Source organism: Sphingomonas sp. PAMC26645 (genome assembly GCF_004795835.1).
Lineage (GTDB): Bacteria > Pseudomonadota > Alphaproteobacteria > Sphingomonadales > Sphingomonadaceae > Sphingomonas.
The window spans coordinates 3,873,400-3,985,541 of record NZ_CP039249.1 but is presented as its reverse complement, the minus strand read 5'-3'; the positions used below and the strand labels follow the sequence as shown (position 1 = coordinate 3,985,541).

106 protein-coding genes, 1 tRNA gene and 1 riboswitch (2 of these 108 only partly in view) are annotated in these 112,142 nt (G+C 66.3%); of the genes, 51 read left to right on the top strand and 56 right to left on the bottom strand.

Going from position 1 to position 112,142, the window contains the following annotated elements; translation table 11 throughout:
* Positions 1-540, bottom strand: the 5' end (the start) of a protein-coding gene (locus tag E5673_RS18215) for a mechanosensitive ion channel domain-containing protein (protein WP_136191087.1). Its footprint begins 636 nt before the window's first position; the window shows 540 of its 1,176 coding nt (coding positions 1-540); its start codon is at positions 538-540; the stop codon falls past the left edge of the window.
* A gap of 11 nt (positions 541-551) precedes the next feature.
* Entirely contained in the window at positions 552-1,508 is a 957-nt protein-coding gene (locus tag E5673_RS18210; protein WP_136191619.1) for a DNA topoisomerase IB, read from the bottom strand.
* A gap of 182 nt (positions 1,509-1,690) precedes the next feature.
* On the opposite strand from E5673_RS18210, the gene E5673_RS18205 reads away from it, so the two are divergent.
* The gene (locus E5673_RS18205) at positions 1,691-2,254 is read left to right on the top strand and encodes a type 1 glutamine amidotransferase domain-containing protein (protein ID WP_107961722.1); all 564 of its coding nucleotides are present in this window, start codon (positions 1,691-1,693) and stop codon (positions 2,252-2,254) included.
* A 54-nt stretch (positions 2,255-2,308) separates the two neighbouring features.
* Here E5673_RS18205 and E5673_RS18200 read toward each other — a convergent pair whose 3' ends face one another.
* Genes E5673_RS18200 through E5673_RS19805 form a run of 3 tightly spaced genes read right to left on the bottom strand, consistent with a single transcriptional unit; the run spans position 2,309 to position 4,903 of the window.
* Complete coding sequence (locus E5673_RS18200; RefSeq protein WP_136191086.1) at positions 2,309-3,391, bottom strand: acyltransferase; 1,083 nt, start codon at positions 3,389-3,391, stop codon at positions 2,309-2,311.
* On the bottom strand, positions 3,388-4,755 hold the full coding sequence (locus E5673_RS18195) for a putative O-glycosylation ligase, exosortase A system-associated (protein WP_136191085.1): 1,368 nt from the start codon (positions 4,753-4,755) through the stop codon (positions 3,388-3,390). The genes E5673_RS18200 and E5673_RS18195 overlap by 4 nt, the downstream gene beginning before the upstream one ends.
* The gene (locus E5673_RS19805) at positions 4,748-4,903 is read right to left on the bottom strand and encodes a hypothetical protein (protein WP_168711666.1); all 156 of its coding nucleotides are present in this window, start codon (positions 4,901-4,903) and stop codon (positions 4,748-4,750) included. The genes E5673_RS18195 and E5673_RS19805 overlap by 8 nt, the downstream gene beginning before the upstream one ends.
* Positions 4,904-5,003: 100 nt before the next feature.
* Here E5673_RS19805 and E5673_RS18190 point away from each other — a divergent pair, with 100 nt between their 5' ends.
* The 3 genes from E5673_RS18190 to E5673_RS18180 all read left to right on the top strand — a co-directional run bounded on the left by E5673_RS18190 (position 5,004) and on the right by E5673_RS18180 (position 8,692).
* Positions 5,004-6,212 (top strand): TIGR04063 family PEP-CTERM/XrtA system glycosyltransferase, encoded by a 1,209-nt coding sequence (locus E5673_RS18190; protein WP_136191084.1) that lies wholly within the window; start codon positions 5,004-5,006, stop codon positions 6,210-6,212.
* Positions 6,212-7,018, top strand: coding sequence for a hypothetical protein (locus tag E5673_RS18185; protein ID WP_136191083.1), 807 nt, complete (start codon positions 6,212-6,214; stop codon positions 7,016-7,018). The genes E5673_RS18190 and E5673_RS18185 overlap by 1 nt, the downstream gene beginning before the upstream one ends.
* Before the next feature lie 105 nt (positions 7,019-7,123).
* The gene (locus tag E5673_RS18180) at positions 7,124-8,692 is read left to right on the top strand and encodes an MFS transporter (RefSeq protein ID WP_136191082.1); all 1,569 of its coding nucleotides are present in this window, start codon (positions 7,124-7,126) and stop codon (positions 8,690-8,692) included.
* 252 nt (positions 8,693-8,944) lie between these two features.
* Here the strand turns inward: E5673_RS18180 and E5673_RS18175 are convergent, their stop codons facing one another.
* Both E5673_RS18175 and thpR read right to left on the bottom strand, forming a co-directional pair.
* Complete coding sequence (locus E5673_RS18175) at positions 8,945-9,481, bottom strand: superoxide dismutase family protein (protein WP_136191081.1); 537 nt, start codon at positions 9,479-9,481, stop codon at positions 8,945-8,947.
* Positions 9,482-9,525: 44 nt separating this feature from the next.
* Positions 9,526-10,083 (bottom strand): RNA 2',3'-cyclic phosphodiesterase, encoded by a 558-nt coding sequence (gene thpR / locus E5673_RS18170; RefSeq protein WP_136191080.1) that lies wholly within the window; start codon positions 10,081-10,083, stop codon positions 9,526-9,528.
* A gap of 122 nt (positions 10,084-10,205) precedes the next feature.
* Here thpR and E5673_RS18165 point away from each other — a divergent pair, with 122 nt between their 5' ends.
* The 4 genes from E5673_RS18165 (at position 10,206) to E5673_RS18150 (ending at position 12,995) form a co-directional block, all read left to right on the top strand.
* Positions 10,206-10,955, top strand: coding sequence for a Bax inhibitor-1/YccA family protein (locus E5673_RS18165; protein ID WP_136191079.1), 750 nt, complete (start codon positions 10,206-10,208; stop codon positions 10,953-10,955).
* Positions 10,956-11,043: 88 nt separating this feature from the next.
* On the top strand, positions 11,044-11,823 hold the full coding sequence (locus E5673_RS18160) for a transglutaminase family protein (RefSeq protein ID WP_136191078.1): 780 nt from the start codon (positions 11,044-11,046) through the stop codon (positions 11,821-11,823).
* An 81-nt stretch (positions 11,824-11,904) separates the two neighbouring features.
* Positions 11,905-12,204: a hypothetical protein gene (locus E5673_RS18155; RefSeq protein WP_136191077.1), complete on the top strand. Its 300-nt coding sequence runs from the start codon at positions 11,905-11,907 to the stop codon at positions 12,202-12,204.
* 236 nt (positions 12,205-12,440) lie between these two features.
* The gene (locus E5673_RS18150; protein ID WP_056065323.1) at positions 12,441-12,995 is read left to right on the top strand and encodes a hypothetical protein; all 555 of its coding nucleotides are present in this window, start codon (positions 12,441-12,443) and stop codon (positions 12,993-12,995) included.
* A gap of 160 nt (positions 12,996-13,155) precedes the next feature.
* On the opposite strand, the gene E5673_RS18145 is transcribed toward E5673_RS18150, so the two are convergent.
* The 9 genes from E5673_RS18145 to E5673_RS18105 all read right to left on the bottom strand — a co-directional run bounded on the left by E5673_RS18145 (position 13,156) and on the right by E5673_RS18105 (position 21,021).
* The gene (locus E5673_RS18145) at positions 13,156-13,884 is read right to left on the bottom strand and encodes an extensin family protein (protein WP_136191076.1); all 729 of its coding nucleotides are present in this window, start codon (positions 13,882-13,884) and stop codon (positions 13,156-13,158) included.
* A gap of 1 nt (position 13,885) precedes the next feature.
* The gene (locus E5673_RS18140) at positions 13,886-14,647 is read right to left on the bottom strand and encodes an NUDIX domain-containing protein (protein ID WP_136191075.1); all 762 of its coding nucleotides are present in this window, start codon (positions 14,645-14,647) and stop codon (positions 13,886-13,888) included.
* Positions 14,648-14,813: 166 nt separating this feature from the next.
* Entirely contained in the window at positions 14,814-15,785 is a 972-nt protein-coding gene (locus E5673_RS18135) for an FAD:protein FMN transferase (RefSeq protein WP_247599468.1), read from the bottom strand.
* Positions 15,786-15,820: 35 nt separating this feature from the next.
* Positions 15,821-16,660, bottom strand: a complete 840-nt coding sequence (locus E5673_RS18130) for a DUF4198 domain-containing protein (RefSeq protein ID WP_136191074.1) — start codon at positions 16,658-16,660, stop codon at positions 15,821-15,823.
* A 10-nt stretch (positions 16,661-16,670) separates the two neighbouring features.
* Positions 16,671-17,165 carry a DUF2271 domain-containing protein gene (locus E5673_RS18125; protein ID WP_168711665.1) on the bottom strand — a complete coding sequence of 165 codons (495 nt, stop codon included), beginning with the start codon at positions 17,163-17,165 and terminating at the stop codon, positions 16,671-16,673.
* An 11-nt stretch (positions 17,166-17,176) separates the two neighbouring features.
* Complete coding sequence (locus tag E5673_RS18120; RefSeq protein ID WP_247599467.1) at positions 17,177-17,833, bottom strand: PepSY-associated TM helix domain-containing protein; 657 nt, start codon at positions 17,831-17,833, stop codon at positions 17,177-17,179.
* A gap of 105 nt (positions 17,834-17,938) precedes the next feature.
* On the bottom strand, positions 17,939-18,706 hold the full coding sequence (locus E5673_RS18115; protein WP_136191072.1) for an SDR family oxidoreductase: 768 nt from the start codon (positions 18,704-18,706) through the stop codon (positions 17,939-17,941).
* Between the two features lie 75 nt (positions 18,707-18,781).
* Positions 18,782-19,975: an MFS transporter gene (locus E5673_RS18110; protein ID WP_136191071.1), complete on the bottom strand. Its 1,194-nt coding sequence runs from the start codon at positions 19,973-19,975 to the stop codon at positions 18,782-18,784.
* Between the two features lie 11 nt (positions 19,976-19,986).
* Complete coding sequence (locus tag E5673_RS18105) at positions 19,987-21,021, bottom strand: aldo/keto reductase (protein ID WP_136191070.1); 1,035 nt, start codon at positions 21,019-21,021, stop codon at positions 19,987-19,989.
* A gap of 87 nt (positions 21,022-21,108) precedes the next feature.
* Between E5673_RS18105 and E5673_RS18100 the strand changes: the two genes are divergently transcribed.
* Complete coding sequence (locus E5673_RS18100) at positions 21,109-22,017, top strand: LysR family transcriptional regulator (protein WP_136191069.1); 909 nt, start codon at positions 21,109-21,111, stop codon at positions 22,015-22,017.
* Positions 22,018-22,029: 12 nt separating this feature from the next.
* Here E5673_RS18100 and E5673_RS18095 read toward each other — a convergent pair whose 3' ends face one another.
* The 3 genes from E5673_RS18095 to E5673_RS18085 form a co-directional block, all read right to left on the bottom strand.
* Positions 22,030-22,449: a lysozyme inhibitor LprI family protein gene (locus tag E5673_RS18095; RefSeq protein ID WP_247599466.1), complete on the bottom strand. Its 420-nt coding sequence runs from the start codon at positions 22,447-22,449 to the stop codon at positions 22,030-22,032.
* Positions 22,450-22,527: 78 nt separating this feature from the next.
* On the bottom strand, positions 22,528-22,785 hold the full coding sequence (locus E5673_RS18090) for a hypothetical protein (protein ID WP_056065305.1): 258 nt from the start codon (positions 22,783-22,785) through the stop codon (positions 22,528-22,530).
* Between the two features lie 218 nt (positions 22,786-23,003).
* Positions 23,004-23,942 (bottom strand): Gfo/Idh/MocA family oxidoreductase, encoded by a 939-nt coding sequence (locus tag E5673_RS18085; protein ID WP_136191068.1) that lies wholly within the window; start codon positions 23,940-23,942, stop codon positions 23,004-23,006.
* Positions 23,943-24,088: 146 nt separating this feature from the next.
* Here E5673_RS18085 and E5673_RS18080 point away from each other — a divergent pair, with 146 nt between their 5' ends.
* Positions 24,089-24,442, top strand: coding sequence for a lysozyme inhibitor LprI family protein (locus E5673_RS18080; protein ID WP_136191067.1), 354 nt, complete (start codon positions 24,089-24,091; stop codon positions 24,440-24,442).
* Positions 24,443-24,587: 145 nt separating this feature from the next.
* Here E5673_RS18080 and E5673_RS18075 read toward each other — a convergent pair whose 3' ends face one another.
* Positions 24,588-26,411 (bottom strand): diguanylate cyclase, encoded by a 1,824-nt coding sequence (locus E5673_RS18075; RefSeq protein WP_210731772.1) that lies wholly within the window; start codon positions 26,409-26,411, stop codon positions 24,588-24,590.
* 288 nt (positions 26,412-26,699) lie between these two features.
* Between E5673_RS18075 and E5673_RS18070 the strand changes: the two genes are divergently transcribed.
* From E5673_RS18070 to E5673_RS18060, 3 genes are read left to right on the top strand one after another with little or no spacing between them, the layout of a single operon-like run.
* Positions 26,700-27,998 (top strand): Hsp70 family protein, encoded by a 1,299-nt coding sequence (locus E5673_RS18070; RefSeq protein WP_136191066.1) that lies wholly within the window; start codon positions 26,700-26,702, stop codon positions 27,996-27,998.
* Complete coding sequence (locus E5673_RS18065) at positions 27,995-28,657, top strand: hypothetical protein (protein ID WP_136191065.1); 663 nt, start codon at positions 27,995-27,997, stop codon at positions 28,655-28,657. The genes E5673_RS18070 and E5673_RS18065 overlap by 4 nt, the downstream gene beginning before the upstream one ends.
* Positions 28,654-29,712 (top strand): AbrB family transcriptional regulator, encoded by a 1,059-nt coding sequence (locus E5673_RS18060; RefSeq protein WP_136191064.1) that lies wholly within the window; start codon positions 28,654-28,656, stop codon positions 29,710-29,712. The genes E5673_RS18065 and E5673_RS18060 overlap by 4 nt, the downstream gene beginning before the upstream one ends.
* A 93-nt stretch (positions 29,713-29,805) precedes the next feature.
* Here E5673_RS18060 and E5673_RS18055 read toward each other — a convergent pair whose 3' ends face one another.
* A complete protein-coding gene (locus E5673_RS18055; RefSeq protein WP_136191063.1) occupies positions 29,806-31,143 on the bottom strand; it encodes a sigma-54 dependent transcriptional regulator in 1,338 nt (445 codons plus the stop codon).
* A complete protein-coding gene (locus E5673_RS18050) occupies positions 31,140-32,924 on the bottom strand; it encodes an ATP-binding protein (RefSeq protein ID WP_210731771.1) in 1,785 nt (594 codons plus the stop codon). Before E5673_RS18050 ends, E5673_RS18055 begins: the two co-directional genes overlap by 4 nt.
* A 204-nt stretch (positions 32,925-33,128) precedes the next feature.
* Between E5673_RS18050 and E5673_RS18045 the strand changes: the two genes are divergently transcribed.
* From E5673_RS18045 to E5673_RS18030, 4 genes are all read left to right on the top strand, one after another.
* Complete coding sequence (locus E5673_RS18045; RefSeq protein WP_136191062.1) at positions 33,129-34,475, top strand: dicarboxylate/amino acid:cation symporter; 1,347 nt, start codon at positions 33,129-33,131, stop codon at positions 34,473-34,475.
* A gap of 51 nt (positions 34,476-34,526) precedes the next feature.
* On the top strand, positions 34,527-36,065 hold the full coding sequence (locus E5673_RS18040; protein WP_247599465.1) for an alginate export family protein: 1,539 nt from the start codon (positions 34,527-34,529) through the stop codon (positions 36,063-36,065).
* 267 nt (positions 36,066-36,332) lie between these two features.
* The gene (locus E5673_RS18035) at positions 36,333-37,529 is read left to right on the top strand and encodes an acyl-CoA dehydrogenase family protein (protein ID WP_136191612.1); all 1,197 of its coding nucleotides are present in this window, start codon (positions 36,333-36,335) and stop codon (positions 37,527-37,529) included.
* Between the two features lie 4 nt (positions 37,530-37,533).
* On the top strand, positions 37,534-38,616 hold the full coding sequence (locus E5673_RS18030) for an acyl-CoA dehydrogenase (RefSeq protein WP_136191061.1): 1,083 nt from the start codon (positions 37,534-37,536) through the stop codon (positions 38,614-38,616).
* 162 nt (positions 38,617-38,778) lie between these two features.
* Here the strand turns inward: E5673_RS18030 and E5673_RS18025 are convergent, their stop codons facing one another.
* Both E5673_RS18025 and E5673_RS18020 read right to left on the bottom strand, forming a co-directional pair.
* Positions 38,779-39,147 carry a hypothetical protein gene (locus E5673_RS18025; protein WP_235519029.1) on the bottom strand — a complete coding sequence of 123 codons (369 nt, stop codon included), beginning with the start codon at positions 39,145-39,147 and terminating at the stop codon, positions 38,779-38,781.
* Between the two features lie 77 nt (positions 39,148-39,224).
* The gene (locus E5673_RS18020) at positions 39,225-40,142 is read right to left on the bottom strand and encodes a LysR family transcriptional regulator (protein WP_136191060.1); all 918 of its coding nucleotides are present in this window, start codon (positions 40,140-40,142) and stop codon (positions 39,225-39,227) included.
* Between the two features lie 107 nt (positions 40,143-40,249).
* Between E5673_RS18020 and E5673_RS18015 the strand changes: the two genes are divergently transcribed.
* The 6 genes from E5673_RS18015 (at position 40,250) to mmsB (ending at position 46,381) form a co-directional block, all read left to right on the top strand.
* The gene (locus tag E5673_RS18015; RefSeq protein WP_136191059.1) at positions 40,250-41,776 is read left to right on the top strand and encodes a CoA-acylating methylmalonate-semialdehyde dehydrogenase; all 1,527 of its coding nucleotides are present in this window, start codon (positions 40,250-40,252) and stop codon (positions 41,774-41,776) included.
* Between the two features lie 5 nt (positions 41,777-41,781).
* On the top strand, positions 41,782-42,192 hold the full coding sequence (locus E5673_RS18010) for a VOC family protein (RefSeq protein ID WP_247599464.1): 411 nt from the start codon (positions 41,782-41,784) through the stop codon (positions 42,190-42,192).
* Complete coding sequence (locus tag E5673_RS18005; RefSeq protein ID WP_136191058.1) at positions 42,189-43,334, top strand: acyl-CoA dehydrogenase family protein; 1,146 nt, start codon at positions 42,189-42,191, stop codon at positions 43,332-43,334. Before E5673_RS18010 ends, E5673_RS18005 begins: the two co-directional genes overlap by 4 nt.
* Positions 43,335-43,449: 115 nt before the next feature.
* Positions 43,450-44,493 carry an enoyl-CoA hydratase/isomerase family protein gene (locus E5673_RS18000; protein WP_136191057.1) on the top strand — a complete coding sequence of 348 codons (1,044 nt, stop codon included), beginning with the start codon at positions 43,450-43,452 and terminating at the stop codon, positions 44,491-44,493.
* Positions 44,494-44,596: 103 nt separating this feature from the next.
* Positions 44,597-45,373, top strand: coding sequence for an enoyl-CoA hydratase (locus E5673_RS17995; RefSeq protein ID WP_136191056.1), 777 nt, complete (start codon positions 44,597-44,599; stop codon positions 45,371-45,373).
* Positions 45,374-45,505: 132 nt separating this feature from the next.
* Positions 45,506-46,381: a 3-hydroxyisobutyrate dehydrogenase gene (gene mmsB / locus E5673_RS17990; protein ID WP_136191055.1), complete on the top strand. Its 876-nt coding sequence runs from the start codon at positions 45,506-45,508 to the stop codon at positions 46,379-46,381.
* Between the two features lie 3 nt (positions 46,382-46,384).
* On the opposite strand, the gene E5673_RS17985 is transcribed toward mmsB, so the two are convergent.
* The 9 genes from E5673_RS17985 to E5673_RS17945 all read right to left on the bottom strand — a co-directional run bounded on the left by E5673_RS17985 (position 46,385) and on the right by E5673_RS17945 (position 54,607).
* Entirely contained in the window at positions 46,385-46,783 is a 399-nt protein-coding gene (locus tag E5673_RS17985) for an MAPEG family protein (RefSeq protein ID WP_136191054.1), read from the bottom strand.
* A gap of 37 nt (positions 46,784-46,820) precedes the next feature.
* Positions 46,821-47,042 carry a hypothetical protein gene (locus E5673_RS17980; RefSeq protein WP_136191053.1) on the bottom strand — a complete coding sequence of 74 codons (222 nt, stop codon included), beginning with the start codon at positions 47,040-47,042 and terminating at the stop codon, positions 46,821-46,823.
* Between the two features lie 85 nt (positions 47,043-47,127).
* Entirely contained in the window at positions 47,128-48,501 is a 1,374-nt protein-coding gene (locus tag E5673_RS17975; protein WP_136191052.1) for an MATE family efflux transporter, read from the bottom strand.
* A gap of 354 nt (positions 48,502-48,855) precedes the next feature.
* The gene (locus tag E5673_RS17970) at positions 48,856-49,944 is read right to left on the bottom strand and encodes a PHB depolymerase family esterase (protein WP_136191051.1); all 1,089 of its coding nucleotides are present in this window, start codon (positions 49,942-49,944) and stop codon (positions 48,856-48,858) included.
* A gap of 128 nt (positions 49,945-50,072) precedes the next feature.
* The gene (locus tag E5673_RS17965) at positions 50,073-51,326 is read right to left on the bottom strand and encodes an adenosylmethionine--8-amino-7-oxononanoate transaminase (RefSeq protein WP_136191050.1); all 1,254 of its coding nucleotides are present in this window, start codon (positions 51,324-51,326) and stop codon (positions 50,073-50,075) included.
* Entirely contained in the window at positions 51,323-51,940 is a 618-nt protein-coding gene (bioD, locus tag E5673_RS17960) for a dethiobiotin synthase (protein WP_210731769.1), read from the bottom strand. The genes E5673_RS17965 and bioD overlap by 4 nt, the downstream gene beginning before the upstream one ends.
* Complete coding sequence (locus E5673_RS17955; RefSeq protein ID WP_136191049.1) at positions 51,937-53,058, bottom strand: 8-amino-7-oxononanoate synthase; 1,122 nt, start codon at positions 53,056-53,058, stop codon at positions 51,937-51,939. Before E5673_RS17955 ends, bioD begins: the two co-directional genes overlap by 4 nt.
* 56 nt (positions 53,059-53,114) lie before the next feature.
* Positions 53,115-53,747, bottom strand: a complete 633-nt coding sequence (locus E5673_RS17950; protein WP_136191048.1) for a 2-dehydro-3-deoxy-6-phosphogalactonate aldolase — start codon at positions 53,745-53,747, stop codon at positions 53,115-53,117.
* The gene (locus tag E5673_RS17945) at positions 53,744-54,607 is read right to left on the bottom strand and encodes a 2-dehydro-3-deoxygalactonokinase (RefSeq protein ID WP_136191047.1); all 864 of its coding nucleotides are present in this window, start codon (positions 54,605-54,607) and stop codon (positions 53,744-53,746) included. Before E5673_RS17945 ends, E5673_RS17950 begins: the two co-directional genes overlap by 4 nt.
* Positions 54,608-54,767: 160 nt before the next feature.
* Between E5673_RS17945 and E5673_RS17940 the strand changes: the two genes are divergently transcribed.
* The 3 genes from E5673_RS17940 (at position 54,768) to E5673_RS17930 (ending at position 59,771) form a co-directional block, all read left to right on the top strand.
* A complete protein-coding gene (locus E5673_RS17940) occupies positions 54,768-55,493 on the top strand; it encodes a FadR/GntR family transcriptional regulator (RefSeq protein WP_136191046.1) in 726 nt (241 codons plus the stop codon).
* A gap of 71 nt (positions 55,494-55,564) precedes the next feature.
* Complete coding sequence (locus E5673_RS17935; protein ID WP_136191045.1) at positions 55,565-56,506, top strand: Gfo/Idh/MocA family oxidoreductase; 942 nt, start codon at positions 55,565-55,567, stop codon at positions 56,504-56,506.
* A gap of 82 nt (positions 56,507-56,588) precedes the next feature.
* The gene (locus tag E5673_RS17930) at positions 56,589-59,771 is read left to right on the top strand and encodes a TRCF domain-containing protein (protein ID WP_348769872.1); all 3,183 of its coding nucleotides are present in this window, start codon (positions 56,589-56,591) and stop codon (positions 59,769-59,771) included.
* 10 nt (positions 59,772-59,781) lie between these two features.
* Here the strand turns inward: E5673_RS17930 and E5673_RS17925 are convergent, their stop codons facing one another.
* Complete coding sequence (locus E5673_RS17925; RefSeq protein WP_136191044.1) at positions 59,782-60,627, bottom strand: N-formylglutamate amidohydrolase; 846 nt, start codon at positions 60,625-60,627, stop codon at positions 59,782-59,784.
* Positions 60,628-60,737: 110 nt separating this feature from the next.
* Here E5673_RS17925 and E5673_RS17920 point away from each other — a divergent pair, with 110 nt between their 5' ends.
* Entirely contained in the window at positions 60,738-61,115 is a 378-nt protein-coding gene (locus E5673_RS17920; protein WP_056065257.1) for a response regulator, read from the top strand.
* 44 nt (positions 61,116-61,159) lie between these two features.
* Positions 61,160-61,234 (top strand) — tRNA-Val (locus E5673_RS17915).
* Positions 61,235-61,316: 82 nt separating this feature from the next.
* On the opposite strand, the gene E5673_RS17910 is transcribed toward E5673_RS17915, so the two are convergent.
* Positions 61,317-62,399, bottom strand: a complete 1,083-nt coding sequence (locus E5673_RS17910) for a catalase family protein (protein WP_136191043.1) — start codon at positions 62,397-62,399, stop codon at positions 61,317-61,319.
* 8 nt (positions 62,400-62,407) lie between these two features.
* Positions 62,408-64,447 (bottom strand): L-dopachrome tautomerase-related protein, encoded by a 2,040-nt coding sequence (locus E5673_RS17905; RefSeq protein WP_136191042.1) that lies wholly within the window; start codon positions 64,445-64,447, stop codon positions 62,408-62,410.
* Positions 64,448-64,687: 240 nt separating this feature from the next.
* On the opposite strand from E5673_RS17905, the gene E5673_RS17900 reads away from it, so the two are divergent.
* Positions 64,688-65,134, top strand: a complete 447-nt coding sequence (locus E5673_RS17900) for a hypothetical protein (RefSeq protein WP_136191041.1) — start codon at positions 64,688-64,690, stop codon at positions 65,132-65,134.
* Between the two features lie 59 nt (positions 65,135-65,193).
* On the opposite strand, the gene msrB is transcribed toward E5673_RS17900, so the two are convergent.
* Both msrB and E5673_RS17890 read right to left on the bottom strand, forming a co-directional pair.
* Positions 65,194-65,643 carry a peptide-methionine (R)-S-oxide reductase MsrB gene (msrB, locus tag E5673_RS17895; protein ID WP_136191040.1) on the bottom strand — a complete coding sequence of 150 codons (450 nt, stop codon included), beginning with the start codon at positions 65,641-65,643 and terminating at the stop codon, positions 65,194-65,196.
* Between the two features lie 16 nt (positions 65,644-65,659).
* On the bottom strand, positions 65,660-66,421 hold the full coding sequence (locus E5673_RS17890; protein WP_136191039.1) for an SDR family oxidoreductase: 762 nt from the start codon (positions 66,419-66,421) through the stop codon (positions 65,660-65,662).
* Positions 66,422-66,582: 161 nt separating this feature from the next.
* Between E5673_RS17890 and E5673_RS17885 the strand changes: the two genes are divergently transcribed.
* The 7 genes from E5673_RS17885 (at position 66,583) to E5673_RS17855 (ending at position 75,375) form a co-directional block, all read left to right on the top strand.
* A complete protein-coding gene (locus tag E5673_RS17885) occupies positions 66,583-67,047 on the top strand; it encodes a DUF4126 family protein (RefSeq protein WP_136191038.1) in 465 nt (154 codons plus the stop codon).
* Positions 67,048-67,095: 48 nt separating this feature from the next.
* Entirely contained in the window at positions 67,096-69,159 is a 2,064-nt protein-coding gene (locus E5673_RS17880) for a TonB-dependent receptor (protein WP_136191037.1), read from the top strand.
* Positions 69,160-69,386: 227 nt separating this feature from the next.
* Positions 69,387-69,587, top strand: a riboswitch (cobalamin riboswitch).
* 115 nt (positions 69,588-69,702) lie between these two features.
* The gene (locus E5673_RS17875; RefSeq protein ID WP_136191036.1) at positions 69,703-71,601 is read left to right on the top strand and encodes a TonB-dependent receptor; all 1,899 of its coding nucleotides are present in this window, start codon (positions 69,703-69,705) and stop codon (positions 71,599-71,601) included.
* Positions 71,598-72,398, top strand: a complete 801-nt coding sequence (locus tag E5673_RS17870) for an ABC transporter substrate-binding protein (RefSeq protein ID WP_136191035.1) — start codon at positions 71,598-71,600, stop codon at positions 72,396-72,398. The genes E5673_RS17875 and E5673_RS17870 overlap by 4 nt, the downstream gene beginning before the upstream one ends.
* Before the next feature lie 163 nt (positions 72,399-72,561).
* Positions 72,562-73,530 (top strand): iron ABC transporter permease, encoded by a 969-nt coding sequence (locus tag E5673_RS17865; protein WP_136191034.1) that lies wholly within the window; start codon positions 72,562-72,564, stop codon positions 73,528-73,530.
* Positions 73,521-74,300, top strand: a complete 780-nt coding sequence (locus tag E5673_RS17860; RefSeq protein WP_136191033.1) for an ABC transporter ATP-binding protein — start codon at positions 73,521-73,523, stop codon at positions 74,298-74,300. Before E5673_RS17865 ends, E5673_RS17860 begins: the two co-directional genes overlap by 10 nt.
* Before the next feature lie 49 nt (positions 74,301-74,349).
* A complete protein-coding gene (locus tag E5673_RS17855; protein WP_210731892.1) occupies positions 74,350-75,375 on the top strand; it encodes an alanine racemase in 1,026 nt (341 codons plus the stop codon).
* Positions 75,376-75,430: 55 nt separating this feature from the next.
* Here the strand turns inward: E5673_RS17855 and E5673_RS17850 are convergent, their stop codons facing one another.
* The 3 genes from E5673_RS17850 to E5673_RS17840 form a co-directional block, all read right to left on the bottom strand.
* Positions 75,431-78,682 carry a TonB-dependent receptor gene (locus E5673_RS17850; RefSeq protein ID WP_168711664.1) on the bottom strand — a complete coding sequence of 1,084 codons (3,252 nt, stop codon included), beginning with the start codon at positions 78,680-78,682 and terminating at the stop codon, positions 75,431-75,433.
* A gap of 196 nt (positions 78,683-78,878) precedes the next feature.
* Positions 78,879-80,066, bottom strand: coding sequence for an acetyl-CoA C-acetyltransferase (locus E5673_RS17845; protein ID WP_136191030.1), 1,188 nt, complete (start codon positions 80,064-80,066; stop codon positions 78,879-78,881).
* A gap of 33 nt (positions 80,067-80,099) precedes the next feature.
* Complete coding sequence (locus tag E5673_RS17840; protein WP_247599462.1) at positions 80,100-81,095, bottom strand: alpha/beta fold hydrolase; 996 nt, start codon at positions 81,093-81,095, stop codon at positions 80,100-80,102.
* A 77-nt stretch (positions 81,096-81,172) separates the two neighbouring features.
* On the opposite strand from E5673_RS17840, the gene phaR reads away from it, so the two are divergent.
* Both phaR and E5673_RS17830 read left to right on the top strand, forming a co-directional pair.
* Positions 81,173-81,715: a polyhydroxyalkanoate synthesis repressor PhaR gene (gene phaR, locus E5673_RS17835; protein WP_056065197.1), complete on the top strand. Its 543-nt coding sequence runs from the start codon at positions 81,173-81,175 to the stop codon at positions 81,713-81,715.
* A gap of 24 nt (positions 81,716-81,739) precedes the next feature.
* Entirely contained in the window at positions 81,740-81,904 is a 165-nt protein-coding gene (locus E5673_RS17830; protein WP_247599461.1) for a hypothetical protein, read from the top strand.
* 15 nt (positions 81,905-81,919) lie between these two features.
* On the opposite strand, the gene E5673_RS17825 is transcribed toward E5673_RS17830, so the two are convergent.
* From E5673_RS17825 to E5673_RS17815, 3 genes are all read right to left on the bottom strand, one after another.
* The gene (locus tag E5673_RS17825; protein ID WP_136191027.1) at positions 81,920-83,362 is read right to left on the bottom strand and encodes a hypothetical protein; all 1,443 of its coding nucleotides are present in this window, start codon (positions 83,360-83,362) and stop codon (positions 81,920-81,922) included.
* 8 nt (positions 83,363-83,370) lie between these two features.
* Entirely contained in the window at positions 83,371-84,594 is a 1,224-nt protein-coding gene (locus E5673_RS17820) for a PDZ domain-containing protein (RefSeq protein ID WP_168711663.1), read from the bottom strand.
* A 505-nt stretch (positions 84,595-85,099) separates the two neighbouring features.
* Complete coding sequence (locus E5673_RS17815; RefSeq protein ID WP_120301116.1) at positions 85,100-86,650, bottom strand: CpaF family protein; 1,551 nt, start codon at positions 86,648-86,650, stop codon at positions 85,100-85,102.
* 144 nt (positions 86,651-86,794) lie between these two features.
* Between E5673_RS17815 and E5673_RS17810 the strand changes: the two genes are divergently transcribed.
* Positions 86,795-88,297 (top strand): trypsin-like peptidase domain-containing protein, encoded by a 1,503-nt coding sequence (locus E5673_RS17810; RefSeq protein ID WP_136191608.1) that lies wholly within the window; start codon positions 86,795-86,797, stop codon positions 88,295-88,297.
* Here E5673_RS17810 and ada read toward each other — a convergent pair.
* Positions 88,273-89,319 carry a bifunctional DNA-binding transcriptional regulator/O6-methylguanine-DNA methyltransferase Ada gene (gene ada, locus E5673_RS17805; protein ID WP_136191026.1) on the bottom strand — a complete coding sequence of 349 codons (1,047 nt, stop codon included), beginning with the start codon at positions 89,317-89,319 and terminating at the stop codon, positions 88,273-88,275. The genes E5673_RS17810 and ada overlap by 25 nt on opposite strands.
* Before the next feature lie 113 nt (positions 89,320-89,432).
* Here ada and E5673_RS17800 point away from each other — a divergent pair, with 113 nt between their 5' ends.
* Positions 89,433-90,278 (top strand): oxidoreductase, encoded by an 846-nt coding sequence (locus E5673_RS17800; RefSeq protein WP_136191025.1) that lies wholly within the window; start codon positions 89,433-89,435, stop codon positions 90,276-90,278.
* A gap of 270 nt (positions 90,279-90,548) precedes the next feature.
* Here E5673_RS17800 and E5673_RS17795 read toward each other — a convergent pair whose 3' ends face one another.
* Positions 90,549-91,226, bottom strand: coding sequence for a dienelactone hydrolase family protein (locus tag E5673_RS17795; protein WP_136191024.1), 678 nt, complete (start codon positions 91,224-91,226; stop codon positions 90,549-90,551).
* Between the two features lie 289 nt (positions 91,227-91,515).
* Here E5673_RS17795 and E5673_RS17790 point away from each other — a divergent pair, with 289 nt between their 5' ends.
* The 5 genes from E5673_RS17790 (at position 91,516) to E5673_RS17770 (ending at position 96,534) form a co-directional block, all read left to right on the top strand.
* Positions 91,516-92,085 carry a F0F1 ATP synthase subunit delta gene (locus E5673_RS17790; RefSeq protein ID WP_056065179.1) on the top strand — a complete coding sequence of 190 codons (570 nt, stop codon included), beginning with the start codon at positions 91,516-91,518 and terminating at the stop codon, positions 92,083-92,085.
* Positions 92,086-92,089: 4 nt separating this feature from the next.
* On the top strand, positions 92,090-93,619 hold the full coding sequence (atpA, locus tag E5673_RS17785; protein WP_136191023.1) for a F0F1 ATP synthase subunit alpha: 1,530 nt from the start codon (positions 92,090-92,092) through the stop codon (positions 93,617-93,619).
* A gap of 141 nt (positions 93,620-93,760) precedes the next feature.
* On the top strand, positions 93,761-94,654 hold the full coding sequence (locus E5673_RS17780; protein WP_056065178.1) for a F0F1 ATP synthase subunit gamma: 894 nt from the start codon (positions 93,761-93,763) through the stop codon (positions 94,652-94,654).
* A gap of 17 nt (positions 94,655-94,671) precedes the next feature.
* Positions 94,672-96,153, top strand: coding sequence for a F0F1 ATP synthase subunit beta (gene atpD, locus E5673_RS17775; protein ID WP_056065176.1), 1,482 nt, complete (start codon positions 94,672-94,674; stop codon positions 96,151-96,153).
* Positions 96,154-96,279: 126 nt separating this feature from the next.
* On the top strand, positions 96,280-96,534 hold the full coding sequence (locus E5673_RS17770) for an ATP synthase F1 subunit epsilon (RefSeq protein WP_056488477.1): 255 nt from the start codon (positions 96,280-96,282) through the stop codon (positions 96,532-96,534).
* 6 nt (positions 96,535-96,540) lie between these two features.
* Here the strand turns inward: E5673_RS17770 and E5673_RS17765 are convergent, their stop codons facing one another.
* The 3 genes from E5673_RS17765 to E5673_RS17755 form a co-directional block, all read right to left on the bottom strand.
* Positions 96,541-97,617 carry an acyltransferase gene (locus tag E5673_RS17765; protein WP_136191022.1) on the bottom strand — a complete coding sequence of 359 codons (1,077 nt, stop codon included), beginning with the start codon at positions 97,615-97,617 and terminating at the stop codon, positions 96,541-96,543.
* Between the two features lie 47 nt (positions 97,618-97,664).
* Positions 97,665-99,836, bottom strand: a complete 2,172-nt coding sequence (locus E5673_RS17760; protein ID WP_136191021.1) for a primosomal protein N' — start codon at positions 99,834-99,836, stop codon at positions 97,665-97,667.
* 66 nt (positions 99,837-99,902) lie between these two features.
* Positions 99,903-101,309 carry a diguanylate cyclase gene (locus E5673_RS17755; RefSeq protein ID WP_247599460.1) on the bottom strand — a complete coding sequence of 469 codons (1,407 nt, stop codon included), beginning with the start codon at positions 101,307-101,309 and terminating at the stop codon, positions 99,903-99,905.
* A 113-nt stretch (positions 101,310-101,422) separates the two neighbouring features.
* Between E5673_RS17755 and E5673_RS17750 the strand changes: the two genes are divergently transcribed.
* Entirely contained in the window at positions 101,423-102,343 is a 921-nt protein-coding gene (locus E5673_RS17750) for a tyrosine recombinase XerC (RefSeq protein ID WP_247599459.1), read from the top strand.
* On the opposite strand, the gene E5673_RS17745 is transcribed toward E5673_RS17750, so the two are convergent.
* The 4 genes from E5673_RS17745 to rsmI all read right to left on the bottom strand — a co-directional run bounded on the left by E5673_RS17745 (position 102,340) and on the right by rsmI (position 105,415).
* Positions 102,340-102,939 carry a DedA family protein gene (locus tag E5673_RS17745; RefSeq protein WP_136191019.1) on the bottom strand — a complete coding sequence of 200 codons (600 nt, stop codon included), beginning with the start codon at positions 102,937-102,939 and terminating at the stop codon, positions 102,340-102,342. The two genes, E5673_RS17750 and E5673_RS17745, sit on opposite strands and share 4 nt — an antisense overlap.
* 165 nt (positions 102,940-103,104) lie before the next feature.
* Positions 103,105-104,058 carry a glutathione synthase gene (gshB, locus tag E5673_RS17740; protein WP_136191018.1) on the bottom strand — a complete coding sequence of 318 codons (954 nt, stop codon included), beginning with the start codon at positions 104,056-104,058 and terminating at the stop codon, positions 103,105-103,107.
* A 64-nt stretch (positions 104,059-104,122) separates the two neighbouring features.
* Positions 104,123-104,521 (bottom strand): YraN family protein, encoded by a 399-nt coding sequence (locus E5673_RS17735; protein ID WP_136191017.1) that lies wholly within the window; start codon positions 104,519-104,521, stop codon positions 104,123-104,125.
* Positions 104,522-104,569: 48 nt separating this feature from the next.
* The gene (rsmI, locus tag E5673_RS17730; protein ID WP_136191606.1) at positions 104,570-105,415 is read right to left on the bottom strand and encodes a 16S rRNA (cytidine(1402)-2'-O)-methyltransferase; all 846 of its coding nucleotides are present in this window, start codon (positions 105,413-105,415) and stop codon (positions 104,570-104,572) included.
* A gap of 10 nt (positions 105,416-105,425) precedes the next feature.
* Between rsmI and E5673_RS17725 the strand changes: the two genes are divergently transcribed.
* Positions 105,426-106,628: a penicillin-binding protein activator gene (locus E5673_RS17725; RefSeq protein WP_136191016.1), complete on the top strand. Its 1,203-nt coding sequence runs from the start codon at positions 105,426-105,428 to the stop codon at positions 106,626-106,628.
* Between the two features lie 60 nt (positions 106,629-106,688).
* Here E5673_RS17725 and hemW read toward each other — a convergent pair whose 3' ends face one another.
* Positions 106,689-107,861 carry a radical SAM family heme chaperone HemW gene (gene hemW / locus E5673_RS17720; protein ID WP_136191015.1) on the bottom strand — a complete coding sequence of 391 codons (1,173 nt, stop codon included), beginning with the start codon at positions 107,859-107,861 and terminating at the stop codon, positions 106,689-106,691.
* A gap of 43 nt (positions 107,862-107,904) precedes the next feature.
* Here hemW and E5673_RS17715 point away from each other — a divergent pair, with 43 nt between their 5' ends.
* A complete protein-coding gene (locus tag E5673_RS17715) occupies positions 107,905-108,462 on the top strand; it encodes a CAP domain-containing protein (protein ID WP_247599458.1) in 558 nt (185 codons plus the stop codon).
* A 154-nt stretch (positions 108,463-108,616) separates the two neighbouring features.
* Positions 108,617-109,327, top strand: a complete 711-nt coding sequence (locus E5673_RS17710) for an EAL domain-containing protein (protein WP_136191014.1) — start codon at positions 108,617-108,619, stop codon at positions 109,325-109,327.
* 129 nt (positions 109,328-109,456) lie between these two features.
* Here E5673_RS17710 and rdgB read toward each other — a convergent pair whose 3' ends face one another.
* Positions 109,457-110,092 carry an RdgB/HAM1 family non-canonical purine NTP pyrophosphatase gene (gene rdgB / locus E5673_RS17705; protein WP_136191013.1) on the bottom strand — a complete coding sequence of 212 codons (636 nt, stop codon included), beginning with the start codon at positions 110,090-110,092 and terminating at the stop codon, positions 109,457-109,459.
* A complete protein-coding gene (gene rph, locus E5673_RS17700; protein ID WP_056055360.1) occupies positions 110,089-110,805 on the bottom strand; it encodes a ribonuclease PH in 717 nt (238 codons plus the stop codon). Before rph ends, rdgB begins: the two co-directional genes overlap by 4 nt.
* Positions 110,806-111,007: 202 nt before the next feature.
* Between rph and hrcA the strand changes: the two genes are divergently transcribed.
* Together hrcA and grpE are read left to right on the top strand one after the other, a co-directional pair.
* Positions 111,008-112,051 carry a heat-inducible transcriptional repressor HrcA gene (gene hrcA / locus E5673_RS17695; RefSeq protein ID WP_056055363.1) on the top strand — a complete coding sequence of 348 codons (1,044 nt, stop codon included), beginning with the start codon at positions 111,008-111,010 and terminating at the stop codon, positions 112,049-112,051.
* A 25-nt stretch (positions 112,052-112,076) separates the two neighbouring features.
* Positions 112,077-112,142 carry the start of a nucleotide exchange factor GrpE gene (grpE, locus tag E5673_RS17690; RefSeq protein ID WP_136191012.1) on the top strand. Its footprint extends 474 nt past the window's final position, so 66 of the gene's 540 nt are visible here — the first part of the coding sequence; its start codon is at positions 112,077-112,079; the stop codon falls past the right edge of the window.

Below are 112,142 nucleotides of genomic sequence, written 5' to 3'. Positions count from 1 at the left end.
ATTCACGCCGAGATTGTCGAGCACAACCACTAGCGCCACCGCGAACACCACGAACGTGACGAGCAGGCGGATCAGGCCCATCGCCGAGAGCAGCGCTTCGCCCGAATAATGTTCGGACTGCGTGCGGTGCTCGATCGCGCCGAGGATAATCTCGCGCACCCAGACGGCGGCCTGGAACACCGCGGCGACGGTGAAGAGGAAGTTGATCGTCGTCGCGACTTCGCCGGGGGCGGCGGAGTATCCCGCGACCAGCTTGGCGGCGAGCATGACGATGAAGAAATTGCCGGTCCGCGCGATCGCCTTGCCGACGACGATGCCCCAGCCGTTCAGCGCACGCGGGCGTTCGCAGAGCTTGCTGCCGAAGCGGCGTGCGGTGTGGAGGACGATCACGATGACCGCGCCGATGCCGAACGCGATCAGGATCTGGAGCCAGTATGCCTGTATCCAAGCGACACTGGCGGTGACGAAGCCCTGGGCCTGGTCGCCGACGTCGCCCGCGTCGAAGATCGGTTGCTTGGCGGCAGCAGTGGTATTTGTCATGGGAATACTCGTCAGGCCGCTTTTGCCAGTGTCGCAACAGCGGGCGTGCCGGCTTCGAGGAAGGTAATCAGGCCACATTCCTCCCGGCTCATGTAGCGCTTGGCGCGGGGGAGGCGGAGCGCCTTGCGGAAGGTCGACTGACCGGTCTTGACGAGCGCGATCAGCGACGGGTGGACGTAGCTCTTCCGCGCGATCGCGTGGGTGTTGCCGAGGCGGGCGACGACGGGTTCGAGCATCGTCTTGAGGCTGAGGTCGCGTTCGGCCGACGCGAGCGCCTCGAACGCGGCAACGCTGGCGGCCCAGGTCCGAAAATTCTTGGCGGTGAAATTGGTCCCGGTGACGTCGCGGATGTAGCAGTTGACGTCGGTCGAGGTGACGGGGTGCGCGACACCGGCATCGTCGAGCCATGCGAACAGATGCTGTTCGTCGAGGTCCTGGCATTTCTTGACGAAGCTGCTGAGCGACCGGTCGGTGATCTTGAGCGTCCGCATCTTGCCGGACTTGCCCTTGTACTGGAGTTTCAGCGTCGAGCCCTTCACTTCGCCGTGGCGCTTGCGCAGCGTGGTGGCGCCGAAGCTCTCGTTCGCTTCGGCATAGGCTTCGTTGCCGATGCGGATATGGCCGCCGTCGAGCAGGCGGATGACTGCGGCGACCGCGCGTTCGCGGGTCAGCGAGCGTTTGCGGAGATCGGCCTCGACCGCCTTGCGGATCTTGGGGAGGGCGTGGCCGAAATCGGCGCAACGTTCGTATTTGGCGGCTTCCTGTGCTTCGCGAAAACCCAGGTGATAGCGGTATTGCTTGCGCCCTTTCTCGTCCCAGCCGACTGCCTGGATGTGGCCATTGGGCTTAGGGCAGAACCAGGCGTCGCGGTAGGCGGGGGGCAGGCCGACCGCGTTCAGCCGGTCGATCTCGTCGCGGTCGGTGATGCGCTCGCCCTTGGCATCCCAATAGCCCCAGCCGTTCCGCATCTTCTTGCGGGTGATGCCGGGCTTGGAGTCGTCGGAATATACGATCTTAGTGGGCAATGCGGTGGTCCCTTGGGGGCGTCTGATTCTGACTATCTCTGCAAATGTTCGGGAAGGCGCATCGTTCCGGAACGAGGCGGGCTGCGCTTGGTTGAGGGGGCACGGGATTTCACTGGAGACATGACATGGCCGATCTTTCCCAAGCTCGCGTATTGATGCTCGCTGCCGATGGTTTCGAGACCGTCGAACTGTTCGAACCGCGCAAAGCGCTGGAGGCGGCGGGGGCGAAAGTGACGCTCGCGTCGATCAAGACCGACCCGATCCAGGGCATGAAGGGCGACATCAACAAGGCCGAGACGGCGACGCCCGACCTGACGCTCGACGAGGTCGATACCGACGATTACGACGCGCTGGTGCTGCCGGGCGGCGTCGCCAACCCGGACACGATGCGCCAGCAGGAGCGCGCGATCGAGATCATCACCGAGTTCATGGAGGACGGCAAGATCATCGCTGCGATCTGTCATGCGCCGTGGCTGCTCGCCGAAGCAGACGTGATCGATGGACGCCGCGTGACGAGCTTCCCGTCGATCCGCACGGACCTGGAGAATGCGGGTGCGGACGTGGTGGACGAGGAGGTCGTGGTCGACGGCAACCTGATCACGAGCCGCAAGCCGGATGATATCCCTGCGTTCAACAAGGCGATCATCGCCGCGCTTGAGGAAGAACTGGCCGACGAGCCGGTCGACTGACCTGTTCCCCTCCCGCTTGCGGGAGGGGCTAGGGGAGGGGAGTGGCACCAACGTTTATGGCTGCCCCTCCCCCAACCCCTCCCGCGAGCGGGAGGGGAGCCTGTTGAGCCAGCGTTGGGCGGGGCGTTCTATCAGGTGATAGAGGGCAATCGAGGCCATCAGGACCAAGCCCAGATACAACGCTACATACATCGGCGACACGGCGGTCGCGTCTCTGACGAAGACGAGCTTGAACGCTTTCCACAAGATGAAATGGCTGAGATAGGTCGCATAGCTGATCTCACCTAGATAGTGCGTCGATCCCAGTTCGAACGGGTTTCCTGGCTTGCCTGCAGTCAGTGCCAGCAGCAGCAGGACAACGGCGGACAACGCGGGGACGACCAGCGTTTCCGGCGCACCCGCGATCCAGCTACCGGCAGCGACCATGGCTGCCAGCGCCGCCCATAGCGGCGCTCGCAAGACGCCGCGCCACCTCAACCATAGGACGCAGACGATGCTGCCCGTCGTAAACTCTACCAGGCAGCGAAGCAGGCCGTAGCGCGGGATATTGGCGCCGAGGGTAGTCGCATCCATCGCCAGGTGCAGGCCGACCAGCAAGCAGCCGGCAATTGCCAGCAATGCCCAGCTCGGCAAACGCCGCCAGTCCACCGCCATAACCAGCAACGGAAACAGCAGGTACGCACCTAGTTCGGCGCTGATCGACCAAGCCGGGTCGTTCCAGGCGAGGTGATGCGTGAAGCCCCAGTTCTGGAGCAGCAGGATGTGGAGCGGCAATTCCGGGAAGACGAACTGCGGATCGCTGCGGCCGGTTGCGCGGAGCAGCAGGGCCAGTGCGACGGCGCCGCCTAACGTGACCAGATGCAGAGGCCAGATGCGGGCGATGCGTTTCTGCAGGAAGCGCGGAATGCTTGCCGCGCCGCCGGTACGAATGCGGTCGGACCAGGTCAGCCAGATCACGAAACCGGACAGCAGGAAAAAGAAATCGACCGCCAGATACCCTTTGGCGAAGACGTCGCGCAGTCCCGTAGGCAACCCGGAGATAGACAAGCGGATGTGGTATAAGACGACGAACCACGCAGCGATCCCGCGAACGCCGGTCAGCGCGCGCAGTTCGTGAACCGGAGCCCGGTCGATCATGCCGACAGTGCGTCCGGAACCACAGGCTTGGCGGCGGGGGCCACACGGCGCATCGGCCGGAACGATTGCTCGCTCCGCTTGCGCGCCAGATACGTGTCGAGGCCGATCTGCGCGCCGATCAGCATGTAGATGAACGGCTGGAACGCGATCGCGATGAACCCTGCGCCGAGCAGGTAAACGATGTGCCCGCTTTGCAGCGCCGCTGCGAGCGGTCCGGCCCAGGCATATTCGCCCTCCGGATCGCGGTAGCGGCGGCGTATGAATTCCATGCGGACGATGCCGATCAGGTTGATCGCGAGCCATATCGCAAGGCCGGGATAGCCCTGCTCGCCGAGCATCTCGAAATACGCGCTGTGATACGCGCGGGCCTTGTCGACCTCGACCTTGGGTGCCTCGGCAGCGCCGGGCGTGGTCTTTAAATCGTAGCGGATGTGGTTGCCCAGATACGCGTTGAAGCCCCCGCCGAACGGGTTCGCCTTTGCGTATTCGATCGTCCATTTCCACACCGCGAGCCGCGTCGAGGCGGATTCGTCGGCGTCGTAGGTCTTGATGGTGTTCATGCGGTTGGTGAAGGTCGAGGGCAGGAACGGGATCGCCGCCAGCCCCAGCACGCCGAGCATCGCCAGATACGCGACCTTGCGTTTCACGTTGCGGATCGACAGCAGCGCGAGCAGGCCGATGCAGAGCAGCCCGGTGCGCGTCGACGTGCCGACCGGGATCAGCAGGCAGGCGAAGACGAGCGCCAGGCAATAGGCCTTCACCCGCCAGTCCGGCCTGAAGATCGTGCCGTGGTGCATGAACCAGACGATGATCGGGACGATCGCGATCGCCACCGCGCTGATCGTGCTGCCCTCGTACAGTCCTGAATTATTGTCGACCATCAGGTTCAACTGGCCGTAACCGCCGCCGCCGCTGGCGATCGTCTTGATCCCGCCGACGACGATGATCGACGATGCGGCGAGGATCATGAACAGCAACAACGCCTCGATCCGCACGCGCGTGCGCAGCGTCAGGGGGAGGAACGCGGCGAAGGCGAGCGCCTTCCACACCCAGTCCCATTTCTCCTTGGCCTCGACGGGAAAGTCTGCGGCGATCGTCGTGCCCCAGCAATAGAGCAGCAGCAGCACGATCAGCACCTGTCGCCCACCGACGCGCGTGTCCCGCTTGTCGTCGGCGATGATCCACCCGCCGACCGCCAGCGCGACCGCGATCAGCGAGATCGGCACGCTGTTCAGTAGCAGGTAGGTCAGCCGCTGCGGCGATACGATGTCGATATAGACATAGACGAGCACGAGCAGGAACGGCCGCTTGAACCCCATTCCGAAGAACGCGAGCAGGAAGGCGATGAACGCGAGATCACGCATCGCGGCGGGGTTTCTCTATCGGCGCGGGCTTCTTTTCAGGCGCGTCGTGTGGGCTAGGCTCGCGATCGAGGTCGGGACGTTTGAGCAACAGGAAGGCGGCGAGCATCATCAACCCGTGGCTGAGGCCGAGCGCGAGATTGTCGATCATGGGTACGGCCTCCTTTCCGGACATGCGGGCATCACGGAATCGTCTGTAGGCATAGTCGGTTGACGCGCCGTTAAGCGATCTGTGGCAGACGACGTCCACGATGCGTATCCTTCATATCCTCGATCACGGCCTGCCGCTGCAAAGTGGCTACACGTTCCGCACCCGGGCGATCCTCAAGGCGCAGGAAGCGCTCGGCTGGACCGTCGCTGCAGTGACCGGCCCGCGGCACGGTATCGCGCCTGCTTCGGTTGAGGCAGTCGACGGGCTGACCTTCCACCGTACGGATGCGGGGGTGAAGCCGGGACCGGTCGGCGAAGCCGTCGGGATCGCGGCGTTCGCCAAGCGGATCGAGGCGGCGGTCGATGCCTTCAAGCCCGACATCCTCCACGCGCATTCGCCGGTGATCGATGCGCTCGCCGCACTGATCGTCGCGCGCAAGCGGAAGCTGCCTCTGGTGTACGAGATCCGCGCGTTCTGGGAGGATGCGGCGGTCGGCAACGGGACGGGGACGGCGACGTCGATGCGCTACCGTGCGACGCGGGCGCTGGAGACGTGGGCGGTGCGGCGGGCGGATGCGGTCGCGGTGATCTGCGAGGGCCTGCGCGGCGACCTGGTCGCGCGGGGCATCTCCAGGGACAAGATCATGGTCTCGCCAAACGGCGTCGACCTCGACCTATTCGGCAATGCTCCGCCGCGTGACGATGCGCTTGGGGCTGAGCTGGGGCTCGAAGGCGCGGATGTCGTTGGGTTCATCGGCAGCTTCTACGATTATGAAGGGCTCGATGACCTGATCGCAGCGATGCCGGCGCTGGTCGCTGCGCGTCCCAAGGCGCGGCTGGTGCTGGTCGGCGGCGGGCCGATGGAGGCGGCGTTGCGCGCGCAGGCACAGGCATCGCCGGTGGCGGATGCGATCCGTTTCGTCGGGCGCGTGCCGCACCAGGAGGTCGAGCGCTATTACGGGCTGGTCGATATCCTCGCCTATCCACGCAAGCGCATGCGCCTGACCGATCTGGTCACGCCGCTGAAGCCGCTGGAGGCGATGGCGCAGGGGCGGCTGGTCGCCGCGTCGGACGTTGGTGGGCACCGCGAACTGATCCGCGACGGCGATACGGGCACGCTGTTTCCGCCCGACGATCCGCAGGCGATCGCGGCCGCGCTGGCGGGGATGTTCGCGGACCGCTCGGGGTGGGACGAACGGCGCGCACGGGGGCGTGCTTTCGTGCAGGAAGAGCGTAACTGGTCGTCAAACATTCGCCGTTATGCTCCAGTCTATGAACGGCTGATCGCGGCCGCGGTGCGGGAAAATTAATGGCAGAGTTTGCTCTTCGGACTTTGCAGCGCGGCAATCTGAATCGTCTGGTGCCGATCATGGGCGCAATCGCTGGGGGCGTGATCGCGGCGGCGGGCGTGATGCTGTCGTCGGGCGATGCGCTGGAGGCGCTCGTATCGGATACGGGGATCGCGGCGCTGATCCCGATGGCGGCACCGCCCCTCGGGGCGACGGCGCGCGCGATACTGGCGCTGGGGGCGGGGGCGTTGGTCGCGGCGATCCTGTGGTCGTCGCTTTATCTGCTGTTCGGGCCGGGTGGGGTGTTCGCTGGTACGCGACCGCGGGAAGACGGCGTGCCGGTGATCCGTCGCGCCGACGCACATCCCGACGCGCCGCCGCGCAAGCCGATGTCGGCGGCCGATCTCGGTACGCCGTTGATGGAGGTTGGCGTCGCGGGTTCGGCCGATGGGGCCGCGCGTGATGAACGGGCTATTCCCGCCGATCTCGACCTGCCGCTGGCCGCCTATGATCCGAAGGCGATGCGGCCCGTGCCGATGGAGCCTGCCCGACCGGTCGCGCCTCTGGCGCAGCCGACGATGGTCGCGCCGGTGATCGAGTCGGCGTCGACGGCCGAGCCGGCGACCTTCGTGACCGCGCCTGTGCCAAAGCCGGTCGAGCCGCTGGTCGTCGAAACGTCGCAACCGGTGGAGGAGGTCAGCGCGCCGACGCCGATCGCCCGGCCTCTGCGTGCGCAGGCCGAGCCGACTACGCCGCCGACGATCGAGACGCTGTTGCAGCGACTGGAACAGGGGGCGCTGCGTCGGGGGCGGATCGGGTCGCACTAAGGTAGACGCGCGCCGGTCGCCCTGGCGTACCCGAGGCTGTCGAAAGCGCTGTTTCTCTCTTCTTGCCTCTGATACCCATAGCTCGAAAAACATCGGGGAGGGATCATGGCAAACGCCGAAACCGTTATGGGCGAGCCGGAGAAAGGTGCATCGCGCTACGCCTGGTACGTGTTGTCGATCCTGTTCCTCGTCTACGTCCTGAACTTCGTCGACCGGCAGATCATCTCGATCCTGGCGGAGGACATCAAGCGCGACCTGGGGCTCAAGGACCAGGATCTCGGGTTCCTGTACGGCACCGCGTTCGGCGTGTTCTATTCGCTGTTCGGCATTCCGCTGGGGCGGCTGGCGGATAATTGGCACCGCGTCAGGCTGATGACGATCGGACTGTCGCTATGGTCGGTGATGACCGCGCTGTCGGGCTTTTCAAAGACCGGCGGGCATCTTGCCGCCGCGCGGATCGGGGTCGGGATCGGCGAGGCAACGGCTAGTCCTTCGGCATACTCGATCATCTCCGACTATTTTCCCAAGCGGCTGCGTGCGACCGCGTTGTCGATCTACTCCGCAGGCCTCTATGTCGGCGGCGGGTGTTCGTTGTTCATCGGCGGGCTGATCGTGCAGGGCTGGAACAAGGCCTATCCCGGCGGCGGACCGCTTGGCCTGGTCGGCTGGCAGGCGGCGTTCATGGCGGTCGGAGTGCCGGGGCTGTTGCTGGCGGTGTGGATCGCGACGCTGAAGGAGCCAATCCGCGGGCTTGTCGAGGGGCTGCCCGAGCCGGACAAGCATCCGGCGCCGTTCCGCGCGTTCGGCGCCGAACTGGTGACGATCGTGCCGCCGCTGACCTTGATCGGTGCGGCGATGGGTGGTGCGAAGGCGCTGGGGTATAATCTCATTGCGCTCGCAGTCGTGGTTGCGGCGGTGTCGGGGCTGGTCGCGGCGGGTGAACCGTGGCCGCAATGGGTGGCGATCGGGATCGGTGTTTACGCGGTGTTCTCGTGGGCGTCGGCGCTGAAGCGGCGCGATCCGCCGACCTTTGCGCTGATCGTCGGGACGCCGGCGTTCCTCTGCACGGTGGTGGCCTATGGGCTGAACGCGTTCCTGAGCTATGCCGCGAGTTTCTGGGCGGCGCCGTATGCGCTCCGCGAGCTTGGTGCGACGCCGGCGTCGGCGGGGTTCATGATCGGCAGCCTTGGCGCGACCGCTGGCTTCCTGGGGCTGACGATCGGCGGGGTGGTGTCGGATCGGTTGCGGCAAGGCAACCCGGCGGGGCGGTTGTGGGTGGTGATCTTCGGGGCGGTGGTGCCGGTGCCGTTCCTGATCCTCGCCTTCACCGCGTCGTCGCCGGTCGCGTTCTATACGGGGATATTCCTCGCGCAGTTGACCGCGTCGTGCGCGCTGGGGGCTGCGGCGGCGACTACGCAGGACATGGTGTTGCCGCGGATGCGGGGGACGGCGACCGCGACGTTCTTCATCGGGACGACGCTGATCGGGTTGGCACTCGGGCCATATATGGCGGGGCGGGTGTCGACGCTGACCGGGAGCTTGTCGATCGGGATGCTTTCGTTGCTGGTCGTGACGCCGATCACGCTGGCCTGTGCGGTGGCGGCGTATCGACTGGCGCCGCGGGCCGAGGCTACGCGAGAGGCTAGGGCTCGGGCGGCGGGGGAGGCGGTTTAACCGCCCCTGTTGACCCTAGCCCGGTCACCCTCTTCCGTTCGTGCTGCGCGAAGTCGAAGCACCTACGCTTGGGGCATGCCCCTCGACTTCGCTAAGGGCGAACGGGGAGGGGGCAGGTCGGTGCGCGAAAACTGTGTTTCGATACGAGCCGTCGATACGCCGCCTTCGGCCACTATTCGGTCTCTACTCAGCACGAACGGAAATTATACAAGCGAACGCGCCCCTCCCGAAGCGTTATGAGGGGCTATGTGCTTACCCCGCCTGGAACACCCCGCAGGCGATGCGCCCGCCGCTGTTGCCGGCCGGATCTGTCATCAGATCGTCGGGACCGGCATGCACCACGAACGCCGAGCCGTCCGTGTCCATCAGCCCCGCCATCGTCGCACCCGGGATCGTGATGCCGATCGTGCCACGTCCATCGTTGCCGATGATCAGGTTGGGCAGGTCGCCTTCATGCGGACCCTGCGGGTTCATGCTGCCGTGCTTCATGCCGGTCGGGTTCCAGTGGCCGCCCGCGGTCGTGAAGTCGGGGGCGTCGCAACGGCCGACCATATGGATGTGTGCGCCGTGCGTGCCGGGGGGCATCGCCTTGGCGTCGAGCGTGAAGCGGAGGCCGCCCGCGACTTCGGTTGCCGTTGCTCGGCCGACATCGCTGCCGGTCGCGGTCTGGAGCGTCGCGGTGGCGCGCTGGCCGCCGGATACGGGGGCACCGGTCTCCATGCCAGTCTTCTCGCAGGCGGTCAGCCCGATCGTCGCCGCGCCGAGCAATGCCAGTGTCGCAATCCGCATAGTGTTTCTCCCTGTTGATCTCTTGGCGAACCCTTCGCCGTGGCTCAGGTTCCACCCCCGCTATCGAGCGGCCAGCGCGCGACGGGTTCGTACGTCGCGCCGTCGCGGCCGAGATGGCTCTGGTACAGCACGAGATGGGGTAGCGGGAAGGGCGCGCTTGTCAGCGCGGCATGCGTCGCAAGCCAGTCTTCGATCGCGAACCCGACGCCCGCCGACCGCGCCAGCCGCGCGACGGTGATGTGCGGGAGATACGCGCGGTGTTCGGGCGGGAGGCCGGCACGAACGCATGCCTGGTCGACCTTGCGGTGGAGCGCGGCGAGCGCCTCGTGCGGCGTCACGCCGGCCCACAGCGTATCGGTTCGCCCTCGCTTCTCGAACCGGCCGACTCCGGTGAGCGCGACGCTCGGGACCGGCGCGACGATCTGGCTCAAAGCGATCGCGACGTCCTCCGCCATCGGCCGTTCGACCTCGCCGATGAAGCGGAGCGTAACGTGCAGCTGTTCCTCGTCCTGCCAGCGCGCGGACGGCACGCCCTCCATTATGTCGAGCAAGCTCTGACGGATAGCGGGTGGCGGGCGAAGGGCGACGAAAAGGCGGATCATGGATTGCGGCAGGTTAACCGCGAACCACCATGCCGATGCAACCACTCTGCTTGAAAAGCGTCCTGTAAAAGACGATATTCACCGTAACCGGCACCATGCCGGACAAAGGAGCTAATTTCACAATGGCTAATTGGTCTGACCCCCAGCCCCGCGCCGCGCCGTTCGGAACGACGGCCACGGGCCAGCGTACCGAGGCCTATGACGCTGGTCTCCGGTCGTACATGCTGTCCGTGTATAACTACATGGGCTCGGCTGTCCTGCTGACCGGCATCGTCGCGATGCTGTTCGCATGGGGCGGCGCAGAGTCGCCTGCCGCACAGGTGTTCATGAGCGGCGGCATCCTGAAGTACGTCATCATGTTCTCGCCGCTCGCGGTCGTGTTCGGCATGAGCTATGGCCAGAACAAGATGTCGACCGGCACGATGCAGATGCTCTTCTGGGGCTTTGCCGTGCTGATGGGCCTGTCGATGTCGACCATCTTCCTGGTCTATAGCGGCACGTCGATCGCAGGCGCGTTCTTCGCCACCGCCGCCGGTTTCGCTGGTCTTAGTCTGTACGGCTACACGACCAAGCGCGACCTGTCGGCGTTCGGGACGTTCCTGATCATCGGCGTCGTCGGCCTGCTGGTCGCGAGCCTGATCAACATGTTCCTGCAGTCGGGCGTGATGCAGCTGGTCATCAGCGGTGTCGGCGTGCTGTTGTTCGCGGGCCTCACCGCCTACGACACGCAGCGGACCAAGGCGCTGTATGCGCAGGTCGCTGGTACGGACATGGTCGGCAAGGTCGTCATCATGTCGGCGCTGAGCCTGTACCTCGACTTCATCAACATGTTCATGTTCGTGCTGCGTCTGTTTGGTAGCAGCCGCAACTAACTCCCGCTAAGGGTGTGACGAACGCAGGGCTCGGCGGGACACCGCCGGGCCCTTTTCTTTTGGCCTCGGGACAGGAATGGGACGCGCAATGCGGCTCTCGATCGACGTGCGTCTGGATTACGGGATCGCGGGGGATGCCGATGTGCTCCTCCAGATCGAGGCGGCGGCGATGGCCGACCAGACGATCGAGTCCGAATCCCTTACCTTGTGGTCCGACAGTCCGATCCGTGCGGTGCGCGGCGAGGATGGGATCGGGCAACGTTGCTGGTCGCGCGGGCATGGGCGGTTCACGGCGGAGTATAAGGCGATCGTCGCCGTAAATCGCGAGCGGGTGCAGCTCGAGCTGTATCCGGCGACGCCGCCGCGAATGCTCGATGGCGAGCTGACGCCGTATCTGATGCCGAGCCGCTATTGTCCGTCGGACCGCTTCGAGGGCTTCGTCGCGCGCGAGTTCGGCGGGCTGGAAGGCGGTCCGCTGGCGGCGGCGCTGACCGAGTGGGTGTACCAGTCGCTCGACTATCGCTGTGGATCGAGCAGCGGAGAGACGACCGCGCTCGATACATTCGCGTCGCGCTCGGGCGTGTGCCGGGATTATTCGCATCTGCTGGTGTCGCTCGCGCGGGCGGGCGGGATACCGGCGCGGTGCGTGTCGGCCTATGCGCCGGGGGTCGATCCGCCCGACTTCCATGCGGTCGCGGAGCTGTGGCTCGCCGGCGACTGGCGGTTGATCGATGCGACCAAGATGGCGACGTGCAGCGATATCGCGCGGGTCTGCGTGGGGCGCGATGCGACCGATATCGCGTTCATGACGGTGTTCGGGCAGGCATATCTGTGGGAGCAGACGGTCAAGGTGACGCCGCTCGATTGAGCCGCTTCCCGGGGCCCTTCGCGGGGAAACAAAGCGCACTTCGACCGTTGGTATTCGCCAAGATTAAAAAGGGACGTCGTAATGACCGACATAGATAAGAGCGCGCTGGATAGCCTGTCCGTAGCGCCCGACGACAAGGATGCCGACGGCAAAAGCTCGGGTCGCGATCCACGCCAGGAAGCGGGCCAGGACAAGTCGATCGGCAAGCGGCTTCAGAAGAACCCCGATAGCGCCGACGCACGTCTCGATAACGGGCTCGACGAGTCGATGGACGGCAGCGATCCGATTTCGGCGACGCAGCCGGGCTCTGGCACCGAGCCGGCGAAGTCGTCGGGCTATGACGAGGATGCCGAGCGGGCGCTGCGCGAAAAGCAGGCGTAACCCTCGCATCTGCTCAACGAACGGGCGTCGGTCGGCAACGACCGGCGCTTTTTTGTTGCCCAAACGCCGCGCAAGACGATCAAATCGCTTAGTTTCGTTCGGTTCGTCGCAGCGTTGTTGCAGCGCAACAGCTTTCATGGTCGCTTGCTGTTACGGAAAGATGACGCGCGATAGGGTCGTTGTTAACCATCCGAGCGCATAGTCTACCGGTTCCTTGACGAGAGCGGGGTGACGACATGGCTTCCAGAATGAAACCGGCACAGGGGTCGATGACCCTCGCCGAGATGAAGGAATTCGCGGCTTTTCCGAGCTCGACGCAGCGGTATATCCGGCGATCGCTCGACGTAGGCCTGGACCGCGAGGACGCGATGCAGCGCTGGTCGCGCGACGTCGTCGAGGCGGCGAGCATCCGGGCGCAGGCGCGGCTCTATAACAACCTTCCCGATCTGCGCGCGATGGTGCCGGACGATAGCGGCCTCGATGCGATCGAGCCGTTCCTGGCGCCGTTGATGACGCTCGTCGCGTTCGACCTGGGGCAGGGGCGGCTGACAAGCTTCTCTGCGTTGCGGTTTTTGTACGAGCGGTTGATCGGCGCGGAAGTTCGGCCTTGGTTGCCGTCGGCGTTCTGCGCGGCGGCGGCACTCCCGCATCTGCATCCGGAACTGCGGCGCAAACTACTTCAGTCGATCAGCGAGGCGGCGGCAACTGCCTCGGGTTGGTCGAACCGGCAGCCGGCTTTCTTTCCTTACTGGGTCGAGAAGGTGGATTCGGGGACGACCTTGGCGAGTTGAAATCTCGCGGGTAGCGAGGCGGACTGTCAGGGCGTTATCCACCCCGGCGAAGGCCGGGGCCCAATTGGAGAGGTCGCAGTAACGATGCGCACCCCTTCGTTTAGCCAGGTCTCCCAATTGGACCCCGGCCTTCGCCAGGGGGGTAACGAGGGGGATCGGATCACCGACACGCACGCCATCCCATCGACCCACGGTTCGCCTGGTCGAGATGCAGGTGATCGGCGTGCGCGGCGTTGTAGTCGGGGGACAGCGTCGTCGCGAACAGCTGGCATGCACCGTCGCGGACGTCGCGGAGGAATGCGGCTTTGGGATCGTCGCCCTTCCAGTCTCGCGCGACGGTGATGCGGGTGCCGTCGGTCAGGCGGAAACCGGCGATGTCGACCGCGTCGGCGGTCGAGTGTTCGCTCCAGTTGCTCGAATGGCTGCCGGCGATACGGCGGCAACTATAGCTGCCGAAATGATCGATCGTCGCGACGCGTGCGCCGAAGTGACGTTCGGCGGCAGGCTGGACGATGTCCCATTCCCACATCGCCATCGCCGCGCCGACGGGACAGGCGACGCCTAACCCGGCAGGTGCGAAGGCGATCTTTCGAGCACCGCCGGTCAGGCGCACGCCGTCTGCATAGCCGCATTGCCCTTCGCCTTTGCGCGGCGGCAGGACGGTGTAGCGGACGCCGGCACGGTCGAGCAGCGCGCGGCATTGCGGAAAATCCTCGGTCAGCGCGGTGAGCTTGCGGCCCGTGAGCAGGCCGATCGGCTGGCCGATATCGAGCGGCGCCCAAGGCACGTCCTGCGGCCGTCCACGCAGGCCCGCCCACAGCATCAGCGCCAACGTCGCGATGACGACCAGCGCCACCAGCCACCCGATCGTCCTTCGCACCGCGCGCATGTCAGCCGCGCACCGCGTCCGACATCGGCTCTGACGTTATCGGATAACCGAGGTCGTCGGGGATGCAGAGATGCTCGACGCCGTCGCGTATCTCGGTCCACGGCGTGACGGTGCGGATGGGATGCGCGCGGGCGTCAGCGACTGCGGCGTCGAAATCGGTAAACTTCGCGAGGCGTTCGAGATTGCGGCGGGTCGGGAAGATGATCGTCGCGCGTCCGGCATCGGTCTCGGCGAGAACGTGCACCGCGGTGGCCCAGAACAGGCGGACGTTTTCGGTCTCGTCGACCCGCGCCGCAGGGGCCTCGGCGGGCAGGCGGGCGAGATAGAAGCGCGTGTCGAAGATGCGCGCATGGGCGTGTGCTGGCCGCCAGCGGGCGAAATATTCCAGCGCATCGAGATCGAGGGACGTGTCTGCGTCCACCAATGCTTCACCGAACGCGGTTCCGGCGTGAAGGGCGGCGCGCAACCGCTCGAAGGCTTGGATGGAGGGCATCGGCGACAGGCCGATCGGCAGCCCGGCCTCCTCGATCGTTTCGCGGATCGCGGCGATGCGCGCGGCCGTCTCGTCGTCGGGGCGGCCGAGCAGCGCCGCCAGCGCGCGGTCGCCGGGATCAACGCGGCCGCCGGGAAATACCAATGCGCCACCCGCGAACGCCATCGCCTTGGCACGCTCGACCATCAGCAGTTCCGGGGGGCCGGCTGGCGTGTCGCGGAAGATGACGAGCGTCGCGGCGGGGATGGCGGGGGGGAGCGCGTCGGTCATTGGCTTTGGTAACGCGCGAGGGCGGGATCGGGTAGCGTCGTGGGGGGGAGTCACTCGCAGGTGGGGCGGTGCAATCCGGCGCAGTTAAGCTTGTTCTCCCGCGAAGGCGGGAGTCCAGTCTGGGTCCCCGCCTTCGCGGGGAAACAGGGACGTTCGGTTCTAGCCGTCAGTCTGCGAGCATCGCGGCGAGTGCGGGAGTCAGGTATTCGCGGGCGGTGCCGTCGATTTCGGTGACGAGGCGGGCGGCGATGCGATGATTGTGCGCGAGGTCGAGGCCGTCCGGCCCCAGCACGGTGAGTGCGGTTGCCCAAGCATCGGCGTCGAGCGCGGTCTCGTGGATGACGCTGGCGGAGACGACGCCGGTATCGATCGGGCGTCCGGTGCGGGGATCTAGCGTGTGCGCGCCGCGGCGGTAGTCGCCGGAGGTCGCTACTGCCTGGCCGTGCAGCGCGATCCTGAGCGGGGGGAGCGTCAGGCCGGGCGGGCTTTCGAGGTCGACCCACCAGGGATCGCCGTCCGGCTTGATCCCGCGACCGACGAGTTCGCCGCCGATCTCGACCAGTGCGTTCGGGATGCCGGCGTCGCGCAAGAGGTCGGCGATGGTGTCGACCGCGTGGCCCTTGGCGATCCCCGAAAGGTCGAGCGCGGTGCCGCCGGGTTGGCGAAGGTGCGCGCCGGTGGGGACGAACGAGAGGCGGGACCAGCCCGATGTCGCGCGGGCCGTCTCGATCTCGGGCATGCTTGGGGGGCGTGTGACGGGGACGGGGCCGAAACCCCAGGCATCGACGAGCTTGCCGATCGCCGGATCGAACGCGCCGCCGGTTATCTCGGCGATTGCCAGGCCGCGCGTCATGACGTGTGCGAAGTCGGGTGGGAGCGTCGTCCAGGTGCCGCTTGGCGACCGGTTGAAGCGGGACAGGAGCGAGTCCGGTGCCCAGTGGCTCATCTCCGCGACGAGCCCAGCCAGCCGCGCGACGATCGCGGCGTGGATCGACGACGGATCGGTGCCGGCGGGCGCAGCGAAGCGCGCGCTCCACGACGTGCCCATCGTCTCGCCGTGCAGATCGAGCACCACCGCCGACGGATCGCGCGCCGCGAACGCCGCGGCGTCGATCGTCGGTGGCAGCGCGATCCTCATGCCGCCAAACTCATGCCGCCAAACTCACGGACGCATCAGGGCGTGAGCACTTCGAGCGTCGTGACGTAGCTCATCCGGCGCTCGGTCGCGCGCGGCGTGGTCGCCTTGGCGTCGGTCAGCGTCGCGTTGAGCCAGTACATTCCCGCGGTCGGCCACGAAACGCTCAACACGCCGTCCGCGCCTGTGGTCAGCTCGCGTGCGCCCTCGTCGTTGCGATAACGCTTGCCGCCGGGGATCACCGTGACCTTCAGGCCGGCAGCGGGCTTGCTGTCGACCAGGAAGCGGAACTTCGCGGTCTCGCCCGCGACCAGTTCGTCGGGGTGCGTGATCGGTGCGAACTCGAGGCCCTTGCCGGTCGGCTTGAAGACGGTGGTGGTCGGCGCGCCCGCGGTCACGAAGATCTCGTTGCGGCCCGACACCTCGGTGACCTTAACGTCGGTCGCGTTGGCGGGGATGTCGGCAACGGTCAGCGGGGCGGGGGCGTTCGGCTGCGGCGGACCACGACGACCGCCGAGGCGCTTCTCGACGCCATCGACCTTGAAGCTGCCCATGACGGCGGACATCTGCGTGCCGATCTTCCAGGTGCCCGGCTTGTCGAGCTTCACGTCGAACACCGAGCGATAGCGCCCGGTCGCGCCGTTCTGCAGCGTGCCTTCGCTGCCGTCGGGCTGCCAGACCTTCATGCCGTCGAGGCGGAGCGGCTGGTGATCGAAGAAGAACAGGTCGTTCGAGACGGCGGCGTCGACCGTCACCCAGCCGTCGGTCCCCGAGAACACGGTGGCCGACGGCAACAGCCACATGCGGTGCGCCGACAGCGCGGCGGGGATCGACAACAGCGCGGCGGCGGCCATCAGGCGTGCGACAAAAGGCTTCATGCTGTGATCCTTAGCGGGCGGAGATGGCGACGGCGCCGAGCTCGGTCTTGCCCGTGGTGCGGGCTCCGGCGGTAAGCGGTACGGAGACGAGTTCGCGACCGCCGGTCTCGCGCGCAGCCTCGACGTTGAGGACATACTGGCCGGGTTTGACGTCGGCGGGCAGGGGGATGGTGTACTGGCCCGGCGTCCGCGTCGCGCCGCTGACGCCGTCGGCGGGCATCGTCATGCTGCGGCCGCCCTTGCGCCACCATGCGCGCAGGTCCGCGAGCCATTTGGTACCGGGATCGTTGCCTCGCTTCTTGAGGTCGTACCAGACCGCTAGCGTCCGCGGCGCGCCCCCGCCGACCGGCTCCAGCCACACCGCGACATAGGGGCGATGATATTCCGCGACGTCGAGCCGCGGGATCGTGATCGTCACGGCACCAGGCGGCGCTGCAATCGCAGGCGACAACAGGGCAGGCGCGGTGATCGCCCCGCCGAGCAACAGAAACGCGGTAGGACGCATGGCGAAACCCCTCAATGGATGAACAGGATGGCGAGCAAGACCGGGAGCGCGAGCCCGGCGGCGACGATCGGCCAGGTCGAGGGCCGGTGCCGCGCGTGGAGTTGCAGCAGCAGGAGCCCGGTGAGCGTGAAGAGGATGCACGCCCCTGCGAAGACGTCGATGAACCAGAACCACGCCGCGCCCGCGTTGCGACCCTTGTGCAGGTCGTTCAGGTACGAGATCCAGCCGCGATCGGTGGTTTCCGCGGTGATCGCGCCGGTCGCGCGCGCGATGCTGACCCAGCCGTCGCCGCCGGGTCGCGGCAGCGCGACATAGGCGTCGCTATCGGACCATTCGACGGGCTTGCCGGCGGGATCGAGCCCGACCGCGTTCGCGACCGCCTTGGCGACGGGAACGGGGAGCGGCGCGTCGGCGGTATGCGGCGCGCTCAGCATGTGAAGCAGCGACCTCGGTAACGTGCCGCTTTTCTCCACGACGACCGGTTTGGCACCGATCGTCGCCGCATGGTTCAGCGTGATGCCGGTGATCGCGAACAGCAGCATCGCGGTCAGCGACAGCGCCGCGCTGATCCAGTGCCAGCTGTGCAATTGCTTGAGCCACCAGCTTCGCCACTTGCGTTTGCGCTTGGCGATCGTCGCGGGCGACGGGGAAGTTTGGGAGGCGTTCACAGTCGTCCGCCTATCGGCTCGCGACAGGCAGATCAAGGCTACTGAGAATAGTTAGCAGAAAAGGCGGGTAGTGCCTCGACGTTTCGTACGTCGAGGCACCAGCGATCAGCCCCCGCGGCGCGCGCGTTCGGCCATCTCGTTCAACTGCACGACGGCTTCCGGAAAGCGATGATCGGCTTCTGCATTGCGCAACGGCCGAACACGTTCGACGAGTATCTCGTTTGGCGTCGGCTGCTGCGTCCAGAGCGTCATGACCTCATCCGCAAACGCCTCCAGCGGCATATAGCCGGGACGTGTTTCCTGCCCGGGGGTAAGGCCGGTCTGCACGCCGGGGGGTGCGATCTCGATCACCTCGACCTTGCCCTCCAGGACGCGACGCAGGGACACGGTGTAGGAATGGATCGCCGCCTTGGTCGCCGAATACGTGGGGGCGGCGGTCAGCGGGACATAGGCGAGCCCGGACGTCAGGTTGACGATCGTGCCACCGGATTGCGCTGCAAGATGATCGACCAGCGCGTTGGTCAGCCGAATCGGACCCAGCAGATTGGTGACGATCGTCGCCTCCGCGTCGGTCAGATCACGGCGGGTCGCGGCGTCCTCCAGCTTCATGATGCCGGCATTGTTGACCAGCACGTTGAGCGCGGGATGTTCGGAGACGACGCGCTTGGCAAAGTCCTCGATCGCGGCGGGGTCGTCGATGTCGAGCGTGATCGCACTCATGTTCTCGCGCCCTGCGATCGCCTCGTCGAGCGCTTCCTGACGTCGGCCGGCAACGATCACCGCGTTGCCCGCATCGTGGAGACGCTGCGCCAGCGCGGCGCCAATACCCGACCCGCCGCCGGTGATGAGGATAGTGTTGCCGGTCGGGTTCATGGTGCGTCTCCTGATGATAGCGGCCGTACAACGCAGGCGATGCGCGTTCGGTCCCCATCGATCAGGGGTCGGCCTCTACATAGCCTCGACCGTGCCCACCGACGCAGGATGGCGGCGACCGCGCGTGGCAACCCTACGAACGCTGACGACGACCGCGATCAGCCCAAGAGCCGACGAGACGGCACCCGCCATCGCCACCGCCGGATACCCGAACCCTGCCGCGATCACGCCACCGCCGACCGCCGCGCCGATCGCGTTGCCCAGATTGAACGCGCCGATGTTCATGGCGGATGCAAGGTTGGGCGCGTCCGCCGCGGCATGCATCACGCGGATCTGCAGCGGCGGAACGAGCGCGAAACTCGCGATACCCCAGAGGAAGATGAGGATCGCGGTCGGAATCTTGAACGGCATCAGCAGTGCGAACACGATCAAGATTGCCGTCAGGGAGGCGAGCGTGACGATCAACGTCCGGTCGACCGAGCGATCGGCGAAACGGCCGCCGAGCCAGTTGCCGAGCGTCAGCCCCAGGCCGTAGGTCACCAGCATCGCGGTGATGTAGCCGAGCGAGGCGTGGGTCACTTCGCGCAAGATCGGCGTGATGTAGGTGAACACGGTGAACATCGCGCTCGCGCCCACCACGGTCAGGCCCAGCGCGCCGAGCACGGGGCCCCGTGTCAGTACGCGCAGTTCCGCCATCGCATCGCTGCCCTCGGGCGCAGGCAAAGCCGGCAGCGTCAGCCGCAGCGCCGCCATCGTCGCCACGCCGAGCGCCGATATGCCCCAGAACGACGCGCGCCAGCCGAGATGGTCGCCTGCCCAGGTCGCGAGCGGCACGCCGACGACGTTCGCGATCGTCAGCCCCATGAACATCGCCGCCACCGCGCCCGCGCGTCGTTCCGCCGGCACGAGGCTGGCCGCGACGATCGACCCGACGCCGAAGAACGCGCCGTGGTTGAACGAGGTCAGGATCCGCGCGGCCATCAGCATGCCGTAGCCGGTCGATACCGCCGCGAGCAGGTTGCCGATGGTGAAGATGCCGGCAAGTGCGATCAGCAACGTCCGCCGCGGCACCCGCCCGGTGGTCAACGTCATCAATGGCGCACCAATGACGACGCCGAGCGCATAGGCGCTGATCAGCAATCCCGCGGTCGGGATCGACACGCCGAGATCGGTCGCGATGACCGGAAGCAGCCCCATCGGCGCGAATTCGGTCACGCCGATGCCGAACGCGCCGACGGCGAGGGCCAGCAGGCCGGGATTGAGTTTCATGATGTCATTCCTCAGACCAGCGCAGGGTTCAGCCGGGCGAAACCCTCTTGCTGGCGATAGGGCGTATGGGGGTAGGGCGGCAGCACATCGCTGGCCGTATCGAGCACAGCGACCTGTGCGGCCGTCAGTTCCCAGCCGACCGCCCCTAGATTGTCGCGCAACTGGGCTTCGTTACGTGCGCCGATGATGACGGACGATACGGTCGGGCGGCGCAACAGCCAGTTGATCGCGACCTGCGGCACCGTCTTGCCCGTCTCCGCCGCGACCGCCTCGAGCGCGTCGATCACGCGGTAGAGGTGCTCGGCCTCGACCGGCGGTGCGAACTGTTCGGTGTCGTGCAGGCGGCTGCCCGCGGGGATCGGCCGGTCGCGCCCGATCTTGCCGGTCAGGCGACCCCAGCCAAGCGGACTCCACACCAGCGCGCCGACCCCCTGGTCCGCGCCGACCGGCATCAGGTCCGCCTCATACGCGCGACCGATCAGCGAGTAATAGACCTGGTGCGCGACCAGCCGCGGCGAGCCGTGGCGGTCGGCGATGCCTTGCGCCTTCATCACCTGCCAACCGGGATAGTTGGACACGCCCGCATAGCGGATCTTGCCCGCAGCGATCAGCATGTCGAGCGTGCCCATCACCTCCTCCGTCGGGGTCGATGCATCGAAGGCGTGAAGCTGGAGCAGGTCGATGTAATCGGTCCCTAACCGCCGCAACGAATCCTCGACCGCGCGGATCAGTCGCGACCGGGACGCGCCCCAGTCCTGCGGGCCGTCACCCATCGGGAGGCCGGTCTTGGTCGAGATCAACACCCGGTCGCGCCGCCCCCTGATCGCCGCGCCGAGCACGGACTCCGAGGCACCGTTGGAATAGACGTCGGCGGTGTCGAACAATGTCACGCCCGCCTCCAGGCAGACATCGACCAGCCGCCGGGCTTCGGTCTCGTCGCTGCGTCCCCACGCGCCGAACAACGGCCCCGTGCCGCCGAAGGTCGCGGTGCCGAAGCTCAACACGGGAACGCGCAAGCCCGATGATCCCAATTGCCGATAGTCCATGTGCGTATCCCCGATGTTCGCGTTGGTGCATAGATGGACGGTGTGGTGCCCCCTTATTAGACGATGTGACGGCGAAGGATTTGTGACGTGGACGCAAAGATCGGGATAGGCGCCGACCGGGCCCGTGCGCTGGAGATCTTCGCGACGGTGATGCGCGAGGGCAGTTTCTCGGCTGCTGGGCGCGCGCTGGGGCTGACGCCATCGGCGGTGGCGCGGTCGATCGACCGGATCGAGACACGGCTTGGCGTGCGGTTGCTGCTACGCTCGACGCGGGCCCTGACGCCGACCGTCGAGGGGCAGGTCTATCTGCAGACCGCGCGGCGGATACTCGCCGACCTGGACGACGCGGAACAGCAGATCGCGGATCAGGGCGCGCCGCGCGGGCGGCTGCGGATCAGCGCCGCGCTATCGCATGGGCGGTTGTGCATCGTGCCGTTGCTGGGCGAGTTTGCGCGTTCGTACCCGCATATCCTGGTCGATTTCGCATTGACCGATACGCTGGTCGATGTCGCGGGCGGACAGGCGGACGTCGCGGTGCGCTTCGGTCCGCTGGCCGACAGCCTGCTGACCGCGCGCAAACTTGGCGAAAGCGGCCGCGTCATCGTCGCGGCGCCCGACTATCTCGCACGGTGCGGGACGCCGACGGTCCCCGAAGACCTGCACGCGCATAATTGCCTCAACTTCAACTTTCGACGCGTCGAACCTGTTTGGCCATTCCGCCGCGATGGGCAGGACATCGCGTTGTCGGTGAGGGGCAATATCGAGGCGAACAACGGCGAAACGCTGGGTCAGCTTGCGTGTGCAGCCGTCGGGATCGCGCGTGTCGGCGCGTTCAGCGTCGTCGACGACATCGCCGCGAGACGGCTCGTGCCGGTACTGGAGGACTTCAATCCAGGCGATGTCGAGCAGATCCACGCGGTGTTCGTCGGCGGCACGAACACGCCGGCGCGCGTGCGCGTGTTCGTCGACTTTCTCGTCGCCCGACTGGCCAGTTAAGCGATCGGACGGTCAGCGCTCGATCGAGAGTATGCGCGCATAGCCTTCCAGTTGCAGCGCGCGGTCTCGCGTCAGGATTGTCCCGGCGGCCGCCTCCATCGGAACGTACATCGTGCCGCGGCGGGTGGCGTAGAGGGCATTTCGCGCCCTGTCCTCGGCATCCCGGAAGATGATCCAGGCCCTTTGCGATTGGCGCAGGGATTGCGCTGCCGGGGCAGGGAGCCGCCGCAGCAGGGCCGCGTACGCAAGGTTCATGCGCCGATCATAGTCGCGCAGCGCTTTGGTCTCGCATTCGGTCTGGCCCGCGGTGGACGCGTTGGCCTCGCGCTCCAGGCAACGCGCCAAGCTGGCGCCGGTAGGATCGGCCGACGGCATTGCGGCGAGGTCGGCGGGCGATGCCAGCAGCGTCAGGAGAAGCCATGCGCGGGTCATCGGTTCGCCTCGATGCGGGTCGATCCGCGGCAATCTGTTCGATAGAAAAATGGGCCGGTGTTACCCGACCCATTTCACTTAGTTGCTGTCGGAGTTGTTGTCGTCTTCATGGTCGACGATCAGGTACGTCACACCAGCGACGATGCCGACGCCGATGATCAGCGGAACAATGCTCACGCCCGTGAGATTGCTTGCCTTCTTCGACGACGTGCCTGCACGAACCGGCGACGCGACCGAGAGCGACTGTGCCGAATTGGCGACAGGCGCAGCGCTGGCCGCAACTGGCAGGGCAGTCATGGCGACGGCGGACGCGCCGAGAATCAATGTTTTAATCATAAGTCACTCTTCTCATGGAACAGCCGTTGCGGCTGCGGGTCACCAACGATTCCCGACCGAGTGGGTTCCTGACGATAACATGTCCGGATCGGACGGATAATTGTATCGGTTATCGATGCGGACTGGTTGCTTACGACGAGGAGAATTATACGCTCAAACCCAACCGATTTGGTTTTGAGATACTTGACGCGTATTGCTCAAGTGTCTCGGATGATGTTCTAATTAGCTGAAATGTTTGTATAAGATGGTCGGTCGGGTGTTGCTTGCGCATCTGCATGGGCGGTGATGGCTTCGCAGAGCGCGTGTGTCGCCAGAATGTCTGCGGCCGGGGTGGTACGGCCCGCGCGTGCTGCCGTCAGAAAGTCCGCACACATGGCTTCGAAACCACGCTGACGTCCGACGGAGGTCCAGTCACCACGCCGGTGGTGGCACTCCGTGCCTGCCGAGCGCACCAGTTCCGCCATGTTCCGCACCGACTGCCGCACGCCGTTACCGATCACGTCCAGTCGTTCCTCGTCCAGTCCGCTATCCCGGTGCATCGTGCCGATGGCCGTAAAGCCGTCGCCCGCCAGCATCAGCGTCACGGCCTTCAGCAGTCCATGCTCGACATGAGTCTCGATGGTGCGGCGTTGCACTGGGGCAGGCGCCAGAAACAGCAGCGTATCGACGACATGGATGAAGTCGTCGAACACCACTTTGCGCGGCTTGTCGGCCTGGCGGTGACGGTGCTTTTCCATCACGATCAAGCTCGCGCCGGTACCACGAAGCGCCGCGTAGCCCGGGGCAAACCGGCGGTTGAACCCAATTGTCAGGAGGGTTTCCTGGCGTTCGGCCAGCGCCAGAAGTTCTTGGGTTTCGGCAAGATTGTCGGCGAGCGGTTTGTCGACGAAGGTGGGGATACGCCGCTCCAGCAACAGGCGAACGAGGGCCGGATGCGCACCGGTCGCGGTGTGGATGAAAGCCGCGTCGAAGGTCGCCGCCTCCAATGCACGCTCTACGCTGGCATGGAGGTGGGGCACGCGGAACGAACGTCCGGCTTCACGGAGAACCCGCTGATCGCGTGTCGCCAGATGGAGTTCCAGTTCGGGGTTGGCCGCCAGCACCGGCAGATATCCCTTGTGAGCGATGTCGCCCAATCCCGTCACCAACACGCGCATCGCGACCTCCGAACTGTCAATTCCGGTGCGCTAGATACCGCAATCGCGCTTCGTGCCGATACGTGGCTTCGCGTCGCGGACGATTTACGCAGGCGCCACAGAACCGACCCGGCCTTGCTACGTTGGACAGGGAAAGGAGACCTGAAATGCTGATTCTAGCGCTTGCCCTCACCCTAGCTGGCTCGCCCGATCTCGACCGCTGCCTCAACACCGGGGAGGCCGCACAGGGTATCACCCCAGCGATGGCGGCCTGTTTCGGCGCGGATTACAAGCGGGCCGATGGGCGACTGAACAGGACCTATGCCGTCACCATGAAACGGTTGCCGTCTGCGCGTCGCGCCGCATTGCGCACGTCGCAGCGCGCCTGGATCAAGCAGCGTGACGCTGCCTGCCCGCTCGATCAAGGCGACGGCGTCGGCACGATCGAACGCCTGAACCATCCCGCCTGCCTGACGAAGCAGACTGACCGGCGCACCGCGTGGCTTGCGCGCTACCGCTGACGTGATTCCTGCCGCAGCCGATTGGAAGCGGGCCGGGGTCGGAGAGAGTCTTCAGCCCGTCAAGATACTCTATCCGTGCAATCCGGTTCTCAATGCGACGCTGTTCCAGTCGACGGCGCGCCGGGACCGGTCCGAACGGCCCGGATCAAGCCGCGAGCATGCTGATGGTGGCGCGGTTGCGGCCGTCACGCTTGGATTGATACAGTGCCATATCCGCCGCCTGGATGAGTGTCGCGCCATCCCTGTCCATGGCGTCGGACCAGGTCGCGATGCCGAACGACATGCTGGTCGAGCCCAGCGTGCGGTTGCCGTGTCGGACCGCCAGTTCCGCAATGGCGCGCCGCACGGTCTCGACGCGACCGGCAAGCGCTTCCGCGGTCGTGCCCGGAGCGATGATCGTGAACTCCTCGCCGCCGAAGCGGCAGATGACATCGCCGTCGCGGAACCGGCTGCGCATCTCCGCCGCGACCATCTGCAGCACCGAGTCGCCGGCATCGTGGCCGAACTCGTCGTTGAACCGCTTGAAATGATCGATGTCGCACATGACGAGGCTGAGCGGAGTTCCCGCGCGCGAGGATCGGGCGATCTCCAGCTTGAGCGTTTCTTCCATGTAGCGACGATTGAACAGGCTGGTGAGCGGATCGCGGATCGTCTGCTCGCGCAGCGATCGCTGCAAGCGGTGGTTGACCAGCGCGGATGCGATGTTCTCGGTCAGCACGTTCATCCGGAAGCGGTTCTCGGCTCCGATCCGTCCCTGAAGATAGAGCACGCCGATGACCTCGCCGCCCGCGAGCAGGGGTTCGCAATGATACACCTCGTTCTCCGCGACATGCCCGCAGACGATCTCTCGGCTGGGGTCTTCGACGGAGTGGCTCTGGCCGCGACGCAGCGCCCAGCACCGCTCCGGCGCAAAGCCTTCGATCGGCACGGTGATGCCGCCCCAGCTCGCGACGGGGGCAAGGCAATTGCGCGAGTTGTTGTGCGCGTACAGCGCGCCGGGAATGTCGGGGAGCACCTGTGGTACGAACACCCGGACGATCTGCGCCAACTCGTCGTCGGTGCGCGCGGCCTGCATGCGATGCGCCATGCCGCCGAGCAGTTCGATCACCTCGCCGCGTTCGCGAAGCGACTTCGTGTTCTGCTCCAGTTCCGTGTTGACGATCTGCAATTGCCGCTCGCTGGTGCCCTGGTCTGCGACGGCACCCCTTAATCGGTCGGCCATCGCATTGTAGCCGACGGCGAGGCGGGTAAATTCGCGCGATCCCATCGCAGTATCGATGCGGGCGTCCTGTTCGCCGCTGCCAAGCGCGGTCATCGCTCGCATCATGGTCGCCAGGGGGCGGCGGATCGCCCGAACGAGCAGCGCAAAGCTGCCGACGACGACGAGGGCGACGGCGATCGCGCCGAGTATCGCCAATTTCTTGCCGCTTTCCAGCCGCTGAACCGCCGCGTCCTGCCGCGTGGACTGGAGCGCGCGTTCCTCGTCGAGAAAGCCCTGTGCGCGCACGCTGATCGCATCCATCAGTTCGCGGCCGCGGCCACTCGCAATGACCGCGACCGCGCCGGAAAAATCACCCCGGCGGGCAAGATTCAACGGCTGCAGCAAAAAGGCGGAGCGCTCCTTCATCAGCAGCGCGATTTCTTGCGCCCGTGCATGCTGAAGCGGATTGTCGTCGGTCTGTTCAACGACTCGGGCGATGGTTCGGGCAGCGCTATCCACACGTTCGGCGTACGACCGAGCATAGGCTGGATCGCGCGTGATGACGAAGCCACGCTGGCCGGATTCGGCCTCGCGCAGATCGCCCAGCGCCGCCTCGGTCGTTTCGATGATCCCGGCGGAATGCGCGGCCCAGTGAACGCTCTGGCTGGCCTGATACGACGCATCGGCGAGGAGCCCCGCCAAAGACGCCAACGCGATAAGGACTATGAGCCCGATCGCGGTGATACGCGCTGTCAGCGATACGAACATCGCGGCATGCTTATCCCCAAGAGCTTAGCGTTTGGTTACGCTGCGAGGGACCGGCCTTATTTCGTCCGCGGGAAAAGGGGCGTGCCCGATAAAATCTGGGCGAACGGCTTGCCTGGAAAAAGGCAAACCGCTGGAGACCGACTCTTAACGCGCTTCCGCTGTGCGCGGTCATCCAGTCATAGGTCTAAGCTCGACCAAAGCCGCTCAACTGGTCCGCCGAAGCACGCGCGGGGTTGCCATCCCGCACCCCGCGTCGGCATAGGCGCGCGTTCATTGAAGGACGACGCGATGCAGACGGACGCTGGCGGCCCCGCTTTGGGGCTGGATTTCGGCACGACCAACAGCGTCGTGGCGCTGGGGACGCACGGCGGGACGCCCGAACTCGTGACGTTCGCTGCCCCTGCCGAGACGAGTCCGGTGTTTCGCTCGGCGCTGTGTTTCTGGCAGGACGACAGCGGCAAGGGGCTCGCGTCGGATGCGGGGCCGTGGGCGATCGCCGAATATATGGAGTATCCGCTCGACAGCCGGTTCATTCAGTCGTTCAAGTCGGTCGCGGCGATGAAGACGTTCGAACAGGCATCGGTGTTCGACAAGCGCTATCGCTTCGAGGAGATGGGCCAGCTGTTTCTCGAAAAGCTGATTTCGCACGCAGGCGGCAAGCTCGACACGCGGCCGCACCGGATCGTGGTGGGGCGGCCGGTCGAATATGCCGGCGCGCGGCCTGACGAAGCGCTCGCCCGCACGCGCTATGACGCGATGTTCAAGGGCTTTGGGGCGGAGATCCATTACGTCTACGAACCGCTCGGGGCGGCGTATAGCTACGCGACGCGGCTGACCGAGCCGGCGACGATTCTGGTGGCGGATTTCGGTGGCGGTACGAGCGACTTTTCGGTCGTGCGCGTTGCCGAGCCGGGCGCGGCGCGGCGGTGTACGCCACTGGGTCATGCGGGCGTGGGGATCGCGGGGGATCGGTTCGATTACCGGATCCTCGACCGGCTGGTGCTGCCGATGCTGGGCAAGGGCGGCGCGTACAAGTCGTTCGGCAAGGAGCTGGAGATTCCACGCGCGTATTTCGCCGATTTCGCGGACTGGTCCAGGCTTGCGCTGATGCGCAACCGCAAGACGATGACCGAGCTGGAGCGGTTGCAGAAGACCGCGGTTGACCCGGACGCGATCGGGCGGATGATCGCGGTGATCGAGAACGAACTCGGCTATCCGCTGTACGATGCGGTCGGGTCTTTGAAGCGTGCGCTGTCGAGTGGCGAGGATGCGCATTTTCACTTTGCGGGCGCGGGGCTGGAGATCGAGGCGGACGTGACGCGGGCGCAGTTCGAGGGCTGGATCGCCGACGACGTCGTGCGGATCGAGGCGGCGGTCGACCGGGCTCTGGAAGTCGCCAACGTCGGTGGCGGCGAGATCGATCGGGTGTTCCTGACCGGCGGATCGTCGCTGATCCCGCGCATCCGCCGGATCTTCGTCGAGCGGTTCGGCGAGGCGGCGATCATGAGTGGCGGCGAGCTGACCTCGATCGCGCACGGGCTCGCGCTGATCGGCGAGCAGGACGATATTGCGGCTTGGTCGGCATGATTCCTCGGGTTCTACTCGGGACGGCGCAGGTGCCGGGTGGGGGTGAGCTTCGGTTGCTCCAGCGTGGTGCCGAGTTCTCGATCATGCTCGGTGCGAACGAGTTGATGAACAGCCGGTTGAGCGGGTCGGAAGAGGCGCTGGCGGAGCAGGCGTGCGAACGGATCGGTGGGCGGCCGGGTGTTCGGATGCTGATCGGCGGGCTTGGGATGGGGTTTACCCTCCGCGCGGCGCTGGCACGGCTTGGTGCTGATGCGGAGGTGGCGGTTGCCGAGATCGTACCGGCGGTGATCGAATGGGCGCGGGGACCGATGGCGGCGCTGCACGGCGATAGCCTGACCGATCGGCGGACGCGCATTTTCGAGGGCGACGTCGCTGCGGCGATCGCGGAGGGCGATTGGGACGCGATCCTGCTCGACGTCGACAACGGTCCGGACGGAATTTCTCGGCCGGGTAACGACCGGCTTTACGGCGCGCGCGGATTGTCTCTGGCGCGAGCGGCTTTGCGGCCGGGCGGGGTGCTTGCCGTGTGGTCGTCAGCGCCGAGCAAGCCGTTCGCCACGCGCCTTGCCGAAGCGGGATTCGCGGTCGACGAGGTTATCGCGCGGGCTACGCGGAAGGGCGGCGCGCGGCACACGATCTGGTTCGCTACCAAGGCATGATCTGGCGCTGGGCCGTCTTGATCGCGCTGTCGGCGGTGATCGCGGGGCTGCTGGAGCTGGTCGGGCTGCCTGCGGGGTTGCTGCTCGGGCCAATGGTCGCCGCGGTCGTGCTGGCGGTGCGGGGATGGTCTCTGAGCGTGCCGACTTCGGCGTTTCGCGGGGCGCAGGCGGCGGTCGGGACTTTGATTGCGGGGTCGATCACCACGGGGATCGTCGCGACAGTGGCGGATCACTGGCCGGTGTTCCTGATGGTCAATTTCGTCACGCTCGCGGCGAGTAGCGTGCTCGGATACCTGCTGAGCCGGTGGCAGGTGTTGCCGGGCACCGTCGCGGTGTGGGGATCGACGCCGGGTGCGGCGAGCGCGATGGTGTTGATGGCGCAGGCGTATGGCGCGGACTCGCGGCTGGTCGCGGTGATGACCTACACGCGGGTCGTGAGCGTGGCGGTGGTCGCGTCGGTACTGGCGGCGGTAATGGTCGGTGGCGGGAGCGGGCATCATGTTGCGGGTACGTGGTTCGCGTCGGTCGATCCGGTTGCCGTGCTGCGGACGATCGCGATTGCCGGTGTCGGGGCTGGCATCGGGGTTGTGCTAAAGCTTCCCGCCGGCGCGCTGCTCGGGTCGCTGGTGGCTGGGGCGGCGCTCAACGTTACCGGCGTTGCGCAGCCGGTGTTGCCGCAGTGGCTGCTGGCGATCAGCTATGCGGTGGTCGGGTGGCGGATCGGGTTGTCGTTCACGCGCGATACGCTGCGGGTGGCGGGTAAGGCGATGCCGCGAATCCTGCTGTCGGTGGCGTTGTTGATCGCGTTCTGCGGCGGGATCGCGGCGGCGTTGACGCGGTGGTGGGGGATCGATCCGGTTACCGCGTATCTGGCGACTAGTCCGGGCGGGATGGATTCGGTCGCGATCATCGCTGCGTCGAGCCCGGTGGACGTGCCGTTCGTAATGGCGCTTCAGGTTTTGCGGTTTCTGGGGGTGCTGCTGATCGGGCCGCCGCTCGCGAAGTTCGTGGCCACGCGGCAGGGGGGTGTGCCGCCGCCGGTCATTCCGACTTAGCGCGATGGGGCCTCATATACCCCCGTCATCCTGACGAAAGTCAGGACCCAGGGTTACAGGGGTAGCGGTCGTGGCTCTGGGTCCTGACTTTCGTCAGGATGACGGGGGAGATTTGTTCGGGCGATACGCCTCGACGTCGATCTCGTGGCGCTTGAGCTTGTCGTAGAATGTCTTTCGCGGGATGCCAAGCGCGGCCAGCGCCGAGCGGACGTCGCCACTTACCTGTTGCAGCACGGCGCGGATCGTCGCTTCCTCGAACTTGTCGACGCGGGCGGGGAGGGGGATGTCGCTGTCTTCGTCGACCGCCTCTTCCGCCTCAACTCGGAGCACGAGGCGTTTCGCGAGATTGTCGAGTTCGCGAACGTTGCCGGGCCAATCGTGTTGGCCGAGATACGCTAGCGTCGCGGTGTCGATCGTCGGGACCTCGCGGCCGAACCGCTCCGCCGCCTGGTGGAGCAGGTGCCCGAACAGCAGGGGTATGTCGTCGCGGCGTTCTCGGAGCGGCGGGATGCGGAGGCGTACTGCGTCGAGGCGGAAGAGGAGGTCGGCACGAAAGCGGCCTTCCTCGACTGCCTGTTCGAGGCCGGGTTTGGCGGCGGCGATCACGCGCAGGTCTAGCGCGCGGGGGAGGTCGCCACCGACCGGCATCACCTCGCGCTCTTCCAGCACGCGGAGCAGTTTCGCCTGGAACGCGGGGAGCGTGCTCTCGATCTCGTCGAGGAACAGCGTGCCGCGGTTCGAGGCCTCGATCCGGCCGGTGCGGGGGAGGCGGGAGTCGCCGTCGTGGCCGAACAGCTCGATCTCCGCGACCGCCTCGGGCAGCGCGGCGCAGTTGACCGCGACGAACGGGCGGGAGCGGCGGTTGCTCCAGCGGTGGAGGAGGACGGCGACAAGTTCCTTGCCGGTGCCGGTCTCGCCTTCGACGAGCACGTCGATGTCGGCCTGCGCGATCTGGCGCATCGTCTCGCGGAGGCGGACCATTACCGGGGTCTCGCCGATCAGCGGTTCGGCGCCGATCGTTTCCTCCGCCGCGGCGCGAAGCCGGCGGTTGTCGAGCACTAAGCGGCGCATCTCCAGTGCCCTGCGCGCGCCTGCAATCAGGTGATCGGTCGCGAAGGGTTTCGGGATGAAGTCGAACGCGCCGTTCTTCAGCGCGGCGACCGCCATCGCGACATCGCCGTGGCCGGTCATCAGCAGCACCGGGATCTCGTGGTCGATCGCGGCGATCCGCCGGAAGAGTTCGATGCCGTCCATCTTCGGCATGCGGATGTCGGACACCACCGCACCGTCGAACCCGGCGGTCACGCGGGCAAGCGCGACGGTCGGGTCGCGCTCGGCGATCACCGCGATGCCGGCGAGTTCGAACGATTGCTCGAGCGCACCGCGCAACACGTCGTCGTCGTCGACGAGCAGAACCGCTTGCTCGCTCATGCCTTCACCAGGATCATACGGAAGATAGCGCCTTCTGGAGCGGGGACGAGGTCTAGCGTGCCGCCGAACTCGGTCATGATGTCGCGTGCGATGCCAAGGCCGAGCCCGAGGCCGTCCTTCTTGCTCGTCGCGAACGGGGTGAAGAGGTGGTCGGCGATGTCGGCCTCGATGCCGGGGCCGTTGTCGGCGACGGTCAGGACGACGTCGCGGCCTTTGCGCCCGACGGTAACACTCACGCGGGCATCGCGGCGGTCGGCGACCGCGTCGAGCGCGTTCTGGAGGAGGTTGACCAGCACCTGTTCAAGGCGAACGCGACCGGCGATCACCGTCAGTCGTGCCTCGGGACCGTTCGGCAGGTCGAGCGTCACGCCCTTCGCGCGGAAGCGGTCGCCGATCAGCAGGCGGACACCGTCGATCGCCTCGTCTAGCGCGACGGGGCCGATCGAGCCTGCGCCACGCCGTGCATAGCGCCTGAGCCCAGCGGTGATCGTGCCGATCCGGCTTGTGAGGTCGACGATCGACTGGAGATTGGTTGCGGCCCGCGCGGGTTCGCCGCGGTCGAGGAAGGCGGCGGCGTTGTCGGCGAAGGTGCGGATCGCGGCGACGGGTTGGTTGATCTCGTGCGCGACGCTGGCGGTGATCGTGCCGATCGACCCGACGCGGTTGGCGTGCGCGAGTTCCTCGCGTGCCTGGCGGAACCGCTGGTCGGACGCCTCGCGCTGCTCGACCTCGATCTGGAGGCGGTCGGCGGTGGCGCGGAGCTCGGCGGTGCGGCGGGCGACCTCCGCCTCCAGTTCCGCCCGCGCGCCGACGTTGCGCTTGCGCCGCTCGTACAGCCACCACGCGCCGAGCATCGCGGCGATCGTCAACATTGCGACGATTGCGGTGGCCCAGCGCGTGCGTGCCGCGGCGGTCCGCAGGGCAGCGTCGAGCGGCTCCATATGCACCAGCCGCCAGCCCGAGATCGGTACCGGCAGCGACACCGTGATCGCAGGCGATCCGTCGGGCAGCCGTGAAACCCCGTCGGCGAGCGTCAGTGGGGCGGGGGCCAGTGGCGACGATCCGAACTGGCGCGTCTCGACCAGCTCGGCGCGGCGCGAAGGCGAGAGCGAGCGGGTGGTGCGGAATTCGAGCTTCGGATCGCTGGAGATCAGGATGACGCCGTCGGGATCGGTGACGAAGGTCGCCATCCGGTCCTGGATCCACGCGCGCGCGATCTTTTCGAACTCGACCTTGACCACGACCACGCCGAGCGGTCGACCGGCGCGGTCGATCCGTCGCGAGAGATACAGGCCGGGCCGCCCGCTGACGCTGCCGAGCGCGAAGAACTCGGTTGCGCCCGACGCCATCGCCTTGGTGAAATAGTCGCGGAAGCGGTAGTCGTGGCCGAGGAAGCTGTCGGGGCGCTCGGCGTTCGAGGCGGCGATCGTCATGCCCTGCGTATCGAGCGCGTAGATCACCGGGGCGCCGGTCCGCTCCGCCAGCATTGCGAGCTTGGTGTTCAGCGCGGGGTCGACCTTGCCCGAGGCCAGCGCCGCGCGGACATCGGGATATTCGCCGAGCATGATCGGCAGCAGGCGATAGGTCTGCAGCTCGGCTTCGAGCAGGCGAAGGTTGCTCCGCGTCTGCTGGACCGCGCGCATCCGCACGCCCGCACGCGCGTCCTCGGCGGCGCGCTGGCCGTAGATCGAGGCGACTCCCGCGACGATCACGCCTAGCGCCGCGAACGCCATCAGCACCGTCAACGCCGTGACGAAAAGGGGAGATCGGAGTCGCGTCATTTTGTGCGGATTATCACACACGCACCGCCCGCACCATTGATGAAATGCGGCAATTTCCGCACGTCAGAACAATGGGTATGCTGATAAATGGCTAAAAACCAACGTTCTAAGCGCTGAAGGTGCCGCTCTTGTAGTCCTGGGTTCGGCCCGGCATTACCGTCGCACACAACGTCCCGCGTGAGTGGACGAGAATACCAGGAGGCGATGTTGACCCTACCCACCCAGACATATGGCGTCGCGGAAACGACCGCACGGAAGCGCTGGAGCGGCCAGCTCTATATCCAGGTCCTGATCGCGATCGCGCTCGGCGCGGCGCTCGGGCATTTCTATCCGGCGTACGGCGCGGCGCTGAAGCCGCTCGGCGATGCGTTCATCAAGCTGGTGAAGATGATCATCGCACCGGTGATCTTCCTGACGCTCGTTACCGGCATCGCCGGGATGAAGGAGCTCGGCTCGGTCGGCCGCGTCGCTGGCAAGGCGTTCGCCTACTTCCTGTTCTTCTCGACGCTGGCGCTGATCGTCGGGCTTATCGTGGCCAACGTCGTCCAGCCGGGCGCGGGGATGAACATCGACGCCGCCACGCTCGATACCAAAGGCATCGCCGACTACACCGTGAAGGCGCACGAGACGACGATCACCGGGTTCCTGATGAGCATCATCCCGGACACGATGGTCAGCGCGTTCACCGAGGGCAACATCCTCCAGATCCTGCTCGTCGCGATCCTGTTCGGCATCTCGCTGAGCCTGGTCGGCGAGCCTGCCAAGCCGGTGCTGAACTTCCTCGAGCGCCTCAGCCTGATCGTCTTCAAACTGGTTGGCATCCTGATGCGCGCAGCCCCGCTCGGTGCGTTCGGTGCGATCGCGTTCACGATCGGCAAATACGGGATCGGCAGCCTCGCCAATCTCGGCGCGCTGGTCGCGACCTTCTATCTGACCGCTGCGCTGTTCGTGATCGTCATCCTCGGCACCGTCGCGCGGCTGACTGGCTTCTCGATCTTCAAGCTGATCAAGTATCTGAAGGCCGAATTGCTGCTGGTGCTCGGTACGTCGTCGTCGGAAGCTGCGCTGCCGAACCTGATCCAGAAGATGGAAGCGGCAGGCTGCGAGAAGTCGGTCGTCGGGCTGGTCGTGCCGACCGGTTATTCGTTCAACCTCGACGGTACCAACATCTACATGACGTTGGCGGCCTTGTTCATCGCGCAGGCGACCAACACGCATCTGACGCTCGGCCAGGAACTGCTTCTGCTGGTCGTCGCGATGATCTCTTCGAAGGGTGCGGCGGGCGTTACCGGCGCGGGCTTCATCACCTTGGCCGCGACACTGTCGATCGTGCCGACCGTGCCGATCGCCGGCATGGCGCTGATCCTCGGCGTCGATCGCTTCATGAGCGAGTGCCGCAGCCTCACCAACTTCATCGGCAACGCGGTCGCGACGATCGTCGTCGCCCGCTGGGAAGGTGCACTCGACCGCGACAAGCTCGATGCTGCGCTGTCGGGCAAGCTTCCCGAGTTCGTGTCGGCGGCGATCCCCGCCGCTGCTACCGCCCACTGACGCGTACGGGGCCGGTTCGCCGGTCCCGCGTCCTGTACCGGATATTTGCTTATGACCTCGATGACGATCCGCCGCATGGCGTATGCGGCCGGCTTTGCCGCGTCCGCGCTTTCGACCCTGGCCTTTTCGAGCGTGGCGATGGCGCAGGCCGAAGCACCGCCCTCGCGACAGGCGAATGCGGGTGCCAAGGACGTGTCGAGCACCGCCGAGGCCTCGCCGATCGCCGAGAGCTATCCCAATGCTGCGATCGGCGACGGCGTGACGGCGGGTGGTTACAACCAGTCGCGATGGGCGGAGGACTGGTCGAAGCTGCGCGATCCGAAGAAGCGTAAGGACATCGTCGACCAGCTGAAGTTCATCTCGATCGCGGGTGATGGCGACGTCTATCTGACGCTGTCGGGCGAGGCGCGGTTCCGCGTCAACGAGACGACCAACCCCAATCTGCGCGATGCCGAGGCACAGCGGCAGGATATCCTCCGCCTGTTCGGTGGCGCCGACCTGCATGTCGGCCAGCACCTTCGCTTCTACGGCGAACTCGCGCACGGCACGTTGGAGGGTCAGAATCTCGGGACGGCGCTGCCGAATCTGCGCAACAAGCTGGCCGTGCAGCAGGCGTTCGTCGACCTGACCGGGACGGTCGCCGATGTCGACGTCGGCGTGCGCTATGGCCGCCAGACGTTTGCGGACGGTCCCAACCTGCTGGTCGTGCCGCGCGACAACAACACGTTGTTCTTCGGCTTCAACGGCTTCCGCGCCTGGGCACGCACCGCCGGCGTTCGCGCCGACGTGTTCGATTTCAAGCCGACCGCGTATGGCAATGGCGGGACACAGGACGACAACGCGGAGAGCGCGCGGCGCTTCTCGGGTATCTCGACGGGCATCGTCGTGCCGGAGACGCTGTTCGGCGGCTCGAAGTTGTACGTCGATCCGTTCCTCTGGCGCCTGCGCAACCGCGGGGCGGTATGGGGTGCGGACAATGCGCGCGAAGTCCGCAATTTCTACGGTTTGCAAGTCTGGGGTGACGCGGGTCCGGTCAATCTCGACTGGACAATCAACTATCAAGGCGGTTCGTACGACAACCGCTCGATCAAGGCGTGGCTGATCCTGTTGGCGCAGACCTACAAGCTCGGCGAGAGCAAGTCCGCGCCGCGCGTCGGCTTCCACGCCGATTATGCAAGCGGCGGTGGCGCTTTTGGTACGGGCACGCTGCGCAACTCGTTGGCGCCGTTCGGCAACAACATCTATTACAGCTATCAGCTGTTCGCGACGCCGACCAACCTGGTCGCGCTGGCGCCAAACGTGACGTTCAGCGTGTTCGACAAGTTGCGGCTGACCGCGGAATATCAGCGCTCGTGGCGCGATACGACGAGCGATGCGGTGTACCGCGCGAACGGCTCGGCGTTTGCCGGCACGCAGAATTTCGGGGGCAAGAAGATCGCCGATACGCTGCGGTTCCAGGCGGTGTACCCGTTCACCTCGCGGCTATCGTTCACCGGGCGCTACGAGCATCTGATCGCGGGGCCTGCGCTGACGAATGCGGGATACAAGAACTCCGACTTCCTCGCCGGCTGGATCAGCTACCGGTTCTGACGCTTTACTGATCCTCCCCCGCCAGGGGGAGGTGGCTGGCGCTTGCCAGTCGGAGGGGGAGGTAAGGGCAACGTAGGTTCCGTGACCGCCCCCTCCGTCACCTGCGGTGCCACCTTCCCCTGGCGGGGGAGGATTTATAGGCTTCGATACCGTGCGGATTAACCTGCGTCGCTCCGCACGACAAATTCGGTTATCCAGGCCATACCGGTCCTTCAATTCCACGATCGACTGTGGCACACAGGCTCCAACATCAGGAGTCACATGACCATGGATCTCAGCTTCACGCCCGATGAAGAAGCGTTCCGCGAGGAAGTCCGCAGCTTCTTCCGCGACAAACTGCCCGCGCGGCTCTCGACGCTGGTCCGCGAGGGCAAGCGCCTGCGCAAATCGGACATGGAGGAATGGCACGCGATCCTCAACGAACGCGGCTGGCTGGCGAACCACTGGCCCGAGCAATGGGGTGGTCCCGGTTGGAGCGTGATCCAGCGGTTCATCTTCGACAATGAGTCCGCGCTCGCGCACGCCCCCCGCGTGGTGCCGTTCGGCGTCAACATGCTCGGGCCGGTGCTGATCAAATACGGCTCGGAAGAGCAGAAGAAGCAGTGGCTGCCGCGGATCCTCGACGGCTCCGACTGGTGGTGCCAGGGGTATTCGGAGCCCGGCGCCGGCTCCGATCTCGCGGGCCTGAAGACGACTGCCGTCCGGAAGGGCGACGTCTATGTCGTCAACGGCCAGAAGACCTGGACGACACTCGGCCAGCATGCCGACATGATCTTCTGCCTCGTGCGTACCGACCCAGCGGCCAAGAAGCAGGAAGGCATCTCGTTCCTGCTGATCGACATGAAGTCGCCCGGCATCGAAGTCCGCCCGATCACGCTGATCGACGGCGAGCAGGAGGTGAACGAGGTGTTCTTCACCGATGTCGAGGTGCCGGTGGCGAACCTCGTCGGCGAAGAGAATATGGGCTGGACCTACGCCAAATACCTACTGACCTATGAGCGCACCAACATCGCCGGCGTCGGCTTCTCGATCGCGTCGTTCGAGCGGCTGAAGGAATTCGCGCAGATGCAGAAGAAGGGCGGGCGCTCGCTGGCGGATGATCCCTTGTTCGCGGCGCGGATGGCACGGGTCGAGATCGATCTGGCGAACATGCAGACGACCAACCTGCGCGTGCTCGCGGCGGTCGCGGGCGGCGGTGCGCCCGGTGCGGAGAGTTCGATGCTCAAGATCAAGGGCACCGAAATCCGCCAGGAGATCACCTCGCTGACGCGTCGTGCCTACGGTTCGTACGCGGCCCCTTACATACCCGAAGCTCTGGAGGCCGGGTGGAACGGCGAGGATGTAGGCCCGGAGGACGCGGCGATGGCGGCGCCGAGCTATTTCAACAACCGCAAACTGTCGATCTTCGGCGGGTCGAACGAGATCCAGAAGAACATCATCTCCAAAGCCATCCTGGGTCTGTGATACCATGAACTTCGAACACACCGACGACCGCCGCATGCTCGCCGACACGCTCGTGCGGGCGTTGCGCGACGGCTATCCGATCGAGACGCGCAATGCGGGCGCGTATGGCGAGACGGGGTATGATCCGGCGGTCTGGCAGCAATTGACCGAACTCGGCATCGTATCCGCGCTGTTCGACGAGGCGGCGGGCGGCTTCGGCGGCAGCGGGTTCGACATCATGGTGGTGTTCGAGGCACTCGGCCGCGCGCTGGTGGTCGAGCCGTTCCTCGGCGCACTGATGGCGGGACGTGCGCTCGCGAAGGCTGGCGGGCATGACGAAACGCTCGCCGGAATTGTGTCGGGCGAAACGATCGCCGCGTTCGCGCATGAGGATGGCGCGACGCCGGTGACCGCGACGAAGAGCGGCGATGGCTGGACGCTCAGCGGGACGAAGGCTGTCGTTTCGCAGGCCGGTGCGGCGTCGGTGTTCGTCGTCACGGTCGAGCAGGATGGCGACCCGCTCGTGCTGCTCGTGCCGGCGGATACGGCCGGGGTGTCGGTCCGCAGCTTCAACGTCGTCGAAGGTGGCGCAGCCGGGGACGTGACGTTCGAGAACATGACGCTTGGCGCCGATGCGCGTGTCGGTGGCGAAGGGCAGGGGCAGGCGATCGTCGATGCGGCGGTCGGGGCGGGATTGCTCGCGCTGTCCGCCGAAGCGGTCGGCGCGATGGAGTTCGTCAAGGAAACGACGCTCGGCTACCTCCGCGACCGGAAACAGTTCGGCGTGCCGATCGGCAAGTTCCAGGCGCTCCAGCACCGCATGGCGACGGTGTTGCTCGAGATCGAGCAGGCCCATTCCGCGGTGATCAATGCGGCGTCGGCGTTCGACGGCGACGATGCGACGGCGCGCGCGCGTGCGCTGGCGGCTGCGAAATACACGATCGGGCGGACCGGGGCGCTGGTCGCGGAGGAAACGATCCAGCTTCATGGCGGGATCGGCATGACGTGGGAATATGCGGTGTCGCATTACGCCAAGCGGTTGGTGATGATCGATCACCAGTTGGGCGACGAGGATTATCACCTCCAACGTTACATCGCGCTCGGCTGAACCGGGCCTATTGGCTGTCTGGAATAGACCAAGCCAGCCCGCCCACAACGCGTACCCCTCCCTGAAAGGGAGGGCTAGGGGTGGGTTGGCTGCTTGTAACTTGGTACGCCAGCCAACCGACCGACCCACCCCCAACCCCTCCCTTCCAGGGAGGGGGGCAGATTAGTGCTCAGGCTCGACAGGAACGCTTTCCACCGGGACAACAGCATCCGGCCCGGTCTCCACCACACCCGTCTTGACCATGACCCGCTGCGCAATCATCGGCCGCAACCGCACCCCGACACAGATCACAGTCGGCCAGAGCAGCGTGTTGATGATGTCCAGCGAGGTATCCTCCCAGCGCCAGGACCCGAAGTTCAGCCGGTCCATGATCTCGTTGAACGCCTCGCCCGCGACGACCACCCACCATGGAATGAACGTCCCGAACGACCGCCGCGTGATCAGCCGCGCGATCATCAACAGCGCCATCCCTGCATGAATATGGAGGATGATATCCGGCAGGCCGGTGCCGTCGCCAATCGCGTCGATCATCTGGTGATAGAGTTTGGGGATCAACGCGCTGCTCCAGGCCCGGCGATGCTGCCATGCAACATCGATCTATACGGCCCTCACTCGGGGGCGGCAATCGGCGGGGGCGACACGCCTAGCATCAGCGGCTTGAGTTCGCCGATGGTCGAGTCCAGCCAGGCGATGAACCGGTCGATCCGCGCGATCCGGCGGACGTCGCGGTGGACGACGAGCCAGAACGAGCGCTGGATGTCGACTGCCTGAGGCAGCACGCGCACCAGTCCCGGCATTTGGTCGCCGATGAAGCACGGGAGTATTCCGCATCCCGCCCCCGCCGCGATCAGCTCGGCCTGCGCGACGATGCTCGAGCTGCGGATGGAGGCATCGAGCCGGCCGTCGATCTCCGCCAGATAGCGGAGCTCGGGCGCGTAGATCATGTCGGGCACGTAGCCGATCAGGCGGTGCCGCATCAGGTCCGCGGTGGTCGCGATCGGCCCTGTACGCGCGAGGTGATCGGGATGCGCGTAGAGGCCGAGGTGATAGTCCGTCAGCTTTCGCGCGACCAACGGGCCGCTCTTCGGGCGCGCGAGCATCACCGCGATATCCGCCTCTCGCCGTGAGGGATTGAGGAAGCCGGTCGACGCGATCAGGTCGACCGCAATCCGCGGATGCTGGTTGGTGAACGACGCGAGCCGCGGGGCGAGGATGCGACTGCCGAACCCTTCCGAGACGCTCAACCGGATCGGCCCCGCGAGCACGCCCGCGTCATTGCCGACCACCTCCTGGATGCCGAGCGCGGACGCCTCCATCGTTTCGGCATGGTGGAGCAATGCGGCGCCGCGCTCGGTCAGCGCGTAGCCCGCCACGGTCTGCTCGAACAACGTCGTCTGGAGTCGCCGCTCGAGCCGTTGCAGCCGTCGCGAGACCGTCGTCGCGTCTTGCCCGAGCAGTTTCGCGGCTGGCCCGAGCCTGTGCGTGCGCGCCAAAGCGAGGAAATACCGGACGTCGTCCCAATCCATGAACGCCTCACCCCATGCTGCACATTTGCAGAGCGTATCTGCAAACAGCCCTACTTGGCTGCGAAACGCTTATGGCGGACGATGCGCGCAACTAGAAGAGGATGCCCATGCGGACGATCGAGAATTTCGTGAGCGGTGCGGCCAGCACGGCCGAGCGCTTCGGTGACGTGTTCGACCCGAATTCGGGCGACGTGCAGGCGCGCGTGCGGCTGTCGGGTGCGACCGATCTGGATGCGGCCGTTGCCGCGGCGCAGAAGGCGCAGCCGGGCTGGGCCGCGACCAACCCGCAGCGTCGCGCGCGCGTGATGTTTGAGTTCAAGCGGCTCGTCGAGGCGAACATGGACGAACTGGCGCGATTGCTCTCGTCCGAGCACGGCAAGGTGATCGCGGATTCGAAGGGCGATATCCAGCGCGGGCTCGAGGTTATCGAGTTCTGCTGCGGCATTCCGCACATCCTAAAGGGCGAATATACGCAGGGCGCCGGGCCCGGGATCGACGTGTATTCGATGCGCCAGCCGCTGGGCATCGGTGCGGGCATCACGCCGTTCAACTTCCCGGCCATGATCCCGCTGTGGATGTCGGGCGTGGCGATCGCCACGGGTAATGCGTTCATCCTCAAGCCCAGTGAGCGCGATCCGTCGGTGCCGGTGCGGCTCGGTGAATTGTTCGTCGAGGCGGGGCTGCCCGAGGGCATCTTCCAGGTCGTCCACGGCGACAAGGAAATGGTCGACGCGATCCTCGATCATCCGGCGATCTCGGCGGTTAGCTTCGTCGGATCGTCCGACATCGCGCATTACGTGTACCGTCGCGGCGTCGAGGCGGGCAAGCGCGTCCAGGCGATGGGCGGCGCGAAGAACCACGGCATCGTCATGCCCGACGCGGACCTCGACCAGGTCGTCGCCGACCTGTCGGGCGCGGCGTTCGGGAGCGCCGGCGAGCGCTGCATGGCGCTGCCGGTGGTGGTCCCGGTCGGCGAGAAGACCGCGATCGCGCTGCGCGAAAAGCTGATCCCGGCGATCGCGGCTTTGCGGGTGGGCGTGTCGACCGACAACGACGCGCATTACGGGCCGGTGGTGAACGCGGCGCATCGCACCCGGATCGAGAACTGGATCCAGACCGGCGTCGACGAGGGCGCGGAACTGGTGGTCGATGGGCGCGGGTTTGCGTTGCAGGGGCATGAAAAGGGCTTCTTCATCGGGCCTTCGCTGTTCGATCACGTGACGACGGAGATGTCGGCGTACAAGGAGGAAATCTTCGGGCCGGTGCTCCAGATCGTCCGCGCCGCCGATTTCGAGGAGGCGGTGCGGCTGCCGAGCGAGCATCAATACGGCAACGGCGTCGCGATCTTCACGCGCAACGGCCACGCTGCACGCGAGTTCGCGGCGCGGGTGAACGTCGGGATGGTGGGCATCAACGTGCCGATCCCGGTGCCGGTCGCGTACCATACGTTCGGCGGCTGGAAGCGCTCGGCGTTCGGAGACACGAACCAGCACGGCATGGAGGGCGTGAAGTTCTGGACCAAGGTCAAGACGATCACGCAGCGTTGGCCGGACGGGTCTGCACTGCCGGCGATGGCCGAGGATGGTGGGCCTGCGCGCAATAACGACGCGTTCGTTATTCCGACGATGGGGTGATTAGGGTGCGCCTGGCAACCGTCGCCCTCGTCGTTCGCGACTATGACGAAGCGATTGCGTATTTCGTCGGTACGCTGGGTTTCGTGATGGTCGAGGATAGCGATCTGGGCGGCGGCAAGCGTTGGGTGCGTGTCGCAGTTCCAGGTGGTGGTTCGGCGCTGTTGCTCGCCAAGGCGGTTGGCGATGAGCAGATCGCGGCGGTCGGCAAGGCCGGTGGCGGGCGTGTTTCCTATTTCCTGAACACCGACGATTTCTGGGCATCTTACGCGGCGCTGAAAGCCAACGGCGTTGATTTCGTCGAGGCGCCGCGCGACGAGCCCTATGGATGGGTCGTCGTGTTCGCCGACCTCTACGGCAACCAATGGGATCTGGTCGGATTGACCGCAGACGCAAAAGCCAATGGAGCTTCCTCGTGACCAACCAGTTCGACCTCACCGACGACCAGCGCGAAATCCAGGACCTGGCGCGCCGCTTTACCGCCGACCGGATCACGCCGCATGCGGCCGAGTGGGATGAGAAGCACATCTTCCCGCGTGAGACGATCAAGGCGGCGGCGGAACTCGGCTTCGCGGCGATTTATGTCAGCGAGGAGAGCGGTGGGATCGCGCTCGGGCGGCTCGAAGCGGCGCTGATCATGGAGGCGATGTCGTATGGATGTCCCTCGACGTCGGCGTTCATCAGCATTCATAACATGGCGGCGTGGATGATCGATCGGTTCGGGTCGCAGGGGGTGAAGGACAAGTATCTTCCCGACCTGGTGACGATGGACCGGCTTGCAAGCTATTGCCTGACTGAACCGGGTTCGGGCTCCGATGCGGCGGCGTTGAAGACGCGCGCGGTGCGCGACGGTGACGACTGGATCGTGACGGGCTCGAAGCAGTTCATCTCGGGTGCGGGCGAGAACGAGGTGTATGTGACGATGGTCCGCACCGGTGAGGACGGGCCGAAGGGCATCTCGTGTCTGGTGATCGAGAAGGACATGCCGGGCGTGTCGTTCGGGGCGAACGAGAAGAAGCTTGGCTGGCATTCTCAGCCGACGCGGCAGGTAATCTTCGATGGCGTCCGCGTGCCGGGGGCGAACATGGTCGGCGGGGAGGGCGAGGGCTTTCGGATCGCGATGATGGGGCTCGACGGCGGGCGGCTGAACATCGGTGCGTGTTCGCTCGGTGGGGCGCAGCGGTGTCTCGATGAGGCGATCGCCTATACCAAGGACCGGAAACAGTTCGGGAAGGCTATCGCCGATTTCCAGAACACGCAGTTCATGCTGGCCGACATGGCGACCGAACTGGAGGCGGCGCGTGCGCTGCTGTATATGGCGGCGGCGAAGGTGACGGCGAACGCGTCCGACAAGACCAAGTTCGCGGCTATGGCGAAGCGGCTGGCGACGGATACCGGCTCGTCGGTGGTCGACCGTGCGTTGCAGCTGCATGGCGGCTACGGGTATCTGCAGGACTATCCGATCGAGCGCTTCTGGCGCGACCTGCGCGTGCATTCGATCCTTGAGGGGACGAACCAGGTCATGCGGATGATCGTCGGTCGCGAACTGACGCGGCAGTGAGTCCGCGCAGCTTTGCTAATTCCTTCTGCTCCGCGGCTCCGCGTCTCCGCGTGAATCAAGAATTTTTGCACGCGGAGACGCGGAGGCGCGGAGATGGTGCTTTGGAGGTGAAAGCGTGACCGATGATCTGATCGTCGAGAGTGAAGGGCCTGTCGGCCGTATCCGGTTGAACCGACCGAAGGCATTGCACGCGTTGACTCTGGCGATGTGCGAAGGCGTGCTCGAGGCGCTGGAGGCGTGGCGTGGCGATGCGGCGGTCGAGGCGATCGTGGTGGATCATGCCGAAGGGCGTGGGTTCTGTGCTGGCGGGGATATCCGCATGCTTGCCGCTTCCGGCGCGACCGATGGCGTCGAGGCGCGGGCGTTCTTTCATGCCGAGTACCGGATGAACCACCGGCTGTTCACCTATGCCAAGCCGATCGTCGCGTTCATGGACGGGATCACGATGGGTGGCGGCGTCGGCCTTGCACTGCCGTGCCGGTTTCGAGTGGCGACTGAGAACACCAAGTTCGCGATGCCGGAGACGGGGATCGGGCTGTTCCCGGATGTCGGCGGCGGCTGGTATCTGTCGCGGTTGCCGGGGCGGATCGGGCAGTATCTCGCGCTGACCGGGCACCGGCTCGATGGCGCGGAGTGTCTCGCGCTAGGGTTGGCGACGCATTTTCTCGCGGGCGATACTCTCGATACGGCCAAGGCGGGGATCGCGGAGACGCCGCAGAATATTGCGGGCGTGCTCGACGGTTTGGCGGTGCCGGCGCCCGACGCGAAGATTCTCGCGTGGAAGGACGACATCGATCGGCTGTTCGCCTCCGACGTGCTGGAGGACATCTACGCTGCGCTCGAAGCCGATGGCGGGGAATGGGCCGCGCAGACGCTCGCGACGTTGAAGACCAAGTCGCCGCAGACGATGAAGGTGTCGCTCCGGTTGCTCCATGAAGGCGCGGCGATGGCGAGTTTCGCGGACGAGATGCGGCAGGAATATGCGGTCGGCGCGCAGGTCGTGCAGCGGCATGATTTCATCGAAGGCGTGCGGGCGGTGATCGTCGACAAGGACAATGCGCCGCGCTGGGATCCGGCGACGCCCGAGGATGTGACCGATCATGTGATTGACCAGATCTTCGCGCCGTTGCCGGAGCATGAGGCGTGGACGCCGGGCTGACTCGTCATCCTGACGAAAGTCAGGATCCAGGGTTACAGATGCCCACATGTGTGGCTCTGGGTCCTGGATCGAGTCCAGGATGACGTAGTAATTGGAGAACGACATGGCCGAATATGAAACGATACTGGTCGAACAGCGTGGCGGCGTCACGCTCGTCACGTTGAACCGGCCGCAGGCGCTGAATGCGCTCAATTCGCAGGTGCTGGCCGACCTGATCGCCGCGTTCGCCGCGTTCGATGCGGATGCGTCGCAGGGCTGCGCGGTGCTGACCGGGTCGGCCAAGGCGTTCGCGGCGGGGGCGGACATCAAGGAGATGCAGTCGCAGGGCTTCGCGGAGATGTACGCGAGCAACTTCTTTGCCGGCTGGGAGCATTTCACGCGGACGCGCAAGCCGATCATCGCGGCGGTGGCAGGCTATGCGCTTGGCGGCGGGTGCGAGCTGGCGATGATGTGCGACTTCATCCTCGCGGCGGATACCGCCAAGTTCGGCCAGCCCGAGATCAAGCTCGCCGTGTCGCCGGGCATGGGTGGATCGCAGCGGCTTACGCGCGCGGTCGGCAAGGCCAAGGCGATGGAGATGTGCCTGACCGGGCGGATGATGGATGCCGAGGAAGCGGAGCGCTCAGGCCTCGTCTCGCGGATCATCCCCGCCGCGGATCTGGTCGAGGAAGCGGTAAAGACGGCGGCCACGATCGCGGCGATGGCGCCGCTGGCGGTGCTGGCGAACAAGGAAATGGTCGACGCGGCGTTCGAGACGGGGCTCGCGATGGGCGTGCAGTTCGAACGGCGGCTGTTCCACGGGCTGTTCGGGACTGAGGACCAGAGCGAGGGCATGGCCGCGTTCGTCGAGAAGCGCGCCGGGACCTGGACGGGGAAATGAACCGGATTCCCCTCCCGCTTGCGGGAGGGGTCAGGGGAGGGGCGTGCCTCGATTGCCGACGCAACGTGTGCGGCACTGCCCCCCCCCAGCCCCTCCCGTGAACGGGAGGGGAGCAAGATTAGGAGAGAGAACATGGCACGGATCGGTTTCATCGGGCTCGGCAACATGGGCGGCGGGATGGCGGCGAACCTCGCCAAGAAGGGCCACGACGTTCGCGCGTTCGATCTGAGCGTCGACGCGCTGGACAAGGCGAAGGCCGCGGGCTGCCTGCCGGTTGCATCGGCTGCCGAAGCCGCGAACGGTGCCGAGGCAATCGTGACGATGCTCCCCGCCGGCAAGCATGTCGCGGAGGTCTATGACGCGCTGTTCGCCGTCGCATCGCCCTCCGCGATTCTGATCGACTGCTCGACGATCGACGTCGCCACCGCCAAGCAGGTCGTCGCCGCCGCGCAGGCCAAGGGACTCGTCGCGGTTGACGCGCCCGTCTCGGGCGGGATCGGCGCGGCGAATGCGGGGACGCTCACCTTCATGGTCGGTGGCTCGGCGGAGGCGTTCGACCGGGCGCAGGCGATCCTTGCCGACATGGGCAAGGCGGTCATCCACGCCGGCGCGAACGGTGCGGGACAGGCGGCGAAGATCTGCAACAACATGATCCTCGGCGCGACGATGATCGCGACCTGCGAGGCGTTCGTGCTGGCGGAGAAGCTCGGGCTCGATGCGCAGGCGTTTTACGACATAGCGAGCGTGGCGTCGGGGCAGAGCTGGTCGATGACGACGTACGCGCCGCTCCCCGGCATCGGTCCCGATACGCCGGCCGATCATGACTATCAGGGCGGCTTTGCGGCGGCGCTGATGCTCAAGGACTTGCGGCTTGCGATGGCGGCGGCGAAGGACACCGGCGCGGATACGCCGATGGGTGCGAAGGCTGCCGAGCGTTACGAGGCGTTTGCCGAGGCCGGGCAGGGCGGGCTCGACTTCTCGGCGATCATCCGCACGCTGCGCGGTTAGGTCTTAGAGGAAGCGGATCAGCATCAGCAGCAGGCCGAGGATCGACACCGTCCAACACAGGCTGCGGACATATTTGATGCCGAACAGATAGAGCGGGATGTAGGCGATCCGCGCACCGAACCAGAGCCAGGCGCCGATCGCACCCAGTCCGCCGGTGCGATCGGTGACCGCCAGCCCGAGCGCGAGCGCGACGAAGACCGGGTAGGTTTCCTGGAAATTCTTGAGCGCACGTTCGGCGCGGCCGGCCATTTCGCCAAGCGGCTTCTGCTCGCCGTCGCGGGGGCCCGCGTTCCAGTCGAGCCCGCGGTCGCGCGTCGCGGTCTGGCCCTGGATCATGACGTACGCGAACAGCAGGACTGTCGACCAGCCCAGCAGCAGCAATTCCGTCGGTAAATGCGTCATGATCAATCTCCGCTAGGGCAGCGGGTCTCGAACGCTGCTAGCGTGCTTGTGTTGCAACCTTGATCTGCTGATCCGCAAGCGATTGGCGGGCATCGTGTTCGCGGTGAAACGCGCGGTCGGCGTCGTCGATCGCGCCGAGCAATGCGCCGAAGCAGGGGGCATCGTCGATCGGATAGACGCGCGACAGATCGTGACCCAACGCAAACACGTCGCGTTGCGTGAGAAGTCCGATCGCGACGATACGGTCTGGGTCGGACATGTTAGGCTCCCGTGGTGCAATATAAGTTAACGCGCTCTACGCGTTAACGGTACCGGCCTATCGCGAAAACACGCCCAGCGGAGCGTCAACCAAGGCCGAGCTGCTCGCGCGCCTGCCACCGGGCCATCATCAGCACCGACACCACCGCCAATCCGGTCGCCAGCCCGGTCCAGATACCGACGCCGCCCCAGCCGCGGGCAAAGGCGAGCCATGCGCCGACCCCGATGCCGATCCCCCAATAGCCGATCGCAGCGAAGATCATCGGCACCGTGGTATCCCCCAATCCGCGCAACATGCCCGCGCCGATTACCTGCGCGCCGTCGACCACCTGGAATATCGCAGCCACCGCGAGCAGCGAGATCGCGAGCGCCACCACAGGTGCGTTCGCAGGCGCATCGACGTCGAGGATGATCCCAATCAGCAACTGTGGGGCGAGGATCAGCAGCGCGGCGGTCAGCACCATGAAGCTCTCGCCGATCGCGAACGCCGCCCAACCAGCGCGCCCTATGCCGGCCCGGTCGCCACGCCCCGACGCCAGGCCGACGCGGATCGTCGCCGCCTGCGCGATGCCGAGTGGGACCATGAAGGTGACGCTGGCGATCTGGATCGCGATTGCATGCGCTGCCAGCGGTACGGTGCCGAGCAGCCCCATCAGGAACACCGCCGCGATGAACACGGTGGATTCGAACCCGAGCGTGATCGCGATCGGCAGGCCCAGCGTCCACACCGCACGGTATCGTGGCCAGTCGGCGCGCCAGAACCGGCCGAGCAGGCGGTAGCGGCGGAACGGCTTGGCGTAGACGATGACCGCCGCCATCGCGACGAAGCTCAGGCCGTTGGCGATGCTGCTCGCCATCCCCGAACCGAGCAAGCCGAGCGCGGGGAGGCCGGCGTGGCCGAAGATCAGCAGCCAGTTGAGCCCGGCGTTGACGATCAGCAGCCCGACCATCACCACCAGCGACCAAGCGGGTTTCTCAAGTGCTGCAACGAATGCGCGGAGCACGAGGAAGCAGAGGCTCGGCAGCATCCCCCACATCACCGCGCGCACGAACCGCGCCGCCTCGTGCGCGAGCAGCGGATCCTGGTCGAGCAGGTGGACGAGGATCGGCTCGGCGTTCCACAACACGATCCACGAGGGCAGGCAGAGCGTTGCGGCGACCCAAATCGTCTGGCGCACGGTCCGCCGGATATCCCGCACCGCGTGCGGCCGCGCGCCGCGCTCGCGTGCGATCATCGGGACGGCGGCGGTGGTGAGGCCCATGCCGAAGATCAGGAAGACGAGGTAGAGGTTGAGGCCGAGCGTTGCCGCCGCCAGCGTGTCCGACCCGAGCCGCCCGAGCATCGCGACGTCGGTCGCGCCGACCAGCGCCTGGGCCAGGTTGGTCGCGACCAATGGCCAAGCGAGTTTCAGCGTGGCGGCGAACTCGGTACGCCAGGGGCGGGGCGGGGTGGACGTCATGCGCTGGCTTTAGCTTGGTTGGGGGGCTTGTCGATTGCTCCCGTCGATCCTCCCCCGGGAGCGGGGGCGTCCGAGACGACGGAGGGGGAGGAAACGCAACGGATGTCATCCATGCCGCCCCCCCCGTCAGGCGAGTGCCTGCCACCTCCCCCTGGCGGGGGAGGATCGATAGGGCACGAATTCGGTGCGAACGGCACGAGTCGAATTGCCTAACGCTTCCCAACCACTCCGTCATCCTGACGAAAGTCAGGATCCAGGGTAACGGGTAGTGCCCTGTTTGGCTCTGGATCCTGACTTTCGTCAGGATGACGGGGCGCGCGCGCGCTGACGTCCGACCCCACGCTGGGCTCCATTCTACCGCATCAACCCAGCAGCGCGGAGGGCGTTCTCGATCGTCGCCTGGATACCGGTGGGCGCTTCGGCTCGTGGCTTCGATGTAGGCTTCGGCGAGACGGGAATCGCGATCTTGGCGACGCGTTCGACTGGTGCCGGCTTGATCGCAGTCTCCGCTTTTGCCGCCGCAACCAAACCCCAGGATTTCGCGATCACCGCCGTGCTCGAAATCCCGACGTCGAGCATGAACGGCCCCGCAGCGCCTAAGCGCTCGCCGCGCAACGGATCGATCGGCGTGCCGTGGCCCATGCCCGGCACGGTCCAGTCTTCGACGACATCGCGGCCTTCCGCGTCCGACCAGATCCGGTGGACGGCGGTGCCTACTCGCTCGGTGCGCACGGCCTTCGCATCGACGCCGTGGATACCGCGCCATTGCCGCGCGATGATGTCCGCGTTCGCTACGCTCACCGTCGCGTCCGCGCCGCCGTGCCAGATCGCGAGCGTCGGCCAGCGTCCGTGGTTTCCACGCGCGCCGCTGCGGACCGCGTCAACCAACGCGGTATCGCTGGTATCTCCATGCCCGCGCATCCGGTCGAGCGCCTGCGACACGCCGGTCGCGGTACCGTAGGCGAGCCCGCCGATCACCGCGCCACCCGCGAACAGGTCCGGGCGTGTGACGAGCATCGCCATCGTCATCGCGCCGCCCGCCGACAGCCCGGTGACGTACACGCGGCTGCGATCAAGGCTATGGCGCGTGATCATCGCCTCCGTCATCTGCGCGATCGATTCCGCCTCGCCGCCGGCTTGTGCGGTGTCCTCCGATGCGAACCAGTTGAAGCAGAGATTGGGGTTGTTCGCGCGCGTCTGCTCGGGGAAGACCAGCGCGAAGCCTGCGCGATCGGCGAGCTTCGACCAGCCTGAACCATGGTCATAGCCTGCCGCGGTCTGCGTGCAGCCGTGGAGGACGACGACCAGTGGCGCGTTCGCGCGCAGGTCGGCTGGAACGTAGCTGAAGCCGAGCAGTGCGCCCGGATTGGTCCCGAATTCGGTCAGTGGCGTCAGGCGGCTGGGCGCAGTGTCGCGCGGCGTCGGCGCTCCGGCGCGCGCCATGCGGGCAAGGGTATCGGCGATGTTTCTCACGGTAATCGAGCCTTTCGTCGCCAGCGTACTCGGCCGCGATCTTATCTCAACGTCGCACGTACATCATTTGTTGCTGCAGTGCAGCAAGAACGTCAGGATCAATGTCGGATTGCATCGCATGCTTCGGCGATCGCCGCGTAGATCCCGTCGAGATCGGAATCATCGATGCAATAGGGCGGCATGACGTAGACGGTGTTGCCGAGCGGGCGGAGCAGCAGGTCGCGCTCGCCGAAGAACGCGAGCAGGCGCGGGCCGATCTGCGACAGATAGCCGTCCTCGCCGCGGAGTTCGACCGCGGTGATAGTGCCGATCTGGCGCGCGTTGGCGATGCGGGGGTGGAGGGCGAGAGCTTCCAGCCGCGAGGCTTGGCGTGTGGCGAGGTCGGCGATCCGATCGAGCACCGGCTCGTCGCGCCAGATCGCGAGGTTCGCATTGGCGGCGGCGCAGGCGATCGGGTTGGCGGTGTAGCTCGACGAGTGGAAGAACATGCGCGCGCGGTCGGTGCCGTAATGCGCCTGGTAGATCGCCTCGGTCGCCATCGTTACTGCGAGCGGGATCGCGCCGCCGGTCAGCCCCTTCGACAGGCAGAGGATGTCGGGCACGACGCTGGCCTGTTCGCAGGCGAGCAAGGTGCCGGTGCGGCCCCAGCCGGTCATCACCTCGTCGGCGATGAACAGGACGTCGTGCGCTGCGCAGATCCGCCGCATCTCGGCGAGGATGTGCGCGGGATAGATGTGCATCCCGCCCGCGCCGAGTAACAGCGGCTCGACGATGAACGCGGCGGGATGCTCGGCGCATGCGGCTTCCAGCGCGTCGAGCGTGACATGTTCGTGGCCGGCGGCGGGGAAGGGGATCGTGCCCACATCGAACAGCAACGGCGCATAGGCCCGGTTGTAGACGCCGCGCGCGCCGACCGACATCGCGCCGATCGTGTCGCCGTGATAGCCGTGTTCGAGCACGAGGATGCGGTGGCGATCCTCGCCGCGGTCGAGCCAATAGCCGAGCGCCATCTTCAGCGCGCACTCTACGCTGGTCGAGCCTGAGTCCGAGAAGAAGACATGGGTCAGTTCCGGCGGCATGATCGCGGTCAGTCCGCGCGCCAGATCTTCGGCAGGCTGGTGCGTCCAGCCGGCGAAGATGATCTGGTCGAGCTTCCCCGCCTGTTCGGCGATCGCCGCCATGATCTTCGGGTTGGCGTGGCCATGCGTCGTGACCCACCAGGACGAGATCGCATCGACGATCCGCCGCCCATCCGACGTGTAGAGCGCGGCGCCCTCGGCATGCGTGACCAGCGGGATCGGCTCGCGCAGGCCGTGCTGCGTGAAGGGGTGCCAGACGGGGGAGTCGCTCATCGGAACGCCTCCAAGTCGAAGTTCGCTGCGAACGCCTCGGCCAGCGTTGCGGCGTTGAGCGGATCGAGGCGAGGCAGGCGGCCGAGCCGACGGACCTTGCCGAGCGTGGCGATCGTCGCCTCGCTGTCCTCGACCGCATCGCCGACGAACGCGATACCGAGGATCGAGACGCCGCGGCTACGCAGTGCCTCGATCGAGAGCAGGCTGTGGTTAATCGTGCCGAGACCCGTCCGTGCGACGAGCACGACCGGCTTGGCCCACCGTGCGAACAGGTCTGCGAAAATCAGGTCGCGTGTCACGGGGACCATCACCCCGCCAGCGCCCTCGACCACCAGTGGTCCGTCGACTTCGGGTAGCGCAAGCCGGTCCGGATCGATCGTCACGCGGTCGATCTCGGCGGCGAGATGTGGCGAGCATGGCGTCGTCAACCGGTACGCTTCGGGCAGGACCCGGTCCGCGGGGACGCCGAGCGTTACGACCGAGGCTGTGTCGCTGCCGTCTGCGAGTCCGGCCTGCACCGGCTTCCAGTAGCGCGCGCCGAGTGCCGCGGTGAGCCCGGCGGCGAACACGGTCTTGCCGATATCGGTGTCCGTCCCGGTAACGACGATCGTCATCGCAATGCCTCTTCCATGACTGTTCCCAGAGTTTCGATATCCTCGACGGTTGCGTTCAGCGTCAACGAAATCCGCAACCGCGATCCGCCTTCGGGCACGGTCGGCGGCCGTATCCCGCGCACGTCGAACCCCGCTGCCTGGATCGCACCGGCGACGCGCATCGTCCGCGCGGCGTCTCCCAACACTAGCGGCAGGATCTGCGACCCCGTCGCCACGACGCCGTATGGTGCAAGCACGCGCTCCGCCGTATCGATCAACGCCCAAAGCCGCTCCCGTCGCGCCGGTTCGTCCGCCACGATCCGCAACGCTTCACCGACCGCCAGTGCCATCAGCGGCGACGGCGCGGTCGAGAAGATGAACCCGCGCCCGCGATTGACGATAAAGTCGCGCATCACAGCGAGCCCGCACAACAGCGCGCCCTCGCACCCCAGTGCCTTGCCGCAGGTCCGCAAGGTGATGACGTTCTCGCGACCGTCGAGCGCTTCGGCCAGTCCGCGGCCATCGGTGCCGAACACGCCTGTTGCGTGCGCCTCGTCGATCAGCAGGACGGCGTCGTGGCGGTCTGCGATTTCGGCTAGCGCCGCGAGCGGAGCCTGGTCGCCGTCCATGCTGTAGAGGCTCTCGACCGCGATCCACACGCGCCCCGTGCCGCCCGACGCGCGCCACGTGGCAATCGCGTCCGCGAATGCGTCGGCATCGTTATGCGCGGCGCCGACGAAGGTCGCTCGCGTGAGACGCATGCCTTCGTGCGCGCTGGCATGGATCAGCGCGTCGTGGACGATCAGGTCGCCGCGTTGCGGCAGCGTCGCGAACAATATCGTGTTGGCGACATAGCCACTGGCGAAGAACAGCGCCGCTTCGGTCCCGAAGAACCGCGCGGCGTCCGCCTCCAGTGCTTCATGCTCGGGCGCATTGCCGCGCAACAGCCGCGATCCGCCCGACCCGACCGGCACGCCGCGCTGCAACGCATCGGTCATTGCCGCACGAAGCCAGTCCGATCCGGCGAGCCCGAGATAGTCGTTCGAGGCGAAGTCGACGCCTGTACGCGGCCTGAGCGATCGATACCGGTCGGCGGCCGTCAGTCTGGCGAGGTCTCGTTCCTGTTCGGCAAACATCATCGCGCCGCCCTAAACCCTGCGCGCCGCGAAGACGATCCCTCTGTCCAGTCTTGGGTCTAACCCGCGTTCCACGTCTCGATGAACGCCTTCGCGCGTGCGCCGACGTCCGCTGCGGACATGCCGGGTGCGAACAGGGCCGAGCCCAGGCCGAAGCCAGCCGCGCCGGCCTTGCGCCAATCCGCCATCAATTCCGGCACGATCCCGCCGACCGGCAGCACGCGCGTGTCCTTGGGGAGGATCGCGCGCATCGCTTTGAGTACCGCGGGACTAGCGGCTTCGGCGGGGAACAGCTTCAGCGCGGCGGCACCGGCGTCGAGCGCGGCGAACGCCTCGGTCGGGGTCGCGATGCCGGGGAGTGCGACATAGCCCTTGTCCGCCGCTGCGGCGATCACCCGTACGTTCGCGTTGGGGGCGATAATCAGCGTGCCGCCCGCAGCGCCGACCGCCTCGACGTCTTCGACGCGCAATACCGTACCTGCGCCGACGATTGCGCGACCTTCGAACCGGCGCGCCAGTCGGGCGATGCTGTCGAGCGGATCGGGCGAGTTCATCGGCACTTCCAGGATTGTGAAGCCCGCCTCGACCAGCGCATCGCCGATCGCCTCGACCTCGTCGGGCTTTACGCCGCGGAGGATCGCGATCAGCGGGCATTTCGCGAAGGCGTCGTCGAAAGCTTGGCGGTTGGTCATGCGGCGAGATCCTGGATGCGGGTGATGCCGGCGACGAACGCGGCTTGACTATCTATATGGTGCGACGTGCCGCCGAGCGCATCGATCGCGCTGGCATACAGCGCGCCGAGGGCGGCGTCGGCAAGGATGTGGACGGTCGCGCCGGGCTCGATTCGCGCGGCGGTATCGGCGCCGATCAACAGCCCGCTCGCGAACGAGGCGGCGTGCGCATCGTCGGCAAGTCCGAGTACGCCGCGCGCGCGGATCGCGAAAAGGCTGGCGGCGAGATCGCGTTTGGCGCCTTCCGCAACGCCTTCGAGAAACGCCGCGCCCGGCTCGACCGGATGGCCGAGCTGGCGCGAGAGCACGCCGTGTGCACGGAGCAGCGCGAAGAGTTCGCCGGTCATCGCGGTGGTGAACCGGGCGATCCTGCCACCCTCGACGGTCGCCCATTTGCAGTGCGTGCCCGGCTGGCAGAGCAGCGCGTCCGCCGACACCAGCCCTGCGGCGACTGCGCCTAGTAGCTGCACCTCCTCGCCGCGCATCACATCGGCGTGCACCCCGTATCGATACGACAATCCGGGGACGATCGCGGTCCGGTCATCGATCCGGTCGAGCGCGGCGGCAACCTCTGCAAGTCCTGCGGGGGCGGCGACGTAGGGCACGCTACGCCAGCCGATGTTCGATCCGACCATCCCCGCGAGCAGCATCGGCAGATCGCCCAGCCGGTCGCGGATACCCGCAACCTCGGCGTCGTACGCGCCGGCCGCCACGGTCGCGGCGCCGCGATCGTCGCGTTCGGTCGCGACGACCGCACCGTCCTCGATCCGGAACGCACGCCGGTTGGTGGTGCCCCAGTCGACTGCAATGAAAGGCTGCATAACTCTACCTCGACATCCTCGCGAGCTTGACGATTACACCTGTCTCGGCCCGCATTTGTCGCCAATTGTACGATGAATGCGGCAAGCCTTCCACCGGATATCGTTGCGGCGCGTTGCAAGACGCGTGACACCAGGAGCGCGTTGCGCCAAAACCCGGCCGATGGCGACCGATACGATAGACACCGACGTTCTTCCGGCCACCGCGATCTTGGGCCGTAATCTGACGCATGGGATGCTCGACACGCTCGGGCGGGCGATCGTTACCGGACGCTATGAAAACCGTCCGTTCCCGACCGAAGCGGAGATCGCCAAGACGCATGGCGTGAGCCGATCGGTGACCCGGGAAGCGGTCAAGATGCTGACTGCGAAGGGCCTGGTCAGCGCACGGCCGCGGCAGGGGACCGTCGTGCAACCGGCAAGCTCGTGGAACCTGTTCGATACGGACGTGCTGCGCTGGACGCTGGAGCGCAAGTTCTCGGTCGAGTTGGTGCGGCATTTCAACCAGTTGCGCGTCGCGATCGAGCCGGAGGCCGCGGCATTGGCGGCGTGGTTCGGTGACGCCGCGGACGAGGCGGCGATCCGCAACGGGCTGGCGCAGATGGAAGCGGGCGAGGCGGGAACGACCGATCCGCTCGAGGCCGATATCGCGTTTCACATGGCGATCCTGCGGGCGTCGAAGAACCCGTTCTACGCGCAGTTCCAATCGGTGGTCTCGACCGCGCTGCGGACATCGATCCGCTTCACCAACCGGATCAAGGGCCGTTCCGCCAATATCCCCGATCACGCCGCGGTTGCGGACGCGATCATCGCACGTGACCCCGCCGCGGCGCGGATCGCGATGACGCGGATCATCGGCGACGTGCTGACGCTGATCGGCGACGAGTAAGTCCGGCGCGAGGTGATCGCGGACGGAGCGGACGCTCGCCACCCCTAATATTATAACCGAGAGGATTTCTAATGGCGACCGAAGCAGTGTCCGCAAAGCCGATCCGGCTGGCGATCATTGGCGTTGGCAAGATCGCACGCGACCAGCATCTGCCGGCGATCGCGAACGATCCGCGCTTCGAACTGGTCGCGGCGGTCAGTCGCAATGCCGTGGTCGACGGCGTCGATAATTACTACGACATCGCTGAACTGCTCGCGGCCGGGCATGACCTCGATGCCGTGTCGATCTGCACGCCGCCGGTCGGCCGCTCGGCGATCGCGATGGCGGCGCTCGACGCCGGTCTGGACGTGATGATGGAGAAGCCGCCCGCCGCGACGCTGTCCGAGGTCGCGCGGATCGAGGCACATGCGGTTGCCGCCGGCCCATCGCTGTTCGCAACCTGGCATTCGCGCGAAGCGGCCGGCGTCGCGCCGGCGCGCGCGTGGCTCGCCGATCGCACCGTCGAGCGCGTCACGATCGCATGGCGCGAGGATATCCGGCGCTGGCACCCCGGCCAGGACTGGATCCTGGAAGCAGGCGGGTTCGGTGTGTTCGATCCCGGCATCAACGCGCTGTCGATCGTGACCGAGATCCTCCCCGGCGACTGGGTCGTGCACCGTGCGAACCTGCACGTGCCGGAAGGCCGGATGTCGCCGCTGGCTGCCGATATCGATCTCACCTGCGGCGACATCCCCGTCACGGCGGCGTTCGACTTCCTTCACGAAGGGCCGCAGCAATGGGACATCGTTGTCGAGACCGATGGCGGTACGCTCAAGCTGAGCATGGGCGGCGCGATCCTGGACATCGACGGCACAGTCACCGAGGCGACGGACGCCGAATATCCCGGGCTCTATGCCAAGTTCGCGGCACTCGTCGGTTCGCGCTCCCGCGACGTGGACGTAACACCGCTGCGGCTCGTGGCGGACGCGTTCCTGGTCGGACGGCGCACGATCGTTCCCGCCTTCGAATGGTGAACGAATACCCTGATCGAGGATAGTATCGCCGGAACGCACGCTGCCGACATCACGTTCATCCTCGAAAGAAGGATGCGTATCGGTGCTTCAGGTCAGTCAAGACGTCGAGAATACGGATATCGCGCCAGCGATCGCGGCGAAGCCTAGCGCGGTGGCGCCGCTGGCGGCGGCGATCGTCGAGCGCTTGTCCGGCGGGAACCTCGTCTACGTTGCGGCGGACGATCAGCGTGCGACGGAGATCGCGACCATCGCCGCGGCGCTCGCGCCCGATGCTTTGGTCGTCCACGTGCCGTCGAGCGATGCGCTGCCGGGCGATGACGCGCCGGCATCGCCTGCCAATGTCGGACGTCGCGTTGCGGCGTTGCGGCGGCTGCGCGCGGGATTTGAGAGTAAGGCGGCACCGATCCTGGTGGTGACGACTGCCGAGGCGACTGCGGTACGCTATCCGCCGCCACCGATGTTCGACGTGGCGCCACCGCGGCTGCAGGTCGGCGATCCGATCGACATCGAGGCGTTTGCCGCGATCGCCGAGGAGGTCGGCTACCTGACGGACGATCGGATCGACGAACCCGGCGAGATCGCGGTACGCGGTGGCGTGATCGACGTGTTCCCCGCCGATCGCGAAACCCCGGTCCGCATCGAGTTTGCCGATGGCCGCATTACCGGCCTGCGCGACTATGATCCGGTGTCGCAACTCGGCTTGGGCGACGTCGACGTCGTCGAGATCGGCCGCGCGACCGAGCCTGTGGTCGAGAAGGGCGTGTCGATACTCGCGCACCTACCGGATGCAGCGATCGCGTTCGACCGGGATGCGGAAAAGCGGCGCGATCGGTTTCTTGCCATCGCCGCGGATGGCCTACCCCGACGTCGTGCCTCCGCCGACCTGGTCCTCGACAAGGTCTGGGCAACCGAGATCGGGAAACGTGAAACGGCCGCGTTCGACGTCGGCGACGAAATGCCCCCGCGGTTCATCGAGCGGCGCGATCCGGCGCGCGCGTTTGCCCGGTTTGCCAAAGACGCGCTTGCGGATGGGCGTCTGCTCGTCGTGGGATCGCCGCGCGACCTGCGGTTCCTCCAGCCCAGGCTCGAGCGAGCGGCGAAGATCAGCTTCACGTCGGTCGATCGCTGGACGGACGTCGTTTCGGCGAAGCCCGGCACGGCGATGTTGCTGGTCGCCCCGGTCGATCGCGGGTTCGTCGCGAGTGAGACCGCGGTCGTTGCTGGCGCGGACCTGCTCGGTGGGCGGGCGCGTGGGGACGAGATCGCAGGCGGCAGCGCGGGCATGTTGCCGGGATTGACGAGCGAGCTGCGATGCGGCGACGTGATCGTGCACGAGGAGTTCGGGATCGGCGTCGTCCGCGGGCTCGAGATGCTGCCGGGGACCGACGGCGACGCGATCGTCCTGGAATATGCCAAGGAAGGCCGCCGCCTGGTGCCGGTGCGCGAGGCCGACCGGATCTGGCGGTATGGCGCGGAGATCGACGCGGTCACGCTCGATTCGCTCGACGGCGCGTCGTGGCAGAAGCGGCGAGGCGCTATCGATGCCGCGATTGCCGAAAGCGCGCGAGACCTCGCCGCGATCGCTGCGGAACGCGACGCACGGACGACCGATCCGATCGAGCCCGACCGTGCCCGGTACGAGAAATTCGCCGCCGGCTTCGCCTTCACCGAGACGCCGGATCAGGCAAAGGCGATCGCGACAACGCTGGCGGACCTGGCGAGCGGCAAGCCGATGGACCGGCTGATCATCGGCGACGTAGGCTACGGCAAGACCGAGGTCGCGTTGCGTGCCGCTGCTGCCGTCGCAGTGGCCGGGCGCCAGGTGGCGATCGCCGCGCCGACCACGGTGCTGGTCCGTCAGCATATCGAGACGTTCTCGAGGCGGTTCGAAGGGACCGGCGTGGCCGTCGCCGGCCTGTCGCGGCTGTCGAGCACTGCGGAGAAGGCACGGGTTCGGGCGGGGCTTGCGGACGGATCGATCGGCGTCGTGATCGGCACGGGGGCGATTGCCGGCAAGGGCGTCGCGTACAAGGATCTCGCGCTCGTCGTGATCGATGAAGAGCAAAGGTTCGGCGCGGCCGACAAGGCCAAGATGCATGCGCTGGGGGCGGGGCATGTCCTGACGCTGAGCGCGACGCCGATCCCGCGCACGCTGCAATCCGCGATGATCGGGTTGCAGGGCTTGTCGGTCATCGCCACCCCGCCGGCACGTCGCCAGCCAATCCGCACGTCGGTAGCGCAGTTCGATGATGCGACGGTGCGCGCGGCGCTGCGTCGCGAGCGGGCGCGGGGCGGACAGAGCTTCGTCGTGGTGCCGCGAATCGACGACATGGCGCCGCTTGCCGCCAAGCTGGCCAAGCTCGTGCCCGAACTCGGGCTGGTGCAGGCGCACGGGAAAATGCCGGCGGGGGAGATGGACGAGGCGATGGTGGCGTTCGCGGCGGGCGACGGCGACGTGCTGCTCGCGACCAATATCATCGAGGCCGGGCTCGACGTGCCGCGCGCGAACACGATGATCGTACATCACGCGGACCGGTTCGGGCTGTCGCAGCTGCATCAGTTGCGTGGACGCGTCGGTCGCAGCGGGCGGCGGGGACAGGTGATGCTGCTGACCGACGGCGAGGCGACGATCGCGGAGGCGACCCTGAAGCGGTTGCGCACGCTCCAGGCGTTCGACCGCCTGGGCGCGGGCTTTGCGATCAGCGCGCGCGACCTCGATCTGCGGGGCGCGGGCGATCTGGTCGGCGAGGCACAGGCCGGTCACATGAAGCTGATCGGGATCGACCTGTACCAGCATCTGTTCGGCCGCGCGTTGCGGCTGGCGCGGATCGACCGCGAGGGCGGCGCGCCGATCGACGACTGGATTCCCGAGCTCCACCTCGAACTGGGCGGCAGCCTTCCCGAAGCGTGGATCCCCGAAATGGAGGTGCGGATGTCGCTCTATGGCCGGCTTGCGCGGCTGGAGGACGTCTCGGCACTCGACCTGTTCGAGGCGGAACTCGACGACCGGTTCGGCAGGGCTCCCGAGGCGGCGCTGCGACTGTTGCAGGTCGCGCGGATCCGGATGATGGCGCGTGAGGCCGGCGTCCGACAGATCGACGCCGGTCCCGCGGCGATCGCGTTCACGCCGCACGACCGGACTGCGGCAAAACCGCTCGACGACCTGGTCGAAAAGAACGGGCGCTGGATCGCCGCCGAGGGCATTGCTGACCCGATCGCGCGGGCAGGGCGGATCGAGGAACTGCTGGACGCGCTGATCGGCTAGGCGCGTTCGGTCATTCGGCGGCCGCGGCGAGCGGGACGGGCAAGGCCTCGTCGGTGAGTGCCGCCAGGATCGCGCGTACCAGGTCGACGACGCGCGCGAACCCGGCGCCGGGCGCGTGGAGCTTGCGATCGAGATACAGCGTGCGGTCCAGTTCGAACTGGACCGCATGAACGTTTGCGGCCGGGCATGCATGACGTTCGAGGATGTGGCCGCCCGCATAGGGTGCGTTGATCGCGGTCGAGAACCCGCGCGCGACACACTCCGCCTCGATCCGCGCGACGAAGCGCGGCTCGGCGGAATGGCCGAACCGGTCGCCGATCACGATTCGCGATCCACCCGGGCCTAGCGGTGGCATCGAATGCACGTCGAGCAACACCGCCACGCCGAATCGGTCGTGCGCCGCCTTCAACGCCGACGCGAGCGCCGCATGGTACGGGCGGTGATCGTTGGCGATCCGCGCGGTGACGTCGGCATCGGTGAACCGCCGCGCCCAGAGGTCGCCTGCCCCCGATGCGCGGCGCGGAACGAGCCCGAGCCCGCTGCGCAGCTTGGCGGATTGCTGGGCGAGCGGCATCGACGGCGCACCCTCGTCGAGCAACGGATCGCGCTCGTCCTCGCGCCGGTTGAGATCGATCCAGGCGCGCGCGCGGGTCTGGACAATCGTCGTCTGGTCGGTCCGTGCGGCACGCGCCACCGCATCGACGAGCCGGTCCTCAAGCGGCAGCAGCCCGGCAAGCGGCACGCGCAACGCCGTCTTGAGCGCGAGCGGATAGTCCCGGCCTGCGTGCGGGACGGACACCACCACCGGGCTCACGGGCGGCATTGCGCCCAGGCGCTCGAAGGGAGAAGACTGCATCGCACCACGCTAGGGCCAGCACCGGGCATGGGCAATCGACCTGGATATGTTAACCATTTTCAGGGTAGGGCGGCCGCGGAATGTGCGTGTGAAAACGGGACTTTAGATCGATGTTACGAATTCTGCTGGCCGAGGACGATCAGGTCATGCGCGAGTATCTGACTCGGGCGCTCGAACGCTCCGGCTATGCCGTGACCGCGGTCGACCGCGGGACGGCGGCGATTCCGTTGCTCGAAACCGAGACGTTCGATCTGCTGCTGACCGATATCGTCATGCCCGAGATGGACGGCATCGAACTGGCGCAAAAGGCCGGCGAGATGTGCGCGGACCTGCGCGTGATGTTCATCACCGGCTTTGCCGCGGTCACGTTGAAGGCCGGGCGGGCGATGCCGCAGGCCCGCGTGCTGTCCAAACCGTTCCACCTGCGCGACCTGGTCGCCGAGGTCGATCGGCTGTTCGAGATGGATAATGTGACGGGCATGCATTGAGGGCTTGCACGCCGCGAAGAGCGCGGCTAGTGGAGCCCTCCGGCGGGCGTGTAGCTCAGTGGTAGAGCACTGTGTTGACATCGCAGGGGTCGCAAGTTCAATCCTTGCCACGCCCACCATTGAAAACCCCGCTAGTCCCATGGACTAGCGGGGTTTTTATTTGCCTGGAGTGCTAGCGGGGTCCCCGAAGGGACCCTCGCCTCAGGCGGGTATCTGGTCGATCGTCGCCGTGTTTTCGGCCTTGATGCCGTTCTCGCCATGCCGCAGCTTCGACAGCGCGTGATAGACCTGTAGGCGCGCGCGCATCACCGAACCGAGCGGGCGATGCGCCGCGAGTGCGTGGGCGGGGCGGAACGTCATCACATCGTCGAAATAACGGACGCGGGCGGCGCTATAGGCTTCCTGCCGGGGGATGCGGATCGTTCCGACCGTCAGGTAGCGGCTGTCCTCCTCGGGCCAATCGACCGACGTATCCTCGATCGGCTGAGTCTCGGCGTTCGCCCAGAGCTGTACGCGCAGTTCGAAGACCGCGTCGTGTTCGCCGAAATAGCGGACGGCGGCGTGGCGGAAACAGTCCTCGTCCTGCTTTGCGTCGAGTTCCCAGTCCTTCAGCGCGGTCTGTTCAGGCGAGGCGGGGAAGGCGCCGAGCTTGGCGACGTAATCGCCATAGCGGATCGGGCATTGGCTGAAATACGGTTCGGCGAGCGGATGGCTGAACGGGTGGCCGAAAAAGTCCGCCTTGGGGCTTTCGGTGCCGACCGCATGCAGCGCCTTGTTCACGTTGCGTGCGAGGCTCGACACCGCGCTCTTGAAGCCCTCCGGCAAGGGTACTGCCGCACCGATCTTCTTGGCGTCGCTGAGAAACCCCTGCGCGGTGCCGGACGGAAAGGTCGTGCCCGTCGCGAACACGAAATCCTGCGTGTCGGCATCATGGCCCGACAGCTTTTCGCCGGGTACGTCGAAGATCTTGATCGCCATGCCGCGGTGCGTCGAGACGCGGTCGCCGAGCGTCTCGCCGGGCCCTTGCGCGAAGCGGATCGCGACGGGGTGCGTGCCGGGCGTCGCGAACACGCCCTGCGCGAGTTCGGGCGGCAGGCCGGGTGCGATCGTCAGTTCGCCGATCACGCACGCCGAACTCTTCGCGTGGCTCGCGCGAACCGCATGGCCCTCGCGCTTTTCGACGGTTTCGGTCTGCTGCGACATGCCCTGGATGATGCCGTCGATCGATTCCTGCTCGTCGGGCTGCATCGTCTCGATGTCGTCGCTGTAGCGGAGATAGGTCATGTCGGGGCTCACTTTGCGGGTGCGAACGAGAACAGCTCGGTCTTGAGCGACGCGGGCGCACCGGGCTTGAACCAGTTGGTATCCTGGATGTGGCTGGCGGTGACGTAGATGCGGCCGTCCGGACCTTCCGAGAAGGTGTCGGGCCAGCGCAGCCGGGCGTCAGTCAGCACCGGCTCGACATGATCGCCGACCAGCCGGGTGATGCCGTTGTTCACCGGCGACGTCAGGTAGAGCGTACCCGCCTTGCTCATCCACAGGCCGTCGGCGACGTGGGTCTGCGCGACCGTCTTCACGCCCGCGGCCCGTGTCGCCTCGCTGACGCCATCACGCAGCAGCGCGGTGTCAATCGAGTAGAGCGTCTTGCCGGTGAGCGCCTGGTAATAGAGCGTCTTGCCGTCGTTCGAGATCGCGATGCCGTCCGCGGCGAAGGCAGGCTGGCGACCGTCGGGGCGGACGAGCGGCTTGCCGTCGGTCATCACCTTCACGGTCTTGTCGATCTGCGTCGAGCCGTGGCCGTCGAGCGCGCGGAAGCCCTTGCCGGTTTCGAGATCGATGACGATGATCGCGCCACGCGTCCCGGAATCGGTGATATAGCCGGTCTTGCCGTCGGGCGAGAAGCGGATGTCGTTGAGGTAGGTGCCCTGCAACGCGACGTCGAGCGGCACCTTGATGACCTTGGTCACGCGGTTGGTGGCGAGGTCGACCTTCACCAGCTTGGGTGCGCCTTCGAGGATCTTTTCGTTACCGGGCGCGCCGGGATCGAGCACCCAGAGGTTGCCGTGGCCGTCGGGGACGATCGACTGCACGCAGACGAAATAGTCGCCGACCGGCATCTCGTTCGACTTCGCGTTGCGCCAGCTGTTCCACTTGGCGTCCGGATAAGCCTTGAGCGAGCCGTCCTTCATCACTTCGGCGACCGAGATCGGGGCGTCGTCGGTCCAGCGGGGGAAGTTGACGAAGCGACGGCCGTCGGCGGTGACGGCGACGCCGGTCGCCTGGTGATCGAACTGCGCGACCTGGGTGAGCGGGCGACCGCTGGTCTGCGATGCGGTCTGCGCGCTGGCGACGCCGATCGCAGCGGCGGCGACGACGGCGATCGCGGCAGCGCCGGCGAGGAAGGGCTTGGTCTTGGACATTGTAAGGCTCCGGTCGGTGGTGTCGGACAGGTCGGCGGTGTTGCCGGTGAAAAGCTGGATGAGATGGTGCGCGACCGCGTCGGGGGCTTCGCGCTGGATGAAATGGCCGACGTCGTTGAGCGTCACGAACGCGAACGGGCCGGTGAATTTGGCGGGTACCGAGGTGCTCGCCGATGGCGGGTTCACGCCGTCGACCGCGCCCTGGAAATACATCGTCGGCAGCGAGAGCGTCTTGGTCGCCTTCACCTTGTCCTCGAGCCACTGGCTGCGTGGATCGGGCTCGGCCTCGTTCCAGCGCGCGCGGTAGCTGTGCAGCGTGACGTCCGCCCAGTCGGGGTTCTCGAACGATCGTGCGACGCGGGCGAAGGTCGCCTCGTCGAACCAGCCGGGGGGCGACCAGTTGACCCAGTGGATGTGCGCGAAACCCTTGTGGTCGTCGCGAACGGCCTGCGCACCACGCGCGGTGGCCATGAACCAGTGATACCATTGGCGCTGCGCCTGCTCGAACGGCGGCGTTGGCATGCCGCCGAGACGGGGCGGGGTGGCAAGCATCGCCATCCGCTCGACGCGGTCGGGCCAGCCGACCGCGAGCGCCTCCGCAGTGTTCGAGCCCCAATCATGCCCGGCGACCATGAACGTCTCGATCCCGAGCGCGTCCATCAGCGCGATCATGTCCATCGCCAGGATCGCGCTGTTGCCGGTGCGCGGTGCATTCCCGACGAACCGGGTTTCGCCGAAGCCGCGCAAGGTTGGCACGATGGTGCGCAAACCGGCCGCATTGAGCGCGGGGGCGACGTCGTCCCAGGTCGATGCGTCGTCGGGCCAGCCGTGGATCAGCAGGACCGGCTGGCCGTCGCGCGGCCCGGTATCGGCATAGGCGAGTTCGAGATCGTCGGTGGTCTGGATCGGCATGATAATCCTCGTCGGATCGGGGCGTCGGGATCGTGGTGGACGCTCACGGTGGAGCGGGCCGACGCGAAGGGTCCTGGTAGCGAAACAGTCTCGGGAGCCTGCTGTTCCGGCGGCTAAGCCAATGATTCGCAAAGCTGATCGGGCGGCGCGACGTGGTGGGCCGATTTGCGATCCGCGCGTTGTGGGGCACAGAGCTTCAGGAGCACGACGATGGATTTAAGTAGGGCGGATTCACGACGTATGGCCGGCGCGGCCGCAGGTGGCCTGGTGGCCGGGCTGGGCATCACCGCGCTGCTGATGGCAGGCGAGCGCAAGACCGGCGAACCGTCCGAGATCGTCACGCTCGAACGCAAGACTGCGGAGAAGCTGGGCATCGACACGCCGGCCGCGGATGCCCTGCCGTCGTCGCGCGAGCAGGCCGTTACGCAGGGCGGTCACCTGTTGCTGTCTGCGGCGGCGGGTGCGGCTTATGCCGCAACCGTCGACGAGGAAGCGTCGGTCATCGGCTCGGGCCTGGTGTTCGGCGCGGCGTTCTATGCGGTGATGCACTGGATCACGGGGCCGTTGCTCGGCGTGAAGCCGCCGGAGTGGCAGGCCGATGCGAAGACGATCGGCATGCACAGCGTGAACCATGCGGTGTTCGGGCTGGTCACGGCGCTGGGTGCGAAGCTCGCGACCCGGCGCTGAAAGGAAGTGTCGTCAAGACGTGACGGTGTGCCCTTGCGGCACACCGTCGCGCGCTATCGTCAACCTGCCGCGTCGACCTGCGGCAGGTAGGCGGCATACCCGTTGGCTTCCATCTCGGCACGCGGGACGAACCGCAGCGACGCCGAGTTGATGCAGTAGCGCAGGCCACCCTTGTCCTGCGGGCCATCCTCGAACACGTGGCCGAGATGGCTGTCGGCACCCGCCGAACGGATCTCCGTGCGGACCATGCCGTGGCTGCGATCGTGGAGTTCGGCAACGTGCTCTGGCGTGATCGGCTTGGTGAAGCTCGGCCAGCCGCAATGCGAATCGAACTTGTCCGCGGATGCGAAAAGCGGCTCGCCCGAGACGATGTCGACGTAGAGACCGGGCTCGCGCGTGTTGAGATATTCGCCGGTGCCGGGCCGCTCGGTGCCGCTCTGCTGCGTGACGTGGAACTGCTCGGGAGTAAGCTTGGCGATCGCGTCGTCGGTTTTCTTATAGTCGGTCATGGTGATCCTCTCGCGCTCAGGAGAGCGCCGGTTGGCCGTTCGAGGCGGAAAGGCCGCCGTCGACCGGCAGGTTGACCCCGGTTATATAGTGCGCGTCGGCGCTAGCCAAAAACGCGATGGCGCCGGCGATGTCTTCGGGCTGTGCACCGCGTGCCATTGGGATGCGTTCCTCGAACTTCGCGATCAGGTCGGGCTGGTCCTTCATGCCCGCGGTCAGCGCGGTGTAGGTGAGCGACGGGTTGACCGCGTTGACACGGACGCCGTGCTTCGCCTCGTCCATCGCGAGCGCTCGCGTGAAGTTGGTCACCGCGCCCTTGGCCGCGCAGTAGAAGCTGTGGTTCCAGTCGCCGCCGAGGCCCGAGACCGACGAGACGTTGACGATGCAGCCCTTGTTCGCGCGCAAGGTGGCGATCGCGGCGCGGCTCATGTGGACGACGCCGTAGAGGTCGGTTTCGATGACCTTGGTGAATTCGGAGAGGTCGCCCTCGTCGAGCTTGCCGAGATGGTCGACGCCGGCATCGTTGACCAGCACGTCGATGCGGCCGAACTTGTCGATCGCGTGCGCCACCAGCGCCTCGCAGGCGGCCATGTCGGAGACGTCGGTTTCGAGCGTTTCGACGGTCGTGCCATCGAGGCTGGCAGCGACCTTCGCGAGACCGTCCGCGTCCTTGTCGCCCAGCACCAGCGTCGCGCCCTCCGCGGCGAAACGACGCGCGGCGCCTTCGCCGATGCCGGAGGCGGCGCCGGCGATCACTATGATCTTGTCATCGAATCTCATCGATCGGTGTCCTGAAGCTTTGGGGAGATACCGCGATGAACGACCGACATGCGTCCGGGTTTCCGTGCTGAATCAAAGGGATCGCCCGTCGGTTCCAACGGCGGACCCCAGTTGAGCTTGCGCGCGTTGATGCGTTCGAACCTGCTTTTCCGGAGAACACCATGCTCGCATCCTTCCTGATGGGCCTCGTTGGTGGCCAGCGCGCGATGACGCCGCTTGCTGCGGTCGCCATCGCCGCCGCTCGCGACGAACTGCCCGCCGACAATGGTGCCACGAAGCTGCTGTCGCATCCCGTCGTCGCGGCGGGTGCGCTGGCGCTCGCGATCGGTGAGATGGCGGGGGACAAGCAGAAGACGGCGCCCGACCGGATCGTCGCGATCGGTCTGGCCGCGCGGTTCGTCACTTCCGCGATCGCGGGGGCGTCGCTCGTCCCGCGGCGGCAGCGGTGGATCGGCGCCGCGGTGGGTGGACTGACGGCGGTGGCCGCGTCCTATCCGGGCTGGCGTGCGCGGATGGCGGCGATGTCGCAGTACGGCCAGACGCCGACGGGGTTCGTCGAGGATGCAGCGGTTCTAGCGGGAGCGGCGGCGATTGTGCGCAACGCGGCGAAGCTCGGCGCGGCCTGACGTCGGAGGCGTATTCCGGGCGAGCGGAAAAGCTGCCATGCGGCGGCGATGATCCGTATCTCGCTCTCTACGCTCGCCTTCGTGTTGATTTCGTCCAGTGGCGCGGTCGCGCAGACGATGGTCGCGCCTGCCGACCAGCAGGCTGACATCGTCGTCACCGGGCGTGGGCTGGCCGATGCGCCCGGCGATCGCGCATACGACATCGTCACGATCGATCGCGCGCGAATCCAGGCGAACGCGAGCAATCGGCTGGAGAGCGTGCTGTCCGACGTCGCGGGGCTCCAGCAGTTTCGCCGATCTGATTCGCGCAGTGCCAACCCCACCAGCCAGGGGATTTCGTTGCGCGGGATCGGTGGGAATGCGTCGAGCCGCGCGCTGCTGATCTTCGACGGTGTGCCGCAGGCGGATCCGTTCGGTGGCTGGGTTGCGTTTCCGGCCTATGCGACGGGGCGGCTCGGGCGCATCCGCGTGACGCGGGGTGGCGGCAGTGGGTATCAAGGGCCGGGGGCGCTGGCCGGGACGGTCGAGCTTGAGAGCGCGACGCCGGATCAGGCTGCACCGTTCCAGGGCAGCGTTGCGTATGGCAGCCGGGATTCGGTCGATGCCCAGGGGTCTGCAGCACTTGTGCGCGGGTCTGGGTTTGCGACCCTGTCCGGCGCTTACACGCGGGGGGATGGCTTCACGCCGACCGTCGAGGAGAGCCGGGGGATCGTCGATCGTCCGGCGCCGTATGAGCAAGCGTCGGGGGCGTTGCGGACCGTCATCGGGATCGATGCGAAGACCGAATTGCAGATGAATGCGAGCGCGTTCACCGATCGGCGAGATCGGGGCAGCGACTTTACCGACAACAAGAGCGAAGGCGCGGATGCGAGCGTCCGGCTCGTCGGGCGCGGGCGCTGGGGGTATTCGGCGCTGGCGTATCTCCAGACGCGTGCGTTTGCGAGCAGCTTCAACAGTATCAATGCCGCGCGGTCGACCGCGATCCAGTCGCTGAACCAGTATAATACGCCGGCGACCGGACTGGGGGGGCGGATCGAGATCGCTCCGCCGCTGGGCGAGAGCATCACGCTGCGTCTGGGCGCGGATGTTCGCGACGTGAGCGGCAAGACACAGGAGCTTTATACGATCGTCAACACGGTGCCGACGCGGCGGCGCGAGGCTGGCGGGAGCACGACGACGACCGGCGTGTTCGCCGACGGGAGCCTGGTCGCGGGCGACTTCACGTTCAGCCTGGGTGGCCGGGTCGACTGGTGGTCGATCGACGGTGGCTATCTGTCCGAGCGGCCCCTGGCGGGTGGCGCGGCGTTGACCAACCTCCGGTATGCGGATCGCGACGGCAGCGAGACGACCGGCCGGGCGGGCGTAGCGTACCAGCCGGTCGATGCGATCACTTTGCGCGCGGCCGGGTATCGCGGGTGGCGACTGCCGACGCTCAACGAACTGTATCGGCCGTTCCGCGTCGGCAACGACGCGACCGCGGCGAACGCGCTGTTGGCGCCGGAGCGACTGACCGGGGTCGAGGGCGGTGTCACGCTGACGCCTGCGCCGGGGATGAGCATCGCCGCGACCTATTTCTACAACCGGCTGAAGGATGCGGTGGCGAACGTCACGACGACCAGTCCGGTGCAGGTATTGCCGGGGGTGACGACCTACCGCGTTCGCCAGAACCTCGACGCGATCCGCGCGCATGGGTTCGAGTTGGATGCGTCGTATCGGCCGGGTCTGTGGGGCGTTCAGGCGTCGTGGTCGCATACGAATTCGAAGGTCGAGGGGGCGGGGATTACGGCTGCTCTGGACGGTTTGCGTCCGGCGCAGACCCCGCGCGACCAGGTGTCAGGGACGGTCGACTGGCGGCGCGATGCGGCGGCAATGTCGCTGACGGTGCGGCATATCGGGCGGCAGTATGACGACGACCAGAACACGCGGGTGCTCGATCCGGCGACGACGCTGGACGCGTATGCGGCGCTGCCGATCCTGCGGTCGCTGGTTGCGGAACTGCGCGGGGAGAACCTGTTCAACGAGCGGGTCGAGGCAGGGATCAGCGGCGCTAAAATCGTCGAGCGCGCCACGCCGCGGACGATCTGGGTCGGGCTGCGCTACGGGCTTCGGTAAGAGTCAATCCGCCCGCAGCCAGGGAAAGAAAGGCAGCATGTTTCCCCGCGAAGGCGGGGACCCAGACTGGGCTCCCGCCTTCGCGGGAGAACAAGGTAGGGAAAGCGACGTCCCGACTAACACGCCTCCACCGGGGTGGTGCGATGGACGGTGAGGGAGCTTACGATCCTCCCCCGCCAGGGGGAGGATCAGCAGCCCCCGCGTTGACCCGTGTCTGGCGCACGACTAATGCCACCCCCGTGAAGGGTTCCCGGCGACGGGATCAAAAGGGAAGTCGGTGCGCGGATATGTCTGCAAGACCGGCGCTGTACCCGCAACTGTGACCGGATAGCGGCCACCCCGATATGCCACTGGGTCTCGGCCTGGGAAGGTGGGGTGGGCGCGGCGACCCGGAAGCCAGGAGACCTGCCTCTCACGGTCGATCCACTGCGCGGGCGGGTGTCCGGCGCGGACGAGTGCTCCGGTCATGCCGGGTTTCCTCGAGCGAGAGACGTCTGGCCGCCCGGCGAATGGTCGCTGGCGGTTCTGGTTAGGACGCAGCCGATGACGAAATTCTTCCTTCTCCTGAGCGCCGCGGCGATCGCATCGCCCGCCTACGCGCAGGACATTCCCGACCCCGACGCTCCCGAAGTCGTCGTCACCGCAACCCGCGCCGCACAACCGCTGAGCGAGATCGGCCAGGCCGTGACCGTGATCGACCGCGCCGAGATCGAGCGCCGCCAGACCACTGTGGTGTCCGATCTGCTCGCGACCACTCCGGGCGTTACGGTGACGCGCAACGGCACGGTCGGCGCGCTGACCAGCGTCCGCATCCGCGGTGCCGAGGCGGACCAGACGCTCGTCGTGATCGACGGCGTGCGCGTCAACGATCCCTCGTCGACCGGCGGCGGCTTCAACTTTGGCAACCTCCTTTCGAGCTCGGTCGAGCGGATCGAAATCCTGCGCGGCCCGAACTCGGTGCCGTGGGGCAGCCAGGCGCTCGGCGGCGTCGTCAACATCATCACCGAGGCGCCGACCGAAGGCGTGCAAGCCCGCGCCAACGCCGAATATGGCTATGCCGACAGCGTGTTCGCGAGCGCGGGCGTGTCGGGCAAGTCGGGTCCGGTATCCGGATCGCTGACCGGCGGATATCTGCGCACCGACGGCATCTCGTCCGCGGCCAGCGGCACCGAGCGCGACGGCTATCGACAATATGGCGCGACCGGGCGGGTCGGCGTCGAGTTCGCGCCGGGCATCGGCCTCGACCTGCGCGGCTATTTCGCGGACAGCCGCGTCGACATCGACGACGGTTTCGACCCGAATACGTTCGTGGTCGCAGACAGCCCCGCTTACTCCACTACGCAGGAGTTGTACGGCTATGCGGGGCTGCATGCGAACCTCGCGGACGGCCGATTCAACAACCGCGTGGCGTTCACGATCGCCGACATCAACCGCGACAATTACTCGCAGCCCGGCGGGGACGTGACGTTTCTCGGCCGCGGCCGCAGCGAACGCTACGAGTATCAGGGCGACTTCCGTCCGCTCGACCAAGTGCGCGTCGTCGCAGGCGTCGAGCGCGAGAACAGCCGCTTCAACGACGGCAGCACCTTCGCGCATACCGGCATCACCAGCGTCTACGGCCAACTGATCGTCAAGCCGGTCGACGTACTCACGGTCACCGGCGGCGTCCGCAACGACGACCACGACGATTTCGGCAGCCACACGACGTTCGGCGCCAACGCAGCGTTGGCATTGCGGACCGGCACCACCGTCCGCGCGAGCTATGGCGAGGGCTTCAAGGCACCGACCTTGTACCAGCTCTTCTCCGACTACGGGAACCGCGGCCTCGATCCGGAGACCGCGCGCAACTTCGATGTCGGCGTCGAGCAAGCCTTCCTCGGTAACCGCGGCCGCGTCGGGGTGACCTACTTCAATCGCCGCACGCGCAACCAGATCGACTTCCGCGATTGCAGCCCGGCCGAGCTGGAGACGGCCGATTCGATCTGCGCCAACCGTCCGTTCGGCGTGTATGACAACGTCGCTCGGGCCGAGGCGGACGGCGTTGAATTCACGCTCGCCCTGCGCCCTATCGATGCGCTGACGCTGACGGCGAATTACAGCTATATCGACACCGAGAACCGCTCGATTGGGGACAATTTCGGCAATGATCTTGCACGGCGCCCCAAGCAGACCGCGAGCGTCGATGCCGATTATCGGTTCGCGTTCGGCCTCTCCGTCGGCGGCACCGTGACGATGGTCGGCGACAGCTTCGACGAGGCGAGCAATACCACACGTCTCGACGGCTATGCGCTGGCCGGCGTGCGTGCGGAACTGCCGATCGGCGAGCGGTTCGCGGTCTATGGCCGCGTCGATAACCTGACCGACGCGCGGTACGAGACGATCGCCGGCTACGGCAATTACGGCCGCGCGGCCTATGGCGGCGTGCGGTTGCGCCTGAAGTGAGGCGCGGAGCGATCCTCCTCGCACTCCTGATCGGGGGCTGCGCAACCCCCCCCGGCGCGGGAGTAGGCGGGGGGATCGTCTCGACCAATCCGTGCGTGGATTCGGTGCTGGTCCGCATCCTGCCGCCCGCACGAATCGCCGCGATCAGCCATTATTCGCAGGACCCTTCCGCGACCTCGATCCCGATCGTCGTCGCGCGCCGGTTTCGCGGGATCGCCGGGACCGCGGAGGAGGTTATCGCGCTCCACCCCGATCTCGTCATCGCCAGCACCTATACGCCACCCGCGACTCAGGCGGCGTACGCGCGCGCCGGGCTGAAGATGCTGCTGGTCGGCATTCCCGACTCGATCTCGGAGAGCCAGGCGCAGGTCACGCAGATCGCCGAGGCTGTCGGCGCACCGATGGGTGGCGCGCGGATCAATGCCGAGATCGACCGCGCGGTGGCGCACTGGAGCAGCAAGAATGGACCGTCGCCGAGCGCCTTGCTCTATATCAGCGGCGACCTCGCGACCGGGGGGAGCACGTTGCTGAACGACATGATGACGCGCGTTGGCTTCCGAAACGCCGCCGCGACCTACGGCTTGACGCATACCGGCACGCTCTCCGCTGAGACGATCGTGACGGAGCCGCCAGCCGTCGTGATCGCCTCCGAACGCGCCAGCCGTGGCACGACACTGCGCCGCCGCCTGCTGCCGAACACGCCGCAAGCCGTCTTCCCGCGCGTGCTGATCAATTGCGGTGGGCCGACGATCCCGCCCGCGCTCGAACGCCTGGCCGCGATCCGGGCGGGGCTGTGATGCTGCACGCATACCAAAACCACCCCGGCGAAGGTCGGGGCCCAATTGGAATGGCCGGAGTAACGGATTGCCGCGCGCTGTCACGACCGTCTCCCAATTGGGCCCCGGCCTTCGCCGGGGTGGCGGTGGTGGCGGTGGTCGGTATGAGCGAGGAGGCGTTCTGATGACGCACACACTCAAACTCATCGCCCTCGGGTTGATCGTGATCCTCCTGTTCGGCCTGTCGCTCGGCTGCGGGAAAGTCTGGGTGCCGGCCTCCGCCTGGTTCTCCAGCGACCCGCGCTGGTGGATCATCCTCGAACTCCGCCTTCCGCGCGCGGTGCTGGGCCTCGCGCTCGGCGCAACGCTCGGTCTGTCGGGTGCGGTGCTGCAAGGCTATCTCCGCAACCCGCTCGCCGACCCCGCCGTCGTCGGCGTGTCGTCTGTCGCAGCGCTCGCGGCGGTTGCGGCGATCGTGTTCGGGCTCGGCTCCGGCCCCGCGATCTTCGTCGCCGCGATGCTGGGCGCAGGCGGCGCGGTCGCGTTGCTCGCCGCGTTGACGTGGCGATCGCCGAGCGCGATCACCTTCATTCTCGCCGGCACCGTGCTCGCCAGCCTAGCCGGTGCGCTGACCGCGTTCCTGATCTCGATCGCGCCGAACCCCTATGCGGTCGCCGAGGTGATCGACTGGATCATGGGCGCGCTGACCGACCGCGGCTGGGACGACGTGACGCTCGCGCTGCCGCCGATGGCGGTCGGTGCGGTGCTGCTGATGCTCACCGGTCGGCCGCTTGATGCGCTGGCGCTGGGCGAGGCGGCGGCGCGGTCGCTCGGGATACGCATGGGCCGGGTACGGTTGCTGGTCGTGCTCGGAACCGGCCTAGTCGTCGGCGCGGGCGTCGCAGTGACGGGCGTGATCGGCTTCGTCGGGCTCGTCGTACCACATCTGCTGCGACCGATCTTCGGCCACCGCCCGAGCGCCTTGCTACTCCCCTCCGCGCTCGGCGGAGCGGCGCTCGTGCTCGCTGCCGATAGCCTCGTCCGCCTCGCGCCCGGCGCGGGCGAAATCCGGCTCGGCGTCGCGATGGCAATGATCGGCGCGCCGTTTTTCCTCGGGTTGCTGGTCAGGGAACGAGGTCGCGCATGGATCTGATTATCGACGCGCTGGGCGTGAAGCTCGGCAAGCGCATCGTCCTCAGCGACGTGTCCGCGCACCTGCGTCCCGGCCGCGTCACCGCGATACTCGGCCCCAACGGCGCCGGGAAGAGCACGCTGGTCAAGGCCGCCGCGGCGCTCGTCGACCGCAGCACCGGCAGCGTCCGGCTCGACGCGCAGGACGTCGCGCATATGGACCCGCGCGCTCGAGCTCGCGCGATCGGCTATCTCCCGCAGGACGCAACGGTTCACTGGAACATCGTCGCGCGCGACGTCGTAGCGCTCGGCCGCCTGCCGCACCTCGGCGCGCATGCTGCTCCATCGCTCGAAGATCATGCCGCCGTCGACCGCGCGATGCACGATACCGAAACCGAACATCTCGCGGATCGCCCGGTCGGCGAACTCTCCGGCGGCGAACGGGCGCGTGTGCTGCTGGCCCGCGTGCTGGCGGGCGAGCCACGTTGGCTGCTCGCCGACGAACCGCTCGCGAGCCTGGACCCATCGCATCAGATCGACCTGCTCGATCGCCTGCGTGGCTATGCGCTCGGCGGGGCAGGGGTGGCGATCGTCCTCCACGACCTCGTCCAGGCACAGCGCGCAGCCGACGATGCGCTGCTGCTCGCCGATGGTCGGGTCGTCGCGTTCGGTCCTGTGGCTCAGGTGATGAACGCGGAAACGCTTGCGCGCGTGTTCGGCGTCCGCGTGGCGCCGCTCGAAGACGGTGACCGTCGCCTGCTCGTGCCCGTCGGACGCATCAAGGCGGCATAGACGGTCGACGCGCCGCGCCCGCGGCACTATCCCGCGCCGGGTGATCGATATTCCTGCCCCCCTCCGCCTGCGCCTAGACGGCGACGCTCTCGTCCAGAACTGGCGCACACTCGACCGCATGAGCGACACCGCAGCGTGCGGCGCCGCGGTAAAGGCGAACGGCTACGGCCTCGGCGCGATCGAAGTCGCAAGCCGCCTGGCACACGCAGGGTGCCGCGACTTCTTCGTCTCGAACTGGCAGGAAGCAGCCGAACTCGCGCCGCTGGGCCTGACCGTCTCCGTCCTCCACGGCGTTCGCAAAGAGGACATGCCCGCCGCGGCCGCCGGCTTCGCCCGCCCGGTCCTCAACACCCCGACCCAAGTTGCGCGCTGGAAAGCGGCCGGCGGTGGCGCATGCGACGTCATGGTCGACACCGGCATCAACCGCCTCGGCGTGTCGGCGGACGATATTGCAAGCGGCCTGCTCGATGGCCTTCAGATCGAAACGCTGATGAGCCACCTGGCCTGCGCCGACGAGGATGTACCGATGAACGCAGTGCAGCGCGACCGGTTCGCTGGGCTGGCAGGCGCCACGACCGCAAAGCGCATGAGTCTCGCCAATTCTGCGGGGATTGCGCTCAATAGTTATGCGTTCGACCTGACCCGGCCTGGTCTCGCGCTCTATGGAGGCATCCCGCGAGGTGAGTTTAGCGATACGATCCGACAGGTCGTCTGGCCCGAAGCGCAGATACTCCAGGTCCGCAGCGTAGCTGCGGGTGCGACCGTGGGCTACAGCGCGACCTGGACTGCACCCCGACGCACGCAAGTCGCGATAATCAACCTGGGCTATGCTGACGGATATGGCCGATCATTTTCTGGACGGGGTGTTGCCCGTACGGGGGACATCGACCTGCCGGTGCTGGGTCGTGTGTCGATGGACCTTCTGGCGATCGACGTCGATTCCACCCCCGGTCTGCAAGAGGGTGATTGGATCGGGCTTGATTATGCATTGATCGTCGCGGCCGATCAGTCGGGGCGCTCGCAGTATGAATTGTTGACAGGTCTCGGTGCGCGTTTCGATCGTCATTGGGCTTGAACAAAAAAAGGGGCCGCCTGACAGGCAGCCCCAAGAATATCTCAAAGCCTAAAGTTCAGAACTTGAATTCCGCACCCGCATAGAAGAATCGACCCGTGTTCGGATAGATTGCATCGCTGCCAGTCCCCGTCAATTCGTACGGCGGCAACTCGTTGGTGAGATTGTCGACGCCAAAGAAGAAGCGGTACTTGTCGTTCGCCCGAACGTTGATGCGTGCATTGTGATAGACGATCGGATCATAATACACGAACGGACGCGCATCGGGATTGAGCGCAGGGCGCCCCTGCGATGCGAAGAAGGTTTCGTACACCAGACCTGAAACGATCTGCTTCCCGACATACCGCGCATTGTAGGACAGTTCGATCGGTCCCGAATGAACCGCAGCATTGAAGGCACCCTGCCAACGCGGATCACCCAGCGTGCTGTCCAGACGATCGTACCGGTTCGGTTCGGTGATGTAAGCATAGTTCAGCCGATCCATGACATAGCTGACCTGGAACCGGACGTTCACCCCCCACTTTTCGCTGAAGTCCCGCGCATAGCTGGCGTCGAAATCTATACCCCGCGTTTTGAGCTGCGCGAAGTTGAACGGCTGGTTGATGAAGCCGATGCCGGTGCCCGCAGTCGGGAAGGTGAACTGCGCCTGGTCGATCGTCCGCGTGGTCTGGCCGTTGAAGGTCAGGTTGGTCGTGGGATCCCCCGTCGCGCGACGGAAGACGGCAGCGCAGAACGTATTGTCGATGCCGTTCGTATCGTCATAGCAGCGGTTGATGATCGCCTGTCCGGTCAGGCCGGAGATAACGTTCTTCACCCGGATGTTATAATATTCGACCTTGAGGCTCAGACCAGGAACCTGATGCGGGGTGTAAATCGTGCCAACCGTAAAGCTGTAGCCGATTTCAGGGGTCAGGCCGAGATTGCCCTGATTGACGCCAGCGACACCCGATGCCGACTGGTTCGTCCAGGGACGAACCAGTTGCGCGCCGGACTGTGGGTCGGCGAACGTAATCGTCGTCGGGATTCCGGCCGCTGCGCAGTTTGCGGCGCGGTTGGGATTGGCGGTGATGTTATTGCCGGAGTTGGTGCCGCCGGGCTGATCGCAGGGGTCAGTCAGGCCGTTCACGAAGGTCGTCGCCGCGGTCGCGTACAGGTTGGACAGATTTGGCGCCCGGACCGACCGCGCCAACGTGCCACGGAAGCGCAGGTCGCGGAATGGTGCCCAGATACCGCCCGCGTTCCATGCAACGACCGAACCGGTGTTGCCGCCATAGTCGGAAACGCGTCCGGCGCCCTCGATCGTCAGTTCGTGGATGAACGGAATGTTCGCGAGCAACGGCACGCGCAGCTCGCCGAACAGTTCCTTGATGTTGACCGATGGGGGATCGAACGTCGAGGCGGGGTTGAGGAAGGTCGCGCCCGATGCCGTAACCGGATCCTGTCCCGAGAACGCGTCCTCGCGGCGATATTCGCCACCGAAGGCGAAGCCGACGGGGCCGCCAGGCAGGCTGAACAAACCGGACGAGTCGCCGGACAGCGAAGCCGTCACGTCGATTTCCTCGGCCCACTGATCGCGGGTCGACGTGTAGAGCGTGTAACCGAGCGCGCGGCTGTCGTAGCGGTTCGCACCGAACAGGTTCAGCGGAACGCAGTTGGCATCGTCGTTCGCCGCGTTGGCGTCGGCGTTGACGCTGCAGACGACGCGTTGGCCCGCTGCGTTCTGCACGAAGTTGCTGCCGGCATAGTTGGCCGGCGCGACGACGGCATTGATGGCGCGCCCGTAATTGGCGAGCAGGACGTTACCGCCCGTCCGATATCGGTTTTCGGTGCGACCATAGTTTCCGGCGACTTCGTAGTGAAGGTTACCGGTCTTGCTGATGTCGCCCTCGACGCCGATCACGCCACGATAGGTCTCGCGGTTGTGAAATTCCGAACGCGTGCCGAAGTCGTTGTTGAAGCGGTTCAGCGTGAAGCTCGTCGCGCCCGGTGCCAGGATCGAGCTCAGCGTTGCACGGTTCGCGGCGGACAGGAACGGGTTGTTGACGCTGAACGTCGACGACAGCGTCCCGCCGGTGAAGGTCGGCTGGGTTGACTGCTGCTCGACATCCACCTTGACGTACGTTGCCTCGATGAATGGCTTGAAGGCTGGCGAGAAGTTGCCGCTCAAATTGATGTTGGCGACATACCGTTCGTTCTTCGGCAGCAGCATGGCATCCTCGACACCCGTGGCGCCCAGACCGCCCAGAACACCGCCACCGATCGAGCGAAGGTCGGTGATGTTGCTGTCGCGTGCCAGCGAGCCATCGGGCTGGAAGACATAGGTATAGGCAATCGGGCTACCGGTCGGCGACACTTGTCCCGTGCAGACGTTGGTTCGCTGGGTCAGGTTTGCCGCGGTCGGCGTGGCGGGGCACGACGTGATGACACTGCCACCGGTCGAACGATTGCTGAATACGCTGCCACGGGGAACGAACGCCGTATTCGGTACGCCGTCGAAATTGCGATTGGGGGCAGACGTGCTCTGCGACGTGATGAAGGCCGGCGTCCCGCTCAACGCGCCAAGATAGTCGCGATCCTTGTAGAAGACCGAGTTTGCCCGCGAATACTCGCCGGAAGCGGTAAGATTGATCTTCCCGTCGAAGAAGTTGTGGCCGGCAACGGCGCTGAGCAGATAGGTACCGCGGTCGCCATAAGACGTTACGCCACCCTGGCCGCGAAGTTTCAGGCCTTCGTAATCCTTGCGCAGGCGGAAGTTGACGACGCCTGCGATCGCGTCGGATCCGTAGATCGCGGAATTGCCACCGGTGACGAGGTCGACCGACTCCACCAGGTCGTAGGGGATCGTGTTGACGTCAGGCGTATAGCTGCCGGGCACGGCGGTCACGATGCGGCGTCCATTGACCAGGGTCAGCGTACGCGCGGTACCCAACCCGCGCAGATCGAGGAGATTGAGGCCCGCGGTGCCAATGCTGCCCGTCGAGTTTGCTTGGCTAAACGTTGAGCGAAGCTGCGGCAACTGGTTGAGCGCGTCGCCGAGCGAAACATCGCCACGCGTGCCCAGCAACTGTGCTGCCGTGATCGTCGTAACGGGTACCGCTGCATCGATATTCCGGCTGACGCGGATACGCGAGCCGGTGACCGTGATTTCGTCATCGGCAGCCGCGGTCTGGTCCGTTGCATCGGACGATTCTCGCTGACCGGCCGCAGACGGCGGCGGCGTTGTCGCGGCGCCGGGTTGTACCGGACCATAGGGTGTTCCGACGCCGTTCGTCTGCGTTTGCGCGGTCGCTAAGCCGGGCAGAAAAAACAAGGTACCGGCAAGCGCTGTTGCGCTCGCTAAGCGAGAAATCACCATTAATAACCCCCGTTTACAGGTCTTTATGACGCTGAACGGAACCACGGTGCCGCCAAACCTGGCGGACACGCAATGATTAATGGCAACTTATTAAATTTTCTGTCACTTTAATATAATTCTGTAACATATCCGCAACATAAGGTCAGTTTTCCTACCTTTCCAGGCACATGGCAATTCCCATGCCGCCGCCGATGCAGAGAGTCGCCAGTCCGCGCTTGGCGTCGCGCTTTTGCATCTCATAGATCAGCGTCGTCAGGACGCGCGCGCCACTGGCGCCGATCGGGTGGCCGATCGCGATCGCGCCGCCGTTGACGTTGACCTTCGATGCGTCCCAGCCGAGTTCCTTGCCGACCGACAGCGCCTGGGCGGCAAAGGCTTCGTTGGCTTCGATCAGGTCGAGGTCGGCGAGCGTCCAGCCGGCTTTCTTCAATGCGCGCCTTGTGGCGGGGACGGGACCGATGCCCATGATCGAGGGGTCCACACCGGCCGACGCCCAGCTCTTGATCGTCGCGAGGATCGTCGAGCCACGGCGTTCGGCTTCGTCGCGACGCATCATGACGAGCGCGGCGGCGCCGTCGTTGAGGCCGCTGGCGTTAGCCGCCGTTACCGTGCCGTCCTTCTTGAACGCGGGCTTCACGCCCGAGACGCTCTCGATCGTCGCGCCGGCGCGGATATATTCGTCGTCGGCGACGATGGTGTCGCCCTTGCGGCCCTTGATCGTGACGGGCGCGATCTCGTCTTTGAAGCGGCCCGAACCGCGTGCGGCCTCGGCCTTGTTCTGCGAGGCGACCGAGAAGGCGTCCTGTTCGCCGCGCGTGATCTGGTATTGCTCGGCTAGATTCTCGGCGGTGATACCCATGTGATACCCGTTGAAGACGTCGGTCAGGCCGTCGCTGACCATCGTGTCGACGAGGCTGAGATTGCCCATCTTCTGGCCGCCACGGATCGACTGCGCATGAGCGGAAAGCGACATTGATTCCTGGCCACCCGCGACGACGATGGTCGCGTCGCCGGTCTGGATCGCCTGTGCCGCGAGTGCGACCGCGCGGAGGCCCGAGCCGCAGACCTGGTTGACGCCCCAGGCGGGGATCTCCTTGGGAACACCTGCGGCCATCGAGGCCTGGCGGGCGGGGTTCTGGCCCTGGGCTGCGGTGAGGACTTGGCCGAGGATCACTTCGGAGACGTCTTCGCCGGCCACGCCCGCCTGTTCGAGCGCGGCTTCGATCGCGATGCGACCGAGTTCGTGCGCAGGTACGCTCGCGAACGCGCCGAGGAAGCTGCCGACGGGGGTGCGCTTGGCGGCGGTGATGACGACGTCGTGGGGGTTCAGGTCGGTCATGTCGGGATCCTCTATGGTTGGACCCCATGTAGGTCAGCCGAGCGCGGCGATCCAGTTGGCGAGCGGTTCCCACAGGCGCGAGCGAGCGGAACGGCCGACGATCATGCCGACATGGCCTGCGCCGAGGTCGCGGCGGTCGGCGAGGCCGATCGCGGTGGCGGCGGGGACGATGTGGTCGCTGAGTGAAACGAACTCGACCGTGGGGCAGGCTAGCGCGGCCGGATCGACCGGGGTACCGGCGATGTCCCAGCGGCCTTTGCCGGGGAGGTCGTTGGCGATGCAGTCCTCGAACAGCGAGGCGGCGGCGGCGTAGGGAAGGGGGGCGCCTGCGTTGGCCCAGTCCTCGAGCCGGACGAACGCGCGGGCCGCGTCGCTGTCGGGGGGGAGGTCGGCGAAGGCTTCGTATTTGGCGATCGTGCGCGCAGGGTCGAGTTGCCAAAAGCCGGCCTGGAGCACTTCCATCGGGAGCAGGCCGAGCATCGCGGCGGCGGGCTGGACCGCAGCCCAGGTCGCGGCGAGCGTGGGGCGGCCCTCGCCATAACCCGCGAAGTGCCAGGGGGCGGCGATCGTCGCGACACCGGCGGTGGGCGTGATCGCAGCGGCGCCCAGCGCGAGCGTGCCGCCGAGGCAATAGCCGACCAGTACCGGCGGCTCGGGCAGTGCCTGGAGCAGCGGGACGAGCAACCGCTCGACATGCGCCGCCAGATCGAGGTCGCGGTCCGCGTCGCCGGGTGATCCCCAGTCGACCAGCCAAACGTGGAATCCTTGCTTAGCGATCCATTGCACCAGCGAAGACTCGGGCGAGTGATCGAGGATGTCGGGCGGGTTTATCAACGATGGGACGAACACGACGGGACGCCCTTCGCCGCCATAGTCGCGCAGCGCGACCCGGCCCGCGCGGTGGATCGCAGGCCGCGAAACGGGGCGTTCCTCTCGCGGTGCGCTCTGATAAGCGCGCAATCCCGCTAGCGCGCGGGCCATCCGTTCGGGCGATGCTGCAGTCTCGTTGCGCAGCACGGAAAGGAACAAGGGTAAGGGCCTCGGACCTTGTTGCGGTGCGTCATCAAAGACTGTAGCCTCCGTTTCAAACATAAGACGGGGGATCCATGAAGAAGCAAAAGGCTGCCGACGGAATCGTCATCATCAAGAAGTACGCCAACCGGCGGCTCTATAACACCGAGTCGTCATCCTACATCACGCTCGATCATCTCGCGACGATGACTCGCGAGGGACGCGACTTCAAGGTGGTCGATGCGAAGACCGACGAGGACATCACGCACAATGTCCTGACGCAGATCATCATGGAGGAGGAGAGCCGCGGCGAGACGATGATGCCGGTGAACTTCCTGCGCCAGTTGATCTCGATGTACGGCGATTCGATGCAGACGATGGTGCCAGGGTATCTGGAGGCGTCGATGGACAGCTTTCGTCGCAACCACGACCAGTTCAAGTCCGCAGTCGAAGGCGCGTTCGCGAACTCGCCCTTCGCCGACATCGCCAAGCGCAACCTCGAGATGTTCGACGCCGCAACACAGGCGATGACGCCGCCCGCACCTGCGCCTGCACCCGCCGCCAGCAAGGACGATGAGATCGCTGCGCTGCGCAACGAACTCGCCAAGTTGCAGGAAAAGGTCGAGAAGCTCGGCTGAACGATGGCCCCGGTTCTGTGGAGTGTGAGCGGAGGTCTCGCCGTGCTGGCCGTGGTGGCGGGGCTTGGCGAACGTAGACGGCGCCGTCGGCGCGATCCGGATTCGGTGGGCTGGGTCGACTGGCCGGCCGTCCAGATGCTGGCGCTGATCGGACTCGCGGTGACGATCGGCCTCGCGTTCAAGACTTGAGGTAACCGCGCCTCGTCAACGGGCAGCGTCGGTGCGCAGGCGATAGACGCTCTGCGGCAACCCGCCGATCTTCACCGAGCCGACCAGTCGATACCGCGTGGCGATCGCGCGCAGTACGAGCGCCTGGGTCGCGAGGTTCGTGCTGGGCTTGGGCGCGCGTACGACGATCACGCCGGGCCGGGCTGCGAGCAACCGCGCGACTTCCACGACCGGATCGACTCCCGTGCCGTGCGATTCGGCCGTCTGGCCAAGATGACTGCGGAAGATATACGGCGTTGGCAGGCAGGACCGGGTCAGGAAATAGAGGATCGGCTCGCTGCCATAGGCGAACATGCAGCCGCGGGGTTGCTGGCCGATCATCTGGACGAGTTGCGCGATCTGGCGCGCATTGCCGCGCCGTCCGATGCGGATACTCGTCATGACGGTCGCCGCCAGTGCGCCGAACACCAGTACGGCGGCAAGGCGGACCATGGTCGTGCGGACGGTCGGGCCGCTCAGCCCCGTGCCGGCGGCGACCGACAGCGGCAGCGCGAGGGGCAGCAGATAGAGCAGCTCGAACGTATGCATGATGAGGATCGCGATCACCGCCGCCGCGAGCCATCCCAGCGCGAAGCTTCCCGCCCGACGGCCACGCCATGCAAGCCAGGCGAGCGGCAGGCTCATGCCGACGCCGCCCAGCAGCTTCAGCAGGTTTGAGTTGAGCGTATCGTCGTCCTGCTGACCGAAGATCGAAAGGAAATTGGCGAAGACGAAGGCGTCGCCGTGGCCGGCCGCGGCATAGACTATCCAGGCAAGCGCGGTCGGGAACAGCGCTGCGCCGATCCACAATCCGGCATCGGCCGCCAGGCGACCGATCGACCGCCCCTCGCGATACGCGGCCCACACCAGCGTCAGACCGAAAAATATACCCTCGAACATGGCGGTGTATTTGATCTGCATCGCCAGACCGATCAGCAGCATCGCCCCGGCACCGCGCAAGGAGATGTGCCGGTGGCCGCGCGTCGTATCGAGCATCAGCAGCGCGGCAGCCGCCATCAAGGCATTGCCCCATATTGCCGACTGCCCGCCCGCACCGTCGAACACGATGATCCAGACGAGATAGATCAGCGCCGCGCCGACGCTCGCCACCGGGTTCGCGTCATCGGAGCACAGGCGGCTGACGATCCGCGCGACCAGGAATGCCGTGGCGGTGGCGACGAGCGTCGCGGCAAGCTGGTACATCAGCACGCCATCGCCGCCGACGCTGCGGATGCCGGCGAAGATCAGGAACAGGCCGACCGGCTTGCGATCGAAGATGTCGACGAATGGCCATGCGCCGTGCAGCAGGCGATCGCCGACCAGCAGGTAGAATTGCTCGTCGCTATGGATCACCGGATTGCCGAAGAACGGACTACGGAGCGCAAAGGCGACGAGGAGCAGCAAGATTGCCTGCCCCGATCGGTGACGCAGGCTAAACATGGGCAGTCCTAATAAAAATGCGTCAATTCGAGCTTGCGTATGGTGCCGTCGCACAGTCCGAGCGTCACGACACGGCCGGGCATACCCGCCGTCCATGACGCGATCGGGCTCGTCGAATAGCCGCTGGTGACGGGTGTGCCGTCGATCGCGCAGATCAGGTCGCCGTCCTTCCAGCCGGACGCCGCCGCAGGGCCGCCGCGCATGACGTGGAGAATTTTCAGCCGGTCTTTCTCGATCCCGATCAGCAGGCCACTGGTCGAACGCGGCGGCGGCAGGTCGGCCCTGGGACCTCGGCTGAGCACCATCCGCCGTGCGCCCGGATCGAGCAGGACGCGGTAGTTCTGAAGGAAGCCGGAGCCGATGCGCCCGGCGGTGCCGATCGCCTGCGAGAAGCCGTCTGCGGGTTCGATCCGGACCTCGGCCTCGCGCGCGATCATCTCGCCGACGCCAATCTCGGGAACGATCGCAAGGCCGCTGACTGCCGGGCCGGCGAGCCCGAACGCGATCGCGCTGGTGGTGCGCAACGCCTTCAGGTTTGCCGCCTGCCATCCCGCCGCCGTGACGGTGATCGACGAGCCGTCGCCAGTATCGACCACGATCGGCGCGAGGCGCCGGCCGCCCAGCGTGAGCGCGCTTTCATACACGCTGCGCTCGGCGGAGACGCGCAGCGGTGCGCTCTCGCCCTTGAACGGCAGGCGGCCGGAGCGGAGCAGGCGAAAGCGCTTGGCGGCGTAATCGATGTCGAGCGCATGGCCGGCGAGCATGTCGGCACCGACCAGCAGGTCGACCGCGGAGGCGCTGCCGGTGGCGATCGCGGGCAGGTCGGCGACGGTCACGCCGCCACCGGTCCGCGCAAGGCCGCCGAGCGCGACCGAGCGCGTCGGCATCCAGCCGAGTGCGACCGATCCGCCGATCGCGGTCGCGCTGCCACCCGCGACCAGCTTGGCGGGATCGGCCGCGGGGGAGGCCTTGGCGAGCAGCGTGTAGCTGACGCCGGTGTCGAGGATCGCGGTCACGTCGCGGCCGTCGAGCTGCATCTTGAAGCGGATCTGGTTGCCGGGGGTGAGGTCGAACGCGATCCAGCGCGCTTCGGCGTCCGCCGCGAGATGGTACACGCCGCGGTCGCGTGCGGCGGGGGAGGTCGCGGTTGCCGGAGCGGATTTCGAGGGCTCGCGCGCCGAGACGAAGAGGACCGCGATCAGCGGGACGAGGGTGAGCAGGGCACGACGCATGTGGCGCTGTCCCCTAGCGGGTCGCGGGACGGGTACAAGCGGGGGCTTCGCCGGGGCGGGGCGGAGACGGGGTGGATAGCGATGCGGCGTGCTTGCCTGCGAGACAGTATCCGCTTGGCACGGCGCGCTTTATCTTGATCCAGTTAAGCCTGGCTTGGCAAAACAATAATTGCTCTCCGGCTAACGCGGGAGTCCAGCGTCACAAGCGGGGCGTTCGTGGCCCCTAGACCCCCGCGTTCGCGAGGGGACGGTAGACGGCGGGTCCGCTTGGCTGAAACAGCCCTGCCATCAGCCTTTCGGTATCGGCATTGCCGAAACTAGCCCTGCCAAGATGCCCGCAACGCTCAAACAGAACACCACCCCGGCGGAGGCCGGGGCCCAATTGGGGGAACGGTGATGATTGCGGGCAGTATGCCGTTACTGCCGCCTTTCCAATTGGGCCCCGGCCTCCGCCGGGGTGGTGGAAGTGAAGCTGGAAATGCTCGATTTCGGCACGCTTCCGCCCCTACAGGCACGCCTCCAGATACGCCTGGTCGAACCCGAACTGCTTCGCCTTCTCCAGCGTATACGGCCGCAATCCCATCGACCGGTACTCGCCCAGGATCTTACCGTCCGCCGACTCGTCCATGTATTCGAACTTGAACAGCTCCTGCGTGACGATCACCGGGCCTTCCATGCCGATCACCTCGGTGATGTTGGTCACGCGGCGCGAGCCGTCGCGCAGGCGCTTCACCTGGATGATCAGCTCGACCGAATCGGCGATCTGGCGCGAGATGGCTTCCTTCGGCACCTTGATGTCGGACATCATCACCATGTTCTCCATGCGAGCGAGCGCCTCGCGCGGGGAGTTGGCGTGGAGCGTGCACATCGAGCCGTCGTGACCGGTGTTCATGGCCGCGAGCATGTCGAAACACTCGCTGCCACGAATTTCGCCCAGGATGATCCGGTCGGGACGCATACGCAGCGCGTTCTTGACGAGGTCGCGGATGCTGATCTCGCCCTGGCCTTCTAGGTTCGCGGGGCGCGTTTCGAGCGGTAGCCAATGCGGCTGTTGCAGGCGAAGCTCGGCGGCATCCTCGATCGTCAGCACGCGCTCGCCGGGGTCGATCATCTTCGACAGCGCGTTGAGCATCGTCGTCTTGCCCGAGCCCGTACCGCCCGAGATGACGACGTTGAACCGCGACGCCCCGGCGATCTTCAGCGCGGTCGCCATCTTCGGCGACATCGAGCCGAACCCGGCCATCATGTCGAGCGTGATCGGTTTGGCGGAAAATTTACGAATCGAGATCGCGGTGCCACGCAGCGACAGCGGCGGCACGATCACGTTGACGCGGGAGCCGTCCTTCAAACGCGCATCGGCGAGCGGCGAGGTCTGGTCGACGCGACGGCCGACCGAATTGACGATCCGCTGCGCGATCTGGAACAGATGCTCCTCGTCACGGAACTGGATCGGCGCGAGTTCGAGCTTGCCCTTGCGCTCGACATAGGTCTGGTCGGGGCCGTTCACCATGATGTCGGTGATGTTCGGATCCGCCAGCAGCTCCTCCAACGGCCCGAGCCCGAGCAGTTCGTCGACCAGCACTTTTTCCAGTGCGAACTGTTCGCGGCGGTTGAGCGTCAGCTTCAGTTCGGCGAGCACTTCGCCGATGATCGGGCGGAATTCCTCGGCGAGCTCGTCCTTGTTGAGAGTCGCCGCAGCCTCGGGATCGACGCGTTCGAGCAGGCGCGGGAGGACCTGTTCCTTGATCTTGTGGATCGACTGTTCGAAGCCCTCGGTCCGGCTGTTGCCCGCTTCCCCGCTCGCATTCTGGCGATCGGACAGGCGCTGCATCGCGTCTAGCTGTCCGGCGGGCATCATGCCCGAGCTGAATCCGTCGGTCTCCCCCGGCATCGGCAGCGAATCGATCGGCGGGAATTGCGCACCGCCCTCGGGTTCCGCGCGCGCCACGGGATTGCTGCCCGGTATCGAACTTCCCTGCATCGGACGCGCGACGCCGAATGCGGGACGGGCCGACTGCCCCCCGCTGATGCCATTACGACGCCCGAATGCGCTCATGCCTGTATCCCTGGATGAATGCCGACCGGGTTAGGCGCCAAGCCTTGATAATTTGCTAACCAAAACAGGCGCGTGAATGGGCCGCTGTCGCGCGGTGCGATGGTCAGGGTTGATCGCCGCCGCGAACTCGCCGAAGGCAGGCACATGATCCGCCTGCTGCTTCTTCTCGCGCTCACCTTCGGGTTGGCGAGCTCCGCATCTGCGGACGACATCGCCGCCACCGGGCGCGGCGTCGTGCGCGTCGTGACGATCGCGGTGGTCGACGACCAGGTGGTCGGCTTCGGCCACGGCAGCGGCTTCGCGATCGCGCCCAACCGGATCGTCACCAACGCGCACGTCGTCGATCTCGCCGAGCGCTACCCTGACAACGTCGTCGTCGGCATCGTCCCGACCGAGGGCAGCAAGTCGTACCAGGGCAAGGTAATCGCGTATGATTCGCAGCGCGACCTGGCGCTGATCGAGTTCACCGGCGCGCGCCTGCCGCCGAGCGCACTGTATACCGGGCCGATGACCGAGGGCGATCCGGTGGTGTCGCTCGGCTTTCCGGGGAACGTCGACCTGGCGACGGCGCGGTCGGCGGCGGATTATATCCGGCCGATGACGCCGGTGCGGTCGGAGGGCGTGCTCTCCGGCCGGCGCGTGCTGAGTAGTGTCGAGGTGCTTCTTCACACGGCGAGCATCGCGCGAGGCAATTCGGGTGGGCCGTTGCTCGATCGCTGCGGGCGGGTGATCGGGGTGAACTCGGCGATCACGCGCGGCGAGGAGGGCGATTCGACGTTCGGGTTCGCGATTGCGGATACCGAACTGGCGGGCTTCCTGCGCGATGCGAAACAGCCTTATGCGTCGATCGGGACGGGATGCACGTCGATCGAGGATCGCTTGCGGCAGGACGCCGACGCGGATGCGAAGGCGACCGCCGATGCGGCGTCCGCCAAGCGTGACGCCGCGACGCAGGATGCGATGACGCGCGAGGTCGCGCTGGAAAAGGCGCGGACCGAAGCCGGGCGCGCGCGGGAGAACGTCATGGCGCTCGCCGGGCTGTTGCTGGTGGCGGGGGCGCTGGTGATCGGGAGCGCGGGGTTGCTCGAATCGCGCGGGCAGCGGCGTCAGGCAGTTTGGGCGCTGGGTATCGGCGGGCTGAGCGTGCTGGTCGCGATCGTCGTGTTCGTGCTGCGGCCCTCGGGTGAGGTCGACGTGCCGCTGTCCGCGCTGCCCAAGACGCGAATATCGACGCCCGATGCCGCGCTCGGCAAGCTGATGTGCACGCTGATCCCGGAGCGTAGCCGGATCACGATCTCGTCGAGCGAGGACGTGCCGATCGACTGGGGTGCGAAGGGGTGTGTGAACGGCGAGACGCAATATGTCGGCGCGAATGGTCGCTGGGACCGCGTGCTGGTGCCGGATGCCGAGCAGACCGTGTCCGTGCTGTCGTTCGATCCGGCGACGCGCGTCTATTCGAACACGCGCTATCTGATGTCGGCGGCGGGGATGGAGGCGGCGCGGACCGCGCGGGGCGTCGTGCCGAACGTGTGCAACATGGATGAGGCGGCGTTGGGTCGGCTTGCAGGGCAGCAGGCTGCGGTGCGTGCGGTGTTGCCGCCGTTGCCGAACGAGAAGCTGGTCTATTCCTGCAAGTCGGCGCGCTGAGCTTCGGAGGCGAGTAGCGCGCGCTTGCGGTCCAGCCCGTAGGCATAGCCGCCGAGCGCGCCGCCGATGCGCTGGGCGCGGTGGCAGGGGATGACGATCGACACTGGATTCTGGCCGCACGCGGTGCCGGCGGCGCGGACTGCGGCAGGACGGCCGGCGAGCGCTGCGAGTTCACTGTAAGTGCGGGTTTCGCCGATCGGGATGGTGCGTAGGGCTTGCCAGATCGCTTCCTGGAACGCGGTGCCTCGGACGTCGAGTGGGAGGTCTTGGTCGCGTTCGGGGGATTCGACGGCAGCTACGACTTGCGCTGCTAGGTCGGCGAGGGCTGCGTCGCCTGGTTCAATCGTGGCGTTGGGGAAGCGGCGGCGAAGTTCGTCGGCATCTTCGTCGAACGACACGCGACACAGGCCCTTGTCGGTCGCGGCGACGAACAGCGTGCCGAGGCTCGTGTCGGCGATGGTCCAGCGGATCGTGACGCCTTCGCCGCCGCGCGCCCAGGCGCTGGGGGCCATGCCGAGCCGTTTGGCGTCGGCTTCGTAGAAGCGGCTGGGGGCGGAATAGCCGGCGTCATAGATCGCTTCGGTCACGGTCGAATCCTCCGATAGGGCATTGGCCGCGCGTCCGGTGCGGAGCGCACGCGCGTAGGCCGCTGGGGTGACGCCGGTGGCGCGCTTGAACAGGCGGTGGAAATGATGGGGCGCGTAGCCGACTTTTGCCGCGACCTCATCTAGCGAAAGGCGGTCTTCGGTGGCTTCGAGCAGCGCGACCGCGGCGGCGACGGCGGTCCGGTCGCGGCCGACTTCGTCCGGGGTGCAGCGCAGGCATGCGCGGAAGCCGGCGGCGCAGGCGCTCGGCGGATCGGGGTGGAAGGTGACGTTCTCGCGCTTGGGGTGGCGCGCGGGGCAGCTTGGCTTGCAGTAGATGCCGGTGGTTTTCACGCCGACGACGAACCGGCCGTCCCACGCGCGGTCGCGAGCTTCGAACGCTTTCCAGGCGGTATCGGTGTCGGGGGCGATAGTCATTGGATCGGTATAGCCGGTCGCGACGCGCGTGCATCCCGTGGCTTGCGGTCAAAGCGGAGCCAATCGGTGGTCTGGCCGTTCTCCTGGGCATACCCCCTAATGAAAGATGTCTCATGGCCTCCGACACGCCCGTCTGGTTCATTTCCGGCTGCTCGACCGGTTTCGGTCGCGAACTCGCCAAGCTCGTGCTCGGGCGCGGTTGGCGTGCGGTGGTTACCGCGCGGGATGCGGATCGCGTCGCCGATCTCGCGGAGGGCGCCGAGGATCGTGCGCTCGCGCTGTCGCTCGACGTGACGGAGCAGGCGCAGATCGACGACGCGGTGGCGCAGGCCAAGGCGAAGTTCGGGCGGATCGACGTGCTCGTGAACAACGCAGGATACGGCTATCAGGCATCGGTCGAGGAGGGTGTCGAGTCCGAGATCCGCGCGCAGTTCGATGCAAACGTGTTCGGGTTGTTCGCGCTGACTCGCGCGGTGCTGCCGATCATGCGGGGGCAGAAGAGCGGCCATATCATCAACATAACGTCTGTCGCGGGTCAGGTCGGATTCCCGGGCTCGGGCTATTATGCCGCGTCGAAGCATGCGGTGGAGGGTTGGTCGGATGCGTTACTTGCCGAGGTCAAGCCGCTTGGGATCGACGTGACGTGCGTCGAGCCGGGGCCGTTCCGGACGGATTGGGCCGGGCGTTCGCTGAAGCAGACGCCGGTGAAGATCGCGGACTATGCGGATACTGCGGGCAAGCGGCTGGATGGTACGCGTGAGGTTAGCGGGACGCAGGCGGGTGACCCGGTGCGCGCCGGCGAGGCGATGATCGCGCTGACCGAGGATGCCAACCCGCCGCGGCACTTGGTGCTGGGGGCCTGGGGGTATGATGCGGTGACGAAGAAACTGGCTGAGCGGTTGAAGGAGATCGAGGCGCACAAGGCGGATAGCCTTGGGGCGGATTTTCCAGAGGAGTAATCTCGACCGAGCGAAATAGAATTGTTTCCCCGCGAAGGCGGGGACCCAGACTGGGCTCCCGCCTTCGCGGGAGAACAAGGAAGCAGGGGCTGCTTTCACGTTTGTAGCGCCAGCCTGCACCGACGCCTTCTACCACATCCACCACCCCGGCGAAGGCCGGGATCCAGTTGGAAAGGTGGTAATAACGAAGGGCCGTCCTCCTTTAGCAACGTCCCCCAACTGGGCCCCGGCCTTCGCCGGGGTGGCGTTAGGGTTGGGGAAGGGCGGTGATCAGCCGCCGTTGGCGCGGAACAGTTCCAGCGTCCGCTGCTTCGCCAAATCCGCGCTAGGCTCGTGATAATCCTTCCGCCGGTCCGAATTGAACCCGTGGCCCGCCTCGTAGACGTACACCGTCGCATTCGGCCAATCCTTCGCGATCACCTGCTCGACGCCCTCCATCGGGATACCGTGGTCGTGGCGACCGAAGTGAAGAATCACCGGCACCTTCGGTTCCTCGTCCGCTGCCGCCGGGATCATGCTGCCGTAATAGCCGCTCGCCGCCGCGACGCCGGTGAGCTTGGTCGAAGCGAACCACGCGACCGAGCCGCCGTAGCAATAGCCGACCACGAACACCGGCCCGGCGGGGGCGAGCGTGTCGATGCAGGTCTGGACGTCCTTCAGCGACAGGTCGAACGGGTGAAGCTGCCGTGCGAGTTCGACGCCACGCGCGAGGCCTTCGCCCGAATAGTCCGCCTCGAAGCCTGGGTGCTCGCGGTCGAACAGGGCCGGTGCCAGCACCTCGTAGCCGTCTGCGGCGTACTCGTCGCACAGGTCGCGGATGTGGTCTGTCACGCCGAAGATCTCCTGCACCAGCACGAGGCCGCCGCGGCGCTCGCCGGTCGGCTGTGCATGATAGACCGCAACGGTCGCGCCGTCGGACATCGTCATCGTTTCCATCGTGCCGGTCATTCTGATTTCCTATTCGTCATGCCGGACTGGTTCCGGCATCCACCGTGCCACATGAGCAACAGGCGTCGGGTTTAGCGGAGGGGTGGACCCCGGAACAGGTCCGGGGTGACACAGTTTGTGTGGAAGCCGATGACAAAACAGTCACAAACCCACCGCCACGACCCTCCGGCCGGGTTGCTAATCCGCGAACCCGATGCTACCCGCGCCGCGTCCCATGAGAGGTGCTTTCGCGCCCTCTTCCCCCATGGGGCGGCACTATTTTCGGTTTCAGGCGAGGATTCAAAGGTCCGTGGAGACATCCCCCGGTAATGTCGGCGGCGCTATTCAGGCGAGCTTGGGCGGGCGTTATGCGCTGGCTCTGTTCGAACTCGCCCGTGACGCCAAGACGATCGACGCGGTCGAATCGAGCCTGGCGAACGTGCGCGACGCGCTCGCGCAGTCGGAGGACTTCCGCACGCTGACGTCCAGCCCGATGGTGTCGCGTGGCGCCGCCGTGAAGGCTGTCTCCGCGGTCGCCGACGAACTCGGTGTCGATGCGACCACCAAGAGCTTCCTCGGCGTCCTCGCCGAGAACCACCGGTTGGGCGCGCTGCCGAAGATCATCAAGGCATTCCGGACACTTGCCGCGCAGCATCGCGGCGAGATCGCAGCCGAGGTGACGTCCGCGCATCCGCTGACCGATGAGCAGGTGATCGAGCTGAAGCATCAGCTCCGCCAGCGCGTCGGCCGTGAAGTTTCCGTCGACCTCAGCGTCGACCCATCGTTGCTGGGTGGACTCGTCGTCCGCGTCGGCAGCCAGATGATCGATTCGTCGATCAAGACGCGTCTCAACACTCTCGCGCACGCGATGAAGGGCTAAGCTAATGGATATCCGCGCCGCAGAAATCTCGAAGATCATCAAGGATCAGATCGCCAATTTCGGTACCGAGGCCCAGGTCAGCGAGACCGGCCAGGTGCTGAGCGTCGGCGACGGCATCGCGCGCATCTTCGGCCTCGACAACGTCCAGGCCGGCGAGATGGTCGAATTCTCGAATGGCGTGCAGGGCATGGCGCTCAACCTCGAGGCCGATAATGTCGGCGTCGTGATCTTCGGGAGCGATTCCGAGATCAAGGAAGGCGACATCGTCAAGCGCACCGGCACGATCGTCGACGTGCCGATCGGCAAGGAGCTGCTCGGCCGCGTGGTCGATGGCCTCGGCAACCCGATCGACGGCAAGGGCCCGATCCACACCACCGAGCGCTGCCGCGTCGAAGTGAAGGCACCGGGCATCATCCCGCGCCAGTCGGTCAGCGAGCCGGTCCAGACCGGGCTCAAGGCGATCGACGCACTCGTTCCCGTCGGCCGCGGCCAGCGCGAGCTGATCATCGGCGATCGCCAGACCGGCAAGTCCGCCGTCGCGATCGACGCGTTCATCAACCAGAAGATCGCGAACGCCGGCGACGATGAGTCGAAGAAGCTGTATTGCGTCTATGTCGCGATCGGCCAGAAGCGCTCGACCGTCGCCCAGCTGGTCAAGACGCTCGAAGAGAACGGCGCGATGGAATACACCATCGTCATCGCCGCGACCGCGTCGGACCCCGCACCGCTGCAGTATCTCGCACCGTACACCGGTGTCGCGATGGGCGAGTATTTCCGTGACCGCGGCATGCACGCACTGATCTGCTACGACGATCTGTCGAAGCAGGCGGTCGCCTATCGCCAGATGTCGCTGCTGCTGCGTCGTCCGCCCGGCCGTGAAGCGTATCCGGGCGACGTGTTCTATCTCCACAGCCGCCTGCTCGAGCGTGCCGCGAAGATGTCGGACGCGAACGGCGGCGGCTCGCTGACCGCGCTGCCGATCATCGAGACGCAGGCGGGCGACGTTTCGGCGTACATCCCGACCAACGTGATCTCGATCACCGACGGCCAGATCTTCCTCGAGACCGACCTGTTCTTCTCGGGCGTGCGCCCGGCGATCAACGTCGGCCTGTCGGTGTCGCGCGTCGGTTCGGCGGCACAGACCAAGGCGATGAAGAAGGTGTCGGGCTCGATCAAGCTCGAGCTGGCGCAGTACCGCGAGATGGCGGCGTTCGCGCAGTTCGGGTCGGATCTCGATGCGTCGACGCAGAAGCTGCTCAACCGTGGTGCGCGACTGACCGAGCTGCTCAAGCAGGCCCAGTTCTCGCCGTTGCCGTTCGAAGAGCAGACGGTGTCGATCTTCGCCGGTACCAGCGGCTATCTCGACAAGGTGCCGGTCGCCGACGTGACCCGCTACGAGCAGGCGCTGCTGGCCGACATGCGTGCGAACCATGCCGACGTGCTGAAGCTGATCCGCGATACCCGCGACCTGGGTAACGAGGCGAAGGACAAGCTGAAGGCAGCGCTCGAAGCGTTCGCAAAGACTTTCGCCTGAGCTGCGTAGAAAACGACATACACACACCGTCACCCCGGACTTGTTCCGGGGTCCACCGTGCCTCAGATCCCGTAGGACTGGTGGAGGAGTGGATGCCGGAACAAGTCCGGCATGACGGTTTAGGGACGGTGACGAACTAGAATGGCATCACTTAAGGCCCTCAAGATCCGCATCGGCTCGGTGAAGTCGACGCAGAAGATCACCAAGGCGATGAAAATGGTCGCCGCTGCGAAGCTGCGCCGTGCGCAGGACGCGGCGGTTGCCGGGCGTCCGTATGCCGAGCGTCTCGAAGCGGTGATGGCGAGCCTCGCGGGGCGCGTCGGCATCGCGCCGGGCGCCTCGCCGCTGCTCGCGGGCACCGGCAAGGACCAGGTCCACCTGATCGTCATCGCGACGTCGGAGCGCGGCCTCGCGGGTGCGTTTAACACCAACATCGTCCGCGCGGCTCGTCGCAAGGCCGAGGAGCTGATCGCAGCCGGCAAGACCGTGAAGTTCTACGTCGCCGGCAAGAAGGGGCGCGTGATCAAGCGCTTCTTCCCGAACGACATCCTCGCCGATCACGAGATGGGGCAGATCAAGCGGCTCGCGTTCAGCGATGCGCAGGAGATCTCCGAAGACCTGATCAAGCGCTTTGGCGAAGGCCAGTTCGATGTCGCGCACCTGTTCTACGCGAAGTTCGTCTCGGCGCTGGTGCAGGTCCCGACCGGCATCCAGATCATCCCGATTCCCCTGTCGGCTATCCCGGGCGCGGAAGCAAAGCCGGGTGCGCCCGCCGAAGCCGTGGTCGAGTACGAGCCCGACGAGGAAGCGATCCTCGCCGATCTCCTGCCGCGCAACGTCGCGATCCAGATTTTCCGCGCGTTGCTTGAAAACGCCGCGTCGGAGCAGGGTTCGCGCATGAACGCGATGGACAACGCCACGCGCAATGCCGGCGACATGATCACGCGCCTCTCGATCCAGTATAACCGTACCCGCCAAGCCGCGATCACGACCGAGCTGGTCGAAATCATCTCGGGCGCCGAAGCGCTCAAGTAAGTCCAAGGAAGCAGACAATGGCAACCGCCCCAGAGACCCTCGGAACCACGCTCGCCCCCAAGGCCACCAACAACACCGGCCGCATCTCGCAGGTCATCGGTGCGGTCGTCGACGTGCATTTCCCCGACAACTTGCCCGCCATTCTGTCGGCGCTCGAAACCGACAATAACGGCAACCGGCTCGTCCTCGAAGTCGCACAGCATCTCGGCGAGAACACCGTTCGCACGATCGCGATGGACGCTACCGAGGGCCTGACCCGCGGCCAGACCGTCACCGACACCGGCTCGCAGATCCGCGTGCCGGTCGGCCCGAAGACGCTCGGCCGCATCCTCAACGTCATCGGCGAGCCGATCGACGAGCGTGGCCCAGTCGGCGCAGAGACGACCGCGCCGATCCATGCTTCGGCGCCTTTGTTCGTCGACCAGTCGACCGAGAGCGCGATCCTGGTCACCGGCATCAAGGTCATCGATCTGCTCGCGCCATACGCGAAGGGCGGCAAGATCGGCCTGTTCGGCGGCGCCGGCGTCGGCAAGACCGTGCTGATCCAGGAACTGATCAACAACATCGCCAAGGGTCACGGCGGCACCTCGGTGTTCGCGGGCGTCGGCGAGCGTACCCGCGAGGGTAACGATCTGTACCACGAGTTCCTCGACGCGGGCGTCATCGCCAAGGATGCCGACGGCAATCCGCAGTCGGAGGGCTCGAAGGTCGCGCTGGTATTCGGCCAGATGAACGAGCCGCCAGGCGCGCGTGCCCGCGTGGCTCTGTCGGGCCTGACGATCGCCGAGTATTTCCGCGATGTCGAAGGCCAGGACGTCCTGTTCTTCGTCGACAACATCTTCCGCTTCACGCAGGCGGGCGCAGAGGTTTCGGCACTGCTCGGCCGTATTCCGTCGGCAGTGGGCTATCAGCCGACGCTGTCGACCGACATGGGCGCGCTGCAGGAGCGCATCACCTCGACCAACAAGGGCTCGATCACCTCGGTGCAGGCCGTGTACGTTCCCGCAGACGATCTCACCGATCCGGCACCGGCGACGTCGTTCGCGCATCTCGATGCCACGACCAACCTCAACCGCGCGATCTCCGAGCTGGGCATCTACCCGGCGGTCGATCCGCTCGATTCGACGAGCCGTCTGCTGGAGCCACGTGTCGTCGGCCAGGAGCATTACGACACCGCGCGTGCGGTTCAGTCGACCTTGCAGAAGTACAAGTCGCTGCAGGACATCATCGCGATTCTCGGCATGGACGAGCTGTCGGAAGAGGATAAGCTCACCGTCCAGCGGGCGCGGAAGATCCAGAAGTTCCTGAGCCAGCCGTTCCACGTCGCCGAGGTCTTCACCGGCATCAGCGGCAAGTTCGTCCAGCTCGAAGACACGGTCCGGTCGTTCAAGGCGGTGGTCGAGGGCGAGTATGATCACCTTCCCGAGGCCGCATTCTACATGGTCGGCGGCATCGACGAAGCCGTCGCCAAGGCCGAGAAGATGGCCGCGGAAGCGTAAGCCGACCTGACTCCCTCTCCCCTCCGGGGAGAGGGCTGGGGTGAGGGGCCGCCACGAGCGCCCTTGCCCGGTACTGCCCCTCACCCCGACCCTCTCCCCGCAGGGGAGAGGGAGAAGGCGAACAAGATGCTGCATTTCGAACTCGTCACGCCAGAAAAGCTCGTCCGCTCGGAGGAGGTCTACATGGTCGTCGTCCCCGGCACCGAAGGCGATTTCGGCGTCCTCGAAGGCCACGCGCCCTTCATGTCGACGGTCCGCGACGGCGGTGTGCAGATCTTCCGCACGCAGAACGGCACGCCCGAGATCATCGCGATCAAGGGCGGCTTCGCCGAGGTCAACGCCAAGGGCCTGACCGTCCTCGCCGAACACGCTGGCGAATAATGCCTGTCAGGCGAGCGCGGGTGCTCGCCTGATCGATACCGACGGCCGACGCTGTAACCGCGCCAGCAGCGGCCGCTCGATCCACCGATGCACCGCCAATCCCAGCATCGTCGATGCGACGATGAACGCCAGCGCGAACAGATAGGGTGACATGGTCGGGGCATAGCCTCCGACCATCCAGAGCAGCGCGATCAGGCAGGGATGGGTCAGGTACGTCGAATAGGACGCATCGCCCACGCGCGCGACGACCCGTTCGAACCGTCCCTCGGCAACCGTATCGATCACCCCGACTACCACCAGTGCCCAGGGAATGCCCCACGTCCAGGTCCGCGCGAAGCCCGAGGTGCCGGCAACGGCAACTTCGATCTGAAGCGGTAGCGGCACGCCTAGTCCGAAGGCGATCCCGACCACCAGCAGCACGGTCCCGATGCCGAGCGCAGGCGTCGCATAGCGTGCGCTAATCCCGCTATGCCAAGCCATCCACGCACCCACGCCCAGCGCAAATTCAAGCAGGAGTGGGTTCAGCAGCAACCTCAAAGGTGCCCAGCCGGGATGAACGACGCTGCCGATCAGCGCCAGCGCCACCGTGAGGGCCAGCAGCGTTTCGACACGGCGCTGCGGCGCCCGCATGGCAACAGCCACGATGGCGTAGAACGCGAATTCGAACCCGAGCGTCCAGCCCGGATACAGCGCGGGAACATGGTAGCCCGCTCCGTCGAGAACGGGCAGCACGGTGATCGACATCCACGCCGCCGGCACGGTCAAGGGATCGTGCATGATCAGCATGTAGACTGCGCTGACGCACGCGAACAACGGTACGATCCGCAGCCACCGCTTCGCTAGGAACCGCCATGAATCAGCGTCCGCGGTCGCCAGCGATTGCGCCATGACGAACCCGCTGATGACGAAGAACAGGTCGACCCCGCTCGCACCGAACATCGAGAGATTGGGGACCGACGGTACGAACTTGCCGGTCAGCGCGACCGGTCCGGAATCGATCATGTCGGACGCGTGCATCATCAACACGAGCGTGGCTGCGAGTGCACGAAGCCACTGGATGGGTGCGATGCGGGACGGCGTCATTTGGCACGTATACCGGGCGGAGCGTTAAAGCCGCGTTGCCCGCACGATCAGAGAAAATTATACGGGTCGACGTCCACCGTCACCCGCGCCTTGGAAGGCCATTCCAGCTTCCCCAGCCAGTCCCGTATGACGTCCTGCACGTCCAGTGCGCGCCGCGCATGGACGAGCAGCCGGTAGCGATGCCGGCCGCGCAGCATCGCCAGCGGGGCGGGGGCGGGGCCGTAGACGTGCATGCCGTCGACTTCGGGCGCACTACGGCCGACGAGCTTGGCGGTCTCGTGCGCGCAGGACTGGTCCTCCGACGACACCACGATCGCTGCATATCGCCCGAACGGCGGCGCGCCTGCATCCTTCCGCGCGTCCGTTTCCGCGGCATAGAACGCGTCGGCATCGCCGGTGATGAGCGCCTGCATCACTTGCGCGCCCGGACTATGCGTCTGGATGAACACGTGGCCCGGCTTCTCGCCACGCCCGGCGCGCCCCGACACCTGCCGCATCTGCTGGAACGTGCGCTCCGCAGCCCGCAGATCGCCGCCGTCGAGCCCCAGATCCGCATCGACCACGCCGACCAGGGTCAGGTTCGGAAAGTGATACCCCTTCGTCACCAACTGCGTGCCGACGACGATGTCGATATCGCCGGCCTCCATCCGTCCGACGAACTCGGCCGCCTTTGCCGGCGACCAGATCGTGTCGGATGTGACGACGGCCGTCTTCGCCTCGGGAAACAACGCCGTTACCTCGTCGGCGATTCGTTCGACGCCGGGTCCGCAGGCGACCAGCGTATCCTCGCCCTTGCACTCGGGACACACGCGCGGCGTCGGTTCGGCATGGCCGCAATGGTGGCAGGCGAGGCGGCGCGTGAGGCGGTGCTCGACCATCCAGGCGGTGCAATTCGGACATTGAAACCGGTGCCCGCACGTCCGGCACAGCGTCAGCGGCGCGTAGCCCCGCCGGTTGAGGAACAGCAGCGACTGCTCGCGCCGCTCGAGCGTTTCCTGCATCGCCTTGACGAGGCGCGGTGCCAGCCAGCGGCCGCGTTCCGGCGGCTCCTTGATCAGGTCGATCGGCTCGATCGTCGGCATCTCCGCCGCGCCGAACCGGCCGGGCAGCTTCAGTTCCGCGTAGCGCCCGGTCGCGACCTGCTGGCGAGTCTCGATCGCTGGCGTGGCGGAGGCGAGGATGACCGGACATCCCTCGAACTTGCCGCGCATCACCGCCACGTCGCGCGCGTGATAATGTACGCCCTCTTCCTGCTTGAAGCTGGTCTCGTGCGCCTCGTCGACGACGATCAGCCCGAGGTCGCGGTAGGGCAGGAACAGTGCAGACCGCGCGCCGACCGTCACCAGCGCCTCGCCGCTCGCGATCGCTCGCCAAGCGCGCCGGCGTTGGGTCGAACGAAGCCCCGAATGCCACGCGATCGGCTCGCAGCCGAAGCGGTCGTGAAAGCGCTTCAGGAACGGCTCGGTCAGCGCGATCTCCGGAAGCAGCACCAAAGTCTGGCGACCGTCGCGGATCGCCTGCGCCACCGCCTCGAAATAGACTTCGGTCTTGCCGGACCCGGTGACGCCGTCGAGCAACGTCGGATGGAACGCATGCTCTGCGACGCCAGCGACCAGGACATCGGCTGCTGCTCGCTGGTCCTCTGACAAACTCGGCTCATGATGCTGCGGATCGGGCACGGGGTAGGGGACGTCGATGCTGACCTCGACCGCCTCGATCGCGCCGACCTTCACCAGCCCGCGGATCACCGCGTCGCTCACCTCGGCGATCGTCGCGAGTTCGCGGATCAGGCCCTGCCGGTCACCGATCCGCTCGAGCGCCTGCTCGCGCTGCGGCGTGAGGCGCGGTGGCACGAGGCCCGTCGCGCGATACTCAATCGCCGTCCGCGCCCCTTCCAAGGCAGACGTCGATGCGAGCGTCATCCGCAACACCGACGCCGCCGGTGCGAGGTAATAATCCGCGGTCCACTCGACCAGCCGCCGCAACGGGGCCCCCAGCGGCGGCACGTCGGCGACCGCGAGCAGATTGCGCAACCGGTTGTCGCCGACCTCCGCATCGGACGGCATCCGTTCGGCTTCCCACACCACGCCTAGCAACTGCCGAGGCCCAAGTGGTGCGACAACGACCGATCCCGGCTCGACACTCATGCCGGCCGGCACGCGGTAGTCGAGTGGCCCGAGGGCGGCGTTGAGGATCAGGACACGGGCACGGGACGACATCGTGTTCGTATATGGGGACAGATCGACTCCGCGTGAACCGCTTACGTCGGGTTGGTCGATGCAGCCTTACGCGGCGTCGCGGTTCGGGCGGCGTCGCTCGCCGACGCGCGCGCGCTTCGCCTGGTACAGGATCGTATCGGCGCGGTGGATGAAATCGCGCACCGAAAGGCAGTCGCGGTCCAAAGCGGTGATGCCGACCGTGCCCGCGCTGACCATCGCGAGGCCGTTCAGCGCGATCGGAAAGCGCAACGCTTCCTCCAGCCGTGCAGAGATATAGCCGGGGTTCGCGGCCATGCCGGGGTCCTCGATCAGGATCGCGAATTCGTCACCACCGACGCGGGCGGCAAAGCTGTTCTTGAGCCAAGGGGCCTTCAAAATCCGGCCGACGCCGCGCAACACGTCGTCGCCTGCGGTATGGCCCAGCGTGTCGTTTATCGCCTTAAAGCCGTCGAGATCGACCAGCGCGAGCAACAACGGCGTGCCGTCGGTGTGCGACCGCGTCATGGCTGCATCGAGCGTACGATCGAACGCCGCCCGATTGGCGATGCCAGTCAGCGAATCGGTATTTGCCGAGCGCCGCAAATTGACCTCGAGCGCGTGGCGTTCCGTCACGTCCTGGAAGACGCCGACCAACGCTATGGTCTGGCCGTCGACGGTCTCGCATTCGCCCAGCACGCGGACACGGCGCTGTTCACCTTGCGCGTTCTTGAAATCGACCTCGATATCGAATGGCGCACCGGTTTCGATCGTCCGTCGAAGCGATGCGTTCATCTCGTCGCGGGCATGCGGCGGATAGAATTCCATCGCCACCGGCATCTCGGGCAGGTCGCCGATCGGCAGGCCGTGAATGTGATAGACCCCGTCGGACCATTGCAGCTTGTCGTCGGCCAGCGACACGCGCCACGATCCGATCGCCGCCATCCGTTCCGCCTGTCGGAAGACGCGGTCCTGACGCGCCAGCGCAGCCGCCTGGCGATCCGCGGTCGTCGCAATCGCGATAGCCTCGCGTGCAGCGGACCGCGCGGCGATCATCGCCTCGGCCAGGGTCGCGAGATGGGTCAGCGCCTTGCGCCCGGCATCGTTCAGCGAGCGCGGTACAGTATCGACGACGCAGATCGAGCCGATCGCATAATATTCACCGCGCGCGTCGCGCGCATTGACCGGTGCGCCAGCGTAAAAGCGAATACCGTCAGGCGGTTGCGTCCAGGGATTGGCCACGAATCGTAAATCGCTCGACACGTCTTCGATGACCATCGGTTCTTTGCCGAGGATCGTGTAATTGCACATGCCGATTTCGCGGGAGATCTCACCGCGTTCGCCGTCGCTCGCAGCCTTGATCCAGAGCCGGTTGCTGTCGACGAGTGTTAGCAAGGCGTTAGGGCAACCCAGCATTTCTGCGGCCAACGCGACCAATGCATCGAATTCACGCTCGGGTTCGCTATCGAGCAACGCCAAGGCCTGAAGCGCAGCCACGCGCCGTGCTTCGTCTGAAAAGTTGTCTGTGATGAGATCGACAGGCGACATGAAACTCGAATATAGCGGCTGGGTTAATTTTCTTTGCCTGTTCGGGGCGTTACTGTCCACACATGCCCACCGATAAAGACCAGACGCTCGAAATTCTGCCGCCGTCGATGCTCTGGGCGGAGCATCTCGGGCGTGATCGTCGGCGATCGGTCCACACGATCCGGGCTTATCGGGCGTCGGCCGAACGGCTGACGGCGTTCCTGGTCGGGCATTGGGGGGAGCGGATCACGCGCGGGGCGCTCGCACGCGTGACCGCGACAGACCTGCGAGCGTATCTGGCGCAACGCCGAGAAGCCGGGTTGGGTAACGCGTCGGCGGCGCGGGAATTGTCCGCGGTGCGCGGGTTTCTCGCCTGGGCGAACGAAGGTGCGGAGCAGCCGCGGATGCGGGGGCCGCGCGTGAAGGCGGGCGTGCCGCGACCGATCTCGCCGGCCGAAGCGGTCGCGTTGGCCGAAGAGGTGGCCGACGACGCGGCGGAGCCGTGGATCGGCGCGCGCGACTGGGCGGTGTTGATGTTGCTGTACGGCGCAGGGTTGCGAATCGGCGAGGCGTTGACGTTGCGGGGCGATATCCTGCCGCTCGGCGAGACGATCCGGGTGACGGGCAAGCGCACCAAGACACGCGTTGTGCCTTTGTTGCCTCAGGTGCGCACGGCGATCGAAGCATATGTGGCGCAGACGCCTTGGCCTATCGAGCGCGGCGAACCGTTGTTCCGTGGTGCCAAGGGCGGGGCGTTGTCCCCGGTGATGATTCGTCGGGCCGTTCAGTCGGCTCGGGCGCGGCTCGGGCTGGGCGATCGGACGACGCCGCATGCCCTGCGGCACAGTTTCGCGACCCATCTGCTGGGGCGGGGGGCGGATCTGCGCGCGCTACAGGAGTTGCTCGGTCATGCGAGCCTGAGTTCGACGCAGATCTATACGCAGGTCGATGCCGCGCATTTGATGGACGTGTACCGCAATGCCCACCCGCATGGCGGCGTCTAGCCCTTCGGTTTCCAGGTCAGCACGCGCCAGCCATAGCCTATGATGATGACCACGAACGTCGCCACTGCGACCGGCCCGACATAGCGGTCGAGTTCCTCGAAATGCGAGCCCAGAAGGATGCCGGCATAGGTGAGCACGGTGTTCCAGATCGCGCTGCCCGCCGCGGTCCAGATCACGAACTGCCAGATCGGCATGCGTGTCATCCCCGCGGGGAGCGAAATGACGGTGCGGAGCGTCGGCATGAACCGAAACACGAAGATCACCCAGCCGCCGCGCTTCGTGAAGAAGCGGTGGATCTTCTCGACGTCGGACCATTCCATCGTCAGCCAGCGCCCGTTGCGCTCGATGAAGGGGCGGAAGCGTTCGTAGCCGATGTTGCGGCCGATATAATACCAGAAGTAATTGCCGACGACCGAGCCCGCGGTGCCCCAGGCGATCAGCGGCACGACGCTCATGTCGCCGCGCGCGACGGCCATGCCACCGAGCCCCATGATGACTTCGGACGGCACTGGGGGGACGATATTCTCGAGCGCCATCAACAGGAAGATACCGAAATATCCGCCCCAGGCGATGAGATCGAGGATGAATTCGGTCATGGGTATCACATACTGCCGGGATGCCGGATGTGTTCCGCCATCTCTTACCACCCCGGCGGAGGCCGGGGCCCAATTGGGGGACGGCCATGACAAAGGGCGGCGCTCCGTCACTGCGACCTTTCCAATTGGGCCCCGGCCTTCGCCGGGGTGGTATCCTCGCTTCGACTACCGCGCCGCGACCTTCGCTTCGATAGCGTCCCAGATCATGCCGGCCACGTCCGTCCCATCGAAGTTCGAGATTGCGACGATACCGGTCGGCGACGTTACGTTGATCTCCGTCAGCCACGTCCCGCCGATCACGTCGATCCCGACGAACAACAGCCCGCGCTTCTTCAGTTCAGGCCCGAGTACCGCGCAGATCTCGCGCTCCTTGTCGGTCAGCACCGACTTCTCCGCCGAGCCACCGACCGCGAGGTTCGAGCGGATCTCGCCTTCGCCGGGCAACCGGTTGATCGCGCCTGCGACTTCGCCGTCGATCAGCACGATCCGCTTGTCGCCCTTCGCCACGTCGGGGAGGAACGCCTGGACCATGTGCGGCTCGCGCCAGGTCATGTTGAAGACCTCCATCAGCGCCGACAGGTTCGCGCCGTCCGACTCGACCTTGAAGATCGCCTTGCCGCCGTTGCCGTGGAGCGGCTTGATGACGATCGCGCCGTGCTCGGCGAGGAACTTCCGCGCTTCGTCGAGCGAGCGCGTGACGAGCGTCGGCGGCATGAACTGCGGGTAGTCGAGCACGAACACCTTCTCGGGCGCATTCCGCACCTGCGCGGGATCGTTCACGACCAGCGTCTTGTCGGCGATCCGCTCGAGCAAGTGCGTCGCGGTGATGTAGCCGAGGTCGAACGGGGGGTCTTGCCGCATCAGCACGACGTCGGCCTCGTCGCCAAGGTCGAGGTTCACCGGCTCGCCGACGCTGAAGTGATCGCCGACGACGCGCTGCACGGTGACCGGATGCGCCTTCGCCCAGACCCGGCCGTCGCGGTAGTTCAGGTCCTCGGCCGAGTAATGGAAGAGCGTATGGCCACGGTCCTGCGCGGACAGCATCAGCGCGAAGGTCGAATCGCCGGCGATGTTGATGCTGTCGAGCGGGTCCATCTGGACGGCGACGGTGAGGCTCATGCGTCTTCCTTCTGTTCGGTCGAGCGCATGTAGGCGCGGGCGGGCGCGAAGTCACCGGGCGGCGTCACCCGATCCAGGCATTCTCGATATGGCGCGGGCGGGTGCCGGGGGCGAGCAGGATGACGTCGACGCGAATGTCGTCGCCGGGTCCGGCGTAGCGCGACATTAAATACTCCGCCGCTGCGGCGACGCGGGCGAGGCGGCGCTCGTCGATCGCGAAGTCGAGTTCGGCAGCGGTCGCGCGGGTTTTTACTTCGACGAATGCGATTAGGTTGCCTTTGCGGGCGACGAGGTCGACTTCGCCGGCGGGGGTGCGGACTCGGCGATCGAGGATGCTCCAGCCCTTCAGCCGCAACCACCACCCCGCCAGCCGCTCCCCGCGACGGCCGGTCGCCTCCGCAGCCTTTCGGTCGTGCGTCCCCTTCCGCTTGCGGGAGGGGCTAGGGGGGGGCGGGGGCGGCACGTCTATGGCATGCCCTCCCCCGACCCCTCCCGCAAGCGGGAGGGGAGATCAGGCCTTCGGCTTCAATTCCAGCGCCCGCGCATACAGCGCCTTGCGGTCAAGGCCGAGTTTCTTCGCCACCTCGCTCGCAGCCTGACCGGTGGACAGGCGTGTGAGTGCTTCCACCAGCGCCGCGTCACCGTCCTCCGCACTCGCCGGCGGCGCCTCGCCCGGCGGTGCGACGACGATCACGATCTCCCCCCGCGGCGGCGCATCCGCATAACGCGCCGCTAGGGTCGAGAGCGTGCCGGTCACCGCCTCCTCGAACTTCTTGCTGATCTCGCGCGTCACCGCCGCCTCGCGGTCGCCGAGCCCCTCCAGCAGGGCCGCGAGACACGTGCCAAGACGCGGCCCCGACTCATACATGACGAGAGTCGCGCGGATCGTGGCTATTTCCGCGATCGCTTCGGCCCGCGCGTGCATCTTCGACGGCAGGAACCCGACGAACAGGAAGCGGTCGGTCGGCAGCCCCGCCAGCGTCAGCGCCGCCACCGCCGCGCACGGCCCCGGGATCGTCACCACCAGATGCCCCGCAGCCCGCGCGTCGCGCACCAGCTTGAACCCGGGATCCGAAATAAGCGGCGTCCCCGCATCCGACACCAAAGCTACCGCCTGCGTCGCCATCCGCGCGATCAGCGCCGGGCGCACGCCCTCCGCGCTGTGATCGTGATACGGCACCATCGGTGTCTTCGTGCCGATGTGGCGGAGCAGACCGGCGGTGACGCGGCTGTCCTCGACCGCGATCACGTCGGCGCGGCGGAGGATGTCGGCGGCGCGTGGCGACAGATCGCCAAGATTGCCGATCGGGGTCGCGACGATGTAGAGGCCGGGATCGAGAAGAGTTTCAGGGTTCATGGGGACGGTCATGGCAGACGCGACGACGATAGGGCAATCCGCACGTACTGCAGGGCGATGGGCGACCCTTGTCGCGGCGTGCCTGCTCGGCGCGTGCCAGACGATCGTCCCGCGTGGTCCCGTCGAGCCGTCGCAGCAGCGCCCGACCACGCGCCCCGTCGATCGCCCGGAAATCGGCGTCGAGACCGGCATCCCGCGCGATGCCGAGCGTAACCGCGTCGCGTTGCTCGTGCCGCTGTCGGGTAGCAACGCGGGCGTCGGCACGTCGATCGCCAACGCGACGATGCTGGCGCTGCTCGACACGCAGAACCAGCGCGTCCGCATCACCAACTACGACACCGCGACCGGTGCCGCCGCCGCCGCGCAGCGTGCGATCGCCGAGGGCGCGCAGTTGATCCTCGGCCCGTTGCTCGCCGACGACGTCCGCGCGGTCGCGCCGATCGCGCGCGCCGCGAACATCCCGGTGCTGAGCTTCTCCAACGATCTCGGCGTGGCGGGCAATGGCGCGTACCTGATGGGCTATGTCCCGACCCAGTCGATCGCACGCGTCGTCGATTTCGCCAAGGAGCGCGGCGTCAGCAACTTCGCCGGCTTGGTCCCCAACGGGCTCTACGGCGAGCGTGCATCGACAGCATTACTCCGCGCGGTCGAAGGCGCGGGCGGCCAGGTCGTCTCGCTCCAGACCTACGCGCGTGGTCCCGGCAGCATTTCCGGCGCCGTCACGCGGCTTGCGGCGAAAGCCCCCTATGATGCTGTCCTGATCGCCGATGGTGGCGCCACCGCAGCCTCCGCAGCCGCGATGGTCAAGCGCGGCAGCGGCGCATCGACACGTATCCTCGGCACCGAACTCTGGAATTCGGACACAGCGATCGCCGCCAAGGCAGCGCTCAACGGCGCCTGGTACGCCAGCGTTTCGGACACGCTGTACCGCCAATATGCCGCCAAATACCGCGCGCGGTTCGGGGCAGGGCCATACCGTCTGTCGAGCCTCGGTTATGATTCGGTGCTGCTGACGGTCCGCATCGCGCGCGACTGGAAGCCCGGTACGCCGTTCCCGGTCAACCGCCTGCGCGACGGCGATGGCTTCGCCGGCATCGATGGGGCGTTCCGCTTCGGCAAGGACAGCGTCGCCGAGCGCGCGCTCGAGGTGAAAGAAATCCGTAGTGGCACGACCACGGTAGTCTCGCCCGCACCGGTCGGGTTCGGGAAGTAAGCTTGTTCACCCGCGAAGGCGGGTGCCCAGTCTGGGCACCCGCCTTCGCGGGTGAACAAATTAGGCGGTGACGATCTCCGGCAGGATCGCGTCGAGTAGGAGGGCGCCGGCTTCGGTAACCCGCAGGCGCCCCGGCGAGTGAACGATCAATCCGAGCGCCTCGAGCCGAGCCACCGCAGCTAGGTCGACCGGTATCACGCCCGCGTTCAGCTCGGTGATCCGGTCCAGATCCACGCCTTCCGCCAACCGCAACCCCATCAGCAAAGCCTCGGTCGCGCGGGTCGAGGGCGTCAGCGGGTCCTCCACCTCCATTCCGTGGCCGTTACGCTCGATCGCCGCCAGCCAGTTCTCCGGCTTTTTCCGCCGCACCGTCGCCAGTCCGCCGCGACGCCCATGCGCCCCCGGCCCGATCCCCGCGTAATCCTGATACCGCCAGTAAGCGAGGTTGTGGCGGCTCTCCGACCCCGGCCGCGCATGGTTCGACGTCTCGTATGCGGGAAGACCCGCCGCTGCGGTATCGGCACGCGTCGCCTCGAACAGGTCGGCCGCCGAATCGCCATCCGGGATCACGATCCGCCCCGCCAGAGCCTCGGTCGCGAACCGTGTACCGGCTTCGATCGTCAGCTGATACAGCGAGAGATGTTCCGTCCCCAGGCTCAGCGCGCGCGCCAGTTCCGCGCGCCAGTCATCGAGCCGCTGCCCTGGCAATGCATAGATCAAATCGAAACTGACGCGTGGAAACACGCTCTGTGCGGTCGCAAGTGCGGCTTGCCCCTCGTTCACGTCATGTGCGCGCCCAAGAAACTTCAGCGCCTGGTCGTCGAGCGACTGCAGCCCCAGCGACACCCGGTTCACCCCAGCAAGTGCCAGATCGGCAAACCGCGCCGCCTCCACCGAAGACGGATTCGCCTCCAGCGTGATCTCGATTCCCTCGGCGAACCCCCAGGCCTTCTCCGCCGCATCCAGCACCGCCGCGACGGTCGACGGCGGCATCAGCGACGGCGTGCCCCCTCCAAAGAAGATCGACTGCAACTTCCGCCCCGGCGATACCCGAGCCTCATGCGCGAGGTCGGTGAGCAGCGCATCCCGCCACGCCGCTTGGTCCACCTCCTCGCGAACATGGCTGTTGAAATCGCAATACGGGCATTTCGACACGCAGAACGGCCAGTGGACGTACAGCGCGAGGTCGCCCGGGGAATCGGAGCGGGGGCTTGGTGTTTCGAAGACGGGCATTATCTCGCGCATATGGTCGCACGGGGCGGCCGAAGGAAGCGCAATGACGGCACGGATGGGTTTGGCGATCGCCGGGGCGCTTTTGCTGGTGGGCTGTGCGCAGGGCCCCGAGCGTGTCGTCGAGCGCCGCGATACCATAGCGCCGGCACCGCGCGGTGCGAGCCTGCTCAAGACCGCCATGATGGACGGGCACAACGCCGCGCGCGCCGCCGTCGGCGTGGCGCCGCTCACCTGGAGCGATACGCTGGCAACGACCGCGCGCGCCTATGCCGAGGAACTGGCGCGGACCGGCAAATTCGCGCACGCCCCGCAACCCCAGGGCATGTCGCGCGAAGGCGAGAATCTCTGGACCGGCACGCGCTATGCCTATGCCTACAGCGAAATGATGGGGCACTGGGTCGCCGAGAAACGCGATTTCATCAACCAGCCGACCCCCGGGTTCAGCCGCACCGGCAAGTTCGAGGACGTCGCGCACTATACGCAGATCGTCTGGCGCGGCTCGACCCAGGTCGGCTGTGCGATGGCGAGCAACAAGACCGACGACTATCTGGTGTGTCGCTATTCGCCCCCCGGCAACGTCTTCGGCGAGCGCGCTTATTGATCTGGAGCAAGCGGTTAGACCCAAAGTGGTGGCACTTTCTTAAGCGGTCGTCGCTTAATCTGGTTGAATGATACCAGTATCCAAACCTGATGGCTCTCGGCCCACTGGCTGCGTCGGATGCCGAGACGGCGCCGGCCTGTCCTTCGCCTTCTCGATGGCGTTCCAGCCGATCGTCGATGTCGAGACCGAGACCGTCTTCGCCTACGAAGCGCTGGTGCGCGGTCCCGAAGGCCAGTCGGCGGCAAGCGTCCTCTCGCAGGTCGATGCCAAGAATCTTTACGCGTTCGACCAGCAATGCCGGGTGCGCGCGATCGAGGCGTCGGTGAAAGCCGGGCTGCTCGATACGCCCGCGCGGCTGTCGATCAATTTTCTCCCGAACGCTGTCTATTCGCCGGCCGCGTGCATCCAGTTGACGCTGAAGACCGCGGCGGCGGTGGGCATGCCGACCGACCGGCTGATCTTCGAGTTCACCGAGAACGAGGAGATGCTCGATCCTGCGCACGTCGCGAACATCATAGCGACGTATCAGAAGATGGGTTTCGGTACCGCGCTCGACGATTTCGGCGCGGGGCATGCGGGGCTCAACCTGCTCGCGCGGTTCCAGCCGGATATCATCAAGCTCGACATGGAGCTGATTCGCGACATCGACACGAGCCTGCCGCGGCGGATGATCGTCGAGGGGATGCTGCGGATGTGCACGGCGCTGGGGATCACGGTGATCGCCGAGGGGGTCGAAACGCTCGGCGAGTTCGAGGCGCTGCGGGGGCTCGGCGTGCGGTATATACAGGGGTATCTGCTGGCGAAACCGGCGTTCGAAGCGCTGCCTACGGTGACGTGGCCGGTGAAGCAGGCGATCGCGGTCTGAACTACACCTGCTCCGTCATCCTGACGAAAGTCAGGATCCAGGGCCATCAAGGGTACCGCCCGTTATCCTGGATCCTGACTTTCGTCAGGATGACGAGAAGCTGGCGGCAGGTTCCCCGCCGCCAGATTTTCAGAACACCGCAGCTTCGAGCAGCTTGAACGCCTCGTTCCGATGGCTGATCGCGTTCTTCGTTTCGTGCGGGAGTTCGGCATAGGTCTGGTCGTAGCCCAGCGGCACGAACACGGGGTCATACCCGAACCCGACATTACCACGCGGCGGCCAAGTCAACGTCCCCTCGGCCCGCCCCTCGAACCATTCGACATGCCCATCGGGCCACGCGAGCGCCAGCACGCTGACGAAATGTGCGCCGCGGCCCACGTCCGGACCCTTGGCGACGATCGCGTCCTCGACCTTCTGCATCGCCATCACCCAGTCGCGACCGTTCGGCGTTTCCGCCCAATCCGCCGTGTACACACCCGGATCGCCGTTCAGCGCATCGACGCACAGCCCGCTATCGTCCGCGAGCGCGGGATAGCCCGACAGGTCGGCGGCCGAGCGCGCCTTCAGCTCGGCGTTCGCGAAGAAGGTCGTGCCCGTCTCAACGGGCTCCGGCAGGTCGAGCTCGGCGGCCGAGACGACTTCGAGCCCCCGTCCTTCCAAAAGCGCCGCGATCTCGCGCACCTTGCCCTTGTTGTGGCTGGCGATGACCAGCTTGCCCGGCTGGAGCTTGCGGATCGCCTGCGGTTCCTTGCCTTCGCCGCTCACTTGGCGACGGCTTTCGCCTGTGCCGCGAAGATGTCGGTGCAGCCGATCCGTGCGAGACGGAGCAGGCGGAGCAGCGCCTCCTCGTCATAGGTCGCGCCTTCAGCGGTCGCCTGCGCCTCGGCGATGTTGCCGTTTTCGAGCAGCACGAAGTTCGCATCCGCGTCCGCGCCCGAATCCTCGATATAGTCGAGGTCGAGCACCGGGTTGCCCTGATAGATGCCGCAACTGATCGCGGCCACCTTCTGCGTCAGCGGGTCGGCGGTCAGCTTGCCGCTCGCCAGCAGTCCGTCGATCGCGAGCCGCAGTGCGACCCAGCCGCCCGAGATCGACGCGGTCCGCGTGCCGCCATCGGCCTGGATCACGTCGCAGTCGATCACGATCTGGCGCTCGCCGAGCAGCTTGAGGTCGACGACCGCGCGGAGCGAACGCCCGATCAGCCGCTGGATTTCCTGCGTGCGACCCGACTGCTTGCCCTTGGCGGCCTCGCGGTTGTTGCGCGTGTTGGTGGCGCGCGGGAGCATGCCGTATTCGGCGGTCACCCAGCCTTCGCCCTTGCCGCGCATGAACGGCGGCACCTTCTCCTCGACGCTGGCGGTGACGAGCACCTTCGTGTCGCCGAAGCCGATCAGGACGGAGCCCTCGGCATGCTTGGTGAAGCGCGGCTCGATCGTGATCGCACGCATCTGGTCTGGGGCGCGGCCGGATGGGCGCATGATGTATTCCTAAAATTCTTCCGTTCGTCCTGAGTAGCTGCTGAGCTTATCGAAGCGGCGTATCGAAGGATCGGCCCGCTTGGGGCACATCCTTCGATACGGGCCTTCGACTGCGCTCAGTCCCTACTCAGGACGAACGGGTGGTGGGCAATATGGTGTGCCTAGCCTTTCGCATTCCCGCTCGCCAGCCTAGATCAAAGCGATGGCCACGCCCCCCGTCACCGAACTGACCGATCGCGCACGCGACATTTTTCGTGCGGTGGTCGACAGCTACCTCGCCAGCGGTACGCCGGTCGGGTCGAAGACGATCGCGCAACTAACCGGCCTCAGCCTTTCCCCCGCCTCGATTCGCGGCGTTATGGGCGAACTCGAAGGGCTGGGCCTGCTCGCCAGCCCGCATACCAGCGCCGGCCGCATGCCTACCGACCGGGGCTTGCGGCTGTTCGTCGATGGCATGATGCAGGCGATGGAGCCGTCGTTCGAGGAACGCCAGACGATCGAGGCGCGTGCTGGCGTCGGTGGCCCGGTCGAGGAGGCGCTCGCCGCGACCACGCTCGCGCTGTCGGGGCTGTCGGCCTGCGCAGGGCTGGTGATGGTCCCCAAGCGCGAGCTGAAGCTGCGCCAGATCGCGTTCGTCGCGCTGTCGCCCGAACAAGCGCTGGCGGTACTGGTCAGCGAGGACGGCTCGGTCGAGAATCGCGTGATCGCGCTGCCGAAGGGGATGTCGCCGTCCGCGCTGGTCGAGGCGGGCAATTACATGTCGGCGACGCTCGGCGGCCTGACGCTCGCCGATGCGCGGACCCGGATCGAACGCGAATTGGCGGATGGTCAGGCAGCGCTCGATGGGGCGGCGCGGACGCTGGTCGAGCGCGGCATCGCGGTGTGGAGCGAGGATGCGGATCGCCGCCCGGTGCTGATCGTGCGCGGGCAGGGGCGGCTGATCGATGCCGCCGCCGCCGCCGATCTCGACCGGGTCCGCGACCTGCTCGACGATCTCGAGGGAAAGCAGGAAGTCGCATCGCTTTTGGACAGCGCGCGAGCCGGCGATTCGACGCGGATTTTCATCGGCGCGGAGACCAAATTGTTTGCGTTGTCAGGGTCTTCGGTGATCGCCAGGCCCTTCCGCGGATTGGACGGCCGGGTGGTCGGCGTGGTCGGTGTCATCGGCCCGACGCGGTTGAACTATGCGCGCGTCGTGCCCATGGTGGATTTCACGGCTGCAACGCTCGCCCGGTTGATGGGTTGAGCCGGCCCAATTTATAGGGAAAACCATGTCCGACATCGACCAGAACACGCCTGCAGACCTGCGCGAAGAGACCGCCGAAGCCGCGCCTGAA

What these genes read in the sequence shown, in the direction of transcription:
- E5673_RS18210 (WP_136191619.1), bottom strand. Translation starts at nt 1,508, where the DNA reads ATGCGGAACGGCTGGGGCTATTGGGATGCCAAGGGCGAGCGCATCACC.
- E5673_RS18205 (WP_107961722.1), top strand. Translation starts at nt 1,691, where the DNA reads ATGGCCGATCTTTCCCAAGCTCGCGTATTGATGCTCGCTGCCGATGGT.
- E5673_RS18200 (WP_136191086.1), bottom strand. Translation starts at nt 3,391, where the DNA reads ATGATCGACCGGGCTCCGGTTCACGAACTGCGCGCGCTGACCGGCGTT.
- E5673_RS18195 (WP_136191085.1), bottom strand. Translation starts at nt 4,755, where the DNA reads ATGCGTGATCTCGCGTTCATCGCCTTCCTGCTCGCGTTCTTCGGAATG.
- E5673_RS19805 (WP_168711666.1), bottom strand. Translation starts at nt 4,903, where the DNA reads ATGATCGACAATCTCGCGCTCGGCCTCAGCCACGGGTTGATGATGCTC.
- E5673_RS18190 (WP_136191084.1), top strand. Translation starts at nt 5,004, where the DNA reads ATGCGTATCCTTCATATCCTCGATCACGGCCTGCCGCTGCAAAGTGGC.
- E5673_RS18185 (WP_136191083.1), top strand. Translation starts at nt 6,212, where the DNA reads ATGGCAGAGTTTGCTCTTCGGACTTTGCAGCGCGGCAATCTGAATCGT.
- E5673_RS18180 (WP_136191082.1), top strand. Translation starts at nt 7,124, where the DNA reads ATGGCAAACGCCGAAACCGTTATGGGCGAGCCGGAGAAAGGTGCATCG.
- E5673_RS18175 (WP_136191081.1), bottom strand. Translation starts at nt 9,481, where the DNA reads ATGCGGATTGCGACACTGGCATTGCTCGGCGCGGCGACGATCGGGCTG.
- thpR (WP_136191080.1), bottom strand. Translation starts at nt 10,083, where the DNA reads ATGATCCGCCTTTTCGTCGCCCTTCGCCCGCCACCCGCTATCCGTCAG.
- E5673_RS18165 (WP_136191079.1), top strand. Translation starts at nt 10,206, where the DNA reads ATGGCTAATTGGTCTGACCCCCAGCCCCGCGCCGCGCCGTTCGGAACG.
- E5673_RS18160 (WP_136191078.1), top strand. Translation starts at nt 11,044, where the DNA reads ATGCGGCTCTCGATCGACGTGCGTCTGGATTACGGGATCGCGGGGGAT.
- E5673_RS18155 (WP_136191077.1), top strand. Translation starts at nt 11,905, where the DNA reads ATGACCGACATAGATAAGAGCGCGCTGGATAGCCTGTCCGTAGCGCCC.
- E5673_RS18150 (WP_056065323.1), top strand. Translation starts at nt 12,441, where the DNA reads ATGGCTTCCAGAATGAAACCGGCACAGGGGTCGATGACCCTCGCCGAG.
- E5673_RS18145 (WP_136191076.1), bottom strand. Translation starts at nt 13,884, where the DNA reads ATGCGCGCGGTGCGAAGGACGATCGGGTGGCTGGTGGCGCTGGTCGTC.
- E5673_RS18140 (WP_136191075.1), bottom strand. Translation starts at nt 14,647, where the DNA reads ATGACCGACGCGCTCCCCCCCGCCATCCCCGCCGCGACGCTCGTCATC.
- E5673_RS18135 (WP_247599468.1), bottom strand. Translation starts at nt 15,785, where the DNA reads ATGAGGATCGCGCTGCCACCGACGATCGACGCCGCGGCGTTCGCGGCG.
- E5673_RS18130 (WP_136191074.1), bottom strand. Translation starts at nt 16,660, where the DNA reads ATGAAGCCTTTTGTCGCACGCCTGATGGCCGCCGCCGCGCTGTTGTCG.
- E5673_RS18125 (WP_168711665.1), bottom strand. Translation starts at nt 17,165, where the DNA reads ATGCGTCCTACCGCGTTTCTGTTGCTCGGCGGGGCGATCACCGCGCCT.
- E5673_RS18115 (WP_136191072.1), bottom strand. Translation starts at nt 18,706, where the DNA reads ATGAACCCGACCGGCAACACTATCCTCATCACCGGCGGCGGGTCGGGT.
- E5673_RS18110 (WP_136191071.1), bottom strand. Translation starts at nt 19,975, where the DNA reads ATGAAACTCAATCCCGGCCTGCTGGCCCTCGCCGTCGGCGCGTTCGGC.
- E5673_RS18105 (WP_136191070.1), bottom strand. Translation starts at nt 21,021, where the DNA reads ATGGACTATCGGCAATTGGGATCATCGGGCTTGCGCGTTCCCGTGTTG.
- E5673_RS18095 (WP_247599466.1), bottom strand. Translation starts at nt 22,449, where the DNA reads ATGACCCGCGCATGGCTTCTCCTGACGCTGCTGGCATCGCCCGCCGAC.
- E5673_RS18090 (WP_056065305.1), bottom strand. Translation starts at nt 22,785, where the DNA reads ATGATTAAAACATTGATTCTCGGCGCGTCCGCCGTCGCCATGACTGCC.
- E5673_RS18085 (WP_136191068.1), bottom strand. Translation starts at nt 23,942, where the DNA reads ATGCGCGTGTTGGTGACGGGATTGGGCGACATCGCTCACAAGGGATAT.
- E5673_RS18080 (WP_136191067.1), top strand. Translation starts at nt 24,089, where the DNA reads ATGCTGATTCTAGCGCTTGCCCTCACCCTAGCTGGCTCGCCCGATCTC.
- E5673_RS18075 (WP_210731772.1), bottom strand. Translation starts at nt 26,411, where the DNA reads ATGTTCGTATCGCTGACAGCGCGTATCACCGCGATCGGGCTCATAGTC.
- E5673_RS18070 (WP_136191066.1), top strand. Translation starts at nt 26,700, where the DNA reads ATGCAGACGGACGCTGGCGGCCCCGCTTTGGGGCTGGATTTCGGCACG.
- E5673_RS18065 (WP_136191065.1), top strand. Translation starts at nt 27,995, where the DNA reads ATGATTCCTCGGGTTCTACTCGGGACGGCGCAGGTGCCGGGTGGGGGT.
- E5673_RS18060 (WP_136191064.1), top strand. Translation starts at nt 28,654, where the DNA reads ATGATCTGGCGCTGGGCCGTCTTGATCGCGCTGTCGGCGGTGATCGCG.
- E5673_RS18055 (WP_136191063.1), bottom strand. Translation starts at nt 31,143, where the DNA reads ATGAGCGAGCAAGCGGTTCTGCTCGTCGACGACGACGACGTGTTGCGC.
- E5673_RS18050 (WP_210731771.1), bottom strand. Translation starts at nt 32,924, where the DNA reads ATGACGCGACTCCGATCTCCCCTTTTCGTCACGGCGTTGACGGTGCTG.
- E5673_RS18045 (WP_136191062.1), top strand. Translation starts at nt 33,129, where the DNA reads ATGTTGACCCTACCCACCCAGACATATGGCGTCGCGGAAACGACCGCA.
- E5673_RS18040 (WP_247599465.1), top strand. Translation starts at nt 34,527, where the DNA reads ATGACCTCGATGACGATCCGCCGCATGGCGTATGCGGCCGGCTTTGCC.
- E5673_RS18035 (WP_136191612.1), top strand. Translation starts at nt 36,333, where the DNA reads ATGGATCTCAGCTTCACGCCCGATGAAGAAGCGTTCCGCGAGGAAGTC.
- E5673_RS18030 (WP_136191061.1), top strand. Translation starts at nt 37,534, where the DNA reads ATGAACTTCGAACACACCGACGACCGCCGCATGCTCGCCGACACGCTC.
- E5673_RS18025 (WP_235519029.1), bottom strand. Translation starts at nt 39,147, where the DNA reads ATGATCGACGCGATTGGCGACGGCACCGGCCTGCCGGATATCATCCTC.
- E5673_RS18020 (WP_136191060.1), bottom strand. Translation starts at nt 40,142, where the DNA reads ATGGATTGGGACGACGTCCGGTATTTCCTCGCTTTGGCGCGCACGCAC.
- E5673_RS18015 (WP_136191059.1), top strand. Translation starts at nt 40,250, where the DNA reads ATGCGGACGATCGAGAATTTCGTGAGCGGTGCGGCCAGCACGGCCGAG.
- E5673_RS17995 (WP_136191056.1), top strand. Translation starts at nt 44,597, where the DNA reads ATGGCCGAATATGAAACGATACTGGTCGAACAGCGTGGCGGCGTCACG.
- mmsB (WP_136191055.1), top strand. Translation starts at nt 45,506, where the DNA reads ATGGCACGGATCGGTTTCATCGGGCTCGGCAACATGGGCGGCGGGATG.
- E5673_RS17985 (WP_136191054.1), bottom strand. Translation starts at nt 46,783, where the DNA reads ATGACGCATTTACCGACGGAATTGCTGCTGCTGGGCTGGTCGACAGTC.
- E5673_RS17980 (WP_136191053.1), bottom strand. Translation starts at nt 47,042, where the DNA reads ATGTCCGACCCAGACCGTATCGTCGCGATCGGACTTCTCACGCAACGC.
- E5673_RS17975 (WP_136191052.1), bottom strand. Translation starts at nt 48,501, where the DNA reads ATGACGTCCACCCCGCCCCGCCCCTGGCGTACCGAGTTCGCCGCCACG.
- E5673_RS17970 (WP_136191051.1), bottom strand. Translation starts at nt 49,944, where the DNA reads ATGGCGCGCGCCGGAGCGCCGACGCCGCGCGACACTGCGCCCAGCCGC.
- E5673_RS17965 (WP_136191050.1), bottom strand. Translation starts at nt 51,326, where the DNA reads ATGAGCGACTCCCCCGTCTGGCACCCCTTCACGCAGCACGGCCTGCGC.
- bioD (WP_210731769.1), bottom strand. Translation starts at nt 51,940, where the DNA reads ATGACGATCGTCGTTACCGGGACGGACACCGATATCGGCAAGACCGTG.
- E5673_RS17955 (WP_136191049.1), bottom strand. Translation starts at nt 53,058, where the DNA reads ATGATGTTTGCCGAACAGGAACGAGACCTCGCCAGACTGACGGCCGCC.
- E5673_RS17950 (WP_136191048.1), bottom strand. Translation starts at nt 53,747, where the DNA reads ATGACCAACCGCCAAGCTTTCGACGACGCCTTCGCGAAATGCCCGCTG.
- E5673_RS17945 (WP_136191047.1), bottom strand. Translation starts at nt 54,607, where the DNA reads ATGCAGCCTTTCATTGCAGTCGACTGGGGCACCACCAACCGGCGTGCG.
- E5673_RS17940 (WP_136191046.1), top strand. Translation starts at nt 54,768, where the DNA reads ATGGCGACCGATACGATAGACACCGACGTTCTTCCGGCCACCGCGATC.
- E5673_RS17935 (WP_136191045.1), top strand. Translation starts at nt 55,565, where the DNA reads ATGGCGACCGAAGCAGTGTCCGCAAAGCCGATCCGGCTGGCGATCATT.
- E5673_RS17925 (WP_136191044.1), bottom strand. Translation starts at nt 60,627, where the DNA reads ATGCAGTCTTCTCCCTTCGAGCGCCTGGGCGCAATGCCGCCCGTGAGC.
- E5673_RS17920 (WP_056065257.1), top strand. Translation starts at nt 60,738, where the DNA reads ATGTTACGAATTCTGCTGGCCGAGGACGATCAGGTCATGCGCGAGTAT.
- E5673_RS17910 (WP_136191043.1), bottom strand. Translation starts at nt 62,399, where the DNA reads ATGACCTATCTCCGCTACAGCGACGACATCGAGACGATGCAGCCCGAC.
- E5673_RS17905 (WP_136191042.1), bottom strand. Translation starts at nt 64,447, where the DNA reads ATGCCGATCCAGACCACCGACGATCTCGAACTCGCCTATGCCGATACC.
- E5673_RS17900 (WP_136191041.1), top strand. Translation starts at nt 64,688, where the DNA reads ATGGCCGGCGCGGCCGCAGGTGGCCTGGTGGCCGGGCTGGGCATCACC.
- msrB (WP_136191040.1), bottom strand. Translation starts at nt 65,643, where the DNA reads ATGACCGACTATAAGAAAACCGACGACGCGATCGCCAAGCTTACTCCC.
- E5673_RS17890 (WP_136191039.1), bottom strand. Translation starts at nt 66,421, where the DNA reads ATGAGATTCGATGACAAGATCATAGTGATCGCCGGCGCCGCCTCCGGC.
- E5673_RS17885 (WP_136191038.1), top strand. Translation starts at nt 66,583, where the DNA reads ATGCTCGCATCCTTCCTGATGGGCCTCGTTGGTGGCCAGCGCGCGATG.
- E5673_RS17880 (WP_136191037.1), top strand. Translation starts at nt 67,096, where the DNA reads ATGATCCGTATCTCGCTCTCTACGCTCGCCTTCGTGTTGATTTCGTCC.
- E5673_RS17875 (WP_136191036.1), top strand. Translation starts at nt 69,703, where the DNA reads ATGACGAAATTCTTCCTTCTCCTGAGCGCCGCGGCGATCGCATCGCCC.
- E5673_RS17865 (WP_136191034.1), top strand. Translation starts at nt 72,562, where the DNA reads ATGACGCACACACTCAAACTCATCGCCCTCGGGTTGATCGTGATCCTC.
- E5673_RS17860 (WP_136191033.1), top strand. Translation starts at nt 73,521, where the DNA reads ATGGATCTGATTATCGACGCGCTGGGCGTGAAGCTCGGCAAGCGCATC.
- E5673_RS17845 (WP_136191030.1), bottom strand. Translation starts at nt 80,066, where the DNA reads ATGACCGACCTGAACCCCCACGACGTCGTCATCACCGCCGCCAAGCGC.
- phaR (WP_056065197.1), top strand. Translation starts at nt 81,173, where the DNA reads ATGAAGAAGCAAAAGGCTGCCGACGGAATCGTCATCATCAAGAAGTAC.
- E5673_RS17825 (WP_136191027.1), bottom strand. Translation starts at nt 83,362, where the DNA reads ATGTTTAGCCTGCGTCACCGATCGGGGCAGGCAATCTTGCTGCTCCTC.
- E5673_RS17820 (WP_168711663.1), bottom strand. Translation starts at nt 84,594, where the DNA reads ATGCGTCGTGCCCTGCTCACCCTCGTCCCGCTGATCGCGGTCCTCTTC.
- E5673_RS17815 (WP_120301116.1), bottom strand. Translation starts at nt 86,650, where the DNA reads ATGAGCGCATTCGGGCGTCGTAATGGCATCAGCGGGGGGCAGTCGGCC.
- E5673_RS17810 (WP_136191608.1), top strand. Translation starts at nt 86,795, where the DNA reads ATGATCCGCCTGCTGCTTCTTCTCGCGCTCACCTTCGGGTTGGCGAGC.
- ada (WP_136191026.1), bottom strand. Translation starts at nt 89,319, where the DNA reads ATGACTATCGCCCCCGACACCGATACCGCCTGGAAAGCGTTCGAAGCT.
- E5673_RS17800 (WP_136191025.1), top strand. Translation starts at nt 89,433, where the DNA reads ATGGCCTCCGACACGCCCGTCTGGTTCATTTCCGGCTGCTCGACCGGT.
- E5673_RS17795 (WP_136191024.1), bottom strand. Translation starts at nt 91,226, where the DNA reads ATGACCGGCACGATGGAAACGATGACGATGTCCGACGGCGCGACCGTT.
- atpA (WP_136191023.1), top strand. Translation starts at nt 92,090, where the DNA reads ATGGATATCCGCGCCGCAGAAATCTCGAAGATCATCAAGGATCAGATC.
- E5673_RS17780 (WP_056065178.1), top strand. Translation starts at nt 93,761, where the DNA reads ATGGCATCACTTAAGGCCCTCAAGATCCGCATCGGCTCGGTGAAGTCG.
- atpD (WP_056065176.1), top strand. Translation starts at nt 94,672, where the DNA reads ATGGCAACCGCCCCAGAGACCCTCGGAACCACGCTCGCCCCCAAGGCC.
- E5673_RS17770 (WP_056488477.1), top strand. Translation starts at nt 96,280, where the DNA reads ATGCTGCATTTCGAACTCGTCACGCCAGAAAAGCTCGTCCGCTCGGAG.
- E5673_RS17765 (WP_136191022.1), bottom strand. Translation starts at nt 97,617, where the DNA reads ATGACGCCGTCCCGCATCGCACCCATCCAGTGGCTTCGTGCACTCGCA.
- E5673_RS17760 (WP_136191021.1), bottom strand. Translation starts at nt 99,836, where the DNA reads ATGTCGTCCCGTGCCCGTGTCCTGATCCTCAACGCCGCCCTCGGGCCA.
- E5673_RS17750 (WP_247599459.1), top strand. Translation starts at nt 101,423, where the DNA reads ATGCCCACCGATAAAGACCAGACGCTCGAAATTCTGCCGCCGTCGATG.
- E5673_RS17745 (WP_136191019.1), bottom strand. Translation starts at nt 102,939, where the DNA reads ATGACCGAATTCATCCTCGATCTCATCGCCTGGGGCGGATATTTCGGT.
- gshB (WP_136191018.1), bottom strand. Translation starts at nt 104,058, where the DNA reads ATGAGCCTCACCGTCGCCGTCCAGATGGACCCGCTCGACAGCATCAAC.
- rsmI (WP_136191606.1), bottom strand. Translation starts at nt 105,415, where the DNA reads ATGAACCCTGAAACTCTTCTCGATCCCGGCCTCTACATCGTCGCGACC.
- E5673_RS17725 (WP_136191016.1), top strand. Translation starts at nt 105,426, where the DNA reads ATGGCAGACGCGACGACGATAGGGCAATCCGCACGTACTGCAGGGCGA.
- hemW (WP_136191015.1), bottom strand. Translation starts at nt 107,861, where the DNA reads ATGCCCGTCTTCGAAACACCAAGCCCCCGCTCCGATTCCCCGGGCGAC.
- E5673_RS17715 (WP_247599458.1), top strand. Translation starts at nt 107,905, where the DNA reads ATGACGGCACGGATGGGTTTGGCGATCGCCGGGGCGCTTTTGCTGGTG.
- E5673_RS17710 (WP_136191014.1), top strand. Translation starts at nt 108,617, where the DNA reads ATGGCGTTCCAGCCGATCGTCGATGTCGAGACCGAGACCGTCTTCGCC.
- rph (WP_056055360.1), bottom strand. Translation starts at nt 110,805, where the DNA reads ATGCGCCCATCCGGCCGCGCCCCAGACCAGATGCGTGCGATCACGATC.
- hrcA (WP_056055363.1), top strand. Translation starts at nt 111,008, where the DNA reads ATGGCCACGCCCCCCGTCACCGAACTGACCGATCGCGCACGCGACATT.